103 protein-coding genes, 4 tRNA genes and 1 pseudogene (2 of these 108 running past the window's edge) are annotated in these 115343 nt (G+C 71.0%); 72 read left to right on the top strand and 36 right to left on the bottom strand.

All coding sequences use genetic code 11. The annotated features are described in order from the left end of the window. From ACIP5M_RS26605 to ACIP5M_RS26590, 4 genes are all read left to right on the top strand, one after another. Positions 1–382, top strand: partial view of a menaquinone biosynthetic enzyme MqnA/MqnD family protein gene (locus tag ACIP5M_RS26605; protein WP_401201415.1) — the end only. Its footprint begins 482 nt before the window's first position; only the last 382 of its 864 coding nucleotides appear in the window; its start codon lies beyond the left edge, outside the window; the stop codon is at positions 380–382. 170 nt (positions 383–552) lie between these two features. Further along, entirely contained in the window at positions 553–2412 is a 1860-nt protein-coding gene (locus tag ACIP5M_RS26600; protein WP_401201414.1) for a protein kinase, read from the top strand. Positions 2413–2484: 72 nt separating this feature from the next. Then, complete coding sequence (gene mqnC, locus ACIP5M_RS26595; protein WP_401201413.1) at positions 2485–3684, top strand: cyclic dehypoxanthinyl futalosine synthase; 1200 nt, start codon at positions 2485–2487, stop codon at positions 3682–3684. Next, positions 3684–4328, top strand: a complete 645-nt coding sequence (locus ACIP5M_RS26590) for an imidazolonepropionase-like domain-containing protein (RefSeq protein WP_401201411.1) — start codon at positions 3684–3686, stop codon at positions 4326–4328. The genes mqnC and ACIP5M_RS26590 overlap by 1 nt, the downstream gene beginning before the upstream one ends. On the opposite strand, the gene ACIP5M_RS26585 is transcribed toward ACIP5M_RS26590, so the two are convergent. Together ACIP5M_RS26585 and ACIP5M_RS26580 are read right to left on the bottom strand one after the other, a co-directional pair. Further along, positions 4294–4590, bottom strand: coding sequence for a response regulator transcription factor (locus ACIP5M_RS26585; RefSeq protein WP_401201409.1), 297 nt, complete (start codon positions 4588–4590; stop codon positions 4294–4296). The two genes, ACIP5M_RS26590 and ACIP5M_RS26585, sit on opposite strands and share 35 nt — an antisense overlap. Before the next feature lie 53 nt (positions 4591–4643). Next, on the bottom strand, positions 4644–5585 hold the full coding sequence (locus tag ACIP5M_RS26580; RefSeq protein WP_401201407.1) for a DUF3152 domain-containing protein: 942 nt from the start codon (positions 5583–5585) through the stop codon (positions 4644–4646). A 276-nt stretch (positions 5586–5861) separates the two neighbouring features. Between ACIP5M_RS26580 and ACIP5M_RS26575 the strand changes: the two genes are divergently transcribed. Both ACIP5M_RS26575 and ACIP5M_RS26570 read left to right on the top strand, forming a co-directional pair. Further along, positions 5862–6554: a demethylmenaquinone methyltransferase gene (locus tag ACIP5M_RS26575; RefSeq protein WP_401201405.1), complete on the top strand. Its 693-nt coding sequence runs from the start codon at positions 5862–5864 to the stop codon at positions 6552–6554. A gap of 6 nt (positions 6555–6560) precedes the next feature. Then, positions 6561–7472 carry a glutaminase gene (locus tag ACIP5M_RS26570; protein ID WP_401201404.1) on the top strand — a complete coding sequence of 304 codons (912 nt, stop codon included), beginning with the start codon at positions 6561–6563 and terminating at the stop codon, positions 7470–7472. A 1738-nt stretch (positions 7473–9210) separates the two neighbouring features. Here ACIP5M_RS26570 and ACIP5M_RS26565 read toward each other — a convergent pair. Beyond that, entirely contained in the window at positions 9211–9741 is a 531-nt protein-coding gene (locus ACIP5M_RS26565) for a GNAT family N-acetyltransferase (protein WP_401201403.1), read from the bottom strand. A gap of 105 nt (positions 9742–9846) precedes the next feature. Here ACIP5M_RS26565 and ACIP5M_RS26560 point away from each other — a divergent pair, with 105 nt between their 5' ends. Next, positions 9847–11130, top strand: coding sequence for a geranylgeranyl reductase family protein (locus tag ACIP5M_RS26560; RefSeq protein WP_401201401.1), 1284 nt, complete (start codon positions 9847–9849; stop codon positions 11128–11130). 57 nt (positions 11131–11187) lie between these two features. Here the strand turns inward: ACIP5M_RS26560 and ACIP5M_RS26555 are convergent, their stop codons facing one another. From ACIP5M_RS26555 to ACIP5M_RS26530, 6 genes are all read right to left on the bottom strand, one after another. Continuing rightward, a complete protein-coding gene (locus ACIP5M_RS26555) occupies positions 11188–11511 on the bottom strand; it encodes a hypothetical protein (RefSeq protein WP_401201400.1) in 324 nt (107 codons plus the stop codon). A 51-nt stretch (positions 11512–11562) separates the two neighbouring features. Next, the gene (locus tag ACIP5M_RS26550) at positions 11563–12780 is read right to left on the bottom strand and encodes an ABC transporter permease (RefSeq protein ID WP_401201398.1); all 1218 of its coding nucleotides are present in this window, start codon (positions 12778–12780) and stop codon (positions 11563–11565) included. Continuing rightward, positions 12777–13523, bottom strand: coding sequence for an ABC transporter ATP-binding protein (locus tag ACIP5M_RS26545; protein WP_401201397.1), 747 nt, complete (start codon positions 13521–13523; stop codon positions 12777–12779). Before ACIP5M_RS26545 ends, ACIP5M_RS26550 begins: the two co-directional genes overlap by 4 nt. After that, positions 13520–15190, bottom strand: a complete 1671-nt coding sequence (locus ACIP5M_RS26540) for a peptidoglycan-binding protein (RefSeq protein ID WP_401201396.1) — start codon at positions 15188–15190, stop codon at positions 13520–13522. Before ACIP5M_RS26540 ends, ACIP5M_RS26545 begins: the two co-directional genes overlap by 4 nt. Next, positions 15187–15675, bottom strand: coding sequence for a hypothetical protein (locus ACIP5M_RS26535; protein WP_401201394.1), 489 nt, complete (start codon positions 15673–15675; stop codon positions 15187–15189). Before ACIP5M_RS26535 ends, ACIP5M_RS26540 begins: the two co-directional genes overlap by 4 nt. 361 nt (positions 15676–16036) lie before the next feature. After that, positions 16037–16465 (bottom strand): hypothetical protein, encoded by a 429-nt coding sequence (locus ACIP5M_RS26530; RefSeq protein ID WP_401201392.1) that lies wholly within the window; start codon positions 16463–16465, stop codon positions 16037–16039. A gap of 289 nt (positions 16466–16754) precedes the next feature. On the opposite strand from ACIP5M_RS26530, the gene ACIP5M_RS26525 reads away from it, so the two are divergent. Together ACIP5M_RS26525 and ACIP5M_RS26520 are read left to right on the top strand one after the other, a co-directional pair. Beyond that, a complete protein-coding gene (locus tag ACIP5M_RS26525) occupies positions 16755–17165 on the top strand; it encodes a hypothetical protein (protein ID WP_401201390.1) in 411 nt (136 codons plus the stop codon). A 24-nt stretch (positions 17166–17189) separates the two neighbouring features. Further along, positions 17190–18149, top strand: coding sequence for a hypothetical protein (locus ACIP5M_RS26520; protein ID WP_401201388.1), 960 nt, complete (start codon positions 17190–17192; stop codon positions 18147–18149). 89 nt (positions 18150–18238) lie between these two features. Here the strand turns inward: ACIP5M_RS26520 and ACIP5M_RS26515 are convergent, their stop codons facing one another. Beyond that, entirely contained in the window at positions 18239–19081 is an 843-nt protein-coding gene (locus ACIP5M_RS26515; protein ID WP_401201387.1) for a C40 family peptidase, read from the bottom strand. Between the two features lie 787 nt (positions 19082–19868). On the opposite strand from ACIP5M_RS26515, the gene ACIP5M_RS26510 reads away from it, so the two are divergent. The 14 genes from ACIP5M_RS26510 to nuoN are packed head-to-tail and all read left to right on the top strand — an operon-like array spanning position 19869 to position 35698. Continuing rightward, positions 19869–20228 (top strand): NADH-quinone oxidoreductase subunit A, encoded by a 360-nt coding sequence (locus tag ACIP5M_RS26510; protein ID WP_008738438.1) that lies wholly within the window; start codon positions 19869–19871, stop codon positions 20226–20228. 15 nt (positions 20229–20243) lie between these two features. Further along, positions 20244–20798, top strand: coding sequence for an NADH-quinone oxidoreductase subunit B family protein (locus ACIP5M_RS26505; RefSeq protein WP_030162005.1), 555 nt, complete (start codon positions 20244–20246; stop codon positions 20796–20798). Further along, positions 20795–21514 carry an NADH-quinone oxidoreductase subunit C gene (locus tag ACIP5M_RS26500; RefSeq protein WP_401201385.1) on the top strand — a complete coding sequence of 240 codons (720 nt, stop codon included), beginning with the start codon at positions 20795–20797 and terminating at the stop codon, positions 21512–21514. The genes ACIP5M_RS26505 and ACIP5M_RS26500 overlap by 4 nt, the downstream gene beginning before the upstream one ends. Next, entirely contained in the window at positions 21514–22845 is a 1332-nt protein-coding gene (locus tag ACIP5M_RS26495) for an NADH-quinone oxidoreductase subunit D (RefSeq protein WP_401201383.1), read from the top strand. The genes ACIP5M_RS26500 and ACIP5M_RS26495 overlap by 1 nt, the downstream gene beginning before the upstream one ends. Next, a complete protein-coding gene (nuoE, locus tag ACIP5M_RS26490; RefSeq protein WP_401201382.1) occupies positions 22842–23579 on the top strand; it encodes an NADH-quinone oxidoreductase subunit NuoE in 738 nt (245 codons plus the stop codon). Before ACIP5M_RS26495 ends, nuoE begins: the two co-directional genes overlap by 4 nt. Further along, complete coding sequence (gene nuoF / locus ACIP5M_RS26485) at positions 23579–24928, top strand: NADH-quinone oxidoreductase subunit NuoF (protein ID WP_401201381.1); 1350 nt, start codon at positions 23579–23581, stop codon at positions 24926–24928. Before nuoE ends, nuoF begins: the two co-directional genes overlap by 1 nt. Continuing rightward, positions 24925–27435 (top strand): NADH-quinone oxidoreductase subunit G, encoded by a 2511-nt coding sequence (locus ACIP5M_RS26480; protein WP_401201379.1) that lies wholly within the window; start codon positions 24925–24927, stop codon positions 27433–27435. Before nuoF ends, ACIP5M_RS26480 begins: the two co-directional genes overlap by 4 nt. Next, complete coding sequence (gene nuoH / locus ACIP5M_RS26475) at positions 27432–28802, top strand: NADH-quinone oxidoreductase subunit NuoH (RefSeq protein ID WP_401201378.1); 1371 nt, start codon at positions 27432–27434, stop codon at positions 28800–28802. The genes ACIP5M_RS26480 and nuoH overlap by 4 nt, the downstream gene beginning before the upstream one ends. Continuing rightward, positions 28795–29388 (top strand): NADH-quinone oxidoreductase subunit NuoI, encoded by a 594-nt coding sequence (gene nuoI / locus ACIP5M_RS26470; protein WP_401201376.1) that lies wholly within the window; start codon positions 28795–28797, stop codon positions 29386–29388. Before nuoH ends, nuoI begins: the two co-directional genes overlap by 8 nt. Then, positions 29385–30203: an NADH-quinone oxidoreductase subunit J gene (locus tag ACIP5M_RS26465; RefSeq protein WP_401201374.1), complete on the top strand. Its 819-nt coding sequence runs from the start codon at positions 29385–29387 to the stop codon at positions 30201–30203. Before nuoI ends, ACIP5M_RS26465 begins: the two co-directional genes overlap by 4 nt. Then, on the top strand, positions 30200–30499 hold the full coding sequence (gene nuoK, locus ACIP5M_RS26460) for an NADH-quinone oxidoreductase subunit NuoK (protein WP_045946785.1): 300 nt from the start codon (positions 30200–30202) through the stop codon (positions 30497–30499). The genes ACIP5M_RS26465 and nuoK (ACIP5M_RS26460) overlap by 4 nt, the downstream gene beginning before the upstream one ends. A 12-nt stretch (positions 30500–30511) precedes the next feature. Next, positions 30512–32452: an NADH-quinone oxidoreductase subunit L gene (nuoL, locus tag ACIP5M_RS26455; protein ID WP_401201372.1), complete on the top strand. Its 1941-nt coding sequence runs from the start codon at positions 30512–30514 to the stop codon at positions 32450–32452. Between the two features lies 1 nt (position 32453). Then, the gene (locus ACIP5M_RS26450) at positions 32454–34046 is read left to right on the top strand and encodes an NADH-quinone oxidoreductase subunit M (RefSeq protein ID WP_401201371.1); all 1593 of its coding nucleotides are present in this window, start codon (positions 32454–32456) and stop codon (positions 34044–34046) included. After that, the gene (nuoN, locus tag ACIP5M_RS26445) at positions 34043–35698 is read left to right on the top strand and encodes an NADH-quinone oxidoreductase subunit NuoN (RefSeq protein WP_401201369.1); all 1656 of its coding nucleotides are present in this window, start codon (positions 34043–34045) and stop codon (positions 35696–35698) included. Before ACIP5M_RS26450 ends, nuoN begins: the two co-directional genes overlap by 4 nt. 74 nt (positions 35699–35772) lie before the next feature. On the opposite strand, the gene ACIP5M_RS26440 is transcribed toward nuoN, so the two are convergent. The 8 genes from ACIP5M_RS26440 to fahA all read right to left on the bottom strand — a co-directional run bounded on the left by ACIP5M_RS26440 (position 35773) and on the right by fahA (position 44882). Beyond that, entirely contained in the window at positions 35773–36378 is a 606-nt protein-coding gene (locus ACIP5M_RS26440; protein ID WP_401201368.1) for a hypothetical protein, read from the bottom strand. A 210-nt stretch (positions 36379–36588) separates the two neighbouring features. Beyond that, positions 36589–39366: a fumarate reductase/succinate dehydrogenase flavoprotein subunit gene (locus ACIP5M_RS26435; protein ID WP_401201367.1), complete on the bottom strand. Its 2778-nt coding sequence runs from the start codon at positions 39364–39366 to the stop codon at positions 36589–36591. 22 nt (positions 39367–39388) lie between these two features. After that, entirely contained in the window at positions 39389–40159 is a 771-nt protein-coding gene (locus ACIP5M_RS26430; protein ID WP_401201365.1) for an ABC transporter ATP-binding protein, read from the bottom strand. After that, on the bottom strand, positions 40156–41130 hold the full coding sequence (locus tag ACIP5M_RS26425; RefSeq protein WP_401201364.1) for an ABC transporter permease: 975 nt from the start codon (positions 41128–41130) through the stop codon (positions 40156–40158). The genes ACIP5M_RS26430 and ACIP5M_RS26425 overlap by 4 nt, the downstream gene beginning before the upstream one ends. Further along, positions 41127–42473: an ABC transporter substrate-binding protein gene (locus tag ACIP5M_RS26420; protein ID WP_401201362.1), complete on the bottom strand. Its 1347-nt coding sequence runs from the start codon at positions 42471–42473 to the stop codon at positions 41127–41129. Before ACIP5M_RS26420 ends, ACIP5M_RS26425 begins: the two co-directional genes overlap by 4 nt. A gap of 14 nt (positions 42474–42487) precedes the next feature. Next, positions 42488–42715: a ferredoxin family protein gene (locus ACIP5M_RS26415; protein WP_030710222.1), complete on the bottom strand. Its 228-nt coding sequence runs from the start codon at positions 42713–42715 to the stop codon at positions 42488–42490. Positions 42716–42748: 33 nt separating this feature from the next. After that, positions 42749–43519: a GntR family transcriptional regulator gene (locus ACIP5M_RS26410; protein ID WP_401201361.1), complete on the bottom strand. Its 771-nt coding sequence runs from the start codon at positions 43517–43519 to the stop codon at positions 42749–42751. A gap of 139 nt (positions 43520–43658) precedes the next feature. Continuing rightward, positions 43659–44882 (bottom strand): fumarylacetoacetase, encoded by a 1224-nt coding sequence (gene fahA / locus ACIP5M_RS26405; protein ID WP_401201360.1) that lies wholly within the window; start codon positions 44880–44882, stop codon positions 43659–43661. Positions 44883–45023: 141 nt separating this feature from the next. Between fahA and ACIP5M_RS26400 the strand changes: the two genes are divergently transcribed. Beyond that, positions 45024–45842 carry a Cof-type HAD-IIB family hydrolase gene (locus ACIP5M_RS26400; RefSeq protein WP_401201359.1) on the top strand — a complete coding sequence of 273 codons (819 nt, stop codon included), beginning with the start codon at positions 45024–45026 and terminating at the stop codon, positions 45840–45842. A gap of 226 nt (positions 45843–46068) precedes the next feature. Here ACIP5M_RS26400 and ACIP5M_RS26395 read toward each other — a convergent pair whose 3' ends face one another. Then, entirely contained in the window at positions 46069–48072 is a 2004-nt protein-coding gene (locus ACIP5M_RS26395; RefSeq protein WP_401201357.1) for a CocE/NonD family hydrolase, read from the bottom strand. A gap of 225 nt (positions 48073–48297) precedes the next feature. Here ACIP5M_RS26395 and ACIP5M_RS26390 point away from each other — a divergent pair, with 225 nt between their 5' ends. From ACIP5M_RS26390 to ACIP5M_RS26375, 4 genes are all read left to right on the top strand, one after another. Continuing rightward, a complete protein-coding gene (locus ACIP5M_RS26390) occupies positions 48298–49308 on the top strand; it encodes a polyprenyl synthetase family protein (protein WP_401201356.1) in 1011 nt (336 codons plus the stop codon). A gap of 249 nt (positions 49309–49557) precedes the next feature. Continuing rightward, on the top strand, positions 49558–50763 hold the full coding sequence (locus ACIP5M_RS26385; RefSeq protein ID WP_401201354.1) for an outer membrane lipoprotein carrier protein LolA: 1206 nt from the start codon (positions 49558–49560) through the stop codon (positions 50761–50763). Positions 50764–50882: 119 nt separating this feature from the next. Then, complete coding sequence (locus tag ACIP5M_RS26380; RefSeq protein ID WP_401201352.1) at positions 50883–51086, top strand: hypothetical protein; 204 nt, start codon at positions 50883–50885, stop codon at positions 51084–51086. Next, positions 51083–51517: a hypothetical protein gene (locus ACIP5M_RS26375; RefSeq protein WP_401201351.1), complete on the top strand. Its 435-nt coding sequence runs from the start codon at positions 51083–51085 to the stop codon at positions 51515–51517. The genes ACIP5M_RS26380 and ACIP5M_RS26375 overlap by 4 nt, the downstream gene beginning before the upstream one ends. Here the strand turns inward: ACIP5M_RS26375 and ACIP5M_RS26370 are convergent. From ACIP5M_RS26370 to ACIP5M_RS26340, 7 genes and pseudogenes are all read right to left on the bottom strand, one after another. Then, the gene (locus ACIP5M_RS26370) at positions 51507–52823 is read right to left on the bottom strand and encodes a M28 family metallopeptidase (protein ID WP_401201349.1); all 1317 of its coding nucleotides are present in this window, start codon (positions 52821–52823) and stop codon (positions 51507–51509) included. The two genes, ACIP5M_RS26375 and ACIP5M_RS26370, sit on opposite strands and share 11 nt — an antisense overlap. 214 nt (positions 52824–53037) lie before the next feature. After that, positions 53038–53982, bottom strand: coding sequence for an EamA family transporter RarD (gene rarD, locus ACIP5M_RS26365; RefSeq protein ID WP_401201348.1), 945 nt, complete (start codon positions 53980–53982; stop codon positions 53038–53040). Positions 53983–54155: 173 nt separating this feature from the next. Further along, on the bottom strand, positions 54156–55223 hold the full coding sequence (locus ACIP5M_RS26360) for a 2-oxoacid:ferredoxin oxidoreductase subunit beta (protein ID WP_401201347.1): 1068 nt from the start codon (positions 55221–55223) through the stop codon (positions 54156–54158). Beyond that, positions 55216–57162 carry a 2-oxoacid:acceptor oxidoreductase subunit alpha gene (locus tag ACIP5M_RS26355; protein WP_401201346.1) on the bottom strand — a complete coding sequence of 649 codons (1947 nt, stop codon included), beginning with the start codon at positions 57160–57162 and terminating at the stop codon, positions 55216–55218. Before ACIP5M_RS26355 ends, ACIP5M_RS26360 begins: the two co-directional genes overlap by 8 nt. Positions 57163–57332: 170 nt before the next feature. Beyond that, positions 57333–57992, bottom strand: a complete 660-nt coding sequence (locus tag ACIP5M_RS26350; RefSeq protein WP_401201495.1) for a LuxR C-terminal-related transcriptional regulator — start codon at positions 57990–57992, stop codon at positions 57333–57335. A gap of 181 nt (positions 57993–58173) precedes the next feature. Next, complete coding sequence (locus tag ACIP5M_RS26345; RefSeq protein WP_401201344.1) at positions 58174–59445, bottom strand: sensor histidine kinase; 1272 nt, start codon at positions 59443–59445, stop codon at positions 58174–58176. Positions 59446–60308: 863 nt separating this feature from the next. Beyond that, positions 60309–61487: pseudogene (locus tag ACIP5M_RS26340) on the bottom strand (sensor histidine kinase); the annotation flags it as partial. A gap of 146 nt (positions 61488–61633) precedes the next feature. Here ACIP5M_RS26340 and ACIP5M_RS26335 point away from each other — a divergent pair. The 13 genes from ACIP5M_RS26335 (at position 61634) to ACIP5M_RS26275 (ending at position 73740) form a co-directional block, all read left to right on the top strand. Further along, entirely contained in the window at positions 61634–62041 is a 408-nt protein-coding gene (locus ACIP5M_RS26335; protein WP_030710243.1) for an NADH-quinone oxidoreductase subunit A, read from the top strand. Continuing rightward, complete coding sequence (locus ACIP5M_RS26330; protein ID WP_401201343.1) at positions 62032–62610, top strand: NADH-quinone oxidoreductase subunit B; 579 nt, start codon at positions 62032–62034, stop codon at positions 62608–62610. Before ACIP5M_RS26335 ends, ACIP5M_RS26330 begins: the two co-directional genes overlap by 10 nt. Further along, on the top strand, positions 62607–63851 hold the full coding sequence (locus ACIP5M_RS26325; protein ID WP_401201341.1) for an NADH-quinone oxidoreductase subunit C: 1245 nt from the start codon (positions 62607–62609) through the stop codon (positions 63849–63851). Before ACIP5M_RS26330 ends, ACIP5M_RS26325 begins: the two co-directional genes overlap by 4 nt. Beyond that, positions 63848–64816, top strand: a complete 969-nt coding sequence (locus ACIP5M_RS26320; protein WP_401201339.1) for an NADH-quinone oxidoreductase subunit H — start codon at positions 63848–63850, stop codon at positions 64814–64816. Before ACIP5M_RS26325 ends, ACIP5M_RS26320 begins: the two co-directional genes overlap by 4 nt. Then, on the top strand, positions 64813–65430 hold the full coding sequence (locus ACIP5M_RS26315) for a NuoI/complex I 23 kDa subunit family protein (RefSeq protein WP_401201493.1): 618 nt from the start codon (positions 64813–64815) through the stop codon (positions 65428–65430). The genes ACIP5M_RS26320 and ACIP5M_RS26315 overlap by 4 nt, the downstream gene beginning before the upstream one ends. Then, on the top strand, positions 65427–66038 hold the full coding sequence (locus tag ACIP5M_RS26310; RefSeq protein WP_401201338.1) for an NADH-quinone oxidoreductase subunit J: 612 nt from the start codon (positions 65427–65429) through the stop codon (positions 66036–66038). The genes ACIP5M_RS26315 and ACIP5M_RS26310 overlap by 4 nt, the downstream gene beginning before the upstream one ends. Next, positions 66038–66406 carry an NADH-quinone oxidoreductase subunit NuoK gene (gene nuoK / locus ACIP5M_RS26305; protein ID WP_401201337.1) on the top strand — a complete coding sequence of 123 codons (369 nt, stop codon included), beginning with the start codon at positions 66038–66040 and terminating at the stop codon, positions 66404–66406. The genes ACIP5M_RS26310 and nuoK (ACIP5M_RS26305) overlap by 1 nt, the downstream gene beginning before the upstream one ends. Next, complete coding sequence (locus tag ACIP5M_RS26300) at positions 66403–68427, top strand: NADH-quinone oxidoreductase subunit L (protein ID WP_401201336.1); 2025 nt, start codon at positions 66403–66405, stop codon at positions 68425–68427. The genes nuoK (ACIP5M_RS26305) and ACIP5M_RS26300 overlap by 4 nt, the downstream gene beginning before the upstream one ends. Before the next feature lie 38 nt (positions 68428–68465). Next, positions 68466–70025, top strand: a complete 1560-nt coding sequence (locus tag ACIP5M_RS26295) for a NuoM family protein (RefSeq protein WP_401201492.1) — start codon at positions 68466–68468, stop codon at positions 70023–70025. Further along, a complete protein-coding gene (locus ACIP5M_RS26290; protein WP_401201334.1) occupies positions 70022–71638 on the top strand; it encodes an NADH-quinone oxidoreductase subunit N in 1617 nt (538 codons plus the stop codon). Before ACIP5M_RS26295 ends, ACIP5M_RS26290 begins: the two co-directional genes overlap by 4 nt. Positions 71639–71853: 215 nt before the next feature. Next, positions 71854–72717: a zinc metalloprotease HtpX gene (gene htpX / locus ACIP5M_RS26285; protein WP_401201491.1), complete on the top strand. Its 864-nt coding sequence runs from the start codon at positions 71854–71856 to the stop codon at positions 72715–72717. After that, positions 72714–73106: a YccF domain-containing protein gene (locus ACIP5M_RS26280; RefSeq protein ID WP_401201333.1), complete on the top strand. Its 393-nt coding sequence runs from the start codon at positions 72714–72716 to the stop codon at positions 73104–73106. Before htpX ends, ACIP5M_RS26280 begins: the two co-directional genes overlap by 4 nt. Positions 73107–73215: 109 nt before the next feature. Further along, on the top strand, positions 73216–73740 hold the full coding sequence (locus ACIP5M_RS26275) for an SMI1/KNR4 family protein (protein WP_401201331.1): 525 nt from the start codon (positions 73216–73218) through the stop codon (positions 73738–73740). On the opposite strand, the gene ACIP5M_RS26270 is transcribed toward ACIP5M_RS26275, so the two are convergent. The 3 genes from ACIP5M_RS26270 to ACIP5M_RS26260 form a co-directional block, all read right to left on the bottom strand. Then, a complete protein-coding gene (locus ACIP5M_RS26270; RefSeq protein WP_401201329.1) occupies positions 73724–74977 on the bottom strand; it encodes an APC family permease in 1254 nt (417 codons plus the stop codon). The two genes, ACIP5M_RS26275 and ACIP5M_RS26270, sit on opposite strands and share 17 nt — an antisense overlap. Beyond that, positions 74978–76414, bottom strand: coding sequence for a SulP family inorganic anion transporter (locus tag ACIP5M_RS26265; protein WP_401201327.1), 1437 nt, complete (start codon positions 76412–76414; stop codon positions 74978–74980). 190 nt (positions 76415–76604) lie between these two features. Then, positions 76605–77093 carry a YajQ family cyclic di-GMP-binding protein gene (locus ACIP5M_RS26260; protein WP_401201326.1) on the bottom strand — a complete coding sequence of 163 codons (489 nt, stop codon included), beginning with the start codon at positions 77091–77093 and terminating at the stop codon, positions 76605–76607. 200 nt (positions 77094–77293) lie between these two features. Here ACIP5M_RS26260 and ACIP5M_RS26255 point away from each other — a divergent pair. Further along, a tRNA-Tyr gene (locus ACIP5M_RS26255) sits at positions 77294–77375 on the top strand. A gap of 240 nt (positions 77376–77615) precedes the next feature. Beyond that, entirely contained in the window at positions 77616–78014 is a 399-nt protein-coding gene (locus ACIP5M_RS26250) for a DUF3574 domain-containing protein (RefSeq protein ID WP_401201324.1), read from the top strand. Positions 78015–78027: 13 nt separating this feature from the next. On the opposite strand, the gene ACIP5M_RS26245 is transcribed toward ACIP5M_RS26250, so the two are convergent. After that, entirely contained in the window at positions 78028–78684 is a 657-nt protein-coding gene (locus ACIP5M_RS26245; RefSeq protein WP_401201323.1) for an SDR family oxidoreductase, read from the bottom strand. A gap of 54 nt (positions 78685–78738) precedes the next feature. Beyond that, positions 78739–80055 carry an amidohydrolase family protein gene (locus tag ACIP5M_RS26240; protein ID WP_401201322.1) on the bottom strand — a complete coding sequence of 439 codons (1317 nt, stop codon included), beginning with the start codon at positions 80053–80055 and terminating at the stop codon, positions 78739–78741. A gap of 317 nt (positions 80056–80372) precedes the next feature. Here ACIP5M_RS26240 and ACIP5M_RS26235 point away from each other — a divergent pair. The 11 genes from ACIP5M_RS26235 (at position 80373) to ACIP5M_RS26185 (ending at position 87003) form a co-directional block, all read left to right on the top strand. Then, positions 80373–80445: transfer RNA gene (locus ACIP5M_RS26235), tRNA-Thr, on the top strand. Between the two features lie 48 nt (positions 80446–80493). Beyond that, positions 80494–80566: transfer RNA gene (locus tag ACIP5M_RS26230), tRNA-Met, on the top strand. Positions 80567–80654: 88 nt separating this feature from the next. Then, positions 80655–80819: a 50S ribosomal protein L33 gene (rpmG, locus tag ACIP5M_RS26225; RefSeq protein ID WP_003956487.1), complete on the top strand. Its 165-nt coding sequence runs from the start codon at positions 80655–80657 to the stop codon at positions 80817–80819. Positions 80820–80936: 117 nt separating this feature from the next. Further along, positions 80937–81389 carry a MaoC family dehydratase N-terminal domain-containing protein gene (locus tag ACIP5M_RS26220; protein ID WP_401201321.1) on the top strand — a complete coding sequence of 151 codons (453 nt, stop codon included), beginning with the start codon at positions 80937–80939 and terminating at the stop codon, positions 81387–81389. 1 nt (position 81390) lies between these two features. Further along, positions 81391–81819, top strand: a complete 429-nt coding sequence (locus tag ACIP5M_RS26215) for a MaoC family dehydratase (protein ID WP_401201319.1) — start codon at positions 81391–81393, stop codon at positions 81817–81819. Positions 81820–82205: 386 nt separating this feature from the next. After that, complete coding sequence (locus ACIP5M_RS26210; protein ID WP_401201318.1) at positions 82206–82730, top strand: hypothetical protein; 525 nt, start codon at positions 82206–82208, stop codon at positions 82728–82730. A gap of 93 nt (positions 82731–82823) precedes the next feature. Continuing rightward, complete coding sequence (locus tag ACIP5M_RS26205; protein WP_401201317.1) at positions 82824–83393, top strand: TetR/AcrR family transcriptional regulator; 570 nt, start codon at positions 82824–82826, stop codon at positions 83391–83393. A gap of 124 nt (positions 83394–83517) precedes the next feature. Further along, entirely contained in the window at positions 83518–84972 is a 1455-nt protein-coding gene (locus ACIP5M_RS26200; RefSeq protein ID WP_401201315.1) for a DHA2 family efflux MFS transporter permease subunit, read from the top strand. 87 nt (positions 84973–85059) lie between these two features. Next, positions 85060–85458 (top strand): DUF3291 domain-containing protein, encoded by a 399-nt coding sequence (locus ACIP5M_RS26195; RefSeq protein WP_401201313.1) that lies wholly within the window; start codon positions 85060–85062, stop codon positions 85456–85458. Beyond that, positions 85455–86570 carry a UDP-N-acetylmuramate dehydrogenase gene (locus ACIP5M_RS26190; RefSeq protein WP_401201489.1) on the top strand — a complete coding sequence of 372 codons (1116 nt, stop codon included), beginning with the start codon at positions 85455–85457 and terminating at the stop codon, positions 86568–86570. The genes ACIP5M_RS26195 and ACIP5M_RS26190 overlap by 4 nt, the downstream gene beginning before the upstream one ends. 16 nt (positions 86571–86586) lie before the next feature. Continuing rightward, positions 86587–87003, top strand: coding sequence for a hypothetical protein (locus ACIP5M_RS26185; protein ID WP_401201311.1), 417 nt, complete (start codon positions 86587–86589; stop codon positions 87001–87003). On the opposite strand, the gene ACIP5M_RS26180 is transcribed toward ACIP5M_RS26185, so the two are convergent. Both ACIP5M_RS26180 and ACIP5M_RS26175 read right to left on the bottom strand, forming a co-directional pair. Continuing rightward, a complete protein-coding gene (locus ACIP5M_RS26180; RefSeq protein WP_401201309.1) occupies positions 86993–88012 on the bottom strand; it encodes an adenosine deaminase in 1020 nt (339 codons plus the stop codon). The genes ACIP5M_RS26185 and ACIP5M_RS26180 overlap by 11 nt on opposite strands. Positions 88013–88475: 463 nt before the next feature. Beyond that, positions 88476–89702, bottom strand: a complete 1227-nt coding sequence (locus tag ACIP5M_RS26175) for a pyridoxal phosphate-dependent aminotransferase (protein ID WP_401201307.1) — start codon at positions 89700–89702, stop codon at positions 88476–88478. Positions 89703–89895: 193 nt separating this feature from the next. On the opposite strand from ACIP5M_RS26175, the gene ACIP5M_RS26170 reads away from it, so the two are divergent. The 11 genes from ACIP5M_RS26170 to ACIP5M_RS26120 all read left to right on the top strand — a co-directional run bounded on the left by ACIP5M_RS26170 (position 89896) and on the right by ACIP5M_RS26120 (position 104147). Continuing rightward, positions 89896–89968 (top strand) — tRNA-Trp (locus ACIP5M_RS26170). Positions 89969–90074: 106 nt separating this feature from the next. After that, positions 90075–90356 carry a preprotein translocase subunit SecE gene (gene secE / locus ACIP5M_RS26165; RefSeq protein ID WP_030825982.1) on the top strand — a complete coding sequence of 94 codons (282 nt, stop codon included), beginning with the start codon at positions 90075–90077 and terminating at the stop codon, positions 90354–90356. Between the two features lie 84 nt (positions 90357–90440). Further along, a complete protein-coding gene (gene nusG / locus ACIP5M_RS26160; protein WP_401201305.1) occupies positions 90441–91376 on the top strand; it encodes a transcription termination/antitermination protein NusG in 936 nt (311 codons plus the stop codon). A gap of 170 nt (positions 91377–91546) precedes the next feature. Then, positions 91547–91981: a 50S ribosomal protein L11 gene (rplK, locus tag ACIP5M_RS26155; RefSeq protein ID WP_266785572.1), complete on the top strand. Its 435-nt coding sequence runs from the start codon at positions 91547–91549 to the stop codon at positions 91979–91981. An 89-nt stretch (positions 91982–92070) separates the two neighbouring features. Continuing rightward, positions 92071–92799, top strand: coding sequence for a 50S ribosomal protein L1 (gene rplA, locus ACIP5M_RS26150; protein ID WP_384588152.1), 729 nt, complete (start codon positions 92071–92073; stop codon positions 92797–92799). A gap of 198 nt (positions 92800–92997) precedes the next feature. Further along, positions 92998–93864, top strand: coding sequence for an LppX_LprAFG lipoprotein (locus ACIP5M_RS26145; protein ID WP_401201303.1), 867 nt, complete (start codon positions 92998–93000; stop codon positions 93862–93864). Positions 93865–93913: 49 nt separating this feature from the next. After that, the gene (locus tag ACIP5M_RS26140) at positions 93914–94804 is read left to right on the top strand and encodes a hypothetical protein (RefSeq protein WP_401201301.1); all 891 of its coding nucleotides are present in this window, start codon (positions 93914–93916) and stop codon (positions 94802–94804) included. Positions 94805–95067: 263 nt separating this feature from the next. Beyond that, a complete protein-coding gene (gene rplJ, locus ACIP5M_RS26135; protein ID WP_030026650.1) occupies positions 95068–95598 on the top strand; it encodes a 50S ribosomal protein L10 in 531 nt (176 codons plus the stop codon). A 110-nt stretch (positions 95599–95708) separates the two neighbouring features. Then, positions 95709–96092 (top strand): 50S ribosomal protein L7/L12, encoded by a 384-nt coding sequence (gene rplL / locus ACIP5M_RS26130; protein WP_401201299.1) that lies wholly within the window; start codon positions 95709–95711, stop codon positions 96090–96092. A gap of 575 nt (positions 96093–96667) precedes the next feature. Then, positions 96668–100150 (top strand): DNA-directed RNA polymerase subunit beta, encoded by a 3483-nt coding sequence (rpoB, locus tag ACIP5M_RS26125; protein ID WP_401201298.1) that lies wholly within the window; start codon positions 96668–96670, stop codon positions 100148–100150. Positions 100151–100247: 97 nt separating this feature from the next. Continuing rightward, a complete protein-coding gene (locus tag ACIP5M_RS26120) occupies positions 100248–104147 on the top strand; it encodes a DNA-directed RNA polymerase subunit beta' (RefSeq protein WP_401201297.1) in 3900 nt (1299 codons plus the stop codon). Between the two features lie 79 nt (positions 104148–104226). On the opposite strand, the gene ACIP5M_RS26115 is transcribed toward ACIP5M_RS26120, so the two are convergent. Continuing rightward, on the bottom strand, positions 104227–106686 hold the full coding sequence (locus tag ACIP5M_RS26115) for a YfhO family protein (protein ID WP_401201295.1): 2460 nt from the start codon (positions 106684–106686) through the stop codon (positions 104227–104229). Positions 106687–107137: 451 nt separating this feature from the next. Here ACIP5M_RS26115 and rpsL point away from each other — a divergent pair, with 451 nt between their 5' ends. From rpsL to tuf, 4 genes are all read left to right on the top strand, one after another. Next, entirely contained in the window at positions 107138–107509 is a 372-nt protein-coding gene (gene rpsL / locus ACIP5M_RS26110; RefSeq protein WP_007265893.1) for a 30S ribosomal protein S12, read from the top strand. A 2-nt stretch (positions 107510–107511) separates the two neighbouring features. Further along, positions 107512–107982: a 30S ribosomal protein S7 gene (rpsG, locus tag ACIP5M_RS26105; protein ID WP_007265894.1), complete on the top strand. Its 471-nt coding sequence runs from the start codon at positions 107512–107514 to the stop codon at positions 107980–107982. 39 nt (positions 107983–108021) lie between these two features. Further along, positions 108022–110154, top strand: a complete 2133-nt coding sequence (gene fusA / locus ACIP5M_RS26100; RefSeq protein ID WP_401201292.1) for an elongation factor G — start codon at positions 108022–108024, stop codon at positions 110152–110154. Positions 110155–110305: 151 nt separating this feature from the next. Further along, positions 110306–111499 (top strand): elongation factor Tu, encoded by a 1194-nt coding sequence (gene tuf, locus ACIP5M_RS26095; RefSeq protein ID WP_030653602.1) that lies wholly within the window; start codon positions 110306–110308, stop codon positions 111497–111499. 172 nt (positions 111500–111671) lie between these two features. Here the strand turns inward: tuf and rfbC are convergent, their stop codons facing one another. Then, positions 111672–112271 carry a dTDP-4-dehydrorhamnose 3,5-epimerase gene (gene rfbC / locus ACIP5M_RS26090; RefSeq protein WP_401201291.1) on the bottom strand — a complete coding sequence of 200 codons (600 nt, stop codon included), beginning with the start codon at positions 112269–112271 and terminating at the stop codon, positions 111672–111674. Then, positions 112268–113143, bottom strand: a complete 876-nt coding sequence (rfbA, locus tag ACIP5M_RS26085; RefSeq protein ID WP_401201289.1) for a glucose-1-phosphate thymidylyltransferase RfbA — start codon at positions 113141–113143, stop codon at positions 112268–112270. The genes rfbC and rfbA overlap by 4 nt, the downstream gene beginning before the upstream one ends. Positions 113144–113224: 81 nt before the next feature. Here rfbA and rfbB point away from each other — a divergent pair, with 81 nt between their 5' ends. The 3 genes in view from rfbB to ACIP5M_RS26070 are tightly spaced (at most 11 nt apart) and all read left to right on the top strand, a layout consistent with a single transcriptional unit that may run on beyond the window. After that, entirely contained in the window at positions 113225–114202 is a 978-nt protein-coding gene (gene rfbB / locus ACIP5M_RS26080) for a dTDP-glucose 4,6-dehydratase (protein ID WP_401201287.1), read from the top strand. A gap of 11 nt (positions 114203–114213) precedes the next feature. Continuing rightward, positions 114214–115119 carry a dTDP-4-dehydrorhamnose reductase gene (gene rfbD, locus ACIP5M_RS26075; protein WP_401201486.1) on the top strand — a complete coding sequence of 302 codons (906 nt, stop codon included), beginning with the start codon at positions 114214–114216 and terminating at the stop codon, positions 115117–115119. Then, positions 115116–115343, top strand: partial view of a hypothetical protein gene (locus ACIP5M_RS26070; RefSeq protein WP_401201285.1) — the start only. The gene runs 1107 nt beyond the window's last position; 228 of the gene's 1335 nt are visible here — the first part of the coding sequence; its start codon is at positions 115116–115118; the stop codon falls past the right edge of the window. The genes rfbD and ACIP5M_RS26070 overlap by 4 nt, the downstream gene beginning before the upstream one ends.

Raw genomic sequence — 115343 nt, 5'->3', positions numbered from 1 at the left:
CGCCCCCCGGCTCGGCCTGGCCGTGCACGACCTGGGGCAGATGTGGAAGGAGTGGACCGGGCTGCCGTTCGTCTTCGCCGTCTGGGCCGCCCGCAAGGACTACCTCGCCCGCGAACCCCGCGTCGTGCGCGAGGTGCACGAGGCCTTCCTCGCCTCCCGGGACCTCTCCCTCGAAGAGGTGACCAAGGTCGCCGAGCAGGCGGCCCGCTGGGAGGCCTTCGACGCGGAGCTGCTGGAGCGCTACTTCACGACGCTCGACTTCCGCTTCGGGCCGCAGCAGCTCGCCGGCGTAAGGGAATTCGCCCGGCGGACCGGAGCGACGACGGGTTATGCGCAGGACGTCGCCGTGCAGCTCCTGGAAGCGGTCCCCGCGGAGCGCTGAAAGGCCCGTTCCGTTTGCCGGGGATTTCCCGCCTTTCCGTATTCCGTTCGCCCGGCGCGGAATACCGAAAGGGCGGAGAGCGATCTCCCGGGCTTCCGGCCCGGCACGACCGCGCACCCCCTAAGGTGCTGCTTGACCGGACCGGACGAGCTCGGGGGATGGGGGACGCGATGCAGCCGCTCGAAGCCGGCGAACCGCGGACCATCGGCGCGTACCGGCTGCTCGGCCGGCTCGGCGCCGGTGGGATGGGCCGGGTCTACCTGGGGCGCAGCGCGGGCGGCCGGACGGTCGCCGTCAAGATCGTGCACCCGCACTTCGCGGCCGACGAGGAGTTCCGGGCCCGGTTCCGCCGCGAGGTCGAAGCAGCCCGCCGGGTGGGCGGCGAGTGGACCGCGCCCGTGCTCGACGCGGACCCGGAGGCTCCGGTGCCGTGGGTGGCCACCGGGTACGTGGCGGGCCCCTCCCTGGACCGGGCACTGGCCGCGCACGGCCCCCTGCCCGAGGTCTCCGTACGGGCCGTCGGCGCAGGTCTGGCGCGCGCCCTGGTGGCCGTGCACGGGCTGGGCCTCGTACACCGGGACGTGAAGCCGTCGAACGTGATGCTGACCCTCGACGGTCCCCGGCTGATCGACTTCGGGATCGCGCGGGCCACGGACGGCACCGCCTCGCTGACCTCCACCGGGGTCTCCGTCGGCTCGCCGGGCTACATGTCCCCCGAGCAGATCCTCGGCAAGGGGATCACCGGGGCGGCCGACGTGTTCTCGCTCGGGGCCGTGCTGGCCTTCGCCGCCACGGGCCGGCCGCCCTTCACCGGGGACAACTCGGCGACCCTCCTCTACAAGGTCGTCCACGAGCCGCCCGAGCTGGGCGCGGTCCCGGCCGGGGAGCTGCGCGAGCTGATCGAGGCCTGCCTGGCCAAGGCGGCCGCCGACCGCCCGGCGCCGCAGGCCGTCGCCGAGGCCCTCGGCGGCGCCCTGGGCGCGCCCGGCTGGCTGCCCGCACCCCTGGTCGAGGAGGCCAGCCGGGCGGCGGTGGCGCTGCTCGACCTGGACGCCGGCCCCGTCGAGGGGGCGCCCGCCGAGGCCCCTTCGGGGCCCGTGCCGTTCACGGCCGCCTCCTACGGGGGGCCAGCGGGGGCCGGCTTCGGATCGCCCGACTCCTCCTACGGGGGCCAGGGCCGGCCGGGGCCGTACGGCTCCTCCTTCGGCGCGGCCGCCGGTGGGTACGGAGCCCCGGGCGGGGGCGCCGACGGCGGCTCCTCCACGCCGGGCGGCCCGGGCTTCGGTGCGCCGGACCCCGCGTACGGGCCGGCCTCCGCGGCCGGCCGCACCGGGGGCCCGTACGGCCCCTACGGCTCACCCGCCGAGAACGCGGGCGCAGGCGTGCCCGGACCGCGTACCGCCTCCGACGGGCGGCAGGTCACCGTCAGCGCGGCCGGGCGCCGGTTCAGCTGCACCCTGGTGCTCGCCGCGGCGGCGGTGCTGGCCGCCGTCACCGGCGGGCTGTACGGGACGGGGCTGCTCCCCGGCCAGGGCGACGGGCACCGGGACACGGCCGAGGGCGGTCCGCGCACCTCCGCCTCGGCGCCGCAGCCGGGGGCCACCCCCGGGGCGTCCGAGGCCGCGCCGAGCGCATCGGGCGCGAGCACCGCGCCTCCCGCGGGCACCCGTACCGACGTACCCGAAGCCCTCGTCGGCACCTGGAAGGGCACGGTGACCACCGCCCGCCTCGGCGTCCCCACGGAGTTCGAGATCACCATCCGCAAGGGCAAGGTCGGCGAGGTCGTCGCCCGCGACAAGTCGGTCCTGGCCATCCTCGGCACCGACTGCAGCGGCGACTGGAAGCTCGCCTCCGCCACCGACCGCTCCCTCGTCCTCGACACCTCGGGCGGCCCCAACCCGGCCCCCGGCGTCTGTTCCAACGGGTCCGCCGACGAGCGCTTCACCCTCAACCCCAACGGGACGCTGCACTACAAGTCGGGCGACAACCCGGCCGGAAACCCCGAGGGAGACCTCACCCGCAGCCCGTGAAATCCCGCCCGACCCCCTGGCGTAGGCTGGATCGGTCCGGACCTTGACACACCGCCGAAGGGTGACGCACCGGTGACCGACCAGGCCGCTCTCCAGTCAGTCCTCGACCGCGCCGCCGCAGGAGGCCGGATCACCAAGGAAGAGGCGCTCGACCTCTACCGCCACGCACCCCTGCACGCCCTCGGCCAGGCCGCCGACGCGGTGCGCCGCCGCCGCTACGCCGGCACCGAGCACATCGCCACGTACATCATCGAGCGGAACATCAACTACACGAACGTGTGCGTCACGGCGTGCAAGTTCTGCGCCTTCTACGCGGCCCCCAAGGACACGAAGAAGGGCTGGTCCCGCGACCTCGACGACATCCTGCGCCGCTGCGCGGAGACCGTGGAGCTCGGCGGCACGCAGGTCATGTTCCAGGGCGGGCACCACCCGGACTACGGCGTCGAGTACTACGAGCACCACTTCTCCGCCATCAAGAAGGCGTTCCCGCAGCTGGTCATCCACTCCCTCGGCGCCTCCGAGGTCGAGCACATGGCCCGCATCTCGGGCGTCTCGGCGGAGGAGGCCATCAAGCGCATCCACGCGGCCGGTCTCGACTCCTTCGCCGGCGCCGGCGCCGAACTGCTGCCGGAGCGCCCGCGCAAGGCGATCGCCCCGCTCAAGGAGTCCGGGGAGCGCTGGCTGGAGATCATGGAGATCGCCCACAAGCTGGGCGTGGAGTCCACCTCCACCATGCTGATGGGCACAGGCGAGACCAACGCCGAGCGCATCGAGCACATCGCCATGATCCGGGACACGCAGGACCGTACGGGCGGCTTCCGCGCCTTCATCCCGTACACCTACCAGCCCGAGAACAACCACCTCAAGGGCCGCACCCAGGCGACGATCTTCGAGTACCTGCGCATGATCGCGATCGCGCGCCTCTTCCTCGACAACATCGCGCACATCCAGGGCTCCTGGCTGACCGTCGGCAAGGAAGCCGGCCAGCTCTCGCTGCACTACGGGGCGGACGACCTCGGCTCGATCATGCTGGAGGAGAACGTCGTCTCCTCGGCCGGTGCCAAGCACCGCTCCAACCGCCAGGAGATCATCGACCTCATCCGCAAGGCGGGCCGCACCCCGGCGCAGCGCGCGACCACCTACGAGCACCTGCTCGTGCACGACGACCCGGCGAACGACCCCGTCGACGACCGCGTGGTCTCGCACATCTCCTCCACCGCCATCGAGGGCGGCACCGCGCACCCCGAGCTGAAGCTCATCGCGACGAACTGATGCGCACGCTCCACACCGCCGAACTCCTCGTCCCGGGAGCGGGTTGCGAGCCGCTGCCGGACGGCGCGGTCCTGGTCGAGGGCGACCGGATCGCGGAGGCCGGCCCCTTCGCGGAACTCGCCGAGCGGCACCCGCACGCGCGGGCCCGCCGCTGGCCCGGGGTCCTCACCCCGGGGCTGCTGGTGCACGGCGGTGATGCCCTGCTGGAGCGGACGTACTACCCCGACGACCCGTACGAGGTCACCGAGCTCGGCGCCGACCCGATCAGCGGGGAGGCCGAGCTGGAGGCGCTGAAGATCACCGAGGCGCGGTGGGGCCACAGCGCCCGGCGGGGCACCCAGAAGCTCCTCGCCCGCGGCGTGGTGGCGGTCACCGGCCGCTTCACGGTCCCGGCGGTCCGCACGGCGGTGGTCCGCTCGGGCCTCACCGTCCTGCCCCCGGCGGCCTCGGCGCCGCCGCCCTCCCTGGACCCCTTCGCCGGGCGGGACGCGGCCGAGCAGGCCTTCTACGGGGTCCTGGAACCGGGCGCCCCGGCGCGCTTCGCGGTTTTCGCGGCGCAGGACGTGCAGGCGCTGCCGGCGCGGGGCGCGACCAGCTGCGTGGCCACCGTCATCGGGGGGCGGCTGCTGCACCGCCGCCGCTGACGGTGACGTCCTGGCGGGCGAGGGCGGCGAGCAGGCAGGCCTGGAGGCGGCTGATACCGCCCAGCTTGGCCCGTATGTTGACCACGTGGAACTTGACCGTGCTGACGGACAGTTGCAGCTCGGCGGCCAGTTCGGCGTTGGAGGCCCCGGTGGCCAGGCACAGGAACACCGCGGACTCCTGCTCGGTGAGCTGGGCCTGCTGCGGCACCTGCGCGTCGTAGGAGGGGAACCACGCGGGGATGCTGAAGCTGACGACGCGCACGGTTTCCACTCCTCGGCCCCCGGCCGGCCCATCCGGTGGGCCGGCTCTCCCGGTTAGGGGACGAGCGGACCGGACAGATAAGTTCCGTTCGCGTCGAACGGCCAGGCGTTCGCCTTGCAGCCGAGCAACCCCTTGATCTGCTGCATCATCGCGGGCGCGGGCTTGCCCGGGCCGGGGCAGGTCTCGTGGTCGCGGCCTATCTCGTGCCCGACCTCGTGGTTGACGATCAGCGCCCGGTACTCCTCCACCGGCCCGCTGAACTGCGGCGACCCCTCCTGCCAGCGCTTGAGGTTGACCACGACGGTGTGCCCCGCACGGCAGTTGGTCTCGCCGATCAGCTCGGGGGTGACCACCTCGCACAGGCGGTCGGTGGTCGTGGGCGTCGCGATCTTCACGGTGAAGTCCACCGGCTGGCCCGGTCCCGCGAGCTGGAAGGCGTACGCCGGGTCCCTGGTCCAGCCGCGCGGGTCCCCGAGAATCGCCTCGACGGCGTGGGCGGCGGAGTCCGGGTCCACCCCGCTGCCCTCCTCCACCTCGATCCGCCAGCGGCGCACGGTCCCCTTGCCCTGGGCGCTGCCGGAGGCGGCGGAGGCCTTGAAGGTGCCGGGCCCGGAGACCGGGACGGGTGCGGCGGGCGTCCCGGAGCCGCCGGGGGAGGGGGTGGGCGAGCCGTGGCCCGGCGGGGTGGGCGCGGCGGCCGAACGGGCCGGAGCGGGCGACCGCTTGCCGCCCTGGGGCGCGGCGTCGGAGCCCTCCGGGGGCCGCCCCTCCTGCGGCCGGTCCGGCTGGACCGCCGTCCGGCCGTCCGCGGCGGTGGCGGTCTCGTCCCCCGGCGCCAGCGCGTACGCGGTCGCCGAGACGGCGGCGAGCGCCACCGAGCCGAGGATGATCGTGCGCCGCAGCCGCTTGCGCCGCTCGGCCCGGCGCCGGGCGCGCGGACTGAGACGGGAGCGGCCGGTGGAATGGCCTGCCGGCATCGTGAGCCCTCTGTTCATGGCGGCCGCCACGGATCCGGCTGGTCAGGCGCGTGATCCGGCGGGTGACCGTCACCGGGCCGCACCCGCCCAGTCAACGCGGCCGGGCGCCCGTGAGGCAACTGTCCTTCGGGCCAGTACCTCGCCGCCGGTTCCTCGCCGCCGGGCCGGTACGCGGGGCCGGCGGGGCGGCCTGAGAGGATGGGCCCGTACTCCGCCAGACCTGCCAGATCCACCAGACCCGCCAGATCCACCGAATCCGCCAGATCCGGATCGCACACCGAGGGGCGAACGCCAGTGACCCGCGCTTCCCTGGACAAGCAGCCGCACGAAGTCGCCTCCATGTTCGACGGCGTCGCCGCGAACTACGACCTCACCAACGACGTGCTCTCCCTGGGCCAGGCCCGGCTCTGGCGCAAGGAGGTCGCCAAGGCGGTCGGCGCGCGCCCCGGACAGCACGTCCTCGACCTCGCCGCGGGGACCGCGACCTCCTCGCTGCCCTTCGCCGCCACCGGCGCGTACGTCGTCCCCTGCGACTTCTCCCTCGGCATGCTGCGGGAGGGCAAGCGCAAGCACCCCTGGCTGCCGCTGACGGCCGGTGACGCGACGAAGCTGCCCTTCAAGGACGACGTCTTCGACACCGTGACGATCTCCTTCGGGCTGCGCAACGTCCAGGACACCGACGCCGCCCTGCGCGAGCTGTACCGGGTGACCAAGCCCGGCGGCCAGGTCGTCATCTGCGAGTTCTCGCAGCCCACCTGGGCCCCCTTCCGGACCGTGTACACCGAGTACCTGATGCGGGCCCTGCCGCCCGTGGCCCGCGCGGTCTCCTCCAACCCCGACGCGTACGTGTACCTCGCCGAGTCCATCCGCGCGTGGCCGGACCAGCCCGCGCTGGCCGCGCTGCTCCAGAAGGCCGGCTGGGGCAAGGTTGCCTGGCGCAACCTGAGCGGCGGCATCGTGGCGCTGCACCGCGGCACGAAGCAGTAGCCCGAGGTGGACTACCAAACGCTGCTGGAGCAGGTCGCCGAGGACATCGCCCCGCTGATCGGAAGCGGCACGCCCGCCGAGTACATCCCGGCGCTCGCGTCCGTGGAACCGCGGCGGTTCGGGATGGCCCTCGCCGACCTCGACGGCAACGTCTTCGGGGTCGGGGACTGGCGGGTCCCCTTCTCCACCCAGTCCATCACCAAGGTCTTCGCGTTGGCGCTCGCGCTGGCGGAGGGCGGGAACAGCCTGTGGGAGCGGGTGGGGCGGGAGCCCTCCGGCAACCCGTTCAACTCCCTCGTACAGCTGGAGTACGAGAACGGCATCCCGCGCAATCCGTTCATCAACGCGGGGGCGCTCGTCGTCACCGACCGGCTCCAGACGCTGACGGGCGACGCGAGCAGCGAGGTGCTGCGGTTCCTGCGGGAGGAGAGCGGCAATCCGGACGTCGGCTTCGACGCCGAGGTCGCGGCCTCCGAGCACGAGCACGGCGACCGGAACGCCGCCGTCGCCCACTTCATGGCCTCGTACGGCAACATCGACAACCCGGTGCCGGCGCTGCTGGACCACTACTTCTGGCAGTGCTCGATCGAGATGAGCTGCGAGGACCTGGCGCGCGCGGCCCGTTTCCTGTCGCGGCACGGGCTGCGGGCGGACGGGTCGCGGCTGCTGACGCGGAGCGAGGCGAAGCAGATCAACGCGGTGATGCTGACGTGCGGGACGTACGACGCGGCGGGCGAATTCGCCTACCGCGTCGGCCTGCCGGGCAAGAGCGGGGTCGGCGGCGGCATCGTGGCGGTCGTCCCGGGCCAGTGCACCCTGGCGGTCTGGAGCCCCGGCCTGGACCCCCAGGGCAACTCGGTCGCTGGCGTGGCGGCCCTGGACCGCTTCACGACCCTGACGGGCCTGTCGGTGTTCTAGGGGGTGGGGGTTCCGGCAGGGGCGGGGGCGGGGGTTACGGTTCCCCGCGCGCGTGTACGGTTCCACGCGCGGGCGGGACTTCTCCCCCCTCGGGCCCCGTCCGCCGGACGGTGGCTGCCCACCCACCCCCTTGGCTGCGGGCCGGGACCCGGGTGGCGGGACCCCGGCGTACGGCGGTGGGGACCGGGGCGGGGCGGGAAGCGCGGACGTCGGCCGGACGGACACCGGAGCGTGCGGGGTGGCTTCGGGGGGCGGTAGCCGACGGTGCGGAACCAGTGAGGGTTTGGGGGTTTCCCGTCGCTCTCATCGTCTCTCCGGTTCGGGCCGGTCCCTCAAGGGCGCTCCCTGCGGTCGCGTCGCTTCGCGATGGCCTGCGGCCACCCTTGACCGACCGACCCGAACCGGAAAGTCGAAGAGCAACGGGAACCCCCCAAAAGAACGGTCCACGGGTCCCATGTCCTTCTACGGGCCCGCCAGCGATGCATTGGGCCCGCTCCGCCAAGTAAGCGAAGGCCCACCCGCAGGCCGGGCAGGGCCTGGGGCAGGGGCATCGGGCCCACCTCGGCCCGGCGGGAGCCATAGGAAGACATCTCCCGGGCCGGGGGCGGCTCTACCTGCACGAAACAGCGGCGAGAAGCCCCTCCGGTGCTCCCGGGCGCGTCAGATCGCTACGCGCTCCTCACGGCTTGGCGTCCGGCGCCCGTCTGGGGCTGGGCATAAGCCGCCATGGACCGCTACGTGGTTGAGGTGGCCTGGCGGCGATCAGGCCGCCTGGGTGGGACATAAGCCGCCCACGAAGGGTGGGTAGACGGGCTTCGCGTGCGCCTGCGGGCCCATCGGGTGGTCGGCAAGCGCCCTGAAGGAGCCTGACAGCGGATTCATCAACCTCACACTCCGCCAGGACGCTTGCCGCCCCTCACCCCATTACCAAATAGCCACAAACTACCTGCTGTCGCCGTCTTGGGGTTGCTTGGAGCGATCTTGGGCGGCTTATGTCCAGCCCCAGACGGCTGGCGGACGCCGTCGGCGAGGAACACGTAGCGATTTGTGGCGGCTTATGCCCAGCCCCAGGCGGGCGGCGGACGCCGTGGGCGAGGAGCGCGTAGCGATTTGACGCGTGCCCGGCTTCGGAGGGGCTTCTCGCCGCTGTTTCGTGCAGGTAGAGCCGCCCCCGGCCCGGGAGATGTCTTCCTATGGCTCCCGCCGGGCCGAGGTGGGCCCGATGCCCCTGCCCCAGGCCCTGCCCGGCCTGCGGGTGGGCCTTCGCTTACTTGGCGGAGCGGGCCCAATGCATCGCTGGCGGGCCCGTAGAAGGACGTGGGACCCGTGGACCGTTCTTTTGGGGGGGTTCCCGTTGCTCTTCGACTTTCCGGTTCGGGTCGGTCGGTCAAGGGTGGCCGCAGGCCATCGCGAAGCGACGCGACCGCAGGGAGCGCCCTTGAGGGACCGGCCCGAACCGGAGAGACGATGAGAGCGACGGGAAACCCCCAACCCTCACCGATTCCGAGTATTTGGGTCCCGCCCCCCGAAGCCACCCCGCACGGTCCGGTGTCCGTCCGGCCGGCTTCCACGCTTCCCGCACCGCCCCGGTCCCCACCGCCGTACGCCGGGGTCCCGCCACCCGGGTCCCGGCCCGCAGCCAAGGGGGCGGGTGGGCAGCCACCCTCAGGCGGCCGGAGCCCGAGGGGGAGAAGTCCCGCCCGCGCGTGGACCCCTACCCCCCCGCCCCCCCCGCCCCTCACCCCCGCGCGAGCGTCAGTTCGTAGCGGCGGCCGTGGCGGCGGCCGCCCGGGAGGGGGAAGCGGTCGGCCAGGGTCATGCCGAGTCGCTCCGCCACCGCGATCGAACGGGCATTGGCGTCGTCGATCATCGCCACCACCTCCGGGACCCCGGCCTCCCGGACCCGTTCGAGCGTGGCCAGCGCAGCGGCGTACGCGTAGCCCCGCCCCCACGCCGCCCGGCCCAGCCGCCACCCGATCTCGATCTCGCCGACCGGCCCCCACGCCTTCTCCCGGGGCCACGGCTGGGCGCCGGTGAAGCCGAGCACCGTGCCCTCCGCGTCCATCAGCGTCCACAGGCAGTAGCCGAGCTGCGCGTCGTGCATGCGCTGGCGGGCCGTTATCTCCTCGTACACGGACGGTTCGGCCGGGCCGCCGAGGAACTCCATGACCTCGGGGTCGTCGAAGACGCGGTGCCAGGCGCGCGCGTCCTCGTCGGTGGGCACGCGGAGCCGTACGACGGGAAGCGGCCGGGTCGGCGAGGTGGTCATCGGGGCAGCCCTTCGGATCGTGATCTCTCTCGCTGCATAGACTGCACATGTCCGGTGCCCTTGGGCACCCTTTATCGAGTTATCGAGCCCTCGGGAGAACCCGCCGTGACCGAGCCCCTCTCCGAACACTCCGCGGACGTGATCGTCGTCGGGGCCGGGCCCGCCGGCTCGACCACCGCGTACTACCTCGCCAAGGCCGGGCTGGACGTCCTGCTCCTGGAGAAGACGGCCTTCCCCCGCGAGAAGGTCTGCGGTGACGGCCTGACGCCCCGCGCCACCAAGCAGCTGGTGGCCATGGGCATCGACATCTCGGAAGAGGCCGGCTGGCTCCGGAACAAGGGCCTGCGCATCATCGGCGGCGGACAGCGGCTCCAGCTGGACTGGCCGGAACTCGCCTCCTACCCGGACTACGGACTCGTCCGCAAGCGCGACGACTTCGACGAGACCCTCGCCCGCCAGGCCCAGAAGGCCGGCGCCCGGCTCTACGAGCGCTGCAACGTGGGAGAGCCCGTACGCGACCCGCGGACCGGCCACATCACCGGCGTGCAGGCGAAGCTCGGCGAGGAGAAGACCCCGGTCACCTTCAGCGCCCCGCTCGTGGTCGCCGCCGACGGCAACTCCTCCCGGCTGTCCCTCGCGATGGGCCTGCACCGGCGCGAGGACCGCCCGATGGGCGTCGCCGTCCGCACGTACTTCACCTCGCCCCGCCACGACGACGACTACCTGGAGTCCTGGCTGGAGCTGTGGGACCGGCGCGGCCCCCAGGACCGGCTGCTGCCCGGCTACGGCTGGATCTTTGGCATGGGCGACGGCACCTCCAACGTCGGCCTCGGCATCCTCAACTCCTCCTCCGCCTTCAAGGAGCTGGACTGGCGCGAGGTCCTCAAGGCCTGGTGCGCGTCCATGCCGGAGGACTGGGGCTACACCCCCGAGAACATGACCCAGCCGATCCGCGGCGCGGCCCTGCCGATGGCCTTCAACCGGCAGCCGCACTACACCAAGGGCCTGCTGCTGGTGGGTGACGCGGGCGGCCTGGTCAACCCGTTCAACGGCGAGGGCATCGCCTACGCGATGGAGTCCGGCCAGATCGCCGCCGACGTCATCGTGCAGGCCCACGCCCGGGCCACCCCGGCACAGCGCGAACTGGCCCTGCACAACTACCCGAAGGTCCTCAAGGAGACCTACGGCGGCTACTACACGCTGGGCCGTGCCTTCGTGAAGCTGATCGGCAACCCGAAGGTCATGAAGATCGCCACCCAGCGCGGCCTGTCCCACCCGGTGCTGATGCGCTTCACGCTGAAGATGCTGGCCAACCTGACCGACCCGACGGGCGGCGACGCGATGGACCGCATCATCAACGGCCTGTCGAAGGTGGCTCCCCGAGCGTGACGGCTCAACGCCGGGCCGCGGACCGAGAGGCCGCGGCCCGGCGTACGGCGGATCGAGTCACGAGGCACCCGTGTCCGTCGAGGCCGGAGGACACCCCTGGTCCGCCGGGCGGGCGGGGGTGGGGGCTTCCCCGGGGCTGGTCGGTTCGGGGGCCGGGGTGTGGACCCTGCGCACGCAGCGCGTCATCAGGGCCAGACCGCACACCAGCAGTACCGCCGAGGCGGTCCAGCCGAGGCCCAGCGCGAGCGGGTGGCCCGGCTTCTGCCAGGGGCGGGCGGTGGTCAGCAGCCAGCCGCCGACCGACAGGAGGCACAGCCCGAGCGCGGCCGGAACGGCGGTCGAACCGCCGGTGCCGTGGTGCTCGTACGGCTCGGTGCTCACGGACCACCACCTCCAGGGCGGGCTGCGGTCTGACGGTCAGGCACGCAGCCGCTATCTTCGCAGGGCCTCGGCCGGTTCGACACGGGCTGCCCGCCAGGCGGGATGGAGCCCGGCCAGCAGCCCGGTGAGCAGGCCGGCGAGCGGGGCCGCGGCGACGGTGGCGGGATGGATCACCGGGGTCCAGTCGCGGGCGAGGGAGACGGCGACCACGGTCAACTCGCCCACGGAGGTGCCGACCAGGCCGCCGAGCGCGCCCAGCGTCGCGGACTCGGTGAGGAACTGGGCGGAGATGTGCCGGCCGCGTGCGCCCAGGGCCCGGCGCAGCCCGATTTCGGCGGTCCGCTCCAGCACCGCGACCAGGGTGGTGTTCGCGATCCCGACGGCGCCGATGACCAGGCAGATCCCGGCGAGGAGGAGGAACAGGGCGCTCAGGTCGGAGGTCACCCCGGAGCGGAGCGTCCGCGGATCGGGGGGCGGTACGGCCTTGAGGTACTCGGGGTGGTCGGGGCGCAGCGCGAGCGGGGCGAGGTCGGCGATCTGGCGGGCGGCGCCGAGCTCCGTGGCGATCAGCATGCTCGCGGCCCCCGGCGGGGGCGGCCCCCAGAGCTCCTCGGCGGTGGCCCGCGGCACGAGCACGGACAGCAGGTTCTCCGGCTTGCGCTCGACGTCGGCGATGATGCCGGCGACGGTGAAGGGCTCCTCGCCGATGTAGAGGGCGGGCCGAGTGGCCAGGGTGGTGATGCCGAGCCGCTCGGCGACGCCGCTGCCGATGAGCACCACGCGGCCACGGCTCCGCTCGGCGAAGTGGTCGTACAGCCGCCCCTCCTGGAGGGTGGGCACGAGCGCGGTGACGGCCCCGGGGGAGGCGGCGACGACGGTGATGCCGGTGGCGGCGTTGCCGCCGCCCGCGGGCAGGGCGCCGACCGTCGTCCTCGAGTCCAGCCGTACGGTCCACATGACCCCGGCGCTGCGGATGCCCGCGACCTCGCGCAGCCGCTGTTCGGCGTCGGCCGGGAAGCCGGGCCCGGCGAACTCGTTCTGCCGGCCGGCGATGTCCTCGACGGTCACCTCGGTGGCGGTGAGGACGTTGAACCGGCCGTCGATCTGCGAGGAGATGGTGGCGGTCAGGCCGAGGACGGCCACGAAACTGCCGACCCCGAGCACCGTCCCGAGCGCGGTGAGCACGGCCCGGCCGGGGCGGCGCAGCATGCCGGCGACGGCCTCGGCCACGGCGTCGCGCAGCGACAGGCGGGTGGGGTCCACCCTCATGCGGCCACCTCCTCGCGCAGCCGGCCGTCGTGGACGGTGAGGGTCCGGCGGCCCCGTGCGGCGACCCCGGGGTCGTGGGTGATCACCATGACGGTCATCCCCGCGGCGTGCAGTTCGTCCAGCAGGGCCAGTACGGAGGCGGCGTTCGCGGAGTCCAGGTTGCCGGTCGGCTCGTCGCACAGCAGCAGCGAGGGCCGGCCGACGAGGGCGCGCGCGATGGCCACGCGCTGGCGCTCGCCCCCGGAGAGGCGGCCGGGAACGGCGGTCTCCCGGTGGCCGAGGCCGACCTGTTCGAGGGCCGCGCGGGCCCGCGCGAGGCGCTCCGCGCGGGGGACCGAGGTGTAGAGCAGGGCGAGGGCGACGTTCTCCAGGGCGGAGCGGTGGGGCAGGAGGTGGAAGGACTGGAAGACGAAGCCGATGCGGCGGCCGCGCAGGGCGGTCCGGTCGCGGTCGGGGAGTCCGGCGGTGTCGATGCCGTCGAGGAGGTAGCGGCCGGAGGTGGGGGAGTCGAGGAGCCCGGCGACGTTCAGGAAGGTGGACTTCCCGGAGCCGGAGGGGCCGACGATGGTGACGAACTCGCCGCGCATGACGGTTAGTTCGCAGGGCTTGAGGGCCTCTACGGGGGGCGGCCCGGGATAGGTGAGCGCGACCCCGCGGAACTCCATGACGGGGGCGTCGGGGGGAGCGGGGACGGCGGGTCCGGGGCGGGGGCGGGGGCGGAGGCGGGGGAACGGGAGCCTCATCTGGCGGTCGCCTTGCCGCCGGTCGGCTTCTCGCCGGTCTCCTTCTCGCCGGTTGCCTTCCGGGCGGAGCCGATGACGACCCGGGTGCCGGCGGCGAGGGCGTCGGCCTGGACCGGCGTCACGGCCACGAAGCCGTCACCGCTGGTGCCGGTGCGCACCTCGATGCGCCGCTGCGTGCCGTCGCCGGCCACGGCGGTGACGACCGTACGGCCGTCCGCGCCGGCGGACACGGCGGTGACCGGGACGACCAGGGCCTCGCCGTCGGTGGAGGCGGATTCGATGGTCAGCCGTACGTCCTGCCCGGCGAACGCGGCGGGCAGCGGCTGGTCGGCGCGGACCACCATCCGGTAGCCGAGATCGGTGCCGCCGCCCTTGCCCTGGTTGCCGCCCTGGCCGCCGGCCCCCTGGGCGTGCGGGTCGGGCTGCTGTCCGGCCGGTGCGCCGGACGACCGCTCGGTGGCGACCAGCGCGACCTTCCCGCGGACGTCGGTGCCGGCGACCTCGGAGGAGACCGTCACCGCCATGCCGGCGCGCAGCAGCTGCCTCTTGTCGTCCTTGAGGTAGGCCTCGACGACGAGTTCCCCGGCGGACAGCGTGAGCACCGCCCCGGAGACCGGGCCGCCGACGCGGCCGCCGACCCCGCCGACCCGGGCGGGGAAGGCCCCGAGGAACACGGTCTCGGCGGCGGGCAGCATCGGCCCGTCGGCGGCCTCGGCCGCGGCCAGCCGGGCCCGCGCGTCGGCGAGCGCCTGGCGGGCGCGGGTGAGGGCCCGCCCGGAATCGCCGGAGCCACCGTCAGCGCCGCCGCCTCCGGCGGCCTTCCCGCCGTCGGCGGCCGGCCCGGGGGTGGGCTGCGCGCCGTCGGCGGCCGGACCGGCGCCCGGCTTGCCCCCGGCCGTCGCGCCGATGCCGGGTGAGGCGCTCGCGCCGCCCGACCCCGCGCCCGCGGCGATCCGGCCCGCGCCGGAGCCCTCGGCATCCTCGAGGGCCCATTCCGCCGACCGTACGGCTTCGCGCGCGGCCTTGAGGCCCTCCCCGCCGTCCGCCACCGCGGGCAGCGGGTCGTAGCCGAGGGCCCGGTAGCGGGCGGTGAGCGCGGCCTTGGTGCCGGGGCCGAAGAAGCCCCTGCGGTCGGAGCCGGTGCCGTGCCCGAGCTCCCGTAGGGCCTGCTGCACCTGCGCGACGTCGTCGCCGGTGGCACCCGGCTTCAGGTCCCGGTAGACCGGCAGGGTCCCCTTGAGGGCGAACACGGGCCGCCCGGACACCTCGGCCAGCAGCTGCCCGGCGGCGACCGCGTCCCCCGCCTTGAGTGGCAGCTTGGTCACGACGGGCGTCCCCGCGCCTTCACCGGAGCGGGGCTGCGGGGAGACCTCGACGCTCTGGTCGGCGACCACCGTCCCCCGCATCACCACGGTCTGCGCGAGCACCCGCCGCTCGACCTCCGCGGTCAGCGGCCCCTGCGCCGGCGGCCCGGTCTCCGCGGCCACCTGCGCGGGCGACTTCACCACCGCGGTGGCCAGCAGTCCCCCGAGCGCCATCAACGCGGCCCCACCGACCACCCCGAGCACCACCCGCCGCCCCCGCGCGAGCCCGCCGCCGTCCGCCCCGGCGGCCACCGGCTCCTCGGCGTCCCGTACGTCCTCCACGACGTCCCGCAGCTCACTCATCCGCCGAGCTCGCCGTCGGCGCGGCCCTTCGCCTGCCGGCACTTGCGGACCGCGTCGGTGTGCTTGGTCCTGAGCTCGGCCGCCTGCTCCGAGGTCACGGCACCGTCGGGATACGTGCCGGTCGCCGGATCGGGATCCGGGTACCAGGAGACGCCCTCGGCGCGCAGGCACCTGGCCTCCTCACGGGCGGCGGCCAGCACCCCGGGGTCGACCTCCCCGGGGGAGTCCTGCGGAGGAACCTTGTCCTTGCACGCCTCCTGGGCCGCGGGAAGGTTCTTGATCGCGGACGGCTCGTCCTTGTCCACGCGGGGCGCGCCGTAGTCGGTGCGGGTGAGCTTGACCCCGTGCTCCTTGAGGCAGTCGTAGTAGGCGATCTCCGCCGCGCTGGGCGGGGGACTGTCGCCGGCCTTGGGCTCGCCGTCGCCCGAACAGGCGGTGAGCGCGACGGAGGCGGCGAAGAACAGGGCGGTGGCGTGCTTGCGCATGCTGGCGCTTCCCTCGGTATGAGGATGGATGAGGGCGCCGCAGAGCGAGAGGGCGTGCGAACGCGAATCGTGATCCTAGAGAGTGATCCACGGAGGTTCAACCCCCGTCCCAATGAGCTGTTTTGACGAACCGTAGGCTGGAATCATTCCTCGTGGCGGATGTCGACTCGGCTTGAATTCCGCTTGACCCGAGGAGACAGAGGGCGGTGCTGTCTCTTTCCACGGTGGGGAATGTGCGAATGAACAGGAACCCAGGGCCGTGAATGCCTCGGCCGACTCCCGCCCGGGTCGTCCGAGCACCCTGCCTCACGCACTCCCGACCCCGGCCCCTTCGGCCGGGGCGAGTCCGCTCCCGGTCCGCTCAGCGGTCCCCTCGGCACTTCCGCAGAGCCTCCACGTGGTCGCGTTTGAGCGAGGCCCATTCCTCGAGCGTGTTCTTGGTCTGGTCGATCTCTGCAGTGATCGGGTCCGGGTCCGGATACCAGGAGACACCCTCGGCCCGGAGGCAGGCGGACTCCTTCCGTGCGGCGGCGAGCCGCTCGGCGCCGGCCTGCTGTGGCTTGGGGGGCGGCGGCTGCAGGGACGCGCAGGCCTTGTGAGCCTCTTCGTTCCACGGCTTGTCCTTGTTCTCGCGCGGTGCCCCGTAGTCCGTGTAGACGATCTCCACGCCCTGCTTCTTCAGGCAGTCGTAGTAGGCGATCTCCTCGGCGGTGGGCGGCGGGCTGTCGCTCGACCTGGGTTCGTTGTCACCGCCGCCGCATCCCGTCAGTGAAATGCACAGGAGAAGCATCGGGGCCAAATTCCGTACTTGCACGACGGGGTTCCCTTGTGGCGATGGAAGGCGATGGAAATGGAATGTGCGCATCCGCGTGAGGAGGAGGTGCGCCGCCAGATAGTAAGTAGGGGCAGCCGGTCGGTACAAGTTACCTGTCGGGAAACAGAAATGACTGTCCATCAGGTGAGAAAAATCATTGCTCCGGAACATGGAGGGACTGTTGGATCCCCGCCAGGCGGAAAAGCGCGATCTCCCCCACCCGTCCCCACATCCGGATTTTCACCTGAAGAGCGAGGTAAGCGCGATGGACAAGGCAATGCGCAAGCTTGCGGCGAGCAGTGTCGCCGCGGTTTCGGTGGCCGCCATTCTGCTGGGTACCGCGGGTCCGGCGGCTGCCTGGGCGAGGGACGGGTCACTGGAGAACCAGGAGTTCGGCCTCTTCTACTGGCGGGGTCAGTCCGGTTGCGTCTTCGACCTGGTGACCAACGACCTGAACTTCTCCGATGACAAGTACCAGGGATCCTGCTCGGCCAGCGGGACCTGGATCAACGACACCACGGAGTCCTACTGGAACCGGGACGTCTACGCCTGGAAGGTCGGCACGGACAAGGACCTGGGCGGCAACGTCGGAGAGATCCCGTCGGCCTACTGGGGCGACGCCTCGGACGCCTTCAGGAACAAGATCAGCTCTGCCAAGTACACCCTCCACCCGTAAATCCGGAAGAAGGAGTTCCACGCGATGCGTACCCCCTGCCTCCGGTCCGCCGGCGCGGCCGCCGTCCTGGTGACGGCCGTCTTCCTGGCCGGCTGCTCGGGTGCCGGCGGCGCCGGGGGCGGGGAGCCGGAGCTCGGGCCCGTCGAGGTCGATCCGCAGACGGCCACGCTGTCCCTTCCCATGGACGCGTACACGGACACCGAGGCCGAGCGGATCCGGATGGGCCAGGTCCAGCAGGCGCTGATCTCGCGATGCATGGCCCGGTACGGGTTCGGCTACGAGGGGGTGAAGTCGGCCGAGGCGCGTGGCGGCGGGACCGAGGACCGGCACCGGTACCTCTTCGGGCTGGCCGACCCGGTGTATGCCGCCGCCCACGGATACGACAAGTCTGCCGGTGAGGGAACACCCCCCAAGCCGCCGGCCCCGCAGCTGAGCGACAGCGCCTACGTCGTCATGAACGGTGAGCAGCCGGGCGTACGGGGCGGGAAGATCCCCGACGCGAAGTCCGAGGAGGAAGCCGCGCAGGTGGACAGCGGCCTGACGGCGGCCGGGCAGAAGGTGCCGGCCGGCGGATGCGCGCGAGAGGCGTACCGGAAGCTGTACGCCCCGACCAAGGACAGCGTGGACCTGCTCTTCACGTTCGGGCTGGCCTCGGAGGCGCACGACCGGTCCAAGCAGGACTCACGGGTCGTCAAGGTGCTCGAGAAATGGTCGGCTTGCATGGACAAATCCGGATACAGCGGGATCGATACGCCGTACGACGTCGTCGAGAAGCTGGGCCTGGAGGGCGACAAGGGCGGCCCCAAGGCCGTCACCGTGGCCAAGGCCGATGTCGCGTGCAAGCGCGAGGTGAACCTCGTCGGGGTCTGGGCCGCCGTGGAGAAGGCGTACCAGGAGCGGCTCGTGGAGGAGCACGCGCAGACGCTCGCGCTGTACAAGGCGCAGCGCGAGGCCCGCTTCAAGCTGGCGGCCTCCCTGGGCTGAGGCGGCCGCGTGCACGCCGAAGGGCCGGTACTCCGCCCCCGAGCGGGGGAGTACCGGCCCTTCGTGGCGCCCGAGGGCGCGCGGACGGCTCAGAGGACGCGGACGGCGCCCGTCGGCCTGTCGTAGCTGAGGCTGCGCTCGACGATGCCCGTGCTGGGGTTCTGCGCGCCGACGAACTTGCCGCCGCCGACGTAGATGGCGACGTGGTACGCGCTGCCGCGGGAGCCCCAGTACAGGATGTCGCCCGGCTGCAGGGCGCTGAGGGAGACCGAGGTGCCGGAGGACGACTGCGCCTGGGACATGCGCGGCAGGGAGATGCCGGCCTGGCGGTACGCGGCCTGGACGAGGCCGGAGCAGTCGAACGAGGACGGGCCGGTGCCGCCCATGACGTACGCCTTGCCGACCTGCGCGCGGGCGAAGTTCACGATGGCCGCGGCGGAGCCGGTGGCCGGGGCGGCCACGGAGGCGCCGGAGCCGTCGCTGGAAGTGGCGCCGGAGGACTTGGTGGACAGCGAGGCGCGGGCGCTGGAGCGGTTGGCGCGCTCGGCCTCGGCCTGGCGGTCCGCCTCCTCCTGGGCCTTCTTCTCGGCGTCGGCCTTCTGCTGGGCCTCTTCCTTGGCCTTCTTCGCCTCGGCGGCGGCGCCGGTACGGGCGCTCTCCTCCTGGGCGGTCAGTTCGCCCTCGACCGCGGCCGCGCGGGTGTTCTCGGCGGCGGTGGTGACGGCGGAGGAGACCTCGGCGGCCAGGTCCAGGTTGAGGACCGGCATTTCGAGCGTCGTCTCGGCCACGGGCTCGGCGGACGGGGACGCGCTCGCGGTGCCGGCCATGGCGAGGGTGCTGAGGACGCCACCGGCAACTCCGGCGCGGACCGCGAGCTTCGAGGCGCTGCGGCGGGGCTTCCGGTGGCTGGGTATGTGAGCGGTGTGGGACATAGGGACAACCGCTATCAGGGCGTTGCCGTGTCCTTCAAGAAACGTGGTCTGCGCCACAGTTGTGCGCGAAGGCCGCGAACCGGGCGCGTCGCGCTCCTTATTGACGCCGTAACGGGCTAAACGGACACGCCTTCACAAGCCTGTGATCATGGGGTTTCAGCAATAAGTCCCAATTGATCCGCGGCCTACCATCCCTCCGCACAGATGGCCAAGCCCTCTTTCGGCGGCGCGAATCGGGAGTGGCGCAGGTCACAGGAGAGTCACGCTGTGCGGGCGCTGTGCCCCGGTCGTGACCTTGCTGTGAACCGACGGCCCGCATTCGTGAACGGATGCACACGGATGACGGGCCCGCGACCCCTCCGCGCACCCCGTGTCCACCTCCGTACGCGGCGGCTCCCCCGACCGGGCGACGCCGATCCCTTTATCATTCCCGCGCCCACCGGGCCAATTTGCCTGCAAGGGCCATGGTTTGGTAGGGCGGCACCCCTTCCACCTGCGGTAACGGGGTCGGATGTCACCTTTGGTGATCATGTGGATGCTTCACGTATGAAGATCACCACTCATCGGACTTCATGATCGTTCGTCAGGTGGTGGAGATCACAAACTCGGTGTTGCAACCCGTGTCGCAGATCACAGAGCGCCGGGCATAAGATGCGCAGCAGTCCGGCTTGTGAACTGCCTCACATGCAAGCGCTCGATCATCCCGATCACGGCGCGATCTTCGGGGCGGGGCATGCGGTGCCGGCGGCGGTCCAACGGTCAAGGACGACTGGAAGGAGCGAGGAGCGTGAATGCGTACGCGCCCATCCTCGTGCTCGGCGCCCTCGGCGCAGGGTTTGCGATCTTCTCCGTGGTCATGGCCACGCTGATCGGTCCAAAACGGTACAACCGGGCGAAGCTTGAGGCATACGAGTGCGGCATCGAGCCCACTCCGGTCCCGGCCGGCGGCGGCCGCTTCCCCATCAAGTACTACCTGACGGCGATGCTCTTCATCGTCTTCGACATCGAGGTTGTCTTCCTCTACCCCTGGGCCGTCACCTTCGACTCCCTGGGGATCTTCGGGCTCGTCGAGATGCTGCTCTTCGTGCTCACCGTCTTCGTCGCCTACGCCTACGTGTGGCGCCGCGGCGGCCTGGAATGGGACTGAGGGGCTGAATTTCCCATGGGACTGGAAGAGAAGCTGCCGAGCGGCTTTCTGCTGACCACCGTCGAACAGGCCGCGGGCTGGGTGCGCAAGTCATCCGTCTTCCCCGCGACCTTCGGCCTCGCCTGCTGCGCCATCGAGATGATGACCACCGGAGCGGGCCGGTACGACCTGGCCCGCTTCGGCATGGAGGTCTTCCGCGGCTCTCCGCGCCAGGCCGACCTGATGATCGTGGCGGGCCGCGTCAGCCAGAAGATGGCGCCGGTGCTGCGGCAGGTGTACGACCAGATGCCCGCTCCCAAATGGGTCATTTCCATGGGGGTTTGCGCATCTTCGGGCGGAATGTTCAACAATTACGCGATCGTCCAGGGCGTCGACCACATCGTCCCGGTGGACATCTACCTCCCCGGCTGCCCGCCCCGCCCCGAGATGCTGATGGACGCGATCCTCAAGCTCCACCAGAAGATCCAGGGCGGCAAGCTCGGCGTGAACCGGGAAGAGGCGGCCCGTGAGGCGGAGGAGGCGGCCCTCAAGGCACTCCCCACCATCGAGATGAAGGGGCTGCTCCGGTGAGCGAGACCCAAGAGCCGCAGAACGGCAACAACGTCCCCGCCCCCCGCGCGACCGGCCCCGAGGTCATCGGCGTCCGCAAGGGCATGTTCGGCGCCGCCAACGGCGGCGACACCAGCGGCTACGGCGGCCTGGTCCGCACCGTCGCCCTGCCCGGCGCGACCAGCCGCCCGTACGGCTCCTACTTCGACGAGGTCGTCGACGAGCTCGAAGGCGCCCTGGAGGAGCAGGACCTGGTCCCCGAGAACGCGATCGAGAAGGTCGTCGTCGACCGGGCGGAGCTGACCCTCCACATCGCCCGCGAGCACCTCCCCCTCGTCGCGAAGACCCTGCGCGACGACCCGGCCCTGCGCTTCGAGCTCTGCACCGGCGTCAGCGGGGTCCACTTCCCCGAGGACAAGGGCCGCGAGCTGCACGCCGTCTACCACCTGCGCTCGCTCACCCACGGCCGGATCGTGCGGCTGGAGGTGTCCGTACCGGACCGCGACCCGCACGTCCCCTCGCTCGTCTCCGTCTACCCGACCAACGACTGGCACGAGCGCGAGACGTACGACTTCTTCGGCCTCGTCTTCGACGGGCACCCCGCCCTCACCCGGATCATGATGCCGGACGACTGGCAGGGCTTCCCGCAGCGCAAGGACTACCCGCTCGGCGGCATCCCCGTCGAGTACAAGGGCGCCCAGATCCCGGCTCCCGACCAGCGGAGGTCGTACAGCTGATGTCCACGAACCACACCTCCCCCGCCTCCTCCCGGGAGACCACCGAAGGCACCGTCTACACCGTCACCGGCGGCGACTGGGACGAGGTCGTCCAGTCCGCGGCCAAGGCGGATGACGAGCGCATCGTCGTCAACATGGGCCCCCAGCACCCGTCCACCCACGGCGTGCTCCGCCTGATCCTGGAGATCGACGGCGAAACGGTCACCGAGGCCCGCTGCGGCATCGGCTACCTCCACACCGGTATCGAGAAGAACCTCGAATACCGGAACTGGACGCAGGGCACCACCTTCGTCACGCGCATGGACTACCTGACGCCGTTCTTCAACGAGACGGCGTACTGCCTCGGCGTCGAGAAGCTCCTCGGCATCACCGACCAGATCCCGGACCGCGCCACCGTCATCCGCGTCCTGCTGATGGAGCTGAACCGGCTCTCCTCCCACCTGGTGTGCATCGCCACCGGCGGCATGGAGCTGGGCGCGACCACGATCATGATCTACGGCTTCCGTGACCGCGAGCTGATCCTCGACATCTTCGAGCTGATCACCGGCCTGCGCATGAACCACGCGTTCGTCCGCCCCGGCGGCCTCGCGCAGGACCTGCCCCCGGGCGCCGTCGACCAGCTGCGCGACTTCGTGAAGACCATGAAGAAGAACCTGCCGGAATACGACAAGCTCGCCACCGGCAACCCCATCTTCAAGGCCCGCATGCAGGACGTCGGCTACCTCGACCTCACCGGCTGCATGGCGCTCGGCGCCACCGGCCCGATCCTGCGCTCCGCCGGCCTGCCGCACGACCTGCGCAAGTCGGACCCGTACTGCGGCTACGAGACCTACGAGTTCGACGTGCCGACCACCGACACCTGCGACTCCTACGGGCGGTTCCTGATCCGCCTGGAGGAGATGCGCCAGTCGCTGCGGATCGTCGAGCAGTGCCTGGAGCGGCTGGAGCCGGGCCCGGTGATGGTCGCCGACAAGAAGATCGCCTGGCCGGCGCAGCTGGCGATGGGCCCGGACGGCCTCGGCAACTCCCTCGACCACATCAGGAAGATCATGGGCACCTCCATGGAGGCCCTCATCCACCACTTCAAGCTGGTGACCGAGGGCTTCCGGGTACCGGCCGGGCAGGCCTACGCGGCGGTCGAGTCACCCAAGGGCGAGCTCGGCGTCCACGTCGTCTCCGACGGCGGAACCCGCCCCTACCGGGTCCACTTCCGCGACCCGTCCTTCACCAACCTGCAGGCCATGGCCGCGATGTGCGAGGGCGGCCAGGTCGCCGACGTCATCGTCGCCGTCGCCTCCATCGACCCCGTGATGGGAGGCGTCGACCGATGACCGACATCTCATTGGGCATGCCGCAGCTTCCCGCCCCCGACTTCCCGGCCGACGTGCGCGAGCGGCTCGAAGCGGACGCGAAGGAAGTCATCGCCCGCTACCCCGACAGCCGCAGCGCGCTGCTGCCGCTGCTGCACCTGTGTCAGTCCGAGGAAGGCTACGTCTCGCGCACCGGCATCCGCTTCTGCGCCGAGGTGCTGGGCCTGACCACGGCCGAGGTCACGGCGGTCGCGACCTTCTACACGATGTACCGGCGCAAGCCCTCGGGCGACTACCAGGTCGGCGTCTGTACGAACACGCTGTGCGCGGTCATGGGCGGCGACGCCATCTTCGAGGAGCTCAAGGAGCACCTCGGGGTCGGCAACAACGAGACCACCCCCGACGGCAAGGTCACCCTCGAGCACATCGAGTGCAACGCGGCCTGCGACTTCGCGCCCGTGGTGATGGTGAACTGGGAGTTCTTCGACAACCAGACTCCCGAGTCCGCCAAGGCCATGGTGGACGACCTGCTGGCCGGCCGCCCCGTCGAGCCGACCCGCGGCGCGCCGCTGTGCACGTACAAGGAGACCGCCCGGATCCTGGCCGGTTTCCCCGACGAGCGCGAGGGCGCGGTCGAGGCGAGCGGCGGCGCGGGCCCCGCCTCCCTGATCGGGCTGCGCATCGCCCGTGGCGAGTCCCCGCGTACCCCGATCGTCCACCCGCGCGGCGAGACCAGCACCGAGGGAGGGGAGTGATGTCCGTGTCCACGGAACTGAGCAAGAACGGCACGAGCCCGGAGAAGCTCCTCGCCCCTGTCCTGTCGGCGTTCTGGGACGAGCCCGAGTCCTGGACGCTGGAGACCTACCGGCGCCACGAGGGCTACGAGGGCCTGCGCAAGGCCCTCGCGATGACCCCCGACGACCTCATCGCCTACGTGAAGGACTCGGGTCTGCGCGGGCGCGGTGGCGCGGGCTTCCCCACCGGAATGAAGTGGCAGTTCATCCCGCAGGGCGACGGAAAGCCGCACTACCTCGTCGTGAACGCGGACGAGTCGGAACCGGGAACCTGCAAGGACATCCCCCTTCTCTTCGCCAACCCGCACTCCCTCATCGAGGGAATGATCATTGCCTGCTACGCGATCCGGTCGGAGCACGCCTTCATCTACCTGCGCGGCGAGGTCGTACCGGTACTGCGGCGCCTGCACGAGGCGGTGCGCGAGGCGTACGAGGCCGGTTACCTCGGGGAGAACATTCTCGGGAGCGGACTGAAGCTCGACATCACAGTGCACGCGGGAGCGGGCGCGTACATCTGCGGCGAGGAGACGGCACTCCTCGACTCCCTCGAAGGCCGGCGCGGTCAGCCCCGGCTGCGTCCCCCCTTCCCTGCCGTCGAGGGGCTCTACGCGTGCCCCACTGTCGTGAACAACGTCGAGTCCATCGCGTCGGTTCCCGCGATCCTGAACAAGGGCAAGGACTGGTTCAAGGCGATGGGGACCGAGAAGTCCCCCGGCTTCACGCTGTATTCGCTCTCCGGGCACGTCGCCGGCCCCGGCCAGTACGAGGCCCCGCTCGGCATCACCCTGCGCCAGCTGCTCGACATGAGCGGCGGGATGCGCCCCGGGCACCGGCTGAAGTTCTGGACCCCGGGCGGCTCCTCCACCCCCATGTTCACCGACGAGCACCTGGACGTCCCGCTCGACTACGAGGGCGTGGGCGCCGCCGGCTCGATGCTCGGCACCAAGGCCCTCCAGTGCTTCGACGAGACCACCTGCGTGGTGCGCGCGGTGACCCGGTGGACCGAGTTCTACGCCCACGAGTCCTGCGGCAAGTGCACGCCCTGCCGCGAAGGCACGTACTGGCTCGTCCAGCTGCTCCGCGACATCGAGGCAGGCAAGGGCGTCATGTCCGACCTCGACAAGCTGAACGACATCGCCGACAACATCAACGGCAAGTCCTTCTGCGCGCTCGGCGACGGCGCCGCCAGCCCGATCTTCTCCTCGCTCAAGTACTTCCGCGAGGAGTACGAGCAGCACATCACCGGGAAGGGCTGCCCCTTCGACCCCAAGAAGTCGACCCTCTGGGCTGACACGGAGGTGACCGCATGACCGTCGCCACGAACGCTCCCGCCGGTGGCGGTGAAGCGGCCGTTCCACCGGAGGATCTGGTGGCCCTGACCATCGACGGCATCGAGCTGTCGGTCCCCAAGGGCACCCTCGTCATCCGGGCCGCCGAACAGCTCGGCATCGAGATCCCCCGGTTCTGCGACCATCCCCTCCTCCCCCCGGCCGGTGCCTGCCGCCAGTGCATCGTCGAGGTCGAGGGCCAGCGCAAGCCGATGGCCTCCTGCACGATCACCTGCACCGACGGCATGGTCGTCAAGACGCAGCTGACCTCCGAGGTCGCCGACAAGGCCCAGCGCGGGGTGATGGAGCTGCTGCTCATCAACCACCCGCTGGACTGCCCGGTCTGCGACAAGGGCGGCGAATGCCCGCTGCAGAACCAGGCCATGTCGCACGGCAACGCCGAATCGCGTTTCGAGGGCAAGAAGCGCACCTACGAGAAGCCGGTCCCGATCTCCACCCAGGTGCTGCTGGACCGCGAGCGGTGCGTGCTCTGCGCCCGCTGCACCCGCTTCTCCAACGAGATCGCCGGCGACCCGATGATCGAGCTGCTGGAGCGCGGCGCGCTCCAGCAGGTCGGCACCGGCGAGGGCGACCCCTTCGAGTCGTACTTCTCCGGCAACACCATCCAGATCTGCCCCGTCGGCGCCCTGACCTCGGCCGCCTACCGGTTCCGCTCCCGCCCCTTCGACCTCGTCTCCTCCCCGAGCGTGTGCGAGCACTGCGCGGGCGGCTGCGCGACCCGGACCGACCACCGCCGCGGCAAGGTGCTGCGCCGGCTGGCCGCCGAGGACCCGGAGGTCAACGAGGAGTGGGTCTGCGACAAGGGCCGCTTCGGGTTCCGTTACGCCCAGCAGCGGGACCGGCTCACCACCCCGCTGGTTCGCAACGCCGCCGGAGTCCTGGAGCCCGCGAGCTGGCCCGAGGCCCTGGAGGCCGCCGCGAACGGGCTGACCGCCGCGCGGGGCCGGGCCGGGGTGCTGACCGGCGGGCGTCTCACCGTCGAGGACGCGTACGCGTACGCCAAGTTCGCCCGCGTGGTGCTCGACACCAACGACATCGACTTCCGGGCCCGGGTGCACAGCGCGGAGGAGGCCGACTTCCTGGCCGCCACCGTGGCCGGCACCGGCAAGGACCTCGACGGTACGGGCGTCACCCACGCCTCGCTGGAGGCGGCGCCCGCGGTGCTGCTCGCCGGCATCGAGGCGGAGGAGGAGGCCCCCGGGGTCTTCCTGCGGCTGCGCAAGGCCCACCGCAAGCACAAGCAGCGGACCTTCGCCCTCGCGCCCTTCGCCACCCGCGGCCTGGAGAAGGCGGGCGGCACCCTGCTGGCCGCCGCCCCCGGCACCGAGCCCGACTGGCTGGACGCCCTGGCGTCCCGTACCGGACTGGAGGCGGGCGGCGCCGAAGCCGCCGAGGCGCTGCGCGCGCCCGGCGCGGTCATCGTCGTCGGGGAGCGGCTCGCCGGAGTGCCGGGCGCGCTGACCGCCGCCGTACGGGCCGCCGCCGCGACCGGCGCGAAGCTGGTGTGGATCCCGCGCCGGGCCGGGGAGCGGGCCGCCGTCGAAGCGGGCGCGCTGCCGTCCCTGCTGCCGGGCGGCCGCCCGGCCACCGACCCGCGGGCCCGTGACGAGGTCGCGACCGCCTGGGGCCTGGACGAACTCCCGCACCGCTACGGCCGCGACACCGGCCAGATCGTCGAGGCCGCCGCCACGCGCGAACTGTCCGCGCTGCTGGTCGCGGGCGTCGAGCTCGCCGACCTGCCGGACCCGGCCCGCGCGCGGACCGCCCTCCAGGAGGCCTTCGTGGTCTCCCTGGAACTGCGGCCCGGAGACGTCACCGACCACGCCGACGTGGTCCTCCCCGTCGCCGCCGTCGCCGAGAAGGCGGGTGCCTTCATCAACTGGGAGGGCAGGGTCCGGCCGTTCGAGGCCGCCCTCAAGCCCGACCAGATGACCCGCCGGCTCGCCCCGGCCGACGCCCGCGTGCTGCACATGCTCGCCGAGGCGGCCGACCGGCCGATCGCGCTGCCCGACGTGCACGCCGTACGCCGGGAGCTGGAGCGGCTCGGGCCCTGGGAGGGCGAGCTCGCGACCGAGCAGTCCACCGACCCCGTGCCGGCGCCCCGCCCCGGCGCGGGAGAGGCGGTCCTCGCGGGCCACCGGCTCCTCCTCGACCAGGGCCGCCTCCAGGAGGGCGATGAGGCCCTGGCCGGCACCCGGCACGAGGCCAGTGCCCGTCTGTCGGCCGCCACGGCCGCCGAGACCGGCGTCAAGAACGGCGACGTCCTCGCGGTCACCGGCCCGGCCGGCTCCGTGGAACTCCCGCTCCGGATCACCGAGATGCCCGACCGCGTGGTCTGGCTCCCGATGAACTCGACCGGCTCCGGCGTCCTCGCCGACACCGGCGCCGTCCCAGGCACCCTCGTGCGCATCGGCCCGGCGACCCCGGCCGGCGCCACCGGCGACACCACTGCGGAGGTGGGCGCGTGAACGCGGTACAGCTTGCCGCAGAAGACCTCTCCCTGTTCGGCAGGGACGTCTGGTGGCTCGTCGTCATCAAGGCGGTCTTCTGCTTCGCCTTCCTGATGGTGACCGTGCTCTTCTCCATCGTGTGGGAGCGCAAGGTCGTCGCCTGGATGCAGCTGCGCATCGGCCCCAACCGGCACGGCCCCTGGGGCATGCTCCAGTCGCTCGCCGACGGCGTGAAGCTGATGCTGAAGGAAGACGTCATCGTCAAGCGGGCCGACAAGGTGGTGTACGTCCTGGCCCCGATCATCGCGGCGATCCCGGCCTTCATGGCCATCGCGGTGATCCCCTTCGGGCCCGCCGGCAACGAGGTCTCGATCTTCGGCCAGCGCACCACCATGCAGCTCACCGACCTGCCCATCGCGATGCTCTACATCCTCGCGGTGGCCTCGGTCGGCATCTACGGCATCGTCCTGGCGGGCTGGTCCTCCGGCTCGACCTACCCGCTCCTCGGCGGCCTGCGCTCCTGCGCCCAGATGATCTCCTACGAGATCGCGATGGGCGCGGCCTTCGCCTCGGTCTTCCTCTACTCCGGGTCGATGTCGACCTCGGCGATCGTCGAAGCCCAGGCGGACCGCTGGTACATCATCCTGCTGCCGGTCTCCTTCATCATCTACGTGGTCACGATGGTCGGCGAGACGAACCGCGCCCCCTTCGACATGCCGGAGTCCGAGGGCGACCTCGTCGGCGGCTTCAACACCGAGTACTCCTCCATCAAGTTCGCGCTGTTCATGCTCGCCGAGTACGTCAACATGGTCACCGTCTCGGCGGTCTCGGTCACCCTGTTCCTGGGCGGCTGGCGGGCCCCGGCGCCGATCTCGACGTACTGGGAGGGCGCGAACCACGGCTGGTGGCCGATGCTCTGGTTCGTCATCAAGGTCCAGCTGCTCCTCTTCTTCTTCATCTGGCTGCGCGGCACGCTGCCGCGCGTGCGCTACGACCAGCTGATGAAGCTCGGCTGGAAGGTCCTGATCCCGGTTTCCGTGGTCTGGCTGATGCTCGTCGCCACCGTCCGCGCGCTGCGCAACGAGCGGTACGACTTCAGCGAGATCGTCCTCTACGTCGGCGGCGCGGTGGTGGCGATCCTGCTCCTCTCCTTCGTCGCGGACCTCTTCCGGGACAAGCGCGAGAAGGCCGCCGCCCAGGAGGCCGGCAAGGCCGCGGCGGCGGAGCCCTTCGACCCGCTGGCGGGCGGATTCCCCGTACCGCCCAAGCCCGGCCAGCACCTGGCACCCGTACCGCGCCGACGGCCCCGCAGCGAGCGGGAGCTGATTGTCAGTGGCGGGGCGAATACTGACAGTGACCGAGAGGAGGGTGCTGAGAATGTCTGACGAGAAGTGGCAGAACCCGGTGGCCGGCTTCGGCGTGACCTTCAAGGCCATGTTCAAGAAGCGCCTCACCGAGCAGTACCCGGAGCAGCAGAAGACCACCGCCCCGCGCTTCCACGGACGGCACCAGCTCAACCGGCACCCGGACGGTCTGGAGAAGTGCATCGGGTGCGAACTGTGCGCCTGGGCCTGTCCCGCCGACGCGATCTACGTGGAGGGCGCGGACAACACCGAGGAGGAGCGCTACTCCCCGGGCGAGCGGTACGGCCGCGTCTACCAGATCAACTACGCCCGCTGCATCCTGTGCGGGCTGTGCGTCGAGGCGTGCCCGACGCGGGCGCTGACCATGACGAACGAGTTCGAACTGGCCGACTCCAGCCGCGAATCGCTCATCTACACCAAGGAGCAGCTGCTCGCCGGCCTCACCGAGGGCATGGTCGAGGCGCCGCACCCGATGTTCCCCGGCACCGACGAGCAGGACTACTACCGCGGGCTGGTGACCGGGGCCGCTCCCGACACCGTCCGGCAGGTGGCCGTCTCCAAGGGTGAGCTGCCGGAGAACGGACAGGCCGAGGAGGTCGACGCATGAGCGCCATCGCCGCGGCCACGCTGACCTCCACCGGCGAGGCCGTCCAGTTCTGGGTCCTCGGCACGGTCGCCGTCATCGGCGCGCTGGCCACGATCCTGATGAAGAAGGCCGTGCACAGCGCCCTCAGCCTGGCCGGGACGATGATCGTCCTGGCGGTCTTCTACCTCGCCAACGGGGCGTACTTCCTGGGCGTCGTCCAGGTCGTCGTCTACACCGGCGCGATCATGATGCTCTTCCTCTTCGTGGTCATGCTCGTCGGCGTCACCGCCGCCGACTCGCTGAAGGAGACCATCAAGGGCCAGCGCTGGCTGGCCGTCCTGTGCGGGCTCGGCTTCGGCATCCTGCTGATCGCCGGCATCGGCAACGCCAAGCTCACCCACTTCAACGGGCTCGGCCGGATCAACTCCGCCGGGCACGTCGAGGGCCTGGCCCAGCTGATCTTCACCAAGTACGTCTTCGCCTTCGAGATCACCGGCGCGCTGCTGATCACCGCGGCCGTCGGCGCGATGGTGCTCACCCACCGCGAGCGCACCGAGCGGGCCGCCACCCAGCGCGAGCTGGCCGAGCGGCGCGTACGGGAGGGCGTGCAGCTCCCGCCGCTGCCCGCGCCCGGCGTCTACGCCCGGCACAACGCGGTCGACGTGGCCGGCCTGCTGCCGGACGGCACCCCGTCCGAGCTCACGGTCAACAAGACGCTGCGCGCCCGCGGTCAGATCCGCGACGTCTCCAGCGAGGCGCTGTCCGACCTCAAGGCACTGGAGCAGCGTTCCTCGGAGCGCCTCGGCCGTGACTCGCGTGAGGAGGCCTCGAAGTGAATCCCGTCAACTACCTGTACCTGGCGGCCCTGCTGTTCACCATCGGCGCGGCCGGCGTGCTGATCCGCAGGAACGCGATCGTGCTGTTCATGTGCGTCGAGCTGATGCTCAACGCCTGCAACCTCGCCTTCGTCGCCTTCTCCCGGATGCACGGCAACCTCGACGGCCAGATCATCGCGTTCTTCACGATGGTCGTCGCCGCCGCGGAGGTCGTGGTCGGCCTGGCGATCATCGTGTCGCTGTTCCGTACCCGCCACTCGGCCTCGGTCGACGACGCCAGCCTGATGAAGCTGTAAGGGGCGTTCACAGTGGAGAATCTGATTGCGCTGCTGGTGGCAGCGCCCCTGCTCGGAGCGGCGGTGCTGCTGTGCGGCGGCCGGCGCCTCGACAAGTCCGGCCACTGGATCGGCACCGTCCTCGCCGCCGTCTCCTTCGGCATCGGCGCGGCGCTGTTCGCCGACATGCTGGGACGCGGCGCCGAGGACCGGGCCCTGCACCAGCGGCTGTTCAGCTGGGTGCCGGTGGAGGGCTTCCAGGCGGACATCGCCTTCCAGCTCGACCAGCTGTCGATGACCTTCGTCCTGCTGATCTCCGGGGTGGGCACGCTCATCCACATGTACTCGATCGGGTACATGGAGCACGACGAGCGCCGCCGCCGCTTCTTCGGCTACCTCAACCTGTTCGTCGCGGCGATGCTCCTGCTGGTCATCGCCGACAACTACCTGCTGCTGTACTTCGGCTGGGAGGGCGTGGGCCTCGCCTCCTACCTCCTGATCGGCTTCTGGCAGCACAAGCCCAGCGCGGCCACCGCCGCGAAGAAGGCCTTCCTGGTCAACCGGGTCGGCGACATGGGCCTGTCGATCGCGATCATGCTGATGTTCACCACCTTCGGGACCTTCGCGTTCGAGCCGGTGCTCGCCTCGGTGGGCAAGACCTCGGAAGGCACGCTGACGGCGATCGGCCTGATGCTGCTGCTGGCCGCCTGCGGCAAGTCGGCCCAGGTGCCGCTGCAGTCCTGGCTCGGTGACGCGATGGAGGGCCCGACCCCGGTCTCGGCCCTCATCCACGCGGCCACCATGGTGACCGCCGGCGTCTACCTGATCGTCCGCTCCGGAGCCGTCTTCAACGGGGCGCCCGACGCCCAGCTGGCGGTCACCGTGGTCGGCGCGGTCACGCTCCTCTTCGGTGCGATCGTCGGTTGCGCGAAGGACGACATCAAGAAGGCCCTCGCCGGGTCGACGATGTCGCAGATCGGCTACATGATCCTCGCCGCGGGCCTCGGCCCGATCGGGTACGTCTTCGCGATCATGCACCTGGTCACGCACGGCTTCTTCAAGGCCGGTCTCTTCCTGGGCGCCGGTTCCGTGATGCACGGGATGAACGACGAGGTCGACATGCGCAAGTACGGCGCCCTGCGCACGTACATGCCGGTCACCTTCGTCACCTTCGGCCTCGGCTACCTGGCCATCATCGGCTTCCCGGGCCTGTCCGGCTTCTTCTCCAAGGACCGCATCATCGATGCCGCCTTCGCGAAGGGCGGTACCGAGGGCTGGATCCTGGGCGGAGTGGCCCTGCTGGGCGCGGCGATCACCGCGTTCTACATGACCCGCGTCATGCTCCTCACCTTCTTCGGCGAGAAGCGCTGGCAGCCGGCCCCCGACGCGGACGAGGTCCCGAGCGCCGAGCCGGCCGCCGAGCACCACGCGGGAGAGCTGCCGCACCCCCACGAGTCCCCGAAGTCGATGACCATCCCGATGATCGTGCTGGCCTTCGGGTCGGTGTTCGCCGGCGGGTTCTTCGGCATCGGCGACCGGTTCCTGAAGTGGCTGGAGCCCGTCACCGGGCACGAGCACGGCCACCCGCCGGTCAGCGCCATGACGGTGACGCTGTCGACCATGGTCGTCCTCGTCGTCGGCGTCGGCATCGCCTGGGCGATGTACGGCCGCAGGCCCGTCCCGGTCGTCGCCCCCCGCGGCTCGCTCCTCACCCGGGCGGCCCGGCGGGACCTGCTCCAGGACGACTTCAACCACGTCGTGCTGGTGCGCGGCGGGGAGCACCTGACCCGCTCGCTCGTGTACCTGGACCACAGCCTCGTCGACGGAGTGGTCAACGGGACGGCCGCCTCGGTCGGCGGGCTGTCGGGCCGGCTGCGCAAGCTCCAGAACGGCTACGCCCGCAGCTACGCGGTCTCGATGTTCGGGGGCACGGCGATCCTGGTCGCCGCGACCCTGCTGATGAGGGCGGTGTGACATGTCCTTTCCCCTGCTGACGGTGACGGCCGCGGTGCCCGCGGCCGGTGCGATCCTGACGGCGGCCGTCCCGGCCGCCCGCAGGACCGCCGCCAAGTGGCTGGCGCTGCTCTTCTCGCTGGCGACCCTGGCGCTGGCCGTGCTCGTCGCGGTCCGCTTCGAGCCCGGTGGCGACCGCTACCAGCTCACCGAATCCCGCCCCTGGATCGCCGACTTCGGCGTGCGCTACGAGCTGGGCGTGGACGGCATCGGGGTGGCGCTCATCGCGCTCACCGCACTGCTGATCCCCTTCGTGATCGCGGCCGGCTGGCACGACGCCGACCCGCTGGAGACCTCCTCGTCGCGCTGGCGGCCGACCCAGGGCTTCTTCGCCCTGATCCTGCTGGTCGAGGCGATGGTGATCATCTCCTTCGAGGCCACCGACGTCTTTGTCTTCTACATCTTCTTCGAAGCCATGCTCATCCCGATGTACTTCCTCATCGGCGGCTTCGGGGACCGGGCTCACTCGGGTTCCGACGAGAACGCGGCCGCACAGCGCTCGTACGCGGCGGTCAAGTTCCTCCTCTACAACCTGGTCGGCGGCCTGATCATGCTGGCCGCGGTCATCGGGCTCTACGTGGTCGCCGGGAACTTCTCGCTCCAGGAGATCGCCGCCGCCCGTGCCGCGGGCACGCTGGACATGGCGACCAACACCGAGCGGCTGCTCTTCCTCGGTTTCTTCTTCGCCTTCGCGGTGAAGGCCCCGCTGTGGCCGCTGCACACCTGGCTGCCGAACGCGATGGGCGAGGCCACCGCCCCGGTCGCGGTCCTGATCACCGCGGTTGTCGACAAGGTCGGCACCTTCGCGATGCTCCGCTTCTGCCTCGGGCTCTTCCCCGAGGCGAGCAAGTGGGCCACGCCGGTGATCCTCGTCCTGGCCCTGATCAGCATCGTCTACGGCGCGCTGGTCGCGGTCGGGCAGCGGGACATCAAGCGGCTGGTCGCCTACGCCTCGATCTCGCACTTCGGATTCATCATCCTGGGCATCTTCGCGATGACCTCCCAGGGCCAGTCCGGGGCGACGCTCTACATGGTCAACCACGGGATCTCCACCGCCGCGCTGATGCTGGTGGCCGGCTTCCTGATCTCGCGGCGCGGCTCGCGGCTCATCGCCGACTACGGCGGCGTCCAGAAGGTGGCCCCGGTCCTCGCCGGCACCTTCCTGGTCGGCGGCCTGGCCACCCTCTCCCTGCCCGGGCTCGCCCCCTTCGTCAGTGAGTTCCTGGTCCTGGTCGGCACCTTCGCCCGGTACCCGGTGGTCGGCATCATCGCCACCATCGGCATCGTGCTGGCCGCGCTCTACACGCTGGTGCTCTACCAGCGCACGATGACCGGCCCGGTGAAGGAGGAGGTCCGCACCATGCCGGACCTGCGCCTGCGCGAGCTGCTGGTGGTCGCTCCGCTGATCGCCCTGCTGATCGGGCTGGGCGTGTACCCGAAGGTGCTGACCGACATCGTCAACCCGGCGGTGGAGCACACCCTGTCGGACGTGAAGCAGACGGACCCGAAGCCCGAGGTCGCCGTCGAGGCCAAGAATGGGGAGGCGGCGAAGTGAGCACGGTGACTGCTGCCCACAGCCTGTGGACACTGGCGGCGGCCGCTCCGGCCGACCGGATCCCGGCACCGAAGATCGAGTACGCACAGCTCGCGCCCACGCTGATCGTGGTGGGTGCGGCCGTTCTCGGAGTCCTCGTCGAGGCCTTCGTACCGCGCAAGTCCCGTTACGCGGTCCAGGTGTTCCTCGCCGTCGCCGCGCTGGCCTCGGCCTTCGCGGCGGTCGTCGGCCTCGCGGCCGGCGGGTACGGGTCCACCAAGGCCCACATCGCGGCGATGGGCGCCATCGCCGTCGACGGCCCGGCACTGTTCCTGCAGGGCACCATCCTGCTGGCCTCGGTCGTCGCGGTGTTCACCTTCGCGGAACGGCGCCTCGACCCGGCCGCCCACGGCAACCGGGTGGACTCCTTCGCGGCCCAGGCGGCGTCCGTACCGGGCAGCGAGAGCGAGAAGGCCGCCGTCAAGGCGGGCTTCACCACCACCGAGGTCTTCCCGCTCGCCCTGTTCGCGATCTCCGGGATGCTGATCTTCCCGGCGGCCGACGACCTGCTGACGCTGTTCATCGCGCTGGAGGTCTTCTCGCTCCCGCTGTACCTGCTCTGCGCCGTCGCCCGCCGCCAGCGGCTGATGTCGCAGGAGGCCGCGGTCAAGTACTTCTTGCTGGGCGCCTTCTCGTCCGCCTTCCTGCTGTTCGGCATCGCGCTGCTCTACGGGTACGCGGGCTCGGTCTCGTACGCGGCCATCGCCGACGTGGTCGACGGCACGGTCTCGAAGATCGACCCGGCGCTTGCCTCCACCATGGGCAACGACGCGCTGCTGCTGATCGGCGGCGCGCTGATCCTGATGGGCCTGCTCTTCAAGGTCGGCGCCGTCCCCTTCCACATGTGGACCCCGGACGTCTACCAGGGTGCCCCGACCCCGGTCACCGGCTTCATGGCGGCGGCGACGAAGGTGGCCGCCTTCGGCGCGCTGCTGCGGCTGCTGTACGTGGTCCTGCCGGGTCTGCGGTGGGACTGGCGGCCGGTGATGTGGGCGGTGGCCATCGTCACGATGCTGGCGGGCGCGGTCATCGCCGTGACCCAGACGGACGTCAAGCGGCTCCTGGCGTACTCCTCGATCGCGCACGCGGGCTTCATCCTGGCCGGTGTGATCGCCACCTCGGCGGAGGGCGTCAAGTCCGTCCTGTTCTACCTGGGCGCGTACTCCTTCGTGACGATCGGCGCCTTCGCGGTGGTCACGCTGGTGCGGGACGCCGGCGGCGAGGCCACACACCTGTCCAAGTGGGCGGGTCTGGGGCGTCGTTCGCCGCTGACGGCGGCCGTGTTCGCCGTCTTCCTGCTGGCCTTCGCGGGCATTCCGCTGACCTCCGGCTTCGCCGGCAAGTTCGCCGTCTTCAAGGCGGCGGCGGAGGGCGGCGCGGGGGCGCTGGTCGTGGTCGGTGTCATCTCGTCCGCGATCGCCGCGTTCTTCTACATCCGGGTGATCGTCCTGATGTTCTTCAGCGAGCCGAAGGCCGACGGCCCGACGGTGGCCGTCCCCTCGCCGCTGACGATGACCACCATCGCGGTGGGCGTCGCGGTCACGCTGGTCCTGGGCGTGGCCCCGCAGTACTTCCTGGACCTGGCGGGGCAGGCGAGCACCTTCGTCCGCTGACCCGGTCCGCACGGCACGGGCAAGGGCCCGGCCCCCCTCGACGGGGGGCCGGGCCCTTTGCCGTGCGCCACCGGTCAGCGGCCGTGCGGGTGCGCGGGCTGCGCCGGGGCGGCGGACTTCCCCGGACAGGTCAGCGCCGGGTTCCAGTTGTGGAAACGGCCCGCCGGGTTCTCCTCGTACGCCCACATGTGGAGGTCGTAGTGCTTGGGCATGCCCGCCCAGTGGCCCGGCATCGGACCGTCGAAGGGCAGCCCGAACATGCTCGGGCGGTCGTCGCTGGTCTTCAGGTCCTGGTCCCCGTCGGTGGCCATCCACTCCACGGTCTGGAGCTTGCGCCGTCCGTGGCGGTCCTTCTGCGTGCTGTAGAGCAGAGCGGTCGGCCTGGCGGGGTCCTTGGAACCCCAGTTGGCCTGTTTGACGTAGTGGTAGCCCATGGAGCCCACCCCGAACGGGTTGGTCATGCACTCCTGGCCGTGCGGGACGTAGCCGTCCTTGAGCGCCTCCCGCTCGTCGGCGTACTTGGCGGTCACCGCGACCGCCGTCGCCATGTCCTTCATGGCCTTGTGGTCGTGCGGGTCGGGGGCCGGCCCCTCCACGGCATGGGCCGGGGCCACGGCGGCCAGGCCCAGCGCCACGGCGGCCGCGCAGGCGAGGACGGTCTTCGGGCTGCGTACGGGCATGGGGGCGGCTCCTCGCGGTGGGGTACGGAGTACGGGTTCCCGGTACCGGTCGTCCGTCCACCATCCCGGCCGGGAACCCACCGCGCACGCGGCGCGCCCCCAAACGGGGGCACGGCGGAGCCGGGTTGGGCCGGGCCTGACGCGGCCGCGTCAGGCCCGGCCGCGTCAGGCCCGGCCGCGTCGGGCCCGGCCCGTCGGACCCGGCCCCCGTCAGGCGCGGGCCGCGTACGCGCGGACGTCCGCGTCCGGGTCGGTGACGGCCGTGGCGAGGGCGGCGCGGGCCTCCTCGGTGCCGCGGTGGGCCCGCAGGGCCAGGACCGCCGCCTTGCGGACGTCCGCGTTCGGGTCGGCCAGCGCCTTGGCCAGGGCCGGTACGGCCGCCTCCGCGGCGGCGGCCGACAGCGCGGCGGCGGCCCCCGCCCGGACCTGCCAGGTGGGATCGGCCAGCGCCGCCACCGCGGGCCCGGCGTACCCCGCCGGGCAGCCGGCGTGGGCCAGCGCCCCGAAGGCGGCGCCCCGCACCAGCGGATCGGGGTCGCCGAGCAGCGGGTCGAGCGAGGCCGGGGCGGGGTCCCGCACGGCGGCGAGTCCCTTGGCGACGGCCACCCGGACCTCGCGCGCCGGGTCCGCGGCGGCGACGGTCAGCGCCGGTACCGCGTCCACCGACACCAGCGCCCGCACGGCGTGGATCCGGACCTCCGGTTCGGCATCGGCCAGCGACACGGCATACAGCTCGGCGTCGCCCAGCCGCAGCACGCGCAGTGCCTCCAGCGCGGCCGCGCGCACCACGGCGTCCGGCACGGCGAGGGCGGCGCGCAGCCCGGCGCCCAGCTCCGGGCTGCCCGGCAGTACCTCCAGCAGCTCGCGCAGCGCGCCCGCGGCGGCGGCCCGTACGGCGGGAGCCGCGTCCGCCAGGCGCAGCGTCAGCGCGGGCCCGGCCCCGGGCGGCACGGTCTCGCCGAGTGCGGCGACCGCGGCCGACCGGACCGCGGGGTCGGGGTCGGTCAGGTAGGGCCGCAGGGCGGCCAGGTCGGGGGACTCCTCGGCGAGGGCGAGCAGTTCGAGGATCCGCGGCGATCCGGTCCCCCCGCCCTCGGAGCCGGCGGGCTCACCGGCTGCGGCGCCCGCCCCGGTGCCCGGTTCCGCCCCCGCGGCTGCGGACTCCGCCGGGCCGGATCCCGGCCCCGTGCCCCCGCCGGCCCGCGCCGGAGCCGCCTCCCGGGGCCCGGCGGTCGCCACCGCGACGAGTTCCACCTCGCCCAGGTGGCGTTCGGGGCCGCCCTCCGGGGTGAAGCCGTCCACCGGGACCAGGTACGGCTCCACGGGCCGGGCCGTGAACTCCATCGCCCCCGAAGCGGACTTGCGCAGGTCCAGATGGTGCAGCCAGCCCGCGTCGTCCCGCTCCGGGTGGTCGAGCCGCTCGTGGTAGAGGCCCCAGCGGGACTCCGTCCGGGCCAGCGAGGACCGGGCCGCCATCTCCGCGCAGTCGCGGATGAAGGACACCTCCGCGCACCGCATCAGCTCGTGGGCCGTCCGCGCGCCCATCTCGGCGATCTCGGACTCCATACGGGCGAAGGCCTCCACGGCGAGGGACAGCTTCGCGCCCGTCTTCGGCGGCGCCACGTAGTCGTTGACGAACCGCCGCAGCTTGTACTCCACCTGCGGCTGCGGCGGCCCGTCGGGCCGGCGCAGCGGACGGTAGATCAGTTCGTGGGCCTCCGCCAGCTGGCCGGCCGGCAACTCGCCGTCGTACGCCGTGTACCGGGAGGCGTCGGCGCCCGCCAGGTCACCGAAGACGAACGCCCCGATCATGTAGTTGTGCGGTACGGAGGCCAGGTCCCCGGCGGCGTACAGCCGGGGCACGGTGGTGCGCGCGTGGTCGTCGACGCGCACGCCCGAGGCGGAGTGGCCCCCGCACAGGCCGATCTCCGAGATGTGCATCTCGATGTCGTGCGTGCGGTAGTCGTGGCCGCGGCCCTCGTGGAAGGTGCCGCGCGTGGGCCGCTCGGTGGTGTGCAGGATCGATTCGAGGGAGGCCACCGACTCCTCGGGGAGGTGGCTCAGCTTCAGGTACACGGGCGCCCGGTCGGAGGCGAGTTCGGCCGCGAACTCCGCCATCATCTGGCCGGACCAGTAGTCGGAGTCCACGAACCGCTCGCCGTGCCGGTTGACCTGGTAGCCGCCGAAGGGGTTCGCGACGTACGCGCACGCCGGCCCGTTGTAGTCCTTGATCAGCGGGTTGATCTGGAAGCACTCGATCCCGGTCAGCGCGGCGCCCGCGTGGTAGGCCATGGCGTAGCCGTCGCCCGCGTTGGTCGGGTTCTCGTACGTCCCGTAGAGGTAGCCGGAGGCCGGCAGGCCGAGCCGGCCGCACGGGCCCGTCGCGAGGATCACCGCCCCCGCGCGCACGGTCACGAAGGCGCCGGTGCGGGTGTTGAAGGCGGCCGCGCCGATCGCCCGGCCGTCCTCGGGCGAGGTGAGGACGCGGACCGGCATCACCCGGTTCTCGATGCGGATCCGCTCGCGCATCTCGCGGCGCCGCAGCTGCCGGTAGAGGACCTTCTTGACGTCCTTGCCCTCGGGCATGGGCAGCACGTAGGAGCCCGAGCGGTGGACCTGGCGCACCGCGTACTCGCCGTGCTCGTCCTTCTCGAACTTCACCCCGTACGACTCCAGGCGCTGGACCATCGCGAAACCGCGGGTGGCGGTCTGGCGGACCGTGGACTGGTCGACGACGCCGTCGTTGGCGCGGGTGATCTCGGCGACATAGTCGTCGGGCTCGGCGCGGCCGGGGACGACGGCGTTGTTGACCCCGTCCATGCCCATGGCGAGGGCGCCGGAGTGGCGGACGTGCGCCTTCTCCAGGAGCAGGACGCGGGCCCCGCGCTCGGCGGCGGTCAGCGCGGCCATCGTGCCGGCGGTGCCGCCGCCGATGACGAGGACGTCGCAGGAGAGTTCCTCGGCGTCGCCGATCGCGGGGATGTCCACGGTGGGTTGCCTTTCCGTTCGGTCAGAGGGAGTCGATGATCTGCTGCCGCAGGGCGGCGTGCGCGGCCGCGCGGGCGCGGTCCCGGGGGTGCGGGACGTCGAGTACGTCGAGGGCACGGCCGGTGCCGAGCACGGCGACGCGGTCGCCGACGAAGAGGGCCTCGTCCACGTCGTGGGTGACGAAGACGACGGTCGCGCCGGTGCCGGCGAGTACGTCCACGAGGAGGTCCTGCATCTCGGCCCGGGTCTGGGCGTCGAGCGCGCCGAAGGGTTCGTCCATGAGGACGGCGCGGGGGCGCGCGGCGAGGGCGCGGGCCAGCTGTACGCGCTGGCGCTGGCCGCCGGAGAGCTGGTGCGGCAGCCGGTTCGCGTGCGCGGCGAGCCCCACCCGCTCCAGCCACTCCTCGGCCACGCGCCGCCGCTCGGCGCGGGGCAGCCGGGACCCGGCCGCGGGGCCGGTCCGCCCGATGGCCAGGGGGAGTTCGACATTGGCGCGGACCGTGCGCCAGGGGAGGAGGGCGTCGTCCTGGAAGACCAGGGCGCGGTCGGCGGCCGGGCCGGTGACGGGGGCGCCGTCCTGCTCGACCACGCCGCCGAGGGGCGGCAGCAGCCCGGCCAGGGTGCGCAGCAGTGTGGACTTCCCGCATCCGGAGGGGCCGACGACCGCCAGTACCTCGCCTGCCCCGACCGTGAGGTCGAGCCCGTCGAGGATGACGCCCTCGCGGTGCCCGAGCCGTGCCCCGCGCAGGGCGAGGGCGGCGCCGGTCCTTCGGGCGGTCGGGGTGGTGGTCACTTCAGCGTCCCTCCGGTGGTCGTGGCCTGCGGGGCTGTTCCCCTGCCCGCCCTGTCGTCGTTTCCGGGGGCTGCGTCCCCGTCCCAGAGCTCCGCGCCGGGTGCGCCCCCACGCCGCACCGGCTGGAGAGCCCGCCCGGCCGGGGGCCGCAGCGGCAGCCGGGCCGGGCGGGAGGTCCGGGATGCGGCGGCCGGAGGCGGGGAGACGGCGGGCCGGGGCAGCCAGGACGTGAGGCGGCGGCCCAGCAGCTCGACCCCGGTCGCCGTGAGCCAGCCGAGGGCGCCGATGGTGACCATGCCGACGAAGACGCCGGGGTAGTCGACCACCGTGTAGTCCTGCCAGGTGCGGTAGCCGACGCCGTACTCCCCGGAGATCATCTCGGCCGAGATCACGCAGATCCAGGACACCCCGATGCCGACGGACAGCCCCCCGAAGATGCCCGGCAGGGCCCCCGGCAGGACCACGGAGAACAGGATCCGCGCCCGGCCCCCGCCCATCGTCAGCACCGCCTCCTCCCACACCGGCGACAGCGCCCCCACCGCGTGCCGCGTCGAGACCAGCACCGGGAAGAAGGCGGCCGCGCAGGTGATGAAGACGATCCCCTGCTCGTTGGTGGGGAAGAGGAGGATCGCCACCGGGACGAGCGCGATGGCCGGGACCGGCCGCGCCACCTCCAGCAGCGGGCCCAGCAGATCGGCCGCGATCCGGGACCGGGCGATCGCCGTGCCCGCCGCCACGCCCAGGACCGCGGCGAGCGCGAAGCCCGCCACGATCCGGCGCAGGCTGGAACCGAGGTCCTGCCAGTACGCCGCGGCCCCCGCCCGCCGTGCGAACGCCGACGCCACCTCGTCCACCGTCGGGAACTGCTCGAAACGCAGCCACAGGTTCACGTCCAGCGAGGTCAGCCCCTGCCACAGGAGCAGGGCCGCGCCGAGCGAAACCGCCCGCAGCGCCCAGCGCCCGGCCGTCATGACGCCAGCGCTCCGGCTTCGGCGAAGCTCACGACCCGCGCCCCGGACTCCCGGTGCTGGTCGACGTACGCCTTCGCGCCGGCCGGCGTGACGAAGGCCCGCAGCTCGGGGCCCTCGGCCACCCACACCGCCTTGTCCGCGAACCACAGCGTCCCCGTCACCGCGTCCGGCACGTACGCCGCCCGGACGTCCGCACCGCGCGCGGCCTTGAGCAGCTCGCGCGGGGAGTCGAAGCTCTGCGTGCGGGCCTGCCCCTTGAGCCACAGTTCGGGGCGCGCGGCCGCCGCCTTCGGGTACTCCGGCGCGCCCGCCGCGGCCCGCTTCAGGGGCTCGGCGTCCACGAAGCCGTCCACGTCCACGTCGCCGACCAGCTTGGCCGCCTTCAGGACCGGCACGTCCTGCTTCAGCGCGTCGACCAGTTCCGGGCGCAGGGCCGGGTCGAAGGTCGCGATGCCGTTCGCCCCGTTGTAGAGGTACACCACCTCCGCCGGCAGGCCGGTCTCCTTGGCCACCGACTCGGCGGCCGCGACCGGCTCCGTCCGCAGGTGATCGGTGGCCCGGCGCTGCGCGCGCAGGAAGTCGTCCAGTACGCCGGCCCGTTCGCGCGCGAACTTCTCGCGCACGGTGACGCCGTGGAAGGTCGGCAGGTTCAGCTCGGCGCCGTCGTACAAGGCCTTCGCCCGCCCCTCGTAGGTCAGCTGCCCCGGCCACGCCACGAACTGCGAGAGCGCGTCCGCGCTGCCCGCCTGGAGCGCCGAAGCGCCCACGCTGGGCTGCTGGTTCAGCTTCTGGATGCCGCTGTCCGGGTCGATGCCGGCGCGCTGCAGGGCCCGTACGAGGGTTCCGTCGGCGGCGGAGCCGACGCTGGTCGACACCTTCTTGCCGCGCAGGTCGGCGAGCGACTCCAGCTTCGAATCCGGGGCGGTGACCACGGTGTTGAGGCCGCCGCGCAGGTTGTAGCCGGTCACCGAGACCAGATGGGTGGCCTGGCCCAGCTCCTTGCCGCGCGCCGCGTTGATGAGGAGCGGGAAGTCACCCATCGAACCGATGTCGATCTTCCCGGCGGTCATCTGGGCGGTGATGGGGGCGCCGGTGGCGTAGTCCTGCCAGTCCACCTTGTAGGTGACCCCGTCCTTCTTGCCGCGCTCGGCCAGCTCCTGCTCGAAGTAGCCGAGGGAGCGCAGCAGGGTGCCGGCGGTGACGGTGTTGATGGTCTTGGACTGGTAGCCGACGGTCACGGTGACCGTCCTGGAGCCCGAGGCCCCGGACGCGTCGCCGCCGCACGCGGTGGCCAGCGGGGCGAGGAGCAGGAGGAGAGCGGGCACGAGTGCCTTGGTACGCATGGGAGCAGGGCCTTTCACCGGAGCAGGTAGGGCATGTTGACGGTCACCGCGCCGGTGGGGCAGCGGGCGGCGCACGGGCCGCAGTACCAGCACTCGTCGACGTGCATGTACGCCTTGCCGTTGTCCTCGCGGATCGCGAGCGAGTCGAGCGGACACATGTCGACGCAGAGCGTGCAGCCGTCGATGCACAGGGACTCGTCGATGGTCACGGGCACGTCGCCGCGCTGGGGGACCAGAGGCATGGCTGTCTCCAGGAAGGTGGGTACGCAAGGGGGTCAGAGGGAGCGGCGCAGCAGGCCGCTCATGGTGATCCGGTCGCCGCGGAAGCGGATGAACTCCAGGTCCACGGGGCGTCCGTCGGCGAGGTGGGTGAGCCGCTCCAGCATCAGGACGGCGGCCCCGCGCGGGGCCTGGAGGACGGCGGCGGAGTGCGCGTCGGCGTTGACGGCCTCCAGGGTGATCTCGGCGTGCCCGAGGGGCTGCCCGGTGAGCCGTTCCAGGAGCCGGAAGACGTCCGTGTTCTCCAGATCGCAGCCGAGCAGCCCGGCGCCGATGTCCATCGGGACGTAGGTGAGGTCGAGGGAGAGCGGCAGCCCGCCCAGGCGGCGCAGCCGCTCGATGTAGAGCACGTCGGCGTGCTCGGGCAGGCCGAGGCGGCCCGCGACCGGGGCGGGGGCGCGGACGGGGCCGACGGTGCGGACCTCGTTGGTGACCCGGCCGTGCTCGTGGAGGGTTTCGGCCAGCCCCTGGAGGCGGTCCAGGCCGTGCGGGTACTTCTCGCAGACGACGACGGTGCCGACGCCCGGCCGGCGCTCCACCAGCTGCTCCCCGCGCAGCAGGTCGAGGGCCTGGCGGACGGTGTTGCGGCCGGCGCCGTAGTCGGCGGCCAGGGTGTCCTCCAGCGGGAGGACCCCGCCGGGAAACGCGCCCGCCAGGATCTGGTGGCGGAGCAGGTCGGCGAGCTGGCGCGCCTGGTCCGCGCGCAGCCGCCGCCGGCGCGCGGCGGCGACCGGGACGGTGTGCGTGGCGGTGCGTTCGGCTGGCATGCCACGGAACATACCGACGGGGTGCCACGTGTGGTGTTGCCGCAGTATTGCGCCACCAGACGACTCAAGCGCACCGCTGTGACCTGCGGTTACGCCGGGGTGGCCGAAAGATCCGCCACCCCGGCGACCACAGTGTGGACTACCGCGATCCCACGATGCGGCCGGTGACCTCGCCGAGGCCCACGCGCGTGCCGTCGGCCCCGGGGGCCCAGGCGGTCAGGGTGACGGTGTCCCCGTCCTCCAGGAAGGTGCGCTTGCCGTCGGTGAGTTCGATGGCGTCGCGGCCGTTCCAGGTCAGCTCCAGCAGCGAGCCGCGCTGGCCGGTCTCGGGGCCGCTGACGGTCCCGGAGCCGTACACGTCACCGGTGCGCAGGGAGGCGCCGTTGACGGTCATGTGCGCGAGCTGCTGCGCGGCGGTCCAGTACATGGAGGCGAACGGCGGCTGCGCCACCTCCTGGCCGTTGATGGAGACGGTGATGCGCAGGTCGAAGCCGCCGGGGCGGTCGACGGCGGAGTCGTCCAGGTAGGGCAGGAGGGGGAAGTCCCGGGCGGGCGGGGCGACCCGGGCGGCCTCCAGCGCCTCCAGCGGGGTCACCCATGCGGAGACGGACGTCGCGAAGGACTTGCCGAGGAAGGGGCCGAGCGGCACGTACTCCCAGGCCTGGATGTCGCGCGCCGACCAGTCGTTGAGGAGGAAGAGCCCGAAGACGTGGTCCTCGAACTCGCCCAGCGCCACCGGGCGACCCAGCTCGGAGGGCGTGCCGACGACGAAGCCGACCTCGGCCTCGATGTCGAGCTTGACGGACGGGCCGAAGACGGGCGCGGGGTCGGCGGGCGCCTTGCGCTGGCCGCAGGGCCGTACGACGTCGGTCCCCGAGACCACGATGGTCCCGGACCGGCCGTGGTAACCGATCGGCAGGTGCTTCCAGTTCGGGGTCAGCGCGTCCCCGTCCGGCCGGAAGATCCGTCCGACGTTGGTGGCGTGGTGCTCGCTCGCGTAGAAGTCGACGTAGTCCGCGACCTCGTACGGCAGGTGCAGGGTGACGGCGTCGAGCGGCGTGAGGTGCGGCTCCACGGTGGGGCGGTGGCCGGGGTCGGTGACCCAGGCGGTCAGCGCGCGGCGCACGTCGCGCCAGGCCGTGCGCCCGGCGGCGAGCAGCGGGTTGAGCGAGGACTGACCGAGCAGCCCGGCGTACGGGGACCCGAGCGCGACGGCGGCGGCCCCCGCGTCGAGGACGTGTCCGCCGATCCGCACACCGATCCGGCGACGGCCGTCCTGCGCGGTCGAGAAGACGCCGTACGGGAGGTTGTGCGGCCCGAACGGGTCGCCCTCGGGGACATCGAGGGGGCTCTGCTGGGGCATGGGGTACTGCCTCGCTTTCGACGCGGTCCGGGGGTGTCCCGGGGGCTGGTTGACACGTTACGTGGCAGGTGGGGCCTGCGGGAGGCCGGATTCGGGCGCTATTTGTAGGACTTGTCCAAGGGGGTCCGTATCCTTGGCGCCGTGACTTCCGCCCCGCCTCCGGCCCTCCCCTACGCCTTGATCGCCACTGACCTGGACGGGACTCTGCTGCGCGCCGGTGACACCGTCTCCGCCCGCTCGTACGCGGCGCTCGCCACGGCCCGCGCGGCCGGCGCCCGGCACATCATCGTCACCGGCCGACCCGTCCCGCAGGTCCGGCACGTCCTGGACAGCCTTGGCTACACGGGGCTCGCGGTGTGCGGGCAGGGCGCGCAGGTGTACGACGCGGCGCGCGGGCGCCTGCTGCACTCCGTGTCCATGGACCGCGGGCTGGCCGAGGTGGCCCTCGGCAAGATCGAGGCGGAGATCGGCGAGGTCTACGCGGCGGTCAACCAGGAGGGGATCGACGCGGAGATGCTGATGGGTCCGGGCTACCGGATGTGGCACCCGCACCTGCCGACGGTGCGGGTGCCGAGACGGTCGGACCTGTGGTCGGCCCCGATCAACAAGGTGCTGCTCCAGCACCCGCGGCTGGACGACGACGAACTGACGCGGGTGGCGCGGGCGGTGGTCGGGGACCTCGTGAACGTGACGATGGCGGGGGAGCACACGGTGGAACTCCAGCCGCCGGGCATCGACAAGGCGAGCGGGCTCGCGCGGGCCGCCGCGGTTCTGGGGGTGTCGCCCTCCTCGACGATCGCCTTCGGCGACATGCCGAACGACATCCCGATGTTCGCCTGGGCGGCCCACGGGGTGGCGATGGCGAACGCCCACCGCGAGCTGGTGGCCGTCGCCGACGAGGTGACCCTCTCGAACGAGGAGGACGGCATCGCGGTGGTCCTGGAGCGCCTGTTCGGCTGACCGCCGGCTCCGGGGGCTCCGCCCCCGCACCCCCGCGCCTCAAACGCCGGCGGGGCTGGATGTGGCGGGCAAAACCAGCCCCTCCGGCGTTTGAGGCGCGGGGGTGCGGGGCGGAGCCCCGGATCTTTGGCCCGCAGTCGGGCGTTCAGACCAGGGAAATCCAGCCCCTCCGGCGTTTGAGGCGCGGGGTCCGGGGCGGAGCCCCAGGGCCGCCCGCCAGGGCGGTTCAGCCCGCGGTTCGGGGGAGCCGGCGTTCCCACGTCCGGTGGAAGACGACCTCGCCCCCCTCCCGGCAGACGACCTCGTTCGACGTCAGGAAGCCCCCCTCGTCGCACCAGGTCTCGGAACGGGTCTCGATCCGCACGTCCCAGCCCAGCTCCGGCCGGTGCATCCTGATCCGCCACTCCGAGCGCGCCCGCGCCGACAGCGGGTCCGCGTCCTGGATCTCGTACGACTCGGTGGCGTCCTCGGCGTACTCCAGCCCGTCCGGGTACACCCGCGTGCCTCCGTACCGCGGGTCCACCTCCAGCCGCCACCGCCCGCCCGCGACATCCCGTACCACCACCCGCTCCGGACGCGGTTCGTCCAGCGTCTCCGGGACGACCACCCCCAGCGGCTGCGACTGCTCCGGCGCCTCGAAGACGATCCCCGCGTCCGAGGAGGACGGCGCCCGCACCGGCAGCGTCAGCTCGCTGCCCGCCGGGTCCAGGGTCCAGCCCGCCTCCGAGCCGGCCCGCGGCCAGATCCACGGCCAGTAGGCGGAGGACAGGGCCAGCCGGATGCGGTGACCCGGCGCGAAGGCGTGGCCGATGCCGCTCAGCTCGAAGGTGACGTCCCCGTACGAGCCCACCGGCCACGGCACCGCCCGGTCCCGCCCCTCCCGGGCGGACAGGTTCAGCGCGCCCCGGGTCACCAGCGTCGAGGACCCGTCCGGGGCCACGTCGCACAGCCGGGCGGCGATCTGCCCGTACGGCACGTCCAGCCGCAGCCGCACGGTCACCGAGGGCCGCCCCAGGATCTCCACCGGCTCCCCCTCCGCCACCGGGAACTCGAAGCAGGCCGACTTCGCGTCCTCCTCCCGCTGGTCCGGCGGCAGGTCGGCGTCGTGGCCCAGGGGGAGGAACCGGCCCGCGTCGAGCCCGGTGTGCTGCGGGGAGGCGACGGCCACCGGCGCGCCCTGGAGCCCGTACGCGACGGGGATGACCGACGCCGACGGCCAGGCCCCGTCCCCGACCCAGCGGCCCGGCAACTCCTCGTACACCGTCGCCGGCGGGTGGGAGTCGCCGATCCAGGAGCGGAGCAGCGGTTCGTCCATCACGCCGTTGTCCACCCCCTTGAGCCAGTGGTCCCACCAGCGCAGGGTCTCCTGGAGGAAGCCGATCGCCGGCCCCGGCGGCAGCCCGCGGTCCGGGTACTGGTGCGACCACGGCCCGATCAGCCCCCGTACCCGGCCGGCCGGCAGGTGCTCCACCAGCCGGAGCACGGTGTCCCGGTGGGGGTCGTGCCAGCCGCCCACCGCGAACACCGCCGCGCCGATCGCCGCGTAGTCCTCGCGGACGCTGCCGTGGCGCCAGTAGCCGTCGCGGGTCTGGTGCGACAGCCAGGTGTGGATCAGCGGTTCCACGGCCTCCAGCCGGTCCAGCCACTGCCGCCGCCAGCCCTCGCCCGCGTACAGCGGGTCCGGCGGGCGCGAGGCGAAGGCCAGCAGGGTCGCCGCCCACGCGTGCATGTCCCCGGCCGGCACCGAGCCGCCCATGGAGTGCCCGCCGTCGTCGTACCGGTCGTCGCCCGAGCAGACGGTGACGACCGCCTTCAGCGGCTCGGGGGCCAGCGCGGCGATCCGGAGGCTGTTGGAGCCGCCCCAGGAGATCCCGAACATCCCCACCGACCCCGAGCACCAGGGCTGGGCCGCCAGCCACCGCACCACCGCGACCCCGTCGGCGAGCTCGCGGGCGTCGTACTCGTCGCCGGGGAGGCCGCCGCTGCACCCGTGGCCGCGTACGTCCACCCGTACGGAGGCGTAGCCGTGTCCCGCGTACCAGGGATGGCGCTGCCAGTCGCGGGGCGCGGTCCAGTCGGTGAGCCGGTACGGGAGGTACTCCAGCAGCGCCGGCACGGGCTCGTCGGTCACCGGGCGCCAGACGCGGGCGTACAGCAGGACGCCGTCGGCCAGTGGGATCCGGACATCCTCGCGGGTGGTCTCGTACGGGAAATCGGTGCGGATGATCATCGGAATGGGGTTGCCGCGGTCGTCATTCTGGACAAAGCGCACGCTCCGGTCGTTTCAGCTCCTCAAGAACATACCGGTGCGCTTCGGGCGATGCGCGGGTGGCGTCCGGACAGGCGCTCTCGGTGATCGAAAACAGACCCGATACGCTGGCTTGAGTGATGGCAGCGACACATCGACAATCCAGGTGATCGTCAGCGTGATCGTCAGCAGACAGGAGTACCCCTCGTGACCGTCGTCGGGCCGTTCGGACTGAGCGTGCGGGACCAGGCTCTTGAGACCGATGTCCAGGCCGGACTGGCCGCCGTCGAGGCGGGTCTGCTGGAAGCCACCAAGAGCGAAGTCCCCTTCATCACCGAGGCCGCACAGCACCTCGTGCGCGCCGGAGGAAAGCGGTTCCGCCCGCTGCTGGTGATGCTCGCGTCCCGATTCGGCGATCCGTACGCGCCCGGGATCGTGCCCTCCGCGGTGGTCGTGGAGCTCACGCACCTGGCGACCCTCTACCACGACGACGTCATGGACGAGGCGGACGTCCGCCGCGGAGTGGCCAGCGCCAACACCCGCTGGGGCAACTCGGTGGCCGTCCTGACGGGTGACTTCCTCTTCGCCCGCGCCTCGCACATCCTGGCCGACCTCGGGCCCGAGGCCGTACGCATCCAGGCCGAGGCCTTCGAGCGGCTGGTGACCGGCCAGATCCTGGAGACGGCCGGCCCGCGCGACGGCCGCGACCCGGTCGAGCACTACCTCGACGTCATCGCCGGCAAGACCGGCTCGCTGATCGCCGTCTCCGGCCGCTTCGGCGCGCTGATGGCCGGCGCCGACGAGTCGGTCGTCGACATCCTGACCCAGTACGGCGAGCGGCTCGGCACCGCCTTCCAGCTCGCCGACGACGTGCTCGACATCGCCTCCGACGCGCACGAGTCCGGCAAGACCCCGGGCACCGACCTGCGCGAGGGCATCCCCACCCTGCCCGTGCTGCGGCTGCGTGAGATGGCCGCCCGCGACGGGCGCCCGGAGGACCAGGAGCTGGTGGCGCTCCTGGACGGCGACCTGACGGACGACGCCCGCCACGCCGAGGTGCTGACCCGGCTGCGGGCGCACCCGGCCCTGGAGCAGGCCCGCCGCGACACCATCCGCTACGCCGAGGACGCGCGGGCCACGCTCGCGCCGCTGCCGGAGTGCTTCGCGAAGTCGGCTCTGGAGGAGCTGTGCGACGCGGTGGTGCACCGGGCCGGCTGACGCCCCGTCCGGCGGCCGCCGCGACGCCCCCGCCGCACGACGAACGAACGGGCCCTCCCACCCCGACCCCTAGGGGCCGGGGCGGGAGGGCCCGTTCCGTGTCATCCCACGGTCGTACGCGCAGTTGCTTCCGGGGGCTGACGCCCACGCGCCCCCGATTTGGTCAGATGGAGTCATCAACCCCACCAGATCGGGTGAGCGCGGCGACACGGGGGTCGCCGCCGTCGACACAGAGGGCAGGGCACTGACATGGCAGCCAACACGAAGACTTCTCGCAAGGTCGCCCGGTACGCCGTACCGGTCGCGGTGGCGGGTGTGGCCGCGGCGACCGTCGCGATGGTCCCGGCCTTCGCCACCGCCGGCGGACCCGACCTGCCGAAGGTGACGGCGCAGCAGCTGATCGAGAAGATCGCGGCCTCGGACGTGCAGGAGCTGTCCGGCACGGCCCGGATCACCACCGACCTGGGGCTGCCGAAGATCGCGAGCGGCCTGCTCGGCGGCGGTGGCGTGGCGTCCGGCTCCGCCGCCCCGGAGGACAAGGTCGCGCAACTGGCCGCCGGTACGCACACCTTCCGGGTCGCCGCCGACGGCCCGGACCGCCAGAAGCTCACCTTCCTGGACGGCAAGGACGAGTACAGCCTCGTCCACAACGGCGACGACGTGTGGGGCTACGCCTCCAAGTCGAACGAGGTCTTCCACGAGAAGAACGCCGCACAGGGCGAGCACAAGGCGGACGACCGGCTCGCCGCCTCGCCCCAGCAGCTGGCCCAGGACGTCCTGAAGGCCGCCGGCCCGACCACGGACGTCAGCGTCGGCGACACCGCGCAGGTGGCCGGGCGGGACGCCTACCAGCTGGTGCTGAAGCCCAAGCAGAGCGGTTCCACGGTCGGTTCGGTCCAGATCTCCGTGGACGCCAAGAACGGCGTGCCGCTGCGCGTGCAGCTGCTCTCCTCGCAGGGCGGCAAGCCGATCGTGGACGCGGGCTTCACCAAGGTGGACTTCGCCAAGCCGTCCGCCGACACCTTCGCCTTCACCCCGCCCAAGGGCGCGAAGGTGACGGAGGGCGCGGAAGGCGCCGAGAAGGGCAAGGAGCACGGCGGGGCCAAGGGAGACGAGCACTGGAAGGCCCTGGAGTCCTTCCCGGGCCTGGGCGGCCTGACCGGCGGAGCCGAGGGCAAGGGCGACGTGAAGGTGCTCGGCGAGGGCTGGGCCACGGTCGCGCAGATCGACACGGGCGCGGGCAAGGGCCTCAAGGAGCTGGAGAACGACAAGAACGCCCCGAAGGAGGCCAAGCAGTTCCTGAGCTCGCTCGGGGACAAGGTCACCGGGAAGTTCGGCGAGGGCCGCGTCCTGTCCACCCGTCTGGTCAACGCCCTCGTCACGGACGACGGCAAGGTCTACGTCGGCGCGGTCACCAAGGACCAGCTGGTGAAGACGGCGAACGCCGCGAAGTAGGCGCCAGTTAGCCGCAATCCAGGCGCAATCGGTACAAGGGTGGCCCGGGACCTGTGTCCCGGGCCACCCTTGCGCCGTTCGCCTCCTGCGTACAGCAGCCCCGCTGTACGGTGGTTGTCATGTCGAGACACGTCACCATCCGCCTGAACGAGGAGTTCCACGAGCGCCTGAAGGCGCGCGCGGCGGCGCTGGGGACGACGGTCACCGCGCTGATCACCGAAGTCACGGAACGCGAACTGGACGACGACCGGAAGAAGTTCCTGTCCGGCATAGAGGAGTTCGCCGACCACTGGGGCTACTTCCAGGAGCGGTTCGGCAATTGAAGATCACCATGGAGTGGGCCTGGACCGCTCTGGCCCACCATCTTCCGTCCGATCCCGCCGTATGGGACCCCTCCGGGGTGGCCGCCGCGGTCGCCCGGCACCAGAACGACCTCGTCCTGGTGCCCGAACAGCCCGCCCCGGACACCGCGTGGCGGGCCGCCGCGTTTCTGCACACCCTCGCCGTGTGCCCGGCGCTGGAATCCCCGATGAACGAGTTCTACGCGGCCGCCGCGACCCGCTCGTACCTGCGCGTGGCCGGGGCCAGGCAACTGCCCTCGCCCGAGGTGCTCGGCGACCTGGTGGAGGCCGCGAAGCTGGGCCGCGCCGACATCGGGGCGGTGGCGGAGGAACTGCGCGCCCGCATCCAGGAGCCGCCGCCGGTCCTGCACGGCGACGGCTCCGAGGACGACGGCGCCGGGATCAGAAGGTGATCTTCCAGCTGTTGATGTAGCCCACGTCCTGGGCGGCCAGGTCCTTCACCTGGAGCTTCCACACCCCGTTCGCCACCTCGCTGGAGGCGTTGACGGTGTACGACTGGACCAGGTTGTCGGCGCTGCCGCCGCTGCGGTTGTGCAGGGTGTAGACGGTGCCGTCCGGGGCGACCAGGTCGACCTTCAGGTCGCCGATGTAGGTGTGGACGATGTTCACGTCGACCTTGGTGGTGGCGGGGGCGTTGCCCGCGACCCCGGAGACCGTGATCGGCGAGGTCACCGCGGCGCCCGGGGAGTCCGGGATGTTCACGTCCGCCGTGTTCTCGAAGGACGGGCCCGGCGGGACCGGGGTGGCCGCGCCGAGGTTCCAGATCGCGTAGGCGATCGCGTCGGAGTTGCGGTCCAGGGCGGTGTCGTTGATGTTCGCCAGGCTGTCGCAGGAGGAGTGGTAGCAGCGGTCGAAGGCCTGACCGGAGGTGCCGCCCCACTTCTGCGCCTGGGCCGCCGTCTTGGTGTAGTCGGCGCCGGAGAACAGGCCGCCGACCGGTATGCCGGCGTTCTTGAAGGGAGCGTGGTCGGAGCGGCCGTCGCCCTCCGTCTCGATCTCGGTCGGGATGCCGAGGCCCGCGTAGTAGTTCTTGAAGGTCTGCTCGATCGTCGGGTCGTCGTCGTAGACGAAGTAGCCCGGGTTCGGCGAGCCGATCATGTCGAAGTTCAGGTAGCCGGAGATCTTCGCCTTCTCGGCGGCCGGCAGGTTGTTGACGTAGTACTTGGAGCCGACCAGGCCCAGTTCCTCCGCCCCCCACCAGCCGAAGCGCAGGTGCTTCGTCGGCTGGAGGCCCGCCCGGGACACGGCCAGCGCGGTCTCCAGGACCGCCGCGCTGCCGGAGCCGTTGTCGTTGATGCCCGCGCCGCCCGTGACCGAGTCCAGGTGCGAGCCGGACATCAGGACCGAGTTCGGGTCGCCGCCCGGCCAGTCGGCGATCAGGTTGTAGCCGGTGGCGCTGTTGTACGTGAAGGTCTGCAGCGTGGTGGTGAAACCGGCCGCGTCGAGCTTGGCCTTCACGTAGTCGATCGAGGCCTTGTAGCCGGCCCTGCCGTGGGCCCGGTTGCCGCCGTTGTTGGCGGCGATCGTCGAGAGCTGCGACAGGTGGGCCTTGACGTTGGCCAGCGGAATGTCGGGCGGCGTCGGCGCCGCGGTGGCCGCCGTGGGGGCGGCGAGCGCGGCGGGAGTGGTGGCGGCGAACAGGCCGGCGACCGCGAGGGCGGTCACGGCAGCGAGGCGCCGGGAGACGGACAGGCTCATGTGGGGGCTCCGGGATTCCGCGGGGATGTGACGGAACGAGTGGGGATAGAGCGGGTGAGCGTTAGCGCGTCTGTGCGAGCCTGATGTTCAGCGAGAGCATGACAATCCGTCAAGACCACAATTCGGTCAGGGCTGTTCGGAAAACGGACGATCCCCGCTACGGGAGTTCCGTGGCGGGGATCGTGTGAGCCGGGTGCGCGCTGTGGCGCCGCCCTTACGCGGGCTCGCGGGCCGGCGCCCCGACCGCGGCCGCCGGCACGTCGAGCCGGGCCCGGGACTGCCGCGCCGTGCGCAGCGCGTCCCACGTCAGGAGGGCGAGCGCGGCCCAGACCAGGGAGAAGCCGGCCCAGCGCTCGGGCGGCATGGCCTCGTGGAAGTAGAGGACGCCGAGCCCGAACTGGAACACCGGGGCCATGTACTGGAGCAGTCCGAGGGTGGACAGCGGGACCCGGATCGCCGCCGCCCCGAAGAACACCAGCGGGACCGCGGTGACGAGTCCGGTCGCGGCCAGGAGCAGCGCGTGGCCGACGCCGTGCGCGGCGAAGCCGGACCGGCCCTGCGCGCCCAGCCAGAGCAGGTAGCCGAGGGCCGGCAGGAACAGCACGGCGGTCTCGGCGGTCAGCGACTCCAGCCCGCCCATGTTCAGCTTCTTCTTGATCAGTCCGTACGTCGCGAAGGAGCAGGCCAGGATCAGCGAGATCCACGGCGGGCGCCCGTAGCCGATGGCGAGCACCAGCACGGCGATGAAGCTGATCCCGACCGCCGCCCACTGCACGCGGCGCAGCCGCTCACCCAGCACCAGCACGCCGATCGCGATGCTGACCAGCGGATTGATGAAGTAGCCGAGGCTCGCCTCGACGACGTGGCCGTTGTTGACGGACCAGATGTACAGGCCCCAGTTCACACTGATCACCGAGGCGGCCAGTGCGGTCAGACCCAGCTTGCGCGGCTGGCGCACCAGCTCCGCCATCCAGCCCCAGCGGCGCAGCGCCAGCAGCGCCACTCCCACGACGGCCAGCGACCACACCATGCGGTGGGCGAGGATCTCGACGGCGCCGGAGGGCATGAGCAGCGGCCAGAAGAGCGGAACGAGCCCCCACAGTCCGTATGCGCCGAATCCGTAGAGCAGACCCGTGCGCTGCTCGTTCTCCGCCTTCACGGGGCCTCCTGTACGACATCCAGCCAACCCTCAAGACGGTAGCGCCGCAGGGACCGGATGTCATGCCCGTTCGCTGGAGATACTCATGACATCCCCGGGGGCTTGCGTGAATGCGCACGAGCCCGGATCCACGGGGGATCCGGGCTCGGAGGAGGGTGGTGGTGCCGTGCCGGTCAGCCGATGACCGTCCAGGTGTCGTTGCCGTGCAGGAGGGCGCCGAGGTCGCCCTTGCCCTTCCGGTCGATGGCGGAGTCGAGCTGGTCGGCCATGAGCGTGTCGTAGACGGGCCGCTCCACGCTGCGGAACACCCCGATGGGGGTCTGGCGCAGGGTGTCGGGATCGGCCAGGCGGGACAGCGCGAAGGCCGTGGTGGGGCCGGCCGCGTGCGCGTCGTGGACCAGGATCCGCGACTCGTTCTCGGCGGTGACCTCGACGACCTCCAGGTCACCGGTGGCGGGGTTGCGCACGACGCCCTTGTGGAGACCGGCCCCGAAGCGGATCGGCTGCCCGTGCTCCAGCCGGATCACGGCCTCCTGGGCCTGGTCGTTGTCCTTCAGGACCTCGAAGGCGCCGTCGTTGAAGATGTTGCAGTTCTGGTAGATCTCCACCAGCGCCGTGCCCTGGTGGTCGGCGGCCTGGCGCAGCACCTCGGTGAGGTGCTTGCGGTCCGAGTCGACGGTACGGGCCACGAACGAGGCCTCGGCCCCGATCGCGAGCGAGACCGGGTTGAAGGGCGCGTCCAGCGAGCCCATCGGCGTCGACTTGGTGATCTTGCCGAGCTCGGAGGTGGGGGAGTACTGCCCCTTGGTCAGCCCGTAGATCCGGTTGTTGAACAGCAGGATCTTGAGGTTGACGTTGCGCCGCAGGGCGTGGATGAGGTGGTTGCCGCCGATGGACAGCGCGTCACCGTCACCCGTCACGACCCAGACCGACAGGTCGCGGCGCGAGGTCGCCAGCCCGGTGGCGATGGCCGGCGCGCGGCCGTGGATGGAGTGCATCCCGTAGGTGTTCATGTAGTACGGGAAACGGCTGGAGCAGCCGATTCCGGAGACGAAGACGATGTTCTCCTTCGCCAGCCCCAGCTCGGGCATGAAGCCCTGGACGGCCGCGAGCACCGCGTAGTCACCGCAGCCGGGGCACCAGCGGACCTCCTGGTCCGACTTGAAGTCCTTCATCGACTGCTTGGCCTCGGCCTTGGGCACCAGGGACAGCAGGTGCGGGTGGTCGGTCACCTCAGTCATTGATGGCCTCCTCGAGGACCTTCGCGAGCTGCTCCGCCTTGAAGGGCATTCCGTTGACCTGGTTGTACGACTGGGCGTCGACCAAGTACTTCGCCCGGATCAGGGTGGCCAGCTGCCCGAGGTTCATCTCCGGCACCACTACCTTGTCGTAACGCTTCAGGACCTCGCCGAGATTCCCCGGGAAGGGGTTCAGATGGCGCAGGTGCGCCTGCGCGATGGGGCCGCTGCCGGCGACGCGCAGCCGGCGGACGGCGGCGGTGATCGGGCCGTACGTGGAGCCCCAGCCCAGGACGAGCGTGCGGGCCCCGTCCGGGTCGTCGACCTCCAGGTCCGGCACCACGATGCCGTCGATCTTGGCCTGGCGGGTGCGGACCATGAGGTCGTGGTTGGCCGGGTCGTACGAGATGTTGCCGGTGCCGTCCTGCTTCTCGATGCCGCCGATGCGGTGCTCGAGGCCGGGGGTGCCGGGCACGGCCCAGGGGCGGGCCAGCGTCTGCGGGTCCCGCTTGTAGGGCCAGAACACCTCGGTGCCGTCGCCGAGGGTGTGGTTCGGGCCGGTGGCGAACTGGACCTTCAGGTCGGGCAGGTCCGCCACGTCCGGGATTCTCCACGGCTCGGATCCGTTGGCCAGGTAGCCGTCGGAGAGCAGGAAGACCGGGGTCCGGTAGGTCAGCGCGATCCGCGCCGCGTCGAGGGCCGCGTCGAAGCAGTCCGCCGGGGTGCGGGGCGCGATGACCGGGACGGGCGCCTCGCCGTTGCGGCCGAACATGGCCTGCAGCAGGTCCGCCTGCTCCGTCTTGGTCGGCAGGCCGGTGGAAGGGCCGCCGCGCTGGATGTCCACGATCAGCAGCGGCAGCTCCAGCGAGACCGCCAGGCCGATCGTCTCGGACTTCAGCGCCACACCGGGCCCGGAGGTGGTGGTGACGCCGAGCGCGCCGCCGAAGGCCGCCCCGAGCGCCGCGCCGATGCCGGCGATCTCGTCCTCGGCCTGGAAGGTCCGTACGCCGAAGTTCTTGTGCTTGGACAGCTCGTGCAGGATGTCCGAGGCCGGGGTGATCGGGTACGAGCCCAGGTAGAGCGGCAGGTCGGCCTGCTGGGAGGCCGCGAGCAGCCCGTAGGAGAGGGCCAGGTTCCCGGAGATGTTGCGGTAGGTGCCGGTGGGGAAGGCCTTGCTGGCCGGGGCGACCTCGTAGGAGACGGCGAAGTCCTCGGTGGTCTCGCCGAAGTTCCAGCCGGCCCGGAAGGCGACGATGTTCGCCTCGGCGATGTCCGGCTTCTTCGCGAACTTCTGCCGCAGGAAGGCCTCCGTGCCCTCCGTCGGCCGGTGGTACATCCAGCTCAGCAGGCCCAGCGCGAACATGTTCTTGCTGCGCTCGGCCTCCTTGCGGGTCAGCCCGAAGTCCTTGAGCGCCTCGACCGTCAGCGTGGTGAGCGGCACCGGATGCAGGTTGTAGGCGTCCAGCGAGCCGTCTTCGAGCGGCGAGGTCTCGTAGCCGACCTTGGCCATGGGGCGCTTGGTGAACTCATCGGTGTTGATGATGATCTCCGCGCCGCGCGGCACGTCCGCGATGTTCGCCTTCAGGGCGGCCGGATTCATCGCGACCAGCACGTTCGGCGCGTCGCCCGGGGTCAGGATGTCGTGGTCGGCGAAGTGGAGCTGGAAGGACGACACGCCCGGCAGGGTGCCGGCGGGCGCCCGGATCTCGGCCGGGAAGTTCGGCAGCGTCGAGAGGTCGTTGCCGAAGGACGCCGTTTCGGAGGTGAAGCGGTCACCGGTGAGCTGCATACCGTCACCGGAGTCACCCGCGAATCGGATGATCACACGATCGAGGCGTCGTACTTCCTTGCCGCCCGGGCTCCCCGGAGTGCGCTGTCCACCGACAACCGCACCCCCAGCCCCGTCGGCCTGCTCGGCTGGGCTACTGACCTGGCTGGTCACTGAACTGGACCTCCTTCGAGGCGTGGGCACCCCCACAGACCCACCCTACGTCCGCAGGGTGCCCGTCCCAGGGGGCGGCCACATTCTGGACCGTCGGCCCGCCCCTTGAGACGACCCGACGGGAATGCCGTAAGTGTCGTACCTGCCGTATCTGACTGAGTGTCTGCCGATCAAGACCTCAGGTAGGTGAGAACGGCCAGAACACGCCGGTGATCCCCGTCACTCGGCGACAGCCCCAGCTTCATGAAGATGTTGCTGACGTGCTTCTCCACCGCCCCGTCGCTGACCACCAGCTGCTTGGCCACGGCCGAATTGGTGCGACCCTCGGCCATCAGCCCGAGCACCTCACGCTCCCGCGGGGTCAGCCCGGCCAGCACGTCCTGCTTCCGGCTGCGGCCCAGGAGCTGCGCGACGACCTCCGGGTCCAGCGCGGTACCGCCCCGGGCCACCCGTACCACCGCGTCCAGGAACTCCCGCACGTCGGCCACCCGGTCCTTGAGGAGGTACCCCACTCCGGTGCTGGAACCGGCCAGCAGTTCGGTGGCGTACTGCTCCTCCACGTACTGCGACAGTACGAGCACTCCGACCCCGGGGTGCTCGCGCCGCAGCCGTACGGCGGCCCGTACGCCCTCGTCCGTGTGCGTCGGCGGCATCCGCACATCGGCCACCACCACGTCCGGCAGCGCGTCCTCCGCCGCCAGGTCCGACACCGTCTTGATCAGTGCTTCCGCGTCCCCTACGCCCGCGACGACGTCATGCCCCCGGTCGGTCAGCAGCCGGGTCAGGCCCTCACGCAGCAGCACTGAATCCTCGGCGATGACCACCCGCACCCTGTCTTCCACGACTCCGCTGCCCCCGCGTCCGCTCGTTCCCGCACTCCGTGACTCGGCCAAGCATCCCAGCCCGAAGGCCGGATCACGGCAGAGCCGGGACAACGAGCGGGCGCAAGGCGGGAGTTTTCGGCAGTTCTTCCCCGCGGAGGCCGGGTGCGTATGTCAGGTCCTGCGTATGTCAGGTCCGCCAGGGGAGCTCGGCGGTGACGGTGGTCCCGCCGTCCGCGGGGGAGTCGACGACCAGCACCCCGTCCACCGCGTCCAGCCGCTCGGCCAGCCCCGCCAGCCCCGAACCGGGCCGGATGTCCGCCCCGCCCCGCCCGTCGTCGGCGACCTGGATCAGCAGCCGCTCCCCGGACTTCCACACGTCCACCGAGGCGGACCGGGCCATGGCGTGCTTGCTGACGTTCTGGAGCAGCTCCGAGACGGTGAAGTACGCGATCCCCTCGATCGCCGCCGCCGGCCGCCCCGGGAGGTCCACGGCCACCCGTACCGGCGCGGCGCAGCGCGAGGCGACCGCGGACAGCGCCGCGTCCAGCCCGCGGTCGGTCAGCACCGCCGGATGGATCCCGCGCGCGAGGTCCCGCAGCTCCTGGAGGGCGATCTTCACCTCCCCGTGGGCCTCGTCGACCATGCGGGCGGCGGCCTGCGGGTCCTGCGCCAGCGTCTCCTTCGCCTGGCCCAGGTCCATGGCCAGCGCGACCAGCCGCGCCTGTGCCCCGTCGTGCAGGTCCCGTTCGATGCGCCGCAGGTCGGCGGCCGCGGTGTCGACCACCACGCCCCGGTCGGACTCCAGCTCGGTGACGCGCGTCGCCAGGCGGGACGGCCCGAGCAGCCCGCCGACCAGGACCCGGTCGACGGTGGTCAGGGCCCGGACCACCCAGGGGGTGGCGAGGGTGAGCGCGAACCCGAGGAGGGAGGTGAGGAAGATCGCCAGGGGGGAGTCGAGGGCGAGGGAGTACGCGTCGTTGTTGAAGACGACCAATCCGGACTGGTCGGTGAAGGCCGGGAAGACCCAGAACCAGAGCGGGTACAGCAGGAAGCCCCACCCGTACGCCCAGAACGTCAGTGCCACGCAGAACGCGAACAGCGCCCACGGGAAGTGGATCACGGAGTACAGCACGTGCCGCCAGGCACTCCCGCTCTTGAGCAGCGCTCCCATGGCGGCGAGGGCGCCGCCCTTCGCGGCGCGGATGGGTGCCGGGTCGGGGACGTCGGTCCCGAGGAGGACGCGGACGCGGGCCCGCTCCAGGTGGCCGAACCCGCGGGACATGGCGAGCACGCCGGCGAGAACCGGAACCCCGAGGAAGGTGACGAGCAGCCCGGCGCCGACGCTCAGACCGGCGAGGGCGAGCGAAAAATACACCCCGCTCAGCGGCAGCCCCACCAGCACATACCCGAACTCCCGCCAGGTCCGCCCGGCAACGGGAGCCCGCAACACCCCCCGCATCCCCCCACCGGTCCCGGAACCGGCACCCGCCCCGCCGCCGTTGCCGTACCTCACAACCCCACCCACCCTTCGATCAGCCGTACCCCCACCCTGCGGCCCCCCACCCCCCGACCACCATGCGGCGAGTAGGCATCCCCACAGGGGGGATAACCCCACCCCACCGAGCCCACCGCCCTTCCCAATGGCCCGGATTCCAGCCCCGCGGGGGGGCACCCTCCAGCCCCGCAGGGCGGCACTTTCCAGCCTCGCCGGCGTTTGAGGCGCGGGGTCCGGGGCGGAGCCCCGGGAGACGGCCCGCAGGGCACGATGCACCCGCACCCCGGGCCGTTTCGGGCGCCGCCCGGGCAGCTCCAGCCCCGCAGGGCGGCACCTTCCAGCCTCGCCGGCGTTTGAGGCGCGGGGTCCGGGGCGGAGCCCCGGGAAGCGGCCCGCAGGGCACGATGCACCCGCACCCCGGGCTGTTTTCGGCACCGCCGTGCAGTTTCCCGCTCCGCGGGGGCGGCGCCTTCCAGCCCTGCAGGGCGGCACCTTCCAGCCCCGCAGGGCGCGGAACCTTCCAGCCTCGCCGGCGTTTGAGGCGCGGGGTCCGGGGCGGAGCCCCGGGAAGCGGCCCGCAGGGCACCACGCACCCGCACCCCCACCACACGCACGGAACCCCCGCCCACCCCGGACGGGAGTCCCACGCCACGACACGGGGCCCGGGGCTCAGCCCCCGGCCCCCCCCCCCCCCCCCCCCCCCCCCCCCCCCCCCCCCCCCCCCCCCCCCCCCCCCCCCCCCCCCCCCCCCCCCCCCCCGGGCGGGGCGCCCCCCCCCCCGCCCGGGGGCCGGGGGCCCCCCCCCGCCCCACCCCGCCCCCGGCCTCCACCCCCGCGCGCCCGCGCCACGGCAGCTCCGCCGTCACCACCGTCCCCTCCCCCTCCGGAGAGGACACCACCAGCACCCCGTCCACCGCATCCAGCCGCTCGCCCAGCCCCGCCAGCCCGCTCCCGCCGGAGGCAACGGCCCCGCCCCGCCCGTCGTCCGACACCCGGATCAGCAGCCGAGCCCCCGCCCGCCACACCTCCACGCTCGCCCCCCGCGCGGTCGGGCCCGCGTGCTTGCTCACGTTCTGCAGCAGCTCCGACACCACGAAGTACGCGATCCCCTCGATCGCCTCCGCCGGCCGCGCCGGCAGATCCACCGCCACCTTCACCGGCACCACGCACCGCGAAGCCACCGACGACAGCGCCGCGTCCAGCCCCCGGTCCGTCAGCACCGCCGGATGGATCCCCCGCGCGAGGTCCCGCAGCTCCTGGAGCGCCAGCTTCACCTCCCCGTGGGCCTCGTCGACCATCGCCGCCGCGCCCTCCGGGTCCTCCAGCAGCTTCTCCTTCGCCAGGCCCAGACCCATGGCCAGCGCCACCAGCCGCGCCTGTGCCCCGTCGTGCAGGTCCCTTTCGATGCGCCGCAGGTCGGCGGCCGCGGTGTCGACCACCACGCCCCGGTCGGATTCCAGCTCGGCGATCCGCCGCTCCAGCTCGTCGGAGGGCGACAGCAGCCCCCGTACCATCGCGCGGTCCGCGTTCGCCAGCAGCCGCACCACGTACGGCAGCACCGGCCACAGCACGAACAGGCCGGTCAGGACTACCGTGAAGGTGAAGACCCCCCACGGCAGCCGGACCAGCTGGTACAGCACCGTCCGCCAGCCGACCGGATCCTTGATGCTCGTCCACAGCCAGGGGAAGAAACCGCCGGCCCGCTTCGGACCGGGAATCGGAGTGGGCTCCTCCACCCGTACGCCCAACAGCACCCGGGCGCGCGCCCGCTCCAGCCGTCCCAACTGCCGAGACAGATAGAGACCACATGCGAGCAGCGGAAGTCCGACCGCGGTCACGGACAGACCGCCCGTGCCGGAAACCATGACAACCGCGTAAACAAATCCGATGATCGCCACGGGCAGGTTGCCCGCGAGATGGGCCATCTCCTTCCACGTCACGGCGCTGAAGACAGGTCGGACGGGGGGCGGCCGGTCGTTGTCGGGGATGCCCTGGCTCATGGTCATGCGGGCCAGCCTGCCAAGGCGCGGCCGCCAATGCCATGGGGTGGCCGGGGTGCTGTGAACGGGGGATAACCCCACCCCGTGTGAGCAGGCCCTAGACTCCCGCCTGTATCAGATCGTCAACACTGACCGAGGAGCGAGGAACGGACGTGCCTGAACCAACGGTATCGACCGTAACCGTGCTCGCCGCGGACTACTTCCGGAGTTATTCGGTCGTCGGCCTGCTGGCCGCCCTCGGTGTGCTCTTCGTGGCCGTGGCCTTCGGCGCCGGCCGCCTGCTGCGGCCCGTGGTCCCGACCCACGAGAAGCTCCTGACGTACGAATGCGGCGTCGACCCGGTGGGCGAGGGCTGGGCGCACACCCAGGTCCGCTACTACGTCTACGCGTTCCTCTACGTCATCTTCGCCGTCGACTCGATCTTCCTCTTCCCGTGGGCGACGGTGTTCGCCGCCGCCGGTTACGGCGCCACGACCCTGGTGGAGATGTTCATCTTCCTGGGCTTCCTGGCCGTCGGCCTGCTCTATGCGTACAAGAAGGGCGTCCTCGAATGGACGTGACACCTCAGCCGGAGCTGCTCCCGGAGCCCAAGCGCCTGGGAGTCCTCTCCCGCCTCGCCCCGGAACCGATGAAGGTGGTCCTGAACTGGGGCCGCCGCTACAGCCTGTGGGTCTTCAACTTCGGACTCGCCTGCTGCGCCATCGAGTTCATCGCCGCGTCGATGGCCCGGCACGACTTCATCCGCCTCGGCGTCATCCCCTTCGCGCCGGGGCCGCGCCAGGCCGACCTGATGATCGTCTCGGGCACGGTCACGGACAAGATGGCGCCCGCCGTCAAGCGGCTCTACGAGCAGATGCCGGAGCCCAAGTACGTCATCTCCTTCGGCGCCTGCTCCAACTGCGGCGGCCCGTACTGGGACTCGTACTCGGTGACCAAGGGCGTCGACCAGATCATTCCGGTCGACGTGTACGTGCCCGGCTGCCCGCCGCGGCCGGAAGCCCTGCTCCAGGGCATCCTCAAGCTCCAGGAGAAGATCGCCCGCGAGTCGCTGGCGGAGCGCTACGCGCCGGGACCCTCGGTGGCCCAGCTGACGAGCGGCCTGGTCACACCCCCCGGGGCCGGCGCATGAACCTCTACGACTCCCTGCCCGACGCGGCGGCGACGGTCTTCGGCGAAGAGGCCGTCGGCTCGTCCTCGTACGACGTCCTCACCGTCGACGTGCCCGCCGGCTCCTGGATCTCCTCCCTGGAGATCGCCCGGGACAAGCTGGGCTGCACGTACTTCGACTGGCTGAGCGCGGTCGACGAGCCGGGCACCGGCTTTCGGATCTGCGCGCACGTCGTCTCGCTGGAGAACCACCGGGTACGCCGCCTGCTGCTGCGCACCACCGTCCCGCACTCCGCTCCCGCGCTGCCTTCGGCGGTCGCTGTGTACGCGGGCGCGGAGTGGCACGAACGCGAGACCTTCGAGATGTTCGGGGTGACCTTCACGGACCACCCGCACCTCGTCCACCTCCTCCTTCCGGAGAACTTCGAGGGCCACCCGCTGCGCAAGGACTTCGTCCTGGCCGCCCGCGTCGCCAAGGCCTGGCCCGGCGCCAAGGAACCGGGTGAGGCCCACGACCCGGACGCGCCGAAGCGCCGCCAGATGCTCCCGCCGGGCGTCCCGGACCCCAACGACTGGGGCCCGATGAAGGGCCAGCTCCCGCCGGCCCCCGCCCGCCCGGCCCGCACCCCGCGTGCTGCCGGCGCCGCCGCCCGGACCCCCCGCGAGGGCGCACCGGCCCGCCGCCCCCGCCCGGTCGCGGACACGGCGTCCGCCCCGGAGTCGGAGGCCCCGGTCCGCCCGCCGCGCCGTACCCGTTCGGTGGCGGACGGCTCGGCCAGCCAGGCAGCCGCTCCGGACGCGGCGGGGCAGACCCCGTCCGCCCCGGAGTCGGAGGTCCCGGTCCGCCCGCCGCGCCGTACGCGATCGGTGGCGGACGGCTCGGCCGGCCAGGCAGCCGCCCCGGCTGCTGCCCCGACCGCCGAGCCGGGCGGTGACGAGGCGGCGGCTCCGCCTCGCCGCCCCGCGCCCCGCAGCGCGGACGCGCCGTGGCACGACCCCAAGCCCGCCTTCGACTCCCCGGCACCCGAGCAGGCGCAGGCGGCGGAGCTGGCACCGGCACCGGCACCCGAGCCGGAGGCCGCCCCCGCACCGGCACCCGAGCCGAAGGCGGCACCGGCACCGGCACCCGAGCCGGAGGCCGCCCCCGCACCGGCACCCGAGCCGAAGGCGGCACCCGCGCCGGCGGCGGAGCCGGAGCGGCGGGACCCGCAGCCGGACCCCAAGACCGACCACCCCACCCCTGACAACGGAGGCGACGCGTGAACGACGTCCTCGACGTCGCCCTGCGGCTGATCGTCGTCTTCGCCGTCTTCCTCGTGCTCCCGCTCGTCGTCGGGCAGACCGAGCACAAGGTGATGGCCCACATGCAGGGCCGCCTCGGCCCCATGTACGCCGGCGGCTTCCACGGGTGGGCCCAGCTCGTCGCCGACGGCGTGAAGTTCGCCCAGAAGGAAGACGTCGTGCCGGCCAACGCCGACCGCCGGATCTTCCAGCTCGCCCCCGCCGTCGCCCTGCTCCCGTACCTCCTCGTCCTCCTCGCCATCCCGCTCGGCCCCGGCGAGGGCGCGGTCGGCCAGGTCATCGACGCCGGGCTCTTCTTCGTGCTCGCCGTCATGGGCGTCGGAGTCCTCGGCTCCCTCATGGCCGGCTGGGCCTCCGCGAACAAGTTCTCCCTGCTCGGCGGCCTGCGCACGGCCGCCCAGCTGCTCGCCTACGAGCTCCCCATGCTGCTCGCCGCCGCCTCGGTGGCCATGGCGGCCGGGACGGTCTCCCTCCCCGGCATCGTCGAGTCCTTCCAGTGGTGGTGGCTGCCCTGGCAGATCGTCGGCGCCCTGGTCTTCTTCACCGCCGGCCTCGCCGAACTCCAGCGGCCCCCCTTCGACATGCCCGTCGCCGATTCCGAGATCATCTTCGGCGCGTACACCGAGTACACCGGCCTGCGCTTCGCGCTGTTCCTGCTCGCCGAGTACGCCGGCATCGTCGTCCTCTGCGGCCTCACCACCGTCCTCTTTCTCGGCGGTTGGCAGGGCCCCTTCGGCGCCGACGGTCTCGGCTGGGTCTGGACCCTGCTCAAGACCGCCGTCCTCGCCTTCGTCGTGATCTGGCTCCGCGTGAGCTACCCGCGGCTTCGCGAGGACCAGCTCCAGAAGCTCGCCTGGACCACACTCATCCCGCTCGCGCTCGCCCAGATCGCGCTCACCGGCATCGTGAAGGTGGCGATCAACTGATGCCCATCCCCGGATCCGGCCTCGCCAAGGGCCTGGCCGTGACGCTGCGCACGATGACGAAGCGCTCGCACACCGCCCAGTACCCCGAGGTCCAGCCCTCCCTCCCGCCCCGCTCGCGCGGGGTCATCGGCCTGTTCGAGGAGAACTGCACGGTCTGCATGCTGTGCGCCCGTGAGTGCCCCGACTGGTGCATCTACATCGACTCCCACAAGGAGACGGTCCCCGCCGCCACCCCCGGCGGCCGCGAGCGCAGCCGCAACGTCCTCGACCGCTTCGCCATCGACTTCTCCCTCTGCATGTACTGCGGTATCTGCATCGAGGTGTGCCCCTTCGACGCCCTCTTCTGGTCGCCGGAGTTCGAGTACGCGGAGACCGACATCCACGAGCTGACCCACGAGCGGGACAAGCTCCGCGAGTGGATGTGGACGGTCCCGGCCCCGCCCGCCCTGGACCCGGCCGCCGAGGAGCCCAAGGAGGTCGCCGCCGCCCGCAAGGCAGTGGAAAAGGCCGAAGCCGCCGCCCTAGCCGCCGCAGCAGCAGCCGCCGAACCGGAGCCCGAGCCCGCGCCCGGAACCGGGACCGAACCGCCGACCACCCCGGAGGGAGACGCGTGACCCCCGCAGCCACCACCCTGGCCGCCGCGGCCGGGGCCGCGACCACGGGCAACGGGTTCCTATCCCCGACCGGCGTCGAGATCGCCTTCGTCCTCGTCGGCCTGGCCACCCTCGGCGCGGCCCTCGTCACGGTCAGCACCAAGCAGCTCGTGCACGCCGCCCTCTGGCTGGTCGTCGCGCTCGGCGGTATCGCCATTGAGTACCTGCTGCTGACCGCGGAGTTCATCGCCTGGGTCCAGGTCCTGATCTACCTCGGTTCCGTGATCGTCCTCCTCCTCTTCGGGCTGATGCTCACCAAGGCGCCCATCGGCCGCTCCCCGGACGCCGACTCCGGCAACCGCTGGGTCGCGGCCGGGGTCGCCGGCATCGCGGCCGTCGCGCTCGTCTGGGTGGTCGTCGATGCCTTCCGCACCACTTGGATCGACCTCGACGGCCCGGTCCAGGGCTCCACGAAGGTCTCCGGCGAGATCCTCTTCCAGCACTGGGTGCTGCCCTTCGAAGCGCTCTCCGTCCTCCTCCTCGCGGCCCTGATCGGCGCCATCGTGCTGTCACGCAGGAACGACACCGCCAACGACGCCGCCGCCGGCGAGAAGAAGGGTCAGCGCTGATGCACCTCGCCTACCCCGCCGTGCTCGCGGCGCTCCTCTTCTGCACGGGCCTGTACGGCGTACTGGCCCGCCGCAACGCCATCCTGGTCCTGATGTCCGTCGAGCTGATGCTCAACGCCGTCAACCTCAACCTGGTGGCCTTCGACGTCTGGCTGCGCGACACCCTGCACGCCGGCCAGGCGCTCACCCTCTTCACCATCGCCATCGCCGCCGCCGAGATCGGCATCGGTCTCGCGATCGTGCTGATGGTGTACCGGAACCGCGGCACCTCGGACGTCGACCGCCTGCGCGACACCGCCGAGGGCCACGAGCCCGACCAGAACCCCGGCAACACCACCAGCACCGCCCGGCCGGAGGTCGCCGCGTGAGCACCACGACCCTCGCCGTCCTCGTCCCCGTCCTGCCCTTCCTGGGCGCGGTCGCGGGACTCCTCTCCGGCCGCAGGGCCCCCGGATTCGTCCGGCCGCTCGCCATCGTGCCGACGCTGGGCGCCGCCGTACTGGCCGTGCTCGTCGCCGTCCGCCACGGCGGCGGCAAGGCGATCGACACCGCCACCGAGCTGACCCCGACCGGCTCCGTCCCGATCGAGCTCTCGCTCCACCTGGACGGCTTCGCCGTGCTGGTCGCCGTCCTGGTCGGTGTCGTCGCCACCTGCGTACAGCTCTACTCGACGGCCTACCTGCGCGAGGACCCGCGCTACCCGTCGTATGCCGCTCTGGTCTCACTGTTCACCTCCGCCATGCTGCTCGTCGTCTACTCCGGCGACCTGATGGTGCTGCTGGTCGGCTGGGAGATCATGGGCATCTGCTCGTACTTCCTGGTCGGCCACTACTGGGAGACCGAAGCGGCCCGCTCCGCCTCCCTGAAGGCCTTCCTCGTCACCAAGCTCGGCGACGTCCCCTTCCTCATCGGCCTGTTCGCGCTCGCCGCCGACGCCGGCTCCTTCCGGATCACCAAGATCCTGGGCACCGTCGCCGCGGGCGGGCTCGACCACCCGACGCTGATCGCGCTCCTCCTGCTCGCCGGAGTCGCGGGCAAGTCCGCGCAGTTCCCGCTGCACACCTGGCTCCCCGACGCCATGGCGGGCCCGACCCCGGTCTCCGCGCTGATCCACGCTGCGACGATGGTCGCCGCCGGTGTCTACTTCATCGCCCGACTCCTCCCCGTCTTCGCGGCCTCCCGCGCCGCGCTGGTGGTCATGGCCGTCATGGCGGCCGTCACGATGGTCGGTTCCGCCCTCGCCGCCCTGGCCCAGGACGACATCAAGCGCGTACTCGCCTACTCCACGGTCGGCCAGCTCGGCTACATGACCGGGGCCCTGGCCGTCGGCGACCGCGGCGCCGCCGTCTTCCACCTCCTGTCCCACGGCGCCTTCAAGGCGCTGCTGTTCCTCGGCGCGGGCGTCATCATCCACGCCGCCGGTACGAACTCCCTGGCCGCCATGTCCCGTATGGACGGCCTGGCCAAGCGCATCCCCGACGCCTTCTGGACGATGACGATCGCGCTCCTCGCGCTCGCCGCCATCCCGCCCTTCGCCGGCTTCTTCTCCAAGGAAGCCGTCCTCGTCGCCGCCGAGCACACCGCCACCGGTCACTCGGAGTTCGCCCCCGGCACCGCCGGCTGGATCGTCCTGGTCGCCGGCGTGCTGACCGCGCTGCTCACGGCCGCCTACGCCACCCGGCTGTGGCTGATGGCCTTCCGCGGTACGGGCGCCCCCGCCCCCGACCACGGCAAGGAGCCCGTCGCCATGACCGGCGTGCTGTGGCTGCTGGCGATCCCGTCCATCGGCTTCGGCCTCGCGGCGGGCCCCCTCGCCGACTGGTTCGACGGCGGACAGCTCACCCCGACCCTGATCACCTCCGTCCTCGGCACCGGAGCCGCGGTCATCGGCGCCATGCTGACCTACGCCCTCTGGCAGCGCGCCACGGTCCGTGCCGCGGCCGTCGCAGCCGCCGCCGCGCCCGCCAACGGCCTCGCCGCGGCCGCCGCCGTGGCCGCCACGGTCGCCGAATCCGAGGCCGAGACCCCCGAGGTCGCCGAGGTCACCCACGACCACCCCGCCGTCCCGGCCGGCCCCGCCGCCGACCCCGGCAAGGCGCTCCTCGGCCCCCTGCACCGCCACGCGGCCGACGGCTTCCACCTCGACGCCGTCTACGACCGGCTCTTCGTACGCCCCGTCCGCGGCGCCGCGAGCCTGGTCCGCTTCCTCGACCGCGAGGTCGTGGACACGTACGTCCGCGGCGCGGGCACCGGCCCCCGGCTGCTCGGCAGCCTCGTACGCCGGGCCCAGACCGGCAACGTGCAGAGCTACCTGAGCGCCCTGCTCGCCGGCGCCGTGGTCCTGGCGATCGCCACCGCCGTCCTCGCCAACGTCAACGCCGGATCGTGAGCCGTGAGTCAGCCGTGATTGATATCAGCCCGTCCGTGATGCAGTTCCTTCTGGCGTTCATCGTGGTCGCCCCGCTCCTCGCCGCGGCCGCGGCCCTCCTGCCGCCCCCGCCCGGGCTCAAGGGCCGCAGCCCCGAACAGGCCGTGCTCCGCCACGGCGTGACCGTCACCGGTGTCATCCTCGCCGCGGCGATCGCCCTCACCCTGGGCTTCGACCACGACGCCCCGTCCCGCTTCCAGGCGACGACGGACATCAGCTGGATCCAGGCGCTGAACGTCCGGATCCACCTCGGCATCGACGGCATCTCGCTCCCCCTCCTCCTGATGACCGCGCTGCTGTTCTTCCTCTGCGCGCTCTACAGCTACTTCAAGCTCCCCGCAGGCCCCTCCCCGAAGGCCTTCGTCGCGCTGCTGCTCGTCCTCGAATCCGGCACCCTCGCGACCTTCGCCGTCCTCGACCTGCTGCTCTTCTTCCTCGCCTTCGAGATGGTCCTCATCCCGATGTACTTCCTCATCGCCCGCTGGGGCGGTGCTCAGCGGCAGGCCGCCGCCTGGAAGTTCATCCTCTACACCCTCCTCGGCTCCGTGGTCATGCTGCTCGGTCTGCTGCTGATCGGACTGAAGAGCGGCACGTTCGACATGGTGGCACTCGCCTCTGACAACGGGCGCGGTCTGAGCCGCACCACCCAGCTCCTGGCCGTCCTCGCCATCGGCATCGGCCTCGCCGTGAAGACCCCGATGTGGCCGCTGCACAGCTGGCTGCCGGACGCCCACACCGCCGCGCCCACCGTCGGATCCGTCCTGCTGGCCGGCGTCCTGCTCAAGATGGGCACGTACGGGTTCGTCCGCATCCTGCTGCCCGTCACCCCGGACGGCATGGCCACCTTCGCCCCCTACCTGGGCGCCCTCGCCGCCATCGGCATCGTCTACGGATCCCTCGCCTGCCTCTCCCTGGCCCGCAAGGGCAACAAGGGCGACCTCAAGCGCCTGATCGCGTACTCCTCCGTCGGCCACATGGGCTTCGTGCTCCTCGGCATCGCGTCCATGACCCCCACCGGAGTCAACGGCGCGCTCTTCGCCAACATCGCCCACGGCCTGATCACCGGCCTCCTCTTCTTCCTGGTCGGCGCCCTCAAGGACCGTTACGGCACCGCCGACCTCGACACCCTCGCCGGAGCCACGGGAGCCGCCCTCTACGGCCGCGCCCCCCGCCTCGGCGCCTTCCTCGCCTTCGCCGCCGTCGCCTCCCTGGGACTGCCCGGCCTGGCCGGCTTCTGGGGCGAGATGCTCGCCCTCTTCGGCGCCTTCGACCCCGCCGAGGGCCTCTCCCGCCCCGCCTTCCTCACCTACATGGCGATGGGGGCGTTCGGCACCCTTCTCACCGCCGCCTACCTGCTGGTCGTCGTACGGCGCGTCTGCATGGGCGACCCGAAGGCACCGGGCGCCGCGCCCGTGGCCCTCGCCGACATCCAGCGCTACGAGTTCGCCGCCTGGACCCCGCTCGTCGCCCTCACCGTCCTCGCCGGCCTGTGGCCCGCGGTCCTCCTCGGCCTCACCGATCCGGCCGTCCAGAAGCTCCTCGCAGGAGGCAACGCATGACGGCCCTGTCCGGCCTGTCGGCCCTGCCCGCTCACTCCGCCGTCACGGGACCGGTCACGACCGCGGCCCCGGCCGCCGGCACCGCGAGCCTCGTCCAGAGCGTCGACTGGCTCGCGATCACCCCCGTGGTGCTGCCTGCCGCCGTCGCCCTGGTCGTCCTGATCGCCGACCTCTTCGTACCGGAACGGCGCAAGCCGCTGCTCGGCTGGCTCTCCGTGGCCGGCCTGGCCGCCGCGACCGTCCTGCTGCTGCCGCTGCGCGCCGGCGACCGAACCACCTTCTGCCTCACCGGTGACCCGGCGGCCTGCAGTTACGCCGCCGACCACTTCACGCTCGTCATCCAGTTCCTCGTACTGGGCGGCGCCCTGGTCACCGCCCTGCTGTCGGTCACCGCCGTCCGCGACGCGCGCATGCCCGCCGGCGAGTACTGGTTCCTGCTGCTGTCCTCCGCCGCGGGCGCGGCGCTGCTGCCCGCCTCCCGCGACCTCGCCACCCTGATCGTCGCCCTCGAAGTCGCCTCGTTGCCCGCCTTCGCCCTCGTCGGCATGCGCCGCGGCGACCGGCTCTCCTCCGAGGCCGCCCTCAAGTTCTTCCTGTCCTCCGTCACGGCCACCGCCGTGTCGCTGATGGGCGTCAGCTTCGTCTACGCCGCCACCGGCTCCCTGCACCTGAGCCAGGTCGCCGACCGCCTCGAGGACGTCCCCGGACAGCTCGACACCCTCGCCATGGCGGGCGTCGCGCTCACCCTCGTCGGCTTCGCCTTCAAGACCGCGGCCGTCCCCTTCCACTTCTGGGTCCCCGACACGTACGTCGGCGCCCCCCTGCCCATCGCCGGCTACCTCTCGGTGATCGGCAAGGCCGTCGGCTTCACCGGCCTCATCCTCGTCACGGTGATCGCCTTCCCCGCGTACTCCGAGATCTGGGGCCCGGCCCTCGCCGTCCTGGCCGCGCTCACCATGACCCTCGGCAACGCCGCCGCGCTGCGCCAGTCCGCCGACCGCCCGAACAGCGCCGTACGGCTGCTCGCATGGTCCTCGGTCGGCCAGGCCGGCTACCTGCTGGTCCCGATCGCGGCGGCCGCGTACGCCGACCGCGACCAGATCGGCTCCACCGTCGCCTACGCCCTCATGTACGCCGCCGTGAACCTTGGTGCCTTCGCCGTGGCCGCGCTGGTCGCCCGTACGAAGCCGCTGCACCGGATCAGCGACTACCGCGGGCTGTACGCCGAGCGCCCGGCGGCCGCCCTCTCGCTGGCCTTCTTCCTGCTGTGCCTGGCCGGCCTGCCCCCGGGCATCATCGGCCTCTTCGCCAAGGTCACCGTGTTCCGCTCCGCGGTCGACGCGGGCCTGGGCTGGCTCGCCGTGATCATGGCGATCAACGTCGTCGTCGCCCTGTACTACTACCTGCGGTGGACGGCGCTGCTCTTCCGCGCGCCGGAGGGCGTCGCGGAGGGCGTCGCGGACGCCGCTGCGGGGGCCGGGACCCGTCCGAAGACCACGGCCCCCTGGCCGGTCACGGCGGCGATCGTCCTGACCGCCGTCACAGCGGTCGTCCTCTCGGGCGCCCCGCAGCTGGTCCTGCGCTTCGCCGCGGGCAGCCTCTTCCCGCAGTAGCCCGTCCGCCCCCCGGCAGCCCGTACGCCGCGCCCCACCCGTACGGAGTAACGCCCGCGGAACCCCCGCCGCCCCGGCCACCGGGGCGGCGGCTCCGGCACACCCTGGGAACCTGGCGCCGTCACCTCGCGTTGACCAGGAAGGGAGGGTCCACTGGACCGTAGACCCTCACACCCATGACGGGCTCCCCTGCCGCACCACCTGGAGGGCGTACCGTGCACCGCCGGCACAACGGGCTCAAGACCGCCGTACTCCTCGGCGGGCTGTCCGCACTCATCATCGTCATCGGAAGCCTCTTCGGCCGGGGCGGCCTGATCGTCGCCGTCCTCGTGGCCCTCGGGACGAATGCGTACGCGTACTGGAACAGCGACAAGCTGGCTCTACGCGCGATGCGCGCGCGCCCCGTCAGCGAGTTCGAGGCCCCCGCGCTCTACCGCATGGTGCGCGAGCTCTCCACGTCCGCGCGCCAGCCCATGCCACGGCTCTACATCTCGCCCACCGAAGCGCCCAACGCCTTCGCCACCGGCCGCAATCCGCGCAACGCCGCCGTCTGCTGCACCGAGGGCATCCTGCGCCTCCTCGACGAGCGCGAACTGCGCGGGGTCATCGGCCACGAGCTCAGCCACGTCTACAACCGCGACATCCTGATCTCGTCGGTCGCCGGGGCCCTCGCCTCGGTGATCATGTTCCTGGTGAACTTCGCCTGGCTCATCCCGGTCGGCCGCTCGAACGACGACGAAGGCCCCGGCCTCTTCGGCATGCTGCTGATCATGATCCTGGGCCCGCTCGCCGCCTCGGTGATCCAGCTGGCGATCAGCCGCTCGCGCGAGTACGAGGCCGACGCCTCCGGCGCCCAACTGACGGGAGACCCGCTCGCCCTGGCCGGCGCCCTGCGCAAGCTCGACGCGGGCACCAAGCAGCTCCCGCTGCCCCCGGAGCCCCGGCTGGAGACGGCGAGCCACATGATGATCGCCAACCCCTTCCGCCCGGGCGAGGGATTGTCCAAGATGTTCTCGACACACCCCCCGATGGCCGAGCGCATCGCCCGGCTCGAACAGATGGCAGGACGCAGGCAGTGAAGACCATCCTCAACCTCATCTGGCTCGTCCTCAGCGGCATCTGGCTGTTCCTCGGCTACTGCCTCGCGGGTCTGATCCTCTGCATCACCGTCATCGGCATCCCCTTCGGCGTCGCCGCCTTCCGCATCGCCGTCTACGCGCTCTGGCCCTTCGGCTACACCACGGTCGAGCGGCGCGACGCGGGCGCCGGCTCCGCCGTGGGCAACGTCCTGTGGCTCCTCCTGGCGGGCTGGTGGCTGGCCCTGGGCCACATCTTCACCGGCATCGCCCTCTGCGTCACGATCATCGGCATCCCGTTCGGCATCGCCAACTTCAAGATGGTCCCGCTGTCCCTGCTTCCCCTGGGCCGCGAAATCGTGCCGACGGACGCCCCGTTCGCCTCTCGGTGACGATGCCTCGGCCGCACCCCGCCCTGCGGGGCGGGGCGGAGCGCGAGGTCCGCGGCTGAGTTGTCCACAGGCCCGGCGGGTTGTCAGTGGTGTGCGTCACCATGAACGCATGAACGAGACCGAGCAGTTGCTGGAGCAAGTCGCAGCCCGCGCGCGCCACTCCGCGCACGGGCACGGAAAGCCCCTGCCCGCGCCGCTGGGCACCGGGGAGATCGCCCGGGCCGAGGGCATACTCGGCTTCGTCCTGCCGCCTCTCGTCGCCGGGCTGTACACCCGGGTCGGAGACGGCGGATTCGGCCCGGAGCACGGACTGCTGCCGCTGCGTCAGGCGGTGCGGACCTACGAGGCCCGGCGGGTCTCCGGATGGCGCTGGCCGGAGGGCGTGCTGCCGATAGCCGACTTCGGCTGCGCCATGTACGCCTGCGTCGACTGTCGCTCCGAAACCGCCCAGGTGCTGCTGTTCGACCCGAATCCGGGGGAGCCGGACCTCGCCTGGTCCATCGACGCCCCGAGCCTGTCCGGCTGGCTCCGCGGCTGGCTGGAGGGCACCGCGTGGTTCTGCGACGAGTCCGGCCTGGGGGAGGAGCTGGACTTGGAGCTCACTCCCTGGGCGGAGTTCAGCTCCCGGATCTGAGCCGACCGCGCACGCCGTAGGCCAGCGCGCCCAGCGCCAGCACCACGGCGCCCGCGACCGCCGACGCGAGGGGCAGCGCGCAGGCCAGCACCACACAGCCGGACAGCCCGACCGCTGCCACGGCCCGACCCTTGACACCTGAATCGAGAGTCCAGGCAGAAGCATTCGCGATCGCGTAATAGGCGAGCACTCCGAAGGAGGAGAAACCGATCGCGCCCCGCAGGTCGGCGGTGGCCGCGAGCACCGCCACGACCGCACCCACTGCCAGCTCGGCATGGTGCGGCACCTGGTGCCGGGGATGTACGGCGGCCAGCGCGCGCGGGAGATGGCCGTCCCGGGCCATCGCCAAGGTGGTTCGCGAAACACCGAGTACGAGGGCCAGCAGCGAGCCCAGCGCGGCCAGGGCCGCTCCCACCCGGACGACCGGGGTCAGCCCGGGCCATCCGGCCGCCCGCACCACGTCGGCCAGCGGGGCCGCCGACCGCGCCAGCCCGCCGGCGCCGAGCACCGACAGAGCCGCCACCGCCACGGCGGCGTACACCAGCAGCGCGATCCCCAGCGCGAGCGGCACCGCCCTCGGGATCGTCCGCTCCGGGTCGCGCACCTCCTCGCCCAGGGTGGTGATCCGGGCGTAGCCCGCGAAGGCGAAGAACAGCAGACCCGCGCCCTGCAACAACCCGACGGCGCCCCAGTCCGAGCCGCCGAGCCGCCCCGCCCCGGCCGTGTCGGACGACAGGGAGACGACGACCACCAGGGCCAGCACGGCCAGGACCGCCGCCACGATCAGCCGGGCGATCCGGGCGGACTTCTGCAGGCCGCCGTAGCTCGCGGCGGTCAGTGCCACCACCGCCGCGACGGCCACGGCGTGCCGGTGCTCCGGCCAGACGTACGCGCCGACGGTCAGGGCCATCGCCGCGCAGGAAGCCGTCTTGCCGATCACGAAGCCCCAGCCGGCCAGATAACCCCAGAAGGGCCCGAGCCGCTCGCGCCCGTAGACGTACGTGCCGCCCGAGGACGGGTACCGGGCGGCGAGCCGCGCCGAAGAGTGGGCATTGCAATAGGCGACGACTGCCGCCAGCGCCAGGGCCGCGAGGAGCGCGCCGCCCGCCGCGCGCGCCGCCGGGGCGAGGGCGGCGAAGATGCCGGCGCCGACCATCGCGCCCAGGCCGACGACGACGGCGTCGAACACGCCCAGGGTTCGCTTCAGTTCGGCTTCCACGCGCGGAGGGTAGACCATTCAGCTGACGCCCTCCTTGCCGGGAAGGGGCATCCGGGCGCGCTCCCAGCCCTCCAGGGCCGTCAGACAGGCGTGGTCGAGATGACGCAGCCCGCTGAGATCGAGCCGGATCACCCGCCCCGGCGGCTCCGCGTCCAAGGCGTCCAGGGCGTCGAGCAGCTTGGGCAGCCGCAGGGAGCTGGCGTTCCCCACGACCCGGACGCGCAGCTCCTCGCCCTCCCACACCTCCTCGATGTGCACATGGGAGGTCTCCCAGGCCGCCTTCGCGATGGCGAGCCCCAGGCCGACCAGCACGCCCTCGAAGAGGTTCGTGACCACGATCGCGCCGGCCGTGACCAGCAGCACCACGGCCTCGCCCCGGTGCGTCCGCCACAGTGCGGCCACCGCCCGGGCCGGCAGCAGTTTCCAGCCCGCGTGCAGCAGTACCCCGGCCAGGGCGGCGAGCGGCACGATCTCCAGCGCCTGCGGGAACGCCACGGCGAACAGCAGCAGCCAGGCGCCGTGCAGCACCCTGGCCGCCCGGGTGCGTGCCCCGGCCTCCACATTGGCGGCGCTGCGCACGATGACGGCGGTCATCGGCAGCGCCCCGAGCAGCCCGCACACGCTGTTGCCCACCCCCTGGGCGATGAGCTCCCGGTCGTAATCCGTCCTCGGCCCGTCGTGCATGCGGTCCACCGCGGCAGCGCTGAACAGCGTCTCGGCGGAGGCGATCAGCGCCAGCGCGATCACGGTCCCGATCGCGCCGACGGAGGCCAGCACGCCGAAGTCGCCCCAGCCCGGCGGGGACACGGCAGCCGGCACCCCTGTCACCCGGACCTTCTCGACGGGCAGCCGCAGCAGGGCCGCGACAGCCGTGGCGGCCGCCACCCCGGCCAGCGCCCCGGGTACGAGCCGCAGCCGCTCCGGCATCCGGCGCCAGGCCGCCATGACGGCGACGGTCCCGGCCCCGAGCGCCACCGCGGCCCAGTCGGCCTGCGCTCCGAGTTCGTGTACCCCGCCCAGCTTGGCCAGGGTCCGCCCGGGAGCCTCCAGGCCGCCCAGGGCGTACAGCTGCCCGGCGATCAGGACCAGCCCGATGCCGGCGAGCATCCCGTGGACGACGGCCACCGAGATCGCCCGGAACCACCGCCCGAGCCGTAGCGCCCCCATGCCCAGCTGCGCCACACCGGCGGCCAGCACCAGCACCCCCAGCGCGGGCAGACCGTACGACTGCACCGCCTCCCACACCAGCACGGTGAGCCCGGCCGCCGGCCCGCTCACCTGGAGCGAGCTCCCCCGGAACCACCCGGTGACCAGCCCGCCGACCACCCCGGTCACGATGCCCAGCTCGGCTGGCACCCCCGAGGCGACGGCCACCCCCACACAGAGGGGCAAGGCGACCAGCGCGACGACGACCGACGCCCCGAAGTCTGCGCGAAACGTCCCGGCCCCAGGCATGCGAGAACCCCCTGCCACGCGGTGATGGATGCCACCCAGCGTGGTGGGCGCACTCCGCCCCGCCCAGTGCACACAGAGGCCCGCGGTGGCGCACGCGCCGCTCACGCCCCGCACACATGCCCGCGAACGCCGCGGCCCGGCGGTCGGTGGAGACCGCCGGGCCGGCGTGCGGGCAGATCGCGGAGCTGGGTCAGCGGTAGTTCACGAACTGGATGGCGAAGTCCAGGTCCTTGCCCTTGAGCAGCGCCTGGACCCCCTGGAGGTCGTCACGGCTCTTGGAGCTGACGCGCAGCTCATCGCCCTGGACCTGGGCCTTGACGCCCTTGGGGCCCTCGTCCCGGATGATCTTCGCGACCTTCTTGGCGTTCTCCTGGGAGATGCCCTCCTCGATCGTGGCGAAGATCTTGTACTCCTTGCCGGACAGCTGCGGCTCGCCGGCGTCCAGCGCCTTCAGGGAGATCCCGCGCTTGACGAGCTTGGTCTCGAAGACGTCGAGGACGGCCTTGACGCGCTCCTCGGAGTTCGCCTCCATCAGGATCTTGTCGCCGGACCAGGCGATCGTGGCGCCGGTGCCCTTGAAGTCGTAGCGCTGCGAGAGTTCCTTGGCGGCCTGGTTGAGGGCGTTGTCGACCTCCTGCCGCTCGACCTTCGAGACGATGTCGAAACTGGAGTCGGCCATGTGCTGTGGCTCCTTGAAGTCGGTTGTGATCGCCCCGGAGGGCGCGGCCGGACATCCCCGGCCCGCTCCGCAAAGCCTAGCCACCGCACCCGGCCGAAGTGCTGATCAATCCGGTGGCGAAGCACCCCCGGACATCAGGTATCGTTTACGTCGTTGCCAGGGAGCGCCGCCGGAAGGCGGAGAAAATGGCAGCGACTCTTGGCGGTGTGCCCGAGTGGCCAAAGGGAGCAGACTGTAAATCTGCCGGCTCAGCCTACCCAGGTTCGAACCCTGGCGCCGCCACGCGAAGTAAGACCCCCGTTACATGTAACGGGGGTCTTCTCGCATGCAGTCGCACCCCGCGCCGACCTCAACGATCCGTGCCGGTGGCTCGAGACCGCGTGAGTGCCGCCCGCCGCGCCCATCGCCGCGAAGCCGCCCGTTCGGCGTCCGTGCCGGTCATCGACCGCATCGTCCGCGTCTCCTGTTCGTTCTCCGGGGGTGAAATGGACATCTGACACGCGGGGGAAAGTAGGCGGCGGGGTGCTCCTCGCCCTGCTCGGCGCCGGGCTTCCGGCTCTGGTGGGGGCCGCGCTCCATCCGAGCGTGGGGGAGCCGTACCAGGAGACCCGGCTCTACTTCGGCACCGAACGCCTCGACGGCCGGGGCCCGGTCGGGCAGCAGGAGTTCATGCGGTTTCTGGACCGCGAAATCACCCCGGCCTTCCCCGAAGGGCTGACGCTGCACGACGGGTACGGCCAATGGCGGGGCCAGGACGGCAAGGTCGTCCACGAGACCTCGTACGAGGTGGTGCTGCTGTACCCCGAGAAGGAGGCCGACGAGCGCAACACGCGCATCGAGCGGATCCGGCAGGCCTACGAGGACCAGTACCGGCAGGACTCGGTCGGCCGGTCCGACGACAAGGTCAGCGCCGGGTTCTGAGCCCGCCACCCCGTCAGTTGCCCGCCACGGCCTTGACGGCCACCGGGACCGGCGTCGAACCGGAGATCAGCTCCAGCGTCAGGCCCGCCGTCGCCGGGGTCTCGATCAGCTCGGCCAGGACCGCGGCCACCTCGTCGCGCGGGACGGACCCGGGGCCCGTCTGCGCCTCCAGACGGACCAGGCCCGTACCCGCGTCGTCGATCAGCGAGCCGGGGCGCAGGACCGTCCACTCCAGGCCCAGACGGGTGCGGACGTGGTCGTCGGCCTCGCCCTTGGCCCGCAGGTAGACGTCGAACACCTCGTCACCCTCGTGGTGGGCGTCGGCGCCCATCGAAGAGACCATCAGGAAGCGCCGCACGCGCGCCCGTTCGGCCGCGTCGGCGAACAGCACCGCCGCGCCCCGGTCCACGGTGTCCTTGCGCCCGACGCCGCTGCCGGGGCCCGCGCCGGCCGCGAACACCGCCACGTCCGCGCCCTGCAGAATGCCCGCCACATGCTCCACCGAGGCCGACTCCAGATCGCAGAGCACCGGTTCGGCGCCCGCCTCCCTGAGGTCGTCGCCCTGTGCCCGGTCGCGGATGATCCCCGCGACCTCGTACCCGCGCGCGGAGAGCAGGCGCTCCAGCCGCAGCGCGATCTGACCGTGTCCACCAGCGATGACGATGCGCATGATCCGACCGTACGACGAGCGGGGCGCCCACGCCCGCGAACGGGCGGCGAACCTTCAGGGCCCGGGCTCCGTACGGCCCTGCCGGGGCAGGTCCAGGGCCACCGCCACGGCGGAGTCGCAGTACTCCCGCACCGCACTCGTACGGGCTACCACCCGCCCGCGGTGGATCACGATGCGGCTGTACGCGAGGGAGAGCACGCCCGCGATGTGGTCCCCGCGGACGGCGAGCAGCTCCGCCGGGAAACCGGCCTCCACCCGGACCTCCGGCAGGCCCATGGCCTCGCGGGCGGCGCCGCTGACCGAGTCGTACGCCTCGCCGGCCCGGAGCCCGCCCTGGGAGGCGAGCAGGTACGCGGCCTCCAGCGGGTCGCCGCGGCCGACCGGGTTGCCGGCGTCCCGCAGCGCCCCACTGCCCGCCGACACCCGCACCCCGGCGGCCCGCAGCAGCCGTACGGGGGCGGTGCGCAGGCCGCGGCGTTCCAGGGCCGCGCAGTCGCCCTGGGGCAGGCAGGTCACCCGTACGCCGGCCGCGGCCAGCTGGTCGGCGGCGCGGGTCGCCGCGTCCAGCGGGAGCCGGGACAGCCCGCCGCAAGGGCCGATGCTCACCCCGGGGCGGAGCCCGCCGGCCATGGCCGCGAGCCGGGCCAGGCGGGCCGGATCGTCACCGTCCGTGTGCAGGTCCACGGGGCAGCCGTGCTCGTCGGCGAGTTCCAGTACGGCTTCGAGGAAGCCCGTCGGATCGGGGTCCAGGTCCGGGCAGCCGCCGATGACGGAGGCGCCCATCTTGACCGCGTCCCGCAGCATCGCGAGCCCGTCGGCGCCGGCCGCCCCGGTCAGCAGCCGCGGTACGGCGACGGTGGTCAGGTCGGCCAGGCCGCGCAGGGAGCGGCGGGCCTGGAGGACGGCCTCCAAGGGGCCGAGGCCGTGCACGTCGCCGATGCGGACGTGCGAGCGCACGGCGGTGGCGCCGTGGCCGAGCTGGAGCAGGGCGGCCTCGGTGGCCCGGCGCTGGACCTCGTCGGGGGTGTACGAGACGGGCCCCTCGCCGTCGGCGGTCAGGGCGGTGTCCCCGTGGGAATGGGGCTCGGCAGGGGCCGGCAGCAGCAGGTAGCCGCCGAGGTCCACCCGGGACAGGGCCGGGGCCGGGAGGCTGCCCGCGGTGCCGACTGCCTGGATCCGGCCGCCGCTGAGGCGGACGTCGACCGTCCGGCCGTCCGTGAGGCGGGCCCCCGCCAGCAGCAGTGTCGTGGCCTCGGCGGCGGCCGCGCTGCCGTGGCCGTGGGAAGGGCCGTATGCGGGTCCGTGCGCGCCGCCCTCACCGCGGCCGCTGCGCGGGGAGTGGAACGGCTGCGGCGGCTGGCTGTCGGACATCGCGCTCCTGCGGTGGCTCGGGCGGTCCTGGGCCGTGGCCGCGGCCCGCGGCCCAAGATCACGCAGCGTGCTCAGAGCCTAGGGCGCGGGGGAGCCCGCTTCACGGAGGAGCGCAATAGTCGTACTGGTGTGGTGCCCGAGCGCTCCGGCGCCGCCGCGCGCCCCGGCGCGGTGTGAGCCCGCCCACAATCCGCCCCCCGCGCGGCCGGGAAACCCGTGTCACGCTGATCAAGGAAGACTTCGGAACCCCCTCGGAGCCCAGTCCCCGCAAAGGATTTGGGCGATCGGCGGGCAACCGTGTAATGTCTTCATCGCTCGCCCCAATAGCTCAGTCGGTAGAGCGTCTCCATGGTAAGGAGAAGGTCTGCGGTTCGATTCCGCATTGGGGCTCTGGTGAGAGAGGTTCCCCACCCTCGGGTGGGGAGTCGATCACATCAAAGCGGCGTAGCTCAGTCGGTAGAGCAAGCGGCTCATAATCGCTGTGTCACCGGTTCAAGTCCGGTCGCCGCTACACCCAGTAGCCGATTGCGGGGTCGGTCTCCCGATCGGCTACTCTTTTATGCGTTCATCCGTCCCATAGTCCGTCAAGGAGCACTCACGTGGCTGCCACCGACGTCCGCCCGAAGATCACGCTGGCCTGCGTGGAGTGCAAGGAGCGGAACTACATCACCAAGAAGAACCGGCGTAACAACCCGGACCGTCTTGAGATGAAGAAGCACTGCCCGCGTTGCAACTCGCACACCGCGCACCGCGAGACCCGCTGACCCCAGCGAAGTCTCGAATACAGGCACCGTCATGAGGTCGTCCCCTTCTTTGGGGGGCGGCCTCGTGTCGTTTCCGCGCTCTGTCGTTCATGTTCCTTCAGCAGGAGGTAGTGAGTCATGGCTCTCGACCAGTCCTTCGTCGGGCGGAGCTACCCGCCCACCGATCCGTACGAGGTCGGCCGGGAGAAGATCCGCGAATTCGCGGTAGCGGTGGGTGACGCCAATCCCGTCTACACCGACCCCGAAGCCGCCAAGTCCTTCGGCCACCCCGATGTGATCGCTCCGCCGACTTTTGTGTTCGCGATCACTTTCGCTGCGGCAAGCCAGGTCATCGAGGACCCGCAGCTGGGGCTGGACTACAGCCGCGTCGTGCACGGCGACCAGAAGTTCGCCTACTCCCGCCCGGTCACTGCGGGTGACCGGCTCTCGGTGACCTCCACCATCGAGGCCGTGAAGTCGCTCGCGGGCAACGACATCATCGACATCCGCGGCGAGGTCCACGACGAGACCGGCGAGCACGTGGTGACCGCGTGGACGAAGCTCGTCTCCCGCGCCCCCGAGGAGGCCTGACATGGCAGCGCAGATCAAGTACGCCGACGTCGAGGTCGGCACGGAGCTCCCGGCGGCGTCCTTCCCCGTGACGCGCGCCACTCTGGTCCGCTACGCCGGCGCCTCGGGCGACTTCAACCCGATCCACTGGAACGAGAAGTTCGCCAAGGAAGTCGGCCTGCCGGACGTGATCGCGCACGGCATGTTCACCATGGCCGAGGCCATCCGCGTGGTCACCGACTGGGTCGGCGACCCGGGCGCGGTGGTCGAGTACGGTGTGCGCTTCACCAAGCCGGTCGTGGTCCCGAACGACGACCAGGGCGGCCTCATCGAGGTCACCGCCAAGGTCGCCGTCAAGCTGGACGACAACCGCGTCCGCGTGGACCTGACTGCCATGAGCGCCGGCCAGAAGGTCCTGGGCATGTCCCGCGCGGTGGTCGAACTGAGCTGAGCCCCGGCGCCCGGGCCGGGTGAGGAGCGGGGAGCGCGTCACATCGCTACGCGCTCCCCCTTCTCTGCGTCCAGGCCGCGTCGACGGCCCCTCCTGGGCCGGGCGGGCACGCCCCGACGGTCGCTACGCGCCCGTCCCTCGGGCGCGGCACCTTCTGCGGCCCGTCAGGCTGCGGCACCAAGGGTGCGCGAGGGCCTGATCAGGGGTTCGGGTCCCCGATGCAGCCTTCGGGCGGACCCTCGCGAGCGGCGAGGTCGCGCAGGGGGTGGCTGTCAAGTCACGCGATTCAGGGGCATGACCCGCATGGGACCGCCGGGGCTTACTTGAGGCATGGGAACAGCCGGAACCGGTGACCCACTCCCCCTCCCTCCCATAGGAGATTCCCCATGTCCCACACCTCCCGTACCCTGCGTCTCGCCCTGCTCACCGCCTCGTCCGCGCTGGCGGCAGGAAGCGTCCTGCTGCCCACCGGAGCGTTCGCGGCCCCGGCCACACCGCCTGCGATCACCGTGCAGGCCGACGACGACAGCGGTGACGAGGTGTCCGACTCCACGAACGAAGACGAGCTCGGATCGCTCGTGACCCCGGGCGAGACGGACGAGAACCCTTCGGAGCCGACGGAGTCCGACTCCGGTGTGGTTCCGGACTCCTACTGCAACGACCCGATGGCGGCCCCGGGGCTGTGCGTCGACGGCAAGCCGCTCCCGAAGGGCGACGACAGCGTCACGGTTCCCCAGGCCCCGCCGAACTCCGGTGTGGTTCCGGACTCCTACTGCAACGACCCGATGGCGGCCCCGGGGCTGTGCGTCAACGGCAAGCCGCTGCCGAAGGGCGACGGCAGCGTCATCGTTCCGCAGGCGCCCTACGTGCCCAGCCCCACGGGCAGCTCCACCGCCCGACTCGCGGTGTGACCCTCAGACCAGGGCGGGCGCGGCTCCTGAAGGAGTCGCGCCCTTCTGCTGCACTCCTTGACTTAGTTAGTGATTGAGCACTAACTTCGACTCATGGCAAGGATGAGCGCAGAAGAGCGACGTGAGAGCGTCATCCGTGCGGCGATGCACGAGTTCGCCCGCGGTGGTTACTACGGGACCTCCACCGAGGCGATCGCCCGGCGGGTCGGGGTGTCGCAGCCCTACCTCTTCCGGCTGTTCCCGAACAAGCAGGCCATGTTCCTCGCCGCCGCCGAGCGCTGTCTGCACGACACCCGTGAGGTCTTCGCCGCCGCCGCCGAAGGGCTGCAGGGCGAGCAGGCCACCCAGGCCATGGCGAACGCCTACACCAGGCTCATCGCCGAGGATCCCGACAAGCTCCAGATGCAGCTCCAGATGTACGTCACCGTCGCCGCCGCCGAAGCGGCCGGCGATCACGAGCTCGGCGAGCTCGTCCGCAAGGGCTGGATGGAGCTCTGGGACACCGTTCACGTGCCGCTCGGCGCGGATGTCGGTGAGACCACCACCTTCATGGCGTACGGAATGCTCATCAACACCCTCGTCGCCATGGGGTTCCCGCCCGACCACCGGGTCTGGGAGGGGCTGTATCCCGAGGCTAGGGTCAAGGGCCGCCTGGAGAAGTGAGCGAGCGGGCGCGTGAGCGCCTGCGGGAGCACGTGCGGGCCGCCCGTCCGGCGCGTGGCTCCGCATGCGCGGGAAAGTTAGTCATCAATAACTAATCAGAGCACATACGACCGCTGGGGGAACCATGACCAAGCACGACACCAGCCCCGACACCAAACTCCGCGGCCCCGCAGTCTGGGCCCTCATCCTCACCGGCGTCGCCAGCTTCATGGCCGCCCTGGACAACCTCGTCGTCACCACCGCCCTGCCCGCCATCCGCGCGGATCTCGGCGGCAAGCTCGAGGACCTGGAGTGGACGGTGAACGCCTACACGCTCACCTTCGCCGTCCTCCTCATGTTCGGTGCGGCCCTCGGGGACCGGTTCGGGCGCCGTCGGCTGTTCATCGCCGGGCTCGCCGTCTTCACCGGCGCCTCCGCCGCGGCCGCCCTCTCACCCGGGATCGACGCGCTCATCGCCGCCCGCGCCGTCCAGGGTGTCGGCGCCGCGATCATGATGCCGCTCACCCTGACCCTCCTCACCGCCGCGGTCCCGGCCGCCCGCCGCGGCATGGCCCTCGGCATCTACGGAGCCGTCACCGGCCTCGCCGTCGCCAGTGGCCCCCTCATCGGCGGCAGCCTGACCGAACACATCTCCTGGCAGTGGATCTTCTGGCTCAACGTCCCCATAGGCCTCGCCCTGATCCCGCTCGCCCGTCTGCGCCTCGCCGAGTCCACCGCCCCCGCCGCCCGCCTCGACATCCCCGGCACCCTCCTCATCAGCGGCGGTCTCTTCGGCATCGTCTACGCCCTCGTCAACGCCAACTCCGAGGGCTGGACCAGCGCCCCCGTCCTGACCGGCCTGATCGTCGGCGCCGCACTCGTCGGCGGCTTCGTCCACCACGGCATCCACAACGCCGACCCGATGCTCCCCATGCGGCTCTTCCGCGACCGCGGCTTCCTCGGGATCAACCTGGCCAGCCTGCTGATGTTCCTCGGCATGTTCGGTTCGATCTTCCTGCTCAGCCAGTTCCTCCAGGGCGTCGCCGGCTACTCGCCCACCGAGGCCGGCCTGCGGATGCTCCCCTGGACCGGCATGCCGATGATCGTCGCCCCGTTCGCCGGCATCCTCTCCGACCGCATCGGCGGCCGGCCGGTCGTCGCCGCCGGGCTCGCGCTCCAAGCCCTCGGCCTCGGCTGGTTCGCCGCCATCCTGAGCACGGACGTCTCGTACGCGGCCCAGCTGCCGCCGCTGATCCTCAGCGGGATCGGCATGGCCCTCTACTTCGCCCCCGCCGCCAACGTCCTGATGTCCACCGTGGCCCCCGCCGACCAGGGCAAGGCCTCCGGTGCCAACAACGCCCTGCGCGAGGTCGGCGGAGCCCTCGGCGTCGCCGTCCTGGCCTCGGTCTTCTCCGCCCAGGGCGGCTACGAGTCCCCCCGGGCCTTCACCGACGGCACCGTCCCGGCCCTGTGGATCGGAGCCGCAGCGGTGGCCCTCGCCGCGGGCCTCGCCCTGCTCCTCCCGCGCAAGCCCAAGGCCTCGCCCGCCCCCGTCGCCGCCACCACACCGGCCGTGGCCAAGGTCCCCACCCTGGGCTGATCTCCCCGCAATGTACTACCCAAACATGCACTGCGCCTATTACCATCGCCATCGATCCTGACACCCGGTCACGAAGGAGCGCTCGCCATGCCCGACATCCCGTGGTCCACCCCCACCCAGGCCGCCCCCGACGCCGAGGTGTACGTCATGGCCTCCCGCTTCGAGACCGCCACCCTCGCCGGGGCCGTCACGTTCTTCCTCAAGGCCCCCGGCATCATCGGCCAGATACGCAAGGCCCCCGGCGCCCACGGAGTCGCCCTGCGGGCACGCGTCTTCAGCCGGACCTTCCTGACCCTCTCCGCCTGGGAGGACCGCGACGCGCTCTACCGGTTCGCCCGCAGTGAGCCCCACCGCTCCAGCTCGCGCGCCGCGAGCGCGTACATGAAGGAGTCGGGCTTCACCTTCTGGACCGTACGGGCCTCCGAGCTGCCCCTCACCTGGGCCGAGGCCGAGCGGCGACTCGCCGAGCAGAAGTCGGACCACTGAGCCACGGTCCGTGGCCCCGCCGGGATGCGAGGGGCACGGACCGTACTCTTGTCCACGTGCAGGAACTCCACGACGCCCCCCTCGCCCCGCTGACCACCTTCCGCCTCGGTGGCCCCGCCGCCCGCCTGGTCACCGCGACCACCGACGCCGAGGTGGTCGCCGCCGTCCGGGCCGCCGACGAGAGCGGCACCCCGCTCCTGGTCATCGGCGGCGGCAGCAACCTGGTCATCGGCGACAAGGGCTTCGACGGCACCGCCCTGCGCATCGCGACCACCGGCTTCACCCTCGACGGCACCACCCTGGAGCTCGCCGCCGGCGAGAACTGGAGCGACGCCGTCGCCCGCACCGTCGAAGCAGGCCTCGCCGGGATCGAGTGCCTCGCCGGAATTCCCGGCTCCGCCGGTGCCACCCCGATCCAGAACGTCGGTGCGTACGGCCAGGAGGTCTGCGACACCATCACCGAGGTCGTCGCCTACGACCGCACCACCGGCGAGACGGTCACCCTCACCGCCGACGAGTGCGCCTTCCGGTACCGCAACAGCACCTTCAAGGACCACCCCGAGCGCTACGTCGTCCTGCGCGTCCGCTTCGCCCTCGAGGACGCCGGCGGGCTGTCGGCGCCGATCAAGTACCCCGAGACCGCCCGCGCCCTCGGCGTCGAGGCCGGCGACCGGGTCCCGGCCGCCGCCGCCCGCGAGACCGTACTGCGCCTGCGCGCCGGCAAGGGCATGGTCCTCGACCCCGCCGACCACGACACCTGGTCCGCCGGCTCCTTCTTCCACAACCCGATCCTGACCGACGAGGCCTACGCCGCCTTCCTCGCCCGCGTCCAGGACCGCCTCGGCCCCGACACGGCCCCGCCCGCCTACCCCGCCGGCGACGGACGTACGAAGACCAGCGCCGCCTGGCTGATCGACAAGGCCGGCTTCACCAAGGGCTACGGCACCGGCCCCGCCCGCATCTCCACCAAGCACACCCTCGCCCTCACCAACCGCGGCACGGCCACCACCGAGGACCTCCTCGCCCTGGCCCGCGAGGTCGTCGCGGGCGTCCACGAGGCCTTCGGCGTCACCCTGGTCAACGAACCGGTGACGGTCGGCGTCAGCATCTGAGGAGCCCCGGCCGCCCATGCTCTGTCCCCTGCACGGAGCCGGTACGGACCCGACCCGCCTCGTGGGGCGCACGCTCAGCCGAGTCGTCGCGTCCTGGCACATCAGTGACGGCGAGCGCTCCGAGGCTCCCCTCGACGTCTGGCTGATCGACAGCGTCGGGGACTCCATCCGCATCACCACCGGCTCCGACCAGTGTCTGATCGTCGAATCCGCCGCGCCCCACGAGCCGTACGACATGGGGGAGTGGGGCCGCATCGAGGTCGGCGAGGACCTCGGCGACCACCCCTTCCTGCGGCACCTCGGCGAGACCGTCACCTCGGTCGCCGAGTTCGCCCTGCCCGAGCAGGGCCGCACCCACCTGGAGATCGGCTTCCCCGACGGGGGCCGGGTGCGCGCCGACTGCTACGAGGGGGACCTGCGGCTCACCCGGTGAGCCAGTGGTCGATCCCGGCCAGCAGCTTGGCCTGTACGTCGGCGGGTGCGGCCGAACCGCGCACCGACTGGCGGGCCAGCTCGGCGAGCTCCGCGTCCGTGAAGGCGTGGTGGCGGCGGGCGATCTCGTACTGCGCCGCCAGCCGTGACCCGAAGAGCAGCGGGTCGTCCGCGCCCAGCGCCAGGGGCACCCCGGCCTCGAAGAGGGTGCGGAGCGGGACGTCCTCGGGGCGCTCGTAGACCCCGAGGGCGACGTTGGAGGCCGGGCACACCTCGCAGGTGATCTGCCGGTCCGCGAGGCGCTTGAGCAGGCGCGGGTCCTCGGCGGCCCGTACGCCGTGCCCGATGCGCGAGGCGTGCAGATCGTCGAGGCAGTCCCGGACGGAGGCGGGGCCGGTGAGCTCGCCGCCGTGCGGGGCGGCGAGGAGGCCACCCTCGCGGGCGATCGCGAAGGCCCGGTCGAAGTCGCGGGCCATGCCGCGGCGCTCGTCGTTGGAGAGCCCGAAGCCGACGATGCCGCGGTCGGCGTAGCGGACGGCGAGGCGGGCGAGGGTGCGGGCGTCGAGGGGGTGCTTCATGCGGTTGGCGGCGATGAGCACCCGCATCCCGAGGCCGGTCTCGCGGGAGGCGGAGTCGACGGCGTCGAGGATGATCTCGACGGCCGGGATCATCCCGCCGAGGAGGGGCGCGTAGGAGGTGGGATCCACCTGGATCTCCAGCCAGCCGCTGCCGTCCCGTACGTCCTCCTCCGCGGCCTCGCGCACGAGGCGGCGGATGTCCTCGGGCTCGCGCAGGCAGGAGCGGGCGGCGTCGTAGAGACGCTGGAAGCGGAACCAGCCGCGCTCGTCGGTGGCGCGGAGCTTGGGGGGCTCGCCGGCGGTGAGGGCGTCCGGGAGGCGGACGCCGTACTTGTCGGCCAGCTCCAGGAGGGTCGATGGGCGCATCGAGCCGGTGAAGTGCAGGTGGAGATGGGCCTTTGGCAGAAGCGTGAGGTCGCGTGCGTGCTCCATCCGGTGATCCTGCCGTACCGCTGCGCTGGGCGGGAGGTCGTTTTACCTATTGGGGGCTTGCTCGAACGGGCGAGCGGGGGCCGGGGTGGGGGTGGTGCCGCTGCGCGGGGCCTCCTCCCGGGCGCTGCCCGTACCCGCGCCTCAAACACCGGCGGGGCTGGATGTGGCCGGTCCGGTAGGCGGGTGCGGGTGCGAGATCGGGGCTCTGCCCCGGGCCCTGCGCGTCAAGCGTCGGCGGGGCTGGATGTGGCTGGTCCGGTATGCGGGTGCGGGTGCGAGATCGGGGTTCTGCCCCGGGGCCTGCGTCTCAAGCGTCGGCGGGGCTGGAGGTGGCCGGTCCGGTAGGCGGGTGCGGGGCGGAGTCCCAGGGGTGGTGCCGTGCCGGGGGCCGGACGTGCCGGAGCGGCGCCGCCCCAGGTGGGGGAGACGCCGCTCGGGGGTGGTGCTGCGGGGCGCGTCAGGCCTAGGCCTTGGCCTCGGCGAGGAGCTTCTGGATGCGGGAGACGCCCTCGACCAGGTCCTCGTCGCCCAGGGCGTACGAGAGGCGGAGGTAGCCCGGGGTGCCGAAGGCCTCGCCCGGGACGACCGCGACCTCGACCTCGTCGAGGATCAGGGCCGCGAGCTCGGCGGAGGTCTGCGGCCGCTTGCCGCGGATCTCCTTGCCGAGGATGTCCTTCACCGCGGGGTACGCGTAGAAGGCGCCCTCCGGCGTCGGGCAGAAGACGCCGTCGATCTCGTTCAGCATCCGCACCATCGTCTGGCGGCGGCGGTCGAAGGCCGTGCGCATCGCCGCCACCGCGTCCAGGTTGCCGGACACCGCGGCCAGGGCCGCGACCTGGGCGACGTTGGAGACGTTGGAGGTGGCGTGCGACTGCAGGTTCGTCGCGGCCTTGATGATGTCCTTCGGGGCGATGATCCAGCCGACCCGCCAGCCCGTCATCGCGTACGTCTTGGCGACACCGTTGACCACGATGCACTTGTCGCGCAGCTCGGGCAGGACCGCGGGGAGGGAGGCGGCGGTGGCGTCGCCGTAAACCAGGTGCTCGTAGATCTCGTCCGTCAGGACCCACAGACCGTGCTCGACGGCCCAGCGGCCGATGGCCTCGGTCTCCGCCTCGGAGTAGACGGCGCCCGTCGGGTTGGACGGGGAGACGAAGAGGACGACCTTCGTGCGCGGGGTGCGCGCCGCTTCGAGCTGCTCGACGGAGACGCGGTAACCGGTGGTCTCGTCGGCGACGACCTCGACCGGGACACCGCCGGCGAGGCGGATCGACTCCGGGTAGGTGGTCCAGTACGGGGCCGGGACGATGACCTCGTCGCCCGGGTCCAGGATGGCCGCGAAGGCCTCGTAGATCGCCTGCTTGCCACCGTTGGTGACCAGGACCTGCGAGGCGTCGACCTCGTAGCCGGAGTCGCGCAGGGTCTTCGCGGCGATCGCGGCCTTGAGCTCGGGCAGGCCGCCGGCCGGCGTGTAGCGGTGGTACTTCGGGTTGCGGCAGGCCTCGACCGCGGCCTCGACGATGTAGTCCGGGGTCGGGAAGTCGGGCTCGCCCGCGCCGAAGCCGATCACCGGGCGCCCGGCGGCCTTGAGGGCCTTGGCCTTGGCGTCGACGGCGAGGGTGGCGGACTCGGAAATGGCGCCGATACGGGCGGAGACGCGGCGCTCGGAGGAAGGCGTTGCAGAGGTCATGCGAGCAATCGTCCCAGACGGCCCAGAAGCGCCGCACACCGTTTCAGTTACCGGACCGGGGGATGGCGGGTCGGGTTCTGTTCGACGTCAGGGCCCGGTTCACGTACACTCACCTGTCGTTGGACCTCGCCAGCCGCTCCAGAGCGTGAGCACTCCGTGCACCCGCCCGGATGCGGTAGGTTGGGGGACGCAAAGGGTCGTAGCTCAATTGGTAGAGCACTGGTCTCCAAAACCAGCGGTTGGGGGTTCGAGTCCCTCCGGCCCTGCTCCACACTCCTTCTCGGATGTGTGTGCGCAGGTACGTACTTCGATGCAACGCCGTGCGGCGCAACCGGGCGCGGTACGGCCACGACCCGGATTCAGGTGAGAGACGTGACGGACGCCCTGGGCTCCATCGACATGCCTGACGCCGAGGACGAGACCCGCGAGAAGAAGGCCCGCAAGGGCGGTAAGCGCGGCAAGAAGGGTCCTCTGGGCCGGCTCGCGCTGTTCTACCGCCAGATCGTCGCGGAACTCCGCAAGGTTGTATGGCCCACTCGCAACCAGCTCACGACGTACACCACCGTGGTGATTGTCTTCGTGGTCATCATGATCGGTCTGGTGACCGTGATTGACTATGGGTTCCAGGAAGCCATCAAGTTCGTCTTCGGCTGATCCCCGCGGAGGGCGGCGCCTTGATGGGTGCCGCCCGTTTTCGCATGTTCCACCACCTTTTGTATCCAGGAAGAAGCAGCCACCGTGTCTGACCCGAACCTGAACGCGAGCCACGACTCCGTCGAGTCCGTCGAGGACGAGCTCGACATCGTCGAGGCGGCAGACGCTGTGGACCCCGACGAGGCAGAGCTCGCCGACACCGAGGCGGGTGGCGCCGCCGAAGAGGCCGCGCTGCACGTTGAGGACGAGACCGAGGCCGACGCCGAGATCGAGGACGACGCCGAGGTCGAGGCGGCTGCCGACGACGCCGAGGAAGCGGACGACGCCGACGAAGAGGGCGACGTCGAGGCCGCGGCCGACGAGGAGGCCGAAGAGGCCGCCGAGGCCGAGCCCGCCGAGCCCGTCGACCCCATCCAGGCCCTGCGCGACGAGCTGCGCGTGCTCCCCGGCGAGTGGTACGTGATCCACACCTACGCCGGCTACGAGAAGCGCGTGAAGGCCAACCTGGAGCAGCGCGCCGTCTCGCTGAACGTCGAGGAGTTCATCTACCAGGCCGAGGTGCCCGAGGAAGAGATCGTCCAGATCAAGAACGGCGAGCGCAAGAACGTCCGGCAGAACAAGCTGCCCGGTTACGTTCTCGTCCGCATGGATCTGACGAACGAGTCCTGGGGCGTCGTCCGCAACACGCCTGGCGTCACCGGCTTCGTGGGCAACGCGTACGACCCGTACCCGCTGACCCTGGACGAGATCGTCAAGATGCTCGCGCCGGAGGCCAAGGAGAAGGCCGAGAAGGCCGCCGCGGAGGCCGCCGGTCTGCCCGCGCCCGCCGTCAAGCGCACCATCGAGGTCCTGGACTTTGAGGTCGGCGACTCGGTCACCGTCACCGACGGCCCGTTCGCGACGCTGCAGGCGACGATCAACGAGATCAACCCGGACTCGAAGAAGGTCAAGGGTCTCGTCGAGATCTTCGGCCGCGAGACCCCGGTCGAGCTCAGCTTCGACCAGATCCAGAAGAACTGATCCACCTCTTCTGAGACTCAGCTTCCGGACAGGTCAGACCACCCCTCACGGGCGGTCTGACCTGCTCGGTTTTTAGCCCCGCTCCGATACCCGTTATCGTGGTGCGGTATGCCTCCATCCGGATGACCGGATGTGCGGCTGAAAACTCTCACTAGGACCCGGAGAGAGCAATGCCTCCCAAGAAGAAGAAGGTCACGGGGCTTATCAAGCTCCAGATCAAGGCCGGTGCGGCCAACCCGGCTCCGCCGGTCGGCCCCGCGCTCGGTCAGCACGGCGTCAACATCATGGAGTTCTGCAAGGCCTACAACGCCGCGACCGAGTCGCAGCGTGGCATGGTCGTGCCGGTGGAGATCACGGTCTACGAGGACCGTTCCTTCACCTTCATCACCAAGACTCCGCCGGCCGCGCGCCTCATCCTGAAGCACGCGGGCGTGGAGAAGGGCTCTGGCGAGCCCCACAAGACCAAGGTCGCCAAGCTCACCGGCGCCCAGGTCCGTGAGATCGCCGAGCTGAAGATGCCCGACCTGAACGCCAACGACATCGACGCCGCCGTGAAGATCATTTCCGGCACCGCGCGCTCGATGGGCATCACCGTCGAAGGCTGATCCAGCCACCCTCCAGCACCACCAGTGGTAGGGCCAAGCGCTGGTCCGCACCACGACTCCACGCCTGAAGAAACAACACAGGAGCAGAAGTGAAGCGCAGCAAGACTCTCCGCGCTGCGGACGCCAAGGTCGACCGGGAGAAGCTGTACGCCCCGCTCGAGGCCGTCCGTCTCGCCAAGGAGACCTCCACGACCAAGTTCGACGGTACCGTCGAGGTCGCCTTCCGCCTGGGTGTCGACCCGCGCAAGGCCGACCAGATGGTCCGCGGCACCGTGAACCTCCCGCACGGCACCGGCAAGACCGCCCGGGTCCTGGTCTTCGCGACCGGTGACCGTGCTGCGGCCGCGGAAGCCGCCGGCGCCGACATTGTCGGCGACGACGAGCTGATCAACGAGATCGCCAAGGGCAACCGCCTCAACGAGTTCGACGCCGTTGTCGCCACCCCGGACCTCATGGGCAAGGTCGGCCGCCTCGGCCGCGTGCTCGGTCCCCGTGGCCTGATGCCGAACCCGAAGACCGGCACCGTCACCATGGACGTCGCCAAGGCTGTCACCGACATCAAGGGTGGCAAGATCGAGTTCCGCGTCGACAAGCACTCGAACCTGCACTTCATCATCGGCAAGGTCTCCTTCTCCGATGACAAGCTGGTCGAGAACTACGGCGCCGCTCTGGACGAGATCCTCCGTCTGAAGCCGTCCGCCGCGAAGGGCCGCTACATCAAGAAGGCCGCCCTGAGCACCACCATGGGCCCCGGCATCCAGCTGGACCCGAACCGCACCCGGAACCTCCTCGTCGAGGAAGACCCGGCTGCTGTTTGATCGGGCCGAGCCTCCTGACGGCTCCCTGAGCCGCCCAGGCCTCTGAACGGGCCCCTCGCTTCCCTCACGGGTGGCGGGGGGCCCGTTCGCGTGTTCAGGGCCACACATCCCTCGATGCGGCGTAATGACCGCGCACATACGCGGCCGGGGAACGTATGGTCGGCTGAAGAAGTCGATCAACAAGGGGTGGGGACCTCCGTGTCTGTGTACCGGAAGAAGACCGTCGGCGCGGCGCTGGCCGCCGTACTGCTCGTGGGCGGGGCCACGGCGTGCGAGGACGGGAAGAGCACGAAGAAGGACAGCGGGGCCCCGTCGGCCCCGGCCAAGGCCGCGGAGAAGCCGGCGGAGGTCACGCCGGCCGCGTACCTGCAGAAGACGAAGAAGAAGTCGGAGGAGATCACCTCCCTCCGCTACACCATGGCCGGGGAAGCCTCGGGGCAGAAGATCAGCGGCGAGGTCTCCATGCGGCTCAAGCCGGCCGTGGCCATGGCGATGGCGATGGAATCGCCCGAGAAGCCGGGTCAGAAGGTCGACATCCGCTTGATCGACGGCGCCATGTACATGGGGTCCGAGGGCAAGTGGCTGAAGTTCGACCTCAAGACCCTCGCTCCGGACCAGGCCAAGGAGCTGGACTCGCTGGGCTCGGCCCAGCAGGGCCAGAACCCGGCCGACACGGCCGACGGCCTGAGCACCGCCAAGGACCTCAAGAAGGTCGGCGAGGAGACCATCGACGGGCAGAAGACGACGCACCTCGCCGGGACCGTCACGATCGAGGAGCTGCAGGCCGCCAGTGCCGCCTCCACCCCCGAGGCCAAGGAGCGTCGGCAGAAGAACGTCCAGGCGCTCCAGGACCAGGGCATCAAGAGCCTGACCATGGACATCTGGATCGACGAGGCCGACCAGGCCAAGCAGGTCCGCACCCAGGGCAGTGGCACCTCCGGCCCGATGGACATCACCATCAAGTTCCTGGACATCAACAAGCCGGTCGAGATCGCCGCGCCGCCGGCCGATCAGGTCACGGACCTGGCCGAGATGATGAAGGGTGCCGGCGAGGGCTCCGCCTGATCGTCGCGCGCCATCGCAACACGAAGATCCATTCACGGGGGAGTAACAGATGAACAAGGCTGTCCGGAACCGGGCGGGCGTCGCCGCAGCGGGCGTCGCCCTGCTCGTGGGCGGTCTCTCTGCCTGCGGCGGAGCCTCGGCGGACGGGGGCAAGGGCGGCGACAAGCCGGCCGCCGCCAAGGCTCCGACGCCCGCGGACGCGGTGAAGGCGTCGTACCTGAAGACCGTGCCCGCGAAGTTCGCCACGATGGACATGACCATCACCGCCGGCGGCAAGACCGACCGGCTCACCGGCACCAAGGGCTGGTACCCGGCCGCGACCGGCATCGATGCCACGGGCCCGGACGCCGGCAACCAGATCATGATCGGGGACTTGATCTACACCCACAGCGACAAGCCGGTGCAGGGCAAGTCCTGGATGAAGATGAACCTGAACAAGGACGGGTCGCCCCGCTACCGGCTCAACGACGACCCGGCCGAGTACCTGGCGCTGCTCCTCGGCCAGGAGAAGCTGACGCTGGTGGGCGCGGAGCAGACCGACGGCATCGAGGCCCAGCACTTCAAGGGCAGCTTCACCAACGCGGAGCTGCTCAAGGCGGACGAGTCCACCAAGGTGATGGAGGCGGCGAACCGCGACTACCTCCACCAGGCGGTGAAGGACGTCACCAGCCTGGAAGTGGACCTGTGGATCGGCAAGGACGGCTACCCGGTCCGCGTCGACACCGTCCGGACGATCGACAAGGGCACGACGAAGATCTCCGCCAAGTTCTCCGGCTACGGCACGGCCGCTCCGGTCGTCGCCCCGCCCGCGGACCAGGTGGCGGACTTCGACGACGTCATGAAGGGCATCGACGCCGGTCTCAAGGAGACCGACCGGAACCTGGAGGAGGCCGACCAGACGCTGAAGGACGCAGGCCTGGGCGGCCTGAAGCGCTCCTGAGGGTCCGCAAGGGGGCGATTTGCCTTGGCTCGGCCGCTTCCCGTATGGTTCACCAGAAGCCAAAGACCGCTGGTCGTTGCCGTGCTCGCAAGGGGACGGTGGCCGAAGGATCCGCTGAGTGCGGGCGTCCTGCGCAGGTGTTCGTGGAGAAGCTCCCGGAGTGATTCGGTCGAGCCCAAGCCCCGTGCGCTTGCGCCGGGGCGTTTCGTTTTGTTCAGCCCCTTCTGAGCGGTCCTCATCACCCGGAAGGAGGCGAACGCACTATGCCGACGCCCAACAAGGCTGCATCGGTGGCCGAGCTCACGGATGCGTTCCAGAGCTCCAACGCCGCCGTGCTGACCGAGTACCGGGGTCTCACCGTCGCGCAGCTCAAGACGCTGCGTCGCTCCCTTGGTGAGAACGCCCAGTACGCCGTGGTGAAGAACACGCTGACCAAGATTGCGGCCAACCAGGCCGGGATCACCGCGCTGGACGAGCACTTCGCTGGTCCGACCGCGGTCGCCTTCATCACCGGTGACCCGGTGGAGTCGGCGAAGGCCCTGCGTGACTTCGCCAAGGAGAACCCGAACCTCATCATCAAGGCCGGTGTCCTTGACGGTAAGGCTCTCTCCGCCGACGACATCAAGAAGCTTGCGGACCTCGAGTCCCGCGAGGTTCTGCTCAGCAAGCTGGCCGGCGCGTTCAAGGGCAAGCAGTCCCAGGCTGCCTCGCTCTTCCAGGCGCTGCCGTCGAAGTTCGTCCGCACCGCGGAAGCGCTTCGCGTCAAGCTCGCCGAGCAGGGCGGTGCCGAGTAATTCGGCTCGCGCACTGATCTACGCCGCCTAGTGCGTGGGTCGTAGCGGGCCGTTACGCCCGCCTCTCTATACATCCGGCACCTGCCGAATTAGTGGAAGGATCGCCCATCATGGCGAAGCTCTCTCAGGACGACCTCCTCGCCCAGTTCGAGGAGATGACCCTCATCGAGCTCTCCGAGTTCGTGAAGGCCTTCGAGGAGAAGTTCGACGTCACCGCCGCCGCGGCCGTCGCCGTTGCCGCCCCGGGTGCCCCCGGCGCCCCGGTCGAGGCCGCTGAGGAGAAGGACGAGTTCGACGTCATCCTCACCGGTGCCGGCGACAAGAAGATCCAGGTCATCAAGGTCGTGCGTGAGCTGACCTCCCTGGGCCTGAAGGAGGCCAAGGACCTCGTGGACGGCGCCCCGAAGCCGGTCCTCGAGAAGGTCAACAAGGAGGCCGCTGACAAGGCCGCCGAGGCCCTCAAGGGCGCCGGCGCGGCTGTCGAGGTCAAGTAACACCTCTGGGGCCTCTCTGAGGCCCCAACCAGGGGCGATCACCCGTAAGGGTGGTCGCCCTTTGGCGTACCCGCAGTGCCTGATTTGCCCTGCTCTCGTTGGGGAGTAGGGTGATCTTCGTTGCCCCGGTGCAGGGTCCGGAGATGATCCGCTCGGAGCACGGGGCCTTGACGAACGGGACGGGGCGCGCAATTCTCAGACCCGTCGCAAGCTCGACCACCTCGATCCGAGATCCGAGGCATGGATCGGCTACGAAGAGGGCAGTACTGATACGCGCTCTGTGTTCGAGGGCAGCGCGTATGAGAGACGCAGCGTTGGTATTGACGGACTTGGGGAAGGCCTGTTGCCGGTTTCCGGAAACCTGGTCTGGACATCAGTGAGCCGAGTGGCTACACTGACCCTTTGCGCTGCCTGTTAGCTGACCCCTGCCCGTCGCCAGGGTCATGCCCACGCTCGAGCACACCTGATTGATCCGCCCTGACCTGGTCTTTCGTCCAGAACGGGAGCGTCTGTCTTCTGTGTCGGCTGGGACCGGTACGCGCGTAGTGAGTCCGAGCCCTCGGAAGGACCCCCTCTTGGCCGCCTCGCGCAACGCCTCGACCAATACGAACACCGGTGCCAGCACCGCCCCGCTGCGCATCTCCTTTGCAAAGATCAAGGAGCCCCTCGAGGTTCCGAACCTCCTGGCGCTGCAGACCGAGAGCTTTGACTGGCTGCTCGGCAATGCAGCCTGGAAGTCTCGCGTCGAGTCGGCGCTTGAGAGTGGACAGGACGTCCCCACCAAGTCCGGTCTGGAAGAGATCTTCGAGGAGATCTCGCCGATCGAGGACTTCTCCGGGTCGATGTCGCTGACCTTCCGCGACCACCGTTTCGAGCCGGCGAAGAACTCCGTCGACGAGTGCAAGGAGCGCGACTTCACGTACGCGGCTCCGCTGTTCGTCACGGCCGAGTTCACGAACAACGAGACCGGAGAGATCAAGTCTCAGACGGTCTTCATGGGCGATTTCCCGCTCATGACCAACAAGGGCACCTTCGTCATCAACGGCACCGAGCGTGTCGTCGTGTCGCAGCTTGTCCGCTCCCCTGGTGTCTACTTCGACTCCTCCATCGACAAGACGTCCGACAAGGACATCTTCTCCGCCAAGATCATCCCGTCCCGGGGTGCCTGGCTGGAGATGGAGGTCGACAAGCGCGACATGGTCGGTGTCCGCATCGACCGTAAGCGCAAGCAGTCCGTCACCGTCCTCCTGAAGGCTCTCGGCTGGACCACCGAGCAGATCCTCGAGGAGTTCGGCGAGTACGAGTCCATGCGCGCCACCCTGGAGAAGGACCACACCCAGGGTCAGGACGACGCGCTGCTCGACATCTACCGCAAGCTGCGCCCGGGCGAGCCGCCGACCCGCGAGGCCGCTCAGACGCTGCTCGAGAACCTCTACTTCAACCCCAAGCGCTACGACCTCGCGAAGGTCGGCCGCTACAAGGTGAACAAGAAGCTCGGCGCCGACGAGCCGCTCGACGCCGGTGTGCTCACCACCGACGACATCATCGCGACGATCAAGTACCTCGTGAAGCTCCACGCGGGTGAGACCGAGACGGTCGGCGAGTCGGGCCGGGAGATCGTCGTCGAGACCGACGACATCGACCACTTCGGCAACCGCCGCATCCGCAACGTCGGCGAGCTGATCCAGAACCAGGTCCGTACGGGTCTCGCCCGTATGGAGCGCGTCGTGCGCGAGCGCATGACCACCCAGGACGTCGAGGCGATCACGCCGCAGACCCTGATCAACATCCGGCCGGTCGTCGCCTCCATCAAGGAGTTCTTCGGCACCAGCCAGCTGTCGCAGTTCATGGACCAGAACAACCCGCTGTCGGGCCTGACGCACAAGCGTCGTCTCAACGCCCTCGGCCCGGGTGGTCTGTCCCGTGAGCGGGCCGGCTTCGAGGTCCGTGACGTTCACCCGTCGCACTACGGCCGCATGTGCCCGATCGAGACGCCCGAAGGCCCGAACATCGGTCTGATCGGCTCGCTGGCCTCCTACGGCCGCATCAACCCGTTCGGCTTCATCGAGACCCCGTACCGCAAGGTCGTCGACGGTGTCGTCACCGACGAGGTCGACTACCTCACGGCCGACGAGGAAGACCGCTTCGTCATCGCCCAGGCGAACGCCGCCCTGAACGATGAGATGCGCTTCACCGAGAACCGCGTGCTGGTTCGCCGTCGTGGTGGCGAGATCGACTACATCGCCGGCGGCGACGTCGACTACATGGACGTCTCCCCGCGCCAGATGGTGTCCGTCGCGACCGCGATGATCCCCTTCCTCGAGCACGACGACGCCAACCGTGCCCTCATGGGCGCGAACATGATGCGCCAGGCCGTTCCGCTCATCAAGGCGGAGGCGCCGCTCGTCGGCACCGGCATGGAGTACCGCTGTGCGGTCGACGCCGGTGACTCGATCAAGGCGGAGAAGGACGGTGTCGTCCAGGAGGTCTCGGCCGACTACATCACCGTCGCCAACGACGACGGCACGTACACCACGTACCGCGTGTCGAAGTTCTCCCGCTCCAACCAGGGCACCTCGGTCAACCAGAAGGTCATCGTCAACGAGGGTGACCGGATCGTCGAGTCCCAGGTCCTGGCCGACGGCCCGGCGACCGAAGAGGGCGAGATGGCCCTCGGCAAGAACCTGCTCGTCGCGTTCATGCCGTGGGAGGGTCACAACTACGAGGACGCGATCATCCTGTCGCAGCGCCTCGTGCAGGACGACGTCCTCTCCTCGATCCACATCGAGGAGCACGAGGTCGACGCCCGTGACACCAAGCTCGGCCCCGAGGAGATCACCCGGGACATCCCGAACGTCTCCGAGGAGGTCCTCGCGGACCTCGACGAGCGCGGCATCATCCGCATCGGTGCGGACGTCGTCGCCGGTGACATCCTGGTCGGCAAGGTCACGCCCAAGGGTGAGACCGAGCTGACGCCGGAGGAGCGCCTGCTCCGCGCGATCTTCGGTGAGAAGGCCCGCGAGGTGCGTGACACCTCGCTCAAGGTCCCTCACGGTGAGATCGGCAAGGTCATCGGTGTCCGCGTCTTCGACCGCGAGGAGGGCGACGAGCTTCCCCCGGGCGTGAACCAGCTGGTCCGCGTCTACGTCGCCCAGAAGCGCAAGATCACCGACGGTGACAAGCTCGCCGGCCGCCACGGCAACAAGGGTGTCATCTCCAAGATCCTTCCGATCGAGGACATGCCCTTCCTCGAGGACGGCACGCCGGTCGACATCATCCTGAACCCGCTGGGTGTCCCGTCCCGAATGAACCCGGGACAGGTCCTGGAGATCCACCTCGGCTGGCTCGCCAGCCGCGGCTGGGACGTCTCCGGCCTGGCGGACGAGTGGGCGCAGCGCCTCCAGGCGATCGGCGCCGACAAGGTCGAGCCCGGCACCAACGTCGCCACCCCGGTGTTCGACGGTGCCCGCGAGGACGAGCTGGCCGGCCTGCTGCAGCACACCATCCCGAACCGCGACGGCGAGCGCATGGTGCTCCCGACCGGTAAGGCGCGCCTGTTCGACGGCCGCTCCGGCGAGCCGTTCCCGGACCCGATCTCGGTCGGGTACATGTACATCCTCAAGCTGCACCACCTGGTCGACGACAAGCTCCACGCCCGTTCGACCGGTCCTTACTCGATGATCACGCAGCAGCCGCTGGGTGGTAAGGCGCAGTTCGGTGGTCAGCGCTTCGGTGAGATGGAGGTGTGGGCGCTTGAGGCTTATGGCGCCGCGTACGCGCTCCAGGAACTCCTGACGATCAAGTCCGACGACGTGACCGGCCGCGTGAAGGTCTACGAGGCCATCGTCAAGGGCGAGAACATCCCCGAGCCGGGCATTCCCGAGTCCTTCAAGGTGCTCATCAAGGAAATGCAGTCGCTCTGCCTCAACGTGGAGGTGCTGTCCTCGGACGGCATGTCCATCGAGATGCGCGACACCGACGAGGACGTCTTCCGCGCGGCGGAGGAGCTCGGTATCGACCTGTCCCGGCGCGAGCCGAGCAGCGTCGAAGAGGTCTGACGGGCCTGACGGGGGGCTCCTGAGAGAGCCCCCCGTCATCCCCGGGACCGTTCAGACCATGATTGAGACTCGACCCCGAAAGAGGGATTGACGCACAGTGCTCGACGTCAACTTCTTCGACGAGCTGCGGATCGGCCTTGCCACCGCGGACGACATCCGAACCTGGTCGCACGGCGAGGTCAAGAAGCCGGAGACCATCAACTACCGCACCCTCAAGCCCGAGAAGGACGGACTCTTCTGCGAGAAGATCTTCGGTCCCACCCGGGACTGGGAGTGCTACTGCGGCAAGTACAAGCGTGTCCGCTTCAAGGGCATCATCTGTGAGCGCTGTGGCGTCGAAGTCACGCGCGCCAAGGTGCGCCGTGAGCGGATGGGCCACATCGAGCTTGCCGCTCCCGTCACCCACATCTGGTACTTCAAGGGCGTCCCGTCGCGCCTGGGCTACCTGCTGGACCTCGCGCCGAAGGACCTCGAGAAGGTCATCTACTTCGCCGCGTACATGATCACGTTCGTGGACGACGAGCGCCGCACCCGCGACCTCCCGTCGCTGGAGGCCCACGTCTCCGTCGAGCGCCAGCAGATCGAGAACCGCCGTGACGCGGACCTCGAAGGCCGTGCCAAGAAGCTCGAGACCGACCTGGCCGAGCTCGAGGCCGAGGGTGCCAAGGCCGACGTGCGCCGCAAGGTGCGCGAAGGCGCCGAGCGCGAGATGAAGCAGCTCCGTGACCGCGCCCAGCGCGAGATCGACCGCCTCGACGAGGTGTGGAACCGCTTCAAGAACCTCAAGGTCCAGGACCTCGAGGGCGACGAGCTGCTCTACCGCGAGCTGCGCGACCGCTTCGGCACGTACTTCGACGGCTCGATGGGTGCCGCGGCGCTGCAGAAGCGCCTGGAGTCCTTCGACCTCGAGGAGGAGGCCGAGCGCCTCCGCGAGATCATCCGTACCGGCAAGGGCCAGAAGAAGACCCGTGCGCTCAAGCGCCTCAAGGTCGTCTCCGCGTTCCTGCAGACCAGCAACAGCCCCAAGGGCATGGTGCTCGACTGCGTGCCGGTGATCCCGCCGGACCTGCGTCCGATGGTGCAGCTGGACGGTGGCCGCTTCGCGACCTCCGACCTGAACGACCTGTACCGCCGCGTGATCAACCGCAACAACCGTCTGAAGCGACTCCTTGACCTCGGTGCCCCCGAGATCATCGTGAACAACGAGAAGCGCATGCTTCAGGAGGCCGTGGACGCCCTCTTCGACAACGGTCGTCGTGGTCGTCCGGTGACCGGTCCCGGCAACCGTCCGCTGAAGTCCCTGAGCGACATGCTCAAGGGCAAGCAGGGTCGATTCCGTCAGAACCTCCTCGGCAAGCGCGTGGACTACTCCGCGCGTTCCGTGATCGTCGTCGGTCCGCAGCTGAAGCTGCACCAGTGTGGTCTGCCCAAGGCCATGGCGCTGGAGCTCTTCAAGCCGTTCGTGATGAAGCGCCTGGTCGACCTGAACCACGCGCAGAACATCAAGTCGGCGAAGCGCATGGTCGAGCGCGGCCGCACGGTCGTGTACGACGTGCTCGAAGAGGTCATCGCCGAGCACCCGGTCCTGCTGAACCGTGCGCCCACGCTGCACCGCCTCGGCATCCAGGCCTTCGAGCCCCAGCTGGTCGAAGGCAAGGCCATCCAGATCCACCCGCTCGTCTGCACCGCGTTCAACGCGGACTTCGACGGTGACCAGATGGCCGTGCACCTCCCGCTCTCCGCGGAGGCGCAGGCCGAGGCCCGCATCCTGATGCTGTCCTCGAACAACATCCTCAAGCCGGCCGACGGCCGTCCGGTCACGATGCCGACCCAGGACATGGTCCTCGGTCTGTTCTTCCTGACCACCGACGGTGAGCTCCGTGACACCAAGGGCGAGGGCCGCGCGTTCGGCTCCACGGCCGAGGCGACCATGGCGTTCGACAACGGCGAGCTCGCGCTCCAGTCGTCCGTCGACATCCGCTTCCCGGTGGGCACCATCCCGCCGCGTGGCTGGGTGCCGCCGGTCGCCGAGGAAGGCGAGCAGGAGTTCCAGCCGGGCGACAGCTTCCGTCTGCGCACCACCCTGGGCCGCGCGCTCTTCAACGAGCTGCTGCCCGAGGACTACCCGTTCGTCGACTACTCGGTGGGCAAGAAGCAGCTCTCCGAGATCGTCAACGACCTGGCGGAGCGCTACCCCAAGGTCATCGTGGCGGCGACGCTCGACAACCTGAAGGCGGCCGGCTTCCACTGGGCGACCCGTTCGGGCGTCACCGTGGCCATCTCCGACGTCGTCGTGCCCGAGGCCAAGAAGGCCATCGTCGCGGGCTACGAGGCGATGGACGAGAAGGTCCAGAAGCAGTACGAGCGCGGTCTGATCACCAAGGACGAGCGCACGCAGGAGCTCATCGCGATCTGGACCAAGGCGACCAACGAGGTTGCCGAGGCGATGAACGCGAACTTCCCCAAGACGAACCCCATCTTCATGATGGTTGACTCGGGTGCCCGAGGAAACATGATGCAGATGAGGCAGATCGCCGGTATGCGTGGTCTGGTGTCGAACGCGAAGAACGAGACCATCCCGCGTCCGATCAAGGCGTCCTTCCGTGAGGGCCTCACCGTTCTGGAGTACTTCATCTCCACGCACGGTGCCCGTAAGGGTCTGGCCGACACCGCCCTGCGTACCGCCGACTCGGGTTACCTGACCCGTCGTCTGGTGGACGTCTCGCAGGACGTGATCATCCGCGAGGAGGACTGCGGCACCGAGCGCGGTCTGAAGCTGAAGATCGCCGTGCGCGGCGAGGACGGCGTGCTGCGCAAGGCCGACGACGTCGAGACCTCGATCTACGCCCGCATGCTGGCCGAGGACGTCGTCATCGACGGCAAGGTCATCGCGCCGGCCAACGTCGACCTCGGTGACGTGCTCATCGACGCCCTGGTCGCCAACGGCGTCGAGGAGGTCAAGACCCGCTCGGTCCTGACCTGTGAGTCCGCGGTCGGCACCTGTGCCTTCTGCTACGGACGCTCGCTCGCCACCGGCAAGCTGGTCGACATCGGTGAGGCGGTCGGCATCATCGCCGCCCAGTCCATCGGTGAGCCCGGTACCCAGCTGACGATGCGTACCTTCCACACCGGTGGTGTGGCCGGTGACGACATCACGCAGGGTCTGCCGCGTGTCGTCGAGCTCTTCGAGGCCCGTACCCCGAAGGGTGTCGCCCCGATCTCCGAGGCCGCCGGCCGCGTGCGGATCGAGGAGACCGAGAAGACGAAGAAGATCGTCATCACGCCCGACGACGGCAGCGAGGAGACGGCGTTCCCGATCTCGAAGCGCGCCAAGGTCATCGTGCACGAGGGCGACCACGTCGAGGTGGGCCAGAAGCTCACCATGGGTGCCACCAACCCGCACGACGTGCTGCGCATCCTCGGCCAGCGTGCCGTCCAGGTCCACCTGGTCGGCGAAGTCCAGAAGGTCTACAACTCGCAGGGCGTGTCGATCCACGACAAGCACATCGAGATCATCATCCGGCAGATGCTGCGCCGCGTGACGATCATCGAGTCCGGCGACGCGGAGCTCCTGCCGGGCGAGCTGGTCGAGCGGTCGAAGTTCGAGACCGAGAACCGTCGTGTGGTCACCGAGGGCGGTCACCCCGCCTCCGGCCGTCCGCAGCTGATGGGTATCACCAAGGCCTCGCTCGCGACCGAGTCGTGGCTGTCGGCGGCGTCCTTCCAGGAGACGACCAGGGTTCTGACGGACGCGGCGATCAACGCCAAGTCCGACTCCCTGATCGGCCTCAAGGAGAACGTCATCATCGGTAAGCTCATCCCGGCCGGTACGGGCCTCGCCCGCTACCGCAACATCCGGGTGGAGCCCACCGAGGAGGCGAAGGCCGCGATGTACTCGGCCGTCGGTTACGACGACATCGACTACTCGCCCTTCGGCACCGGCTCCGGCCAGGCTGTCCCGCTGGAGGACTACGACTACGGCCCGTACAACGGCTAAGAGCTCGTAAGACGAAGCCCCCCGCCACTCCGAGAGGAGCGGCGGGGGGCTTCTTCGTTGGCGCGTCGCGGAGGGCGGGTCAGGCGCGGCGGCGGCGCAGGCCCGTCACCGTGGCCGAGGTCAGGGCCAGGAGGGCCAGGGCGGCGGCCGCGAGGCCCGGGGTGAGGCCCTTCGGGGTGAAGGTGCAGGAGACCTTGGCGGCGCCTTCGGGGAGGTCTACGGAGAGCAGGCCGTGGAAGGACGTGACCGGGGCCGAGCACTGCCAGCCCGGGATGTTCGTCATCGCGAAGACGGCGGTGCCGCGGGCGCCCTCGGGGAGGGTGGCCTCGATGCTGTGGCCGCCCGTCTCGACCTTGGTGGCGCCGGTGGTGGTCAGGTGGGCCACCGCCTGGTCGAGGGCCGTGCGGTCCAGGCAGCCGAGGGGGTGTTCGCCCGCGTCCGCGTGTGCGGTACGGGTCTTCACGGTGACGTCGACCCGGCCCGACGCGGGGACCGTGCCGAGGGGGGTGACCCCGGTCATCAGGTCCTCCAGGGGCTTCGCGGTGGAGCCGGAGGTGAGGGTGCCGTAGAGGGCCGGGGAGTACCAGTAGGCCTCGGACCCGGGGGCGCACTCGGCGGCGTACGTCTGCTCGGAGGCGGTGCCGCCGCGGGTGACCTGCGGGACCTCGTAGACGGCGGCGCCCAGCACGTTCTCCTGGCGGGCATAGACGCTGTCGGCCGGGTTGGGGGACACGAAGTCCCCGGTACGGACGGTGACCAGCGGCGGGGCGGGGAACTTCGAGCCGGTCCAGGTGTGGGGGGCGGCGCCCGGGCGGACCCGGGCGCCGATCGAGAAGATCGCGTCGAGCACCGGGTTGTCGGCGCCGAAGAAGGTCCGGCCGTCGTTCTTGAAGCCGTATCCCAGGGGCTGCAGGGCCTGGTAGGTGGCCTCCGGAAGGTAGCTGCTGTAGTACTGCGGGCCTTCCGCCCGGAGGGCGAGGGCGTCGTTGTACGAGGTCTGCGGCGCGCCCGAATCGGTCCGGTACGCGGGCCAGCCGGCCACGGCCCGGACGGCGTCGAAGTGGTTCGTGATCGACCGGTTCGAGGTGGCGGCCGGCTTCGCCCAGCGCTCGCGGGTCCTGCGGGCGTCCGCGTTGGCCGCGGCGACCGTGGACTCGGCGAAGACGACGCCGACCATGAGGACGGCCGCGAGGGGGATCAGCCGGCGGTGCCTCTCCCCGAGGGAGAGCAGGACGAGCGCGAGCAGGGAGACCGAGCCGCCGCCGAGCACGGCGGGCCAGGTCCAGCCGCCGAAGTCGTCGGCGTGGCGCAGGAGGAAGGTGGCCGCGACCAGCAGGGCGGTGACCAGCGCCAGGTGGAGCGGGCGCGGGCGGTTGGCCAGGGCGAGCCAGGCGACGATCACCACCATGCCGCTGAAGACGAAGGCCTCGCGGTACGGGTTGCCGTTCGGCACCGCCAGCCCGTGCCACACGTACTGCGTGGGCGGGAACTGGAAGGAGACGGCCACGAGCGCGATCGCCGCGGCCCACACCAGCCGGGTCCTCTTCGCGATCCCGGTGTTCAGGAGGAAGGCCCCGGCCAGGATCAGGCCCAGCGAGGCCACGTACAGGCGCGGCCGGCCGCCCCACAGGTGGGTGGCGGGGAGCATGCCCGCGAGGAAGAGCTCGATGCGTACGGGGTCGAAGGCGGCGGCCTTCGTGGGCTGCGCGGCGCCGCTGGACAGGAACGACGGCAGGAGGAAGGGCAGGGTGAGCAGTATCCCCGTCCCGGCGGCCGTCGCCGCCCGCCACAGGGCGCGCAGCGGCTGCCTGCCCGCCATGTCACGGGTGATCAGGCGGATGGCCAGGAGGACGCAGGCGGCCATCGTGGCCATCATCGCGGTGTAGAAGTTCCCGAACCAGGCGAGCGCGACCAGCAGGGCCGCGCCCGGCCAGCGGCGCTCCTGCAGGCACCACTCGACGGCGATGCCGAGCATCGGGAGGGCGACCAGGCCCCACAGCCACATCGGGATGTAGGAGGCGTCGCTGAGCGCCCAGCCGCACAGGCCGTACGTGGCTCCGAGCACCCCGCGCTGCCACCACGGGCCGGGGTGCAGCATGCCCAGGTACACCGTCATCACGGCGGCGGCGGTGCCCATCGTGATCGGGGTGATCGCGAAGACGGCGAGGTCCACGTGGGCGCGGGGGACGAGGACGGCCAGCCAGGAGAAGGGGTTGCCGAGGTAGGTGTGGTAGTCGGAGAGGAACTGCTGGCCGAAGCCCCCGCGCCAGCTGAAGAGCAGGTCGCCGGCGCCCTGGCCGTGGACCAGGTCCCAGAGCGCGCGGTGGAAGGGCACGTACTGGTTGGCCTGGTCGTTGACGGCCCGGCCGGTGTTGCCGAAGGGGAAGGTGCCGCGGGCCACCCAGGCCGCGCAGAAGGCGGCCGAGGTGACCAGGAAGGCCAGCAGGGGCCCGTACAGCCGGCCGCCGGTGCGGCGGGGGACCGGCCCCCGGTCCCGGCCGGGGGGAGGAGCGTCGACTGTGGTCTGCTCCGGTGCCACGGTCCCCAATGTCCTGCTCCCTGCTGATCGACGGCTCGCGCGCTCCCGCGCCCGGGCAGCCGACAGTTTAGGTCGCCGGGGCAGGGCGGCCCGCCGAGGCGGGCCGTACCGGACACCGCGTGTGGCGGGCTGCCGGCCGCTGATCAGCCGGGCCGGGACGGCGACCGCGGCACCCGCCTCGGCCGGGTACCACCACTTGCGCCCAGTGTGTTTTCGTGCTGGGCATTTGTTTTGACCTACCTCTGTGAGGTAGGTACGCTCTGACCTTGTGCCTGGGGTGTGCCTAGGCTCCCGTGCGTGTCCATCAACCGCACGTGAGCCGAGCCGGCCACCGCGATCCATGCGTTTCCGTGCTTGCGCGGAGGTCCGCCGGATCCGACACACCCGACCGCGTGGGTCGGCAAAGTTCCAGGTTAGCTTCACTACACGGCACACAGAAACCGGAGAAGTAGTGCCTACGATCCAGCAGCTGGTCCGTAAGGGCCGGCAGGACAAGGTCGAGAAGACAAAGACTCCCGCGCTCGAGGCCTCGCCCCAGCGTCGCGGCGTCTGCACGCGAGTGTTCACGACCACCCCGAAGAAGCCGAACTCGGCGCTGCGTAAGGTCGCGCGTGTGCGTCTGACCTCTGGCATCGAGGTCACCGCTTACATTCCGGGTGAGGGACACAACCTGCAGGAGCACTCGATCGTGCTCGTGCGTGGTGGCCGTGTGAAGGACCTGCCGGGTGTTCGTTACAAGATCATCCGCGGTGCGCTTGACACCCAGGCTGTCAAGAACCGCAAGCAGGCCCGCAGCCGCTACGGCGCCAAGAAGGAGAAGTAAGAATGCCTCGTAAGGGCCCCGCCCCGAAGCGCCCGGTCATCATCGACCCGGTCTACGCATCTCCTCTGGTGACCTCGCTCATCAACAAGATCCTCCTGAACGGCAAGCGCTCCACCGCCGAGCGCATCGTTTACGGCGCCATGGAAGGCCTCCGCGAGAAGACCGGCAACGACCCGGTCATCACGCTGAAGCGCGCGCTCGAGAACGTCAAGCCGTCCCTCGAGGTCAAGTCCCGCCGTGTCGGTGGCGCGACCTACCAGGTCCCCGTCGAGGTCAAGCCGGGTCGCCAGTCGACCCTGGCCCTCCGCTGGCTCGTGGGTTACTCCCGCGCCCGTCGTGAGAAGACCATGACCGAGCGCCTGATGAACGAGCTGCTCGACGCCTCCAACGGTCTTGGCGCTGCCGTCAAGAAGCGCGAGGACACGCACAAGATGGCCGAGTCCAACAAGGCCTTCGCGCACTACCGCTGGTAGTCCCACCCCACATCGAGACCGAGAGAAGACCGAAGCCTTATGGCTACCACTTCGCTTGACCTGGCCAAGGTCCGCAACATCGGGATCATGGCCCACATCGACGCGGGCAAGACGACCACCACCGAGCGCATCCTGTTCTACACCGGTGTGTCGTACAAGATCGGTGAGGTCCACGACGGCGCCGCCACGATGGACTGGATGGAGCAGGAGCAGGAGCGTGGTATCACCATCACGTCTGCCGCTACGACCTGCCACTGGCCGCTCGAAGACGTTGACCACACCATCAACATCATCGACACCCCGGGTCACGTCGACTTCACCGTCGAGGTGGAGCGTTCGCTCCGCGTCCTCGACGGTGCCGTCACCGTGTTCGACGGTGTCGCCGGTGTGGAGCCGCAGTCCGAGACGGTCTGGCGTCAGGCCGACCGTTACGGCGTGCCGCGCATCTGCTTCGTCAACAAGCTCGACCGCACCGGCGCCGAGTTCCACCGCTGCGTCGACATGATCAAGGACCGCCTCGGTGCGGTTCCGATCGTCATGCAGCTCCCCATCGGTGCCGAGGCCGACTTCCAGGGCGTCGTCGACCTCGTCACGATGAAGGCGTTCGTCTGGTCCGCCGAGGCGACCAAGGGCGAGATGTACGACATCGTCGACATCCCGGCCACGCACACCGAGGCTGCTGAAGAGTGGCGCGGCAAGCTGGTCGAGACCGTCGCCGAGAACGACGACGAGATCATGGAGCTCTTCCTGAACGGCGACGAGCCGTCCGTGGAGCAGCTGCACGCCGCCGTCCGTCGCATCATCCTCGGCTCCGGCAAGGGCAAGGGCGAGCCCACGATCACCGCGGTGTTCTGTGGCACGGCGTTCAAGAACAAGGGCGTTCAGCCCCTGCTCGACGCCGTCGTCCGCTACCTGCCGTCGCCGCTGGACATCGAGGCCATCGAGGGCCACGACGTCCGCGACGCCGAGACGGTCGTGAAGCGCAAGCCGTCCGACGAGGAGCCCCTCGCCGCGCTCGCGTTCAAGATCATGAGCGACCCGCACCTCGGCAAGCTCACCTTCGTCCGGGTTTACTCGGGCCGCCTGGAGGCCGGCACTGCGGTGCTGAACTCCGTCAAGGGCAAGAAGGAGCGCATCGGCAAGATCTACCGCATGCACGCGAACAAGCGTGAGGAGATCGACTCGGTGGGCGCCGGCGACATCGTCGCCGTCATGGGCCTGAAGCAGACCACCACCGGTGAGACGCTGTGCGACGACAAGGCGCCCGTGATCCTGGAGTCCATGGACTTCCCGGCTCCGGTCATCCAGGTCGCCATCGAGCCCAAGTCCAAGGGTGACCAGGAGAAGCTGGGTGTCGCCATCCAGCGTCTCGCGGAGGAGGACCCCTCCTTCCACGTTCACTCGGACGAGGAGACGGGCCAGACCATCCTCGGCGGTATGGGCGAGCTGCACCTCGAGGTGCTGGTCGACCGTATGAAGCGCGAGTTCAAGGTCGAGGCCAACGTCGGCAAGCCGCAGGTCGCGTACCGTGAGACGATCCGCAAGGCCGTCGAGCGTCACGACTACACCCACAAGAAGCAGACCGGTGGTACCGGTCAGTTCGCCAAGGTGCAGATCGCGATCGAGCCCATCACCGAGACCGACGGTCCGGCGTACGAGTTCGTGAACAAGGTCACCGGTGGCCGCGTGCCGAAGGAGTACATCCCTTCGGTCGACGCCGGTGCGCAGGAGGCCATGCAGTTCGGCATCCTGGCCGGCTACGAGATGACGGGCGTCCGCGTCACGCTTCTCGACGGTGGCTACCACGAGGTCGACTCCTCCGAGCTCGCGTTCAAGATCGCCGGTTCGCAGGCCTTCAAGGAGGCCGCGCGCAAGGCTTCCCCCGTGCTCCTTGAGCCGATGATGGCCGTCGAGGTCACCACGCCCGAGGACTACATGGGTGACGTCATCGGCGACATCAACTCCCGCCGTGGCCAGATCCAGGCCATGGAGGAGCGTCACGGCGCTCGCGTCGTGAAGGGCCTCGTGCCCCTTTCGGAGATGTTCGGCTACGTCGGAGACCTCCGCAGCAAGACCTCGGGTCGCGCCAGCTACTCGATGCAGTTCGACTCCTACGCCGAGGTTCCCCGGAACGTCGCTGAGGAGATCATCGCGAAGGCCAAGGGCGAGTAACTCTTCGGAGTACACGCTTTAGGCTTGTCACCGGCAGCCTCTGGGGCAACGGGAACCACTCCTGTTGCCCCGGGGACCGACCGGCTTTCCAGCAAAGATCACCTGGCGCCGATCTGTAAGGCGTACAGAACCACTCTCCAGGAGGACCCCCGTGGCGAAGGCGAAGTTCGAGCGGACTAAGCCGCACGTCAACATCGGCACCATCGGTCACATTGACCACGGTAAGACGACCCTCACGGCCGCCATTACCAAGGTGCTGCACGACGCGTACCCGGACCTGAACGAGGCCTCGGCCTTCGACCAGATCGACAAGGCTCCTGAGGAGCGCCAGCGCGGTATCACCATCTCCATCGCGCACGTCGAGTACCAGACCGAGGCGCGTCACTACGCCCACGTCGACTGCCCGGGTCACGCGGACTACATCAAGAACATGATCACCGGTGCCGCGCAGATGGACGGCGCGATCCTCGTGGTCGCCGCCACCGACGGCCCGATGCCGCAGACCAAGGAGCACGTGCTCCTGGCCCGCCAGGTCGGCGTCCCCTACATCGTCGTCGCCCTGAACAAGGCCGACATGGTGGACGACGAGGAGATCCTGGAGCTCGTCGAGCTCGAGGTCCGTGAGCTCCTCTCCGAGTACGAGTTCCCGGGCGACGACCTGCCGGTCGTCCGCGTCTCCGCGCTGAAGGCGCTCGAGGGCGACAAGGAGTGGGGCGAGAAGCTTCTCGGCCTCATGTCCGCCGTCGACGAGGCCATCCCGACCCCGCCGCGTGACACCGAGAAGCCGTTCCTCATGCCCGTCGAGGACGTCTTCACGATCACCGGTCGCGGTACGGTCGTCACCGGCCGTATCGAGCGTGGTGTCCTGAAGGTCAACGAGACCGTCGACATCATCGGTATCAAGGAAGAGAAGACCACCACCACGGTCACCGGTATCGAGATGTTCCGCAAGCTCCTCGACGAGGGCCAGGCGGGCGAGAACGTCGGTCTGCTCCTCCGTGGCATCAAGCGCGAGGACGTCGAGCGCGGCCAGGTCATCATCAAGCCCGGTTCGGTCACGCCGCACACCGAGTTCGAGGCCCAGGCCTACATCCTGTCGAAGGACGAGGGTGGCCGTCACACCCCCTTCTTCAACAACTACCGTCCGCAGTTCTACTTCCGTACCACGGACGTCACGGGTGTCGTCACCCTGCCGGCCGGCACGGAGATGGTCATGCCGGGCGACAACACCGAGATGTCGGTCGCGCTGATCCAGCCGGTCGCCATGGAGGAGGGCCTGAAGTTCGCCATCCGTGAGGGTGGTCGTACCGTGGGCGCCGGCCAGGTCACCAAGATCACGAAGTAATTCGTGCTCTGACCTGGTAGCTCGCTGAAGCGAGCGCCAAGTTGCACTGGAGGGCCCCGTCCCACCGCTCCGGCGGAGGGACGGGGCCCTTCGGCGTACCGGGGACGGAACGCGGAACGACAGGAGGGCCGCACCCGTGCGGGTGCGGCCCTCCTGGGGTGACGGCGGCCGGTCAGCTCACGCGGAGCGACTCGGTGAACTCCTTGCAGACGGCGTAGTCAGGCAGCAGTCCGGTCGCGAGGGCGTCGGCCAGCGACGGGGCGGCCTCGTCGCGCGCGGACAGCAGCGGGACGTCGGCCGGCCACTCGATGCCGAGGTCGGCGTCGAGCGGGTGGACCGAGTGCTCACCGGTCGGGTTGTACGTCTCCGAACACAGGTAGGACAGCGTGGCGTCGTCGCTCAGCGCGCAGAAGCCGTGGCCCAGGCCCTCGGGGATGTACACGGCGCGACGGTCCACGTCGTCCAGGCGGACGCCCTCCCACCTACCGAACGTGGGGGAGCCGACCCGCAGGTCGACGATGACGTCGAGCACGGCGCCGCGCACGCAGGTCACGTACTTGGCCTGGCCGCGCGGTACGTCGGCGAAGTGGATGCCGCGGACCACGCCGGCGGAGGAGACCGAGAGGTTCGCCTGCGCCAGGTTCAGCGGGTGGCCGACCACCTCGGCGAGCCGGTCGAAGCGGTACCACTCGGTGAACAGGCCGCGCGGGTCGCCGTGCAGCTGCGGGGTGACCTCGAAGGCGCCCTCGATGGACAGTTCGCGGAACTTCATCGCGCGGCCTCCTCGTCGAGCAGGGTGAGCAGGTAGTTGCCGTAACCGCTCTTGGTGAGGGGCTCGGCCAGCGCGCGCAGCTGCGCGGAGTCGATCAGGCCGGCCCGCCAGGCCGCCTCCTCGATGCAGCCGATCTTGAAGCCCTGGCGCTCCTCGATCACGCGGACGAACTCGGAGGCCTGCACCATCGACACGAAGGTGCCGGTGTCCAGCCACGCGGTACCGCGGTCGAGGATGGTGACGTTGAGCTCGCCGGCCTGGAGGTACGCGTCGTTGACGGCGGTGATCTCCAACTCGCCGCGGGCGCTGGGCTTCAGCCCCCGGGCTATCTCCACGACCCGGTTGTCGTAGAAGTAGAGGCCCGGCACCGCGTAGCGGGACTTGGGCTGGGCCGGCTTCTCCTCGATGGAGATGGCCTGGCCCTTCTCGTCGAACTCGACCACGCCGTAGGCGGTCGGGTCGGCCACCGGGTACGCGAAGACGCGGCCGCCCTTGGAGTCGGTGTGCTCGGCGAGGCGGGTGCCGAGGCCGCTGCCGTGGAAGATGTTGTCGCCGAGGATCAGCGCGACGGACTCGTCGCCGATGAAGTCGGCGCCGAGCACGAAGGCCTGGGCGATGCCCTCGGGGCGCTCCTGGACGGCGTACTCCAGGCGCAGGCCGAACTGGGAACCGTCGCCGAGCAGTCGTTCGAACTGGTCGCGGTCCTCCGGGGTGGTGATGATCAGGATCTCGCTGATCCCCGCCATCACCAGGGTGGAGAGGGGGTAGTAGATCATCGGCTTGTCGAAGACGGGCAGCAGCTGCTTCGAGACGGCCCGGGTCAGCGGCCAGAGTCGTGATCCGGTGCCACCGGCCAAGAGAATTCCACGCATGGGTGAACCCTATGCGAGAGGGCGGGGGCGAGCCGAGCGGGCGGAGTGTGACGTTCAGCGGGCCGCTAGACTCTTCGTATTATGCGCATCCTTGTGACCGGCGGCGCCGGCTTCATCGGTTCAGAATTCGTCCGCCAGCAGCTCGGTGCAGATGCAACGGCGCAGATCACGGTCTTCGACAAGCTGACCTACTCCGGCGTCGAGGCGAACCTCGCCCCGGTCGCGGACCACCCCGGATACCGCTTCGTCAAGGGCGACATCTGCGACGCCGAGGCCGTCGACCAGGTGATGGCCGGCCACGACGTCGTCGTGCACTTCGCCGCCGAGTCCCACGTGGACCGCTCGATCGCGGGTGCGGGTCCCTTCGTGATGACCAACGTCGTGGGCACCCAGGTCCTCCTGGACGCCGCCCGCAAGCACGGTGTCGGCCGCTTCGTCCACATTTCGACCGACGAGGTCTACGGCTCCATCAACGAGGGCTCCTGGACCGAGGAGTGGCCGCTGGTGCCGAACTCCCCGTACTCCGCGTCGAAGGCCTCCTCCGACCTGCTGGCGCTGGCCTACCACCGCACGCACGGCATGGACGTGGTGGTCACCCGCTGCTCCAACAACTACGGGCACTACCAGTTCCCGGAGAAGGTCATCCCGCTGTTCGTCTCGAACCTGATGGACGGCAAGAAGGTCCCGCTGTACGGCAACGGCGGCAACGTGCGCGACTGGCTGCACGTCTCCGACCATTGCCGCGGCATCGACCTGGCCATGCGCAAGGGCCGCGCCGGCGAGGTCTACAACATCGGCGGCGGCACCGAGCTCACCAACAAGGAGCTCACCGGCGTCCTGCTCGAAGCCGCGGGCCTCGGCTGGGACATGGTCGAGCAGGTCGAGGACCGCAAGGGCCACGACCTCCGCTACTCCATCGACATCAGCAAGATCGGCGCGGAGCTCGGCTACGCCCCGCAGGTCACCTTCGAGGACGGCATCAAGGCCACCATCGACTGGTACCGCGAGAACCGCGCCTGGTGGGAGCCGCTCAAGGCGAAGGCAGCGCTGCAGAAGTGACCGCTGACGCCATGGCCACGCGCTGGCTCGTCACCGGCGCCGCCGGGATGCTCGGGCAGGACGTCCTGGCCGTCCTGAAGGACGCCGGCATCGAAGCCGTCGCCCTCGGCCGCGCCGACCTCGACATCACCGACCCGGCCGCGGTCCGGGCCGCCGTCGAGGGCATCGCCGTCGTCGTCAACTGCGCCGCGTGGACCGACGTGGACGGCGCGGAGACCGCCGAGGAGGCCGCCACCGCCGTCAACGGCACCGGCGTACGCGTCCTCGCCGAGGCCTGCGCCGCCGCCGGCGCGCGCCTGGTGCACGTCTCCACCGACTACGTGCTGCCCGGCGACGCCTCGGAGCCGTACCGCGAGGACGCGGCCACCGGGCCCGTGAACGCGTACGGCCGCTCCAAGCTGGCCGGCGAGCAGGCCGTCGCCGAACTGCTGCCGCAGGACGGCTACGTGGTCCGCACCGCCTGGCTGTACGGCGAGCACGGCGCGAACTTCGTCGCCACCATGCTCAAGCTGGCCGCCCAGCGGGACACCCTCGACGTGGTCGACGACCAGCACGGCCAGCCCACCTGGTCGTACGCGCTCGCCCGCCGGCTGGTCGAACTCGGCCGGGCCGCGCTCGCCGGACAGGCCCCCGCCGGCGTCTACCACGGCACCGCGAGCGGCCGGACCACCTGGTTCGGACTGGCCCGCGAGTCCTACCGGCTGAGCGGCCTGGACCCCGAGCGGATCCGGCCGACCACCTCCGCGGCCTTCGTCCGCCCCGCCGTCCGCCCGGCCTTCAGCGTGCTCGCGCACGACCGCTGGGCCGAAGCGGGCCTGGCGCCCCTCGCCGACTGGCGCGAGCAACTGGCCGAGGCGCTCGCCGCCCCCGGCTTCTCCGTACTGGCCGACGGGGCCCGGGACGGCCGAGCGGGATGAAGACCCTGCTGAACAAGCTGACCGCGGCGCTGCCGCCGGGCACCGTCGCGGTGGCCGGCGGCACCGTCGTGCTCGGCGCGGCCTCGTACGTCCACCTGGGCGTGGCGGGCCACAGCCTGTCCACGGACGCCATGGCCAACGTCTCGGTGCTGTGGACGATCGTGATGTCCATCGGCATCGGCGTCTTCTTCCCCATCGAGCAGGAGCTGACCCGGATCGTCTCC

This window comes from Streptomyces sp. NPDC088762 (assembly GCF_044750905.1).
Classification (GTDB): Bacteria; Actinomycetota; Actinomycetes; order Streptomycetales; family Streptomycetaceae; genus Streptomyces.
This window is presented reverse-complemented; position numbering and strand designations above follow the sequence as displayed.

Bases quoted from the DNA above. Each gene is read 5' to 3' on its own strand.
- ACIP5M_RS26600 (WP_401201414.1), top strand. From the start codon at position 553: ATGCAGCCGCTCGAAGCCGGCGAACCGCGGACCATCGGCGCGTACCGG.
- ACIP5M_RS26590 (WP_401201411.1), top strand. From the start codon at position 3,684: ATGCGCACGCTCCACACCGCCGAACTCCTCGTCCCGGGAGCGGGTTGC.
- ACIP5M_RS26580 (WP_401201407.1), bottom strand. From the start codon at position 5,585: ATGAACAGAGGGCTCACGATGCCGGCAGGCCATTCCACCGGCCGCTCC.
- ACIP5M_RS26565 (WP_401201403.1), bottom strand. From the start codon at position 9,741: ATGACCACCTCGCCGACCCGGCCGCTTCCCGTCGTACGGCTCCGCGTG.
- ACIP5M_RS26550 (WP_401201398.1), bottom strand. From the start codon at position 12,780: ATGAGGGTGGACCCCACCCGCCTGTCGCTGCGCGACGCCGTGGCCGAG.
- ACIP5M_RS26545 (WP_401201397.1), bottom strand. From the start codon at position 13,523: ATGAGGCTCCCGTTCCCCCGCCTCCGCCCCCGCCCCCGCCCCGGACCC.
- ACIP5M_RS26540 (WP_401201396.1), bottom strand. From the start codon at position 15,190: ATGAGTGAGCTGCGGGACGTCGTGGAGGACGTACGGGACGCCGAGGAG.
- ACIP5M_RS26535 (WP_401201394.1), bottom strand. From the start codon at position 15,675: ATGCGCAAGCACGCCACCGCCCTGTTCTTCGCCGCCTCCGTCGCGCTC.
- ACIP5M_RS26530 (WP_401201392.1), bottom strand. From the start codon at position 16,465: ATGCTTCTCCTGTGCATTTCACTGACGGGATGCGGCGGCGGTGACAAC.
- ACIP5M_RS26525 (WP_401201390.1), top strand. From the start codon at position 16,755: ATGGACAAGGCAATGCGCAAGCTTGCGGCGAGCAGTGTCGCCGCGGTT.
- ACIP5M_RS26520 (WP_401201388.1), top strand. From the start codon at position 17,190: ATGCGTACCCCCTGCCTCCGGTCCGCCGGCGCGGCCGCCGTCCTGGTG.
- ACIP5M_RS26515 (WP_401201387.1), bottom strand. From the start codon at position 19,081: ATGTCCCACACCGCTCACATACCCAGCCACCGGAAGCCCCGCCGCAGC.
- ACIP5M_RS26505 (WP_030162005.1), top strand. From the start codon at position 20,244: ATGGGACTGGAAGAGAAGCTGCCGAGCGGCTTTCTGCTGACCACCGTC.
- ACIP5M_RS26495 (WP_401201383.1), top strand. From the start codon at position 21,514: ATGTCCACGAACCACACCTCCCCCGCCTCCTCCCGGGAGACCACCGAA.
- nuoE (WP_401201382.1), top strand. From the start codon at position 22,842: ATGACCGACATCTCATTGGGCATGCCGCAGCTTCCCGCCCCCGACTTC.
- nuoF (WP_401201381.1), top strand. From the start codon at position 23,579: ATGTCCGTGTCCACGGAACTGAGCAAGAACGGCACGAGCCCGGAGAAG.
- ACIP5M_RS26480 (WP_401201379.1), top strand. From the start codon at position 24,925: ATGACCGTCGCCACGAACGCTCCCGCCGGTGGCGGTGAAGCGGCCGTT.
- nuoI (WP_401201376.1), top strand. From the start codon at position 28,795: ATGTCTGACGAGAAGTGGCAGAACCCGGTGGCCGGCTTCGGCGTGACC.
- ACIP5M_RS26465 (WP_401201374.1), top strand. From the start codon at position 29,385: ATGAGCGCCATCGCCGCGGCCACGCTGACCTCCACCGGCGAGGCCGTC.
- ACIP5M_RS26450 (WP_401201371.1), top strand. From the start codon at position 32,454: ATGTCCTTTCCCCTGCTGACGGTGACGGCCGCGGTGCCCGCGGCCGGT.
- ACIP5M_RS26440 (WP_401201368.1), bottom strand. From the start codon at position 36,378: ATGCCCGTACGCAGCCCGAAGACCGTCCTCGCCTGCGCGGCCGCCGTG.
- ACIP5M_RS26425 (WP_401201364.1), bottom strand. From the start codon at position 41,130: ATGACGGCCGGGCGCTGGGCGCTGCGGGCGGTTTCGCTCGGCGCGGCC.
- ACIP5M_RS26420 (WP_401201362.1), bottom strand. From the start codon at position 42,473: ATGCGTACCAAGGCACTCGTGCCCGCTCTCCTCCTGCTCCTCGCCCCG.
- ACIP5M_RS26415 (WP_030710222.1), bottom strand. From the start codon at position 42,715: ATGCCTCTGGTCCCCCAGCGCGGCGACGTGCCCGTGACCATCGACGAG.
- ACIP5M_RS26410 (WP_401201361.1), bottom strand. From the start codon at position 43,519: ATGCCAGCCGAACGCACCGCCACGCACACCGTCCCGGTCGCCGCCGCG.
- fahA (WP_401201360.1), bottom strand. From the start codon at position 44,882: ATGCCCCAGCAGAGCCCCCTCGATGTCCCCGAGGGCGACCCGTTCGGG.
- ACIP5M_RS26395 (WP_401201357.1), bottom strand. From the start codon at position 48,072: ATGATCATCCGCACCGATTTCCCGTACGAGACCACCCGCGAGGATGTC.
- ACIP5M_RS26385 (WP_401201354.1), top strand. From the start codon at position 49,558: ATGGCAGCCAACACGAAGACTTCTCGCAAGGTCGCCCGGTACGCCGTA.
- ACIP5M_RS26380 (WP_401201352.1), top strand. From the start codon at position 50,883: ATGTCGAGACACGTCACCATCCGCCTGAACGAGGAGTTCCACGAGCGC.
- ACIP5M_RS26370 (WP_401201349.1), bottom strand. From the start codon at position 52,823: ATGAGCCTGTCCGTCTCCCGGCGCCTCGCTGCCGTGACCGCCCTCGCG.
- ACIP5M_RS26360 (WP_401201347.1), bottom strand. From the start codon at position 55,223: ATGACTGAGGTGACCGACCACCCGCACCTGCTGTCCCTGGTGCCCAAG.
- ACIP5M_RS26345 (WP_401201344.1), bottom strand. From the start codon at position 59,445: ATGCGGGGGGTGTTGCGGGCTCCCGTTGCCGGGCGGACCTGGCGGGAG.
- ACIP5M_RS26330 (WP_401201343.1), top strand. From the start codon at position 62,032: ATGGACGTGACACCTCAGCCGGAGCTGCTCCCGGAGCCCAAGCGCCTG.
- ACIP5M_RS26325 (WP_401201341.1), top strand. From the start codon at position 62,607: ATGAACCTCTACGACTCCCTGCCCGACGCGGCGGCGACGGTCTTCGGC.
- nuoK (WP_401201337.1), top strand. From the start codon at position 66,038: ATGCACCTCGCCTACCCCGCCGTGCTCGCGGCGCTCCTCTTCTGCACG.
- ACIP5M_RS26295 (WP_401201492.1), top strand. From the start codon at position 68,466: ATGCAGTTCCTTCTGGCGTTCATCGTGGTCGCCCCGCTCCTCGCCGCG.
- ACIP5M_RS26290 (WP_401201334.1), top strand. From the start codon at position 70,022: ATGACGGCCCTGTCCGGCCTGTCGGCCCTGCCCGCTCACTCCGCCGTC.
- ACIP5M_RS26275 (WP_401201331.1), top strand. From the start codon at position 73,216: ATGAACGAGACCGAGCAGTTGCTGGAGCAAGTCGCAGCCCGCGCGCGC.
- ACIP5M_RS26270 (WP_401201329.1), bottom strand. From the start codon at position 74,977: ATGGTCTACCCTCCGCGCGTGGAAGCCGAACTGAAGCGAACCCTGGGC.
- ACIP5M_RS26265 (WP_401201327.1), bottom strand. From the start codon at position 76,414: ATGCCTGGGGCCGGGACGTTTCGCGCAGACTTCGGGGCGTCGGTCGTC.
- ACIP5M_RS26260 (WP_401201326.1), bottom strand. From the start codon at position 77,093: ATGGCCGACTCCAGTTTCGACATCGTCTCGAAGGTCGAGCGGCAGGAG.
- ACIP5M_RS26245 (WP_401201323.1), bottom strand. From the start codon at position 78,684: ATGCGCATCGTCATCGCTGGTGGACACGGTCAGATCGCGCTGCGGCTG.
- ACIP5M_RS26240 (WP_401201322.1), bottom strand. From the start codon at position 80,055: ATGTCCGACAGCCAGCCGCCGCAGCCGTTCCACTCCCCGCGCAGCGGC.
- ACIP5M_RS26220 (WP_401201321.1), top strand. From the start codon at position 80,937: ATGGCTCTCGACCAGTCCTTCGTCGGGCGGAGCTACCCGCCCACCGAT.
- ACIP5M_RS26215 (WP_401201319.1), top strand. From the start codon at position 81,391: ATGGCAGCGCAGATCAAGTACGCCGACGTCGAGGTCGGCACGGAGCTC.
- ACIP5M_RS26210 (WP_401201318.1), top strand. From the start codon at position 82,206: ATGTCCCACACCTCCCGTACCCTGCGTCTCGCCCTGCTCACCGCCTCG.
- ACIP5M_RS26205 (WP_401201317.1), top strand. From the start codon at position 82,824: ATGGCAAGGATGAGCGCAGAAGAGCGACGTGAGAGCGTCATCCGTGCG.
- ACIP5M_RS26200 (WP_401201315.1), top strand. From the start codon at position 83,518: ATGACCAAGCACGACACCAGCCCCGACACCAAACTCCGCGGCCCCGCA.
- ACIP5M_RS26195 (WP_401201313.1), top strand. From the start codon at position 85,060: ATGCCCGACATCCCGTGGTCCACCCCCACCCAGGCCGCCCCCGACGCC.
- ACIP5M_RS26185 (WP_401201311.1), top strand. From the start codon at position 86,587: ATGCTCTGTCCCCTGCACGGAGCCGGTACGGACCCGACCCGCCTCGTG.
- ACIP5M_RS26180 (WP_401201309.1), bottom strand. From the start codon at position 88,012: ATGGAGCACGCACGCGACCTCACGCTTCTGCCAAAGGCCCATCTCCAC.
- ACIP5M_RS26175 (WP_401201307.1), bottom strand. From the start codon at position 89,702: ATGACCTCTGCAACGCCTTCCTCCGAGCGCCGCGTCTCCGCCCGTATC.
- rplK (WP_266785572.1), top strand. From the start codon at position 91,547: ATGCCTCCCAAGAAGAAGAAGGTCACGGGGCTTATCAAGCTCCAGATC.
- ACIP5M_RS26140 (WP_401201301.1), top strand. From the start codon at position 93,914: ATGAACAAGGCTGTCCGGAACCGGGCGGGCGTCGCCGCAGCGGGCGTC.
- rplJ (WP_030026650.1), top strand. From the start codon at position 95,068: ATGCCGACGCCCAACAAGGCTGCATCGGTGGCCGAGCTCACGGATGCG.
- rplL (WP_401201299.1), top strand. From the start codon at position 95,709: ATGGCGAAGCTCTCTCAGGACGACCTCCTCGCCCAGTTCGAGGAGATG.
- rpsG (WP_007265894.1), top strand. From the start codon at position 107,512: ATGCCTCGTAAGGGCCCCGCCCCGAAGCGCCCGGTCATCATCGACCCG.
- fusA (WP_401201292.1), top strand. From the start codon at position 108,022: ATGGCTACCACTTCGCTTGACCTGGCCAAGGTCCGCAACATCGGGATC.
- rfbC (WP_401201291.1), bottom strand. From the start codon at position 112,271: ATGAAGTTCCGCGAACTGTCCATCGAGGGCGCCTTCGAGGTCACCCCG.
- rfbA (WP_401201289.1), bottom strand. From the start codon at position 113,143: ATGCGTGGAATTCTCTTGGCCGGTGGCACCGGATCACGACTCTGGCCG.
- rfbB (WP_401201287.1), top strand. From the start codon at position 113,225: ATGCGCATCCTTGTGACCGGCGGCGCCGGCTTCATCGGTTCAGAATTC.
- rfbD (WP_401201486.1), top strand. From the start codon at position 114,214: ATGGCCACGCGCTGGCTCGTCACCGGCGCCGCCGGGATGCTCGGGCAG.